The organism is Streptomyces sp. NBC_00075 (assembly GCF_045041225.1).
In the GTDB taxonomy this organism is placed as follows: Bacteria; Actinomycetota; Actinomycetes; order Streptomycetales; family Streptomycetaceae; genus Streptomyces; species Streptomyces adonidis.
Window position 1 is genome coordinate 7,517,428 of the sequence record NZ_CP108243.1, and the last position, 115,343, is coordinate 7,632,770.

A 115,343-nucleotide genomic window follows, 5' to 3' on the forward strand; every position below is an offset into this window, starting at 1 on the left:
GGCGGTATGGCGGCGGTCGTCGGGTCGGTCGGCCCGCTGTTCGTCGCCGGGCTCGCGACGGTGTTCCTGGGCGAGCGGCCGACCGTACGGACCCTGCTCACCGGTATCGCGGCGGCGCTCGGTGTCAGTCTGGTCGTGCTGAAGGCGGCCGGGGCGCTGGACACCGTGGGTGTGCTGGCCGCCCTCGCCTCCACCGCGTCGATGTCGACGGGCACCGTACTGACGAAGCGCTGGGGCCGCCCGGACGGTGTGGGCCCGCTCGCCCTCACCGGCTGGCAGCTGACCGCGGGCGGCCTGCTCATCGCGCCCCTCGCCCTGCTCGTCGAGGGCGCCCCGCCCGCGCTGGACGGCCGGGCGGTCGGCGGATACCTCTACCTCGCGCTGGCCAACACGGCGGTCGCGTACTGGCTCTGGTTCCGTGGTATCGGCCGGCTCACCGCGACCCAGGTCACCTTCCTCGGCCCGCTGTCCCCGCTGACCGCCGCGATCGTGGGCTGGGCGGCCCTCGGCCAGGCCCTGACACCGCTCCAACTGGCGGGCATGGGGCTGGCGTTCGGGGCGACGGTGGCGGGGCAGCTGAGGGTACGGGGGGCAGGGGCCGTCCCCGTGCTCGGGGGTGGGGCGCGGAAGGCCCGGGTTCCTGTCGTGCTGTCGCGTCGCTGATCGGGCGATCCGGGCTCGCTCAGGCGAGCAGGGCGGCGACCTCGTCGCGGATCGACGGCATGGCGGTGTACAGGGTGCCGGGGCAGTCGGTGGCCGCCCAGTGCCGGTGGCCGCCGATGACCGGCGCGGGCCGGCTGACCCCGCTGACGGGGTTGACGTAGACCACCTTGCCCAAGGGGGCGAGCGTGTGCCGGTCGGCGAGATCGGCCAGGAGCTGGACCAGGGCGGTACGGGCGGCCGACGAGGGGGGTGTGGTGGTGAAGGTGCCCAGCATGGCTATGCCGATGTTCCCCGAGTTGTAGCCCTGGACGTGCGCGCCGGTGACCATCCGGCCCGAGGCGTCGTGCGCGGGCGTTCCGTCGGTGCCGGACCAACGGCCCTCGTACACCAGGCCGTTCTTGTCGATCAGGAAGTTGTAGCCCATGTCGCCGTATTCGGCCGCGTCCGTACGGTAGATCGCACGGACCACGGCGGCCGGGTCCGGGTCGGTGCTGCCGTCGTCGGTGTGGTGGACGGTGAGCGTCTGGACCGGGTAGTACTCGGACGGCCACACCTCGGTGCCGCCGGCGAAGCGCAGGGTCTCGTCGGCACCCCAGTCCGCGCGGGACAGCAGCGTGTACGAGGCGGGCGCGGCCGAGGCGGGGCTGGGCAGCGCGCTGAGCGCGGCGCCGGCTCCGAGGGCGGTCAGGAACGCACGCCGGGGCAACGGGGAAACCGGGCGACTCGTCATGGGCTCTTCCTGTCGGGTATCAGGGGGGAGTTGGTCAGAGGGCCGAGATGGCGCAGGCGGCCTTCGGGGCGTAGAGCCGGGCCCAGGTGCTGGGGCCGACGATGCCGTCGGCACCGCCGACGGTCTCGTTGCAGGTCTGTACCCAGTGGACGCCCGCCAGCGTCCTCGCCCCGTAACTCCCGTCCTCTTCCAGCCAGTTGGGGTAACCACTGTAGAAGTTGATCAGACACTGGACCTGACTGACCGCGTTGCCCGTACTGCCCGGATTGACCGTGGGCCGGGCCGCGTCGTCGATGTAGTCGCAGTTGGTCTCGGCTGCCGCGGCGTTGGCCGCGGGCGCGCCGACGAGGAGCGCGGCCCCCACGGCCAGTACGGCGATACCGCAGGTGAGGGCGGAGCGGTGATGGCGCGTGCGCATGTTGTCTCCCCAAGGTGGGTGGCGGTCGGACGAAACACAGAGCGGCGCGCTCCGGGCGACCGGAGCGCGCCGCTGGACTCAGGGGTGCAGAATCGCGCCCCACAGGGGCGCGGGGAACTGCGCGACCAGCCCCCACCGGCCCGCAGAAAACGAGCCGCCCATCCCGCGGAGCGCCTAGCGCGAGTCGGCGAACGCCTTGAACGCCGTGCGGGTCCCCGAACCGGCGTCCCCGTCGATGGCCCCCGTGTAGCCGTAGTACGTCTTCAGACAGCGCTGGAACGCCTTCCAGCTGTTGGTGCCGAGCAGCCCGTCGATGCTGTCGTTGTATTCCCAGTACTCCGCCAGCCAGCCCTGGACCTTCTTGGCCTGCGCGGCGCTGAGGCCGAAGTTCTGCGTGGCGAGGATGGAGACGGACTGGGTGCTCGCCGGCGACTGTTGCGGCACTGACGAGTGACCTGGTCAAAACACTCTGTCGCATGAGTTTCCCCCTTTTCGGGCTGTTCGGTCGATGGTTCGCACGGAGCTGTTTTCGGACGATCCGTGAACCGCTTTCGACACGACCTTGTCAGCTCCGCCGAGGCATCGACATACTTTTGCGCCCGGGCGTAAAAGCCGTGGTCAGCGAGGGGAATTGAATGCTCCGGATCCACTTCACGGACGCCGATCTCACACGCGTCCGGGTGGCGGCCAGGCCGGATCCGCTCTGGGAAATCTTCTTCAGCCTGCTGCGCTTCCAGAACCGCAAGGACCTCTGGGCGTATGCCGGTTGGCATCGAAACACGCGTGAGGCACTGCACGACAAGGGCCTCGCGCCCGTGGTCCGCAATGTGCTGCTTCCCCTTTATCCGAGCGGCACCTATTTCCCGGATTTCCTCACGCCGGGTGAGGCGTCAGAAGGGCTTGAAGCGGGCCTTGACGCGATCCTCGACATCCCCCGGCCGCGCGTACTCAGCGAACTGGGGATTCTGGACAAGGTGAGCGGCGCTCCCGCGTGGGCCGGGCAATTGGCCGACATTCAGCCGCGCAAGGAATTCGTCCGAACGGTCCGGACCTATTACGACGTCGCCCTGCGCCCCCACGACGATCACATTCAGGCCCACATCGACGCCGACCGCTCCGTCCGCGCCCGGGCCCTGCTGGACGGCGGCATGGACGGGCTCCTGGCCGGGCTGGGCCCGTACATGCGCTGGCGGCGGCCCACGCTGGAGGTCGAGTACGCCGAGGACCGCGATCTGCACCTGGAGGGGCGCGGCCTGACGCTCGTCCCCTCGTACTTCTGCTGGGGCTCCCCGGTGTCGCTGGCCGACTCCGGTCTCCCGCCGGTCCTCGCCTACCCGCTGCGCCACGCCGCCTCGCGCACCGACGGGAATGGTGAGACCGGCGAGACCGGTGCCCAGAAACCCCGGGCCCCGCTCGCCGCGCTCCTGGGCGCGACCCGCGCCGTCATCCTCCAGGCGACGGCGGTCGGCGCGACGACCGGTGAACTCGCCCGCGCCGCAGGGGTGTCGGCGGCGTCAGCGACCCGCCACACCACCGTGCTGCGCGACGCCGGCCTCCTCGTCAGCCACCGCCACGGCCCGGCCGTCCTGCACACCCTGACACCCACGGGCGCGGCGTTGCTGCGCCCGGACCCGGCGTAGAACGGAGTTGGGGCGCCCCGGCATCCGGGGCGCCCCAACTCCGTACGACTACCTACCTACGTACCTACCTGCCTGCCGTCCGACTACTCGGCCGCCGCGTCCGCCGCCTGGGCCCTGAGCGCGCGCTCGATGCCGGAGCGGGACTCCGAGACGAGGCGGCGCAGGGCGGCGTTCGGCTCGGCGGAGGCCAGCCAGGCGTCCGTCTTCGCCAGGGTGTCCTGGGACACCTGGATCGCCGGGTAGAAGCCGATGGCGATCTGCTGGGCGATCTCGTGCGAGCGCGCGTCCCAGAGGTCCTTGACCACCGCGAAGTACTTGTCGGTGTACGGCTCCAGGAGTTCGCGCTGGTCGGTCTGGACGAAGCCCCCGATCACCGCCTCCTGGACGGCGTTCGGCAGCTTGTCGGACTCGATGACCGACGCCCACGCCTCCGCCTTGGCCTCCGGCGTCGGACGGGCCGCCCGGGCGGTGGCGGCGTGCCGCTCACCGGCGGCCGTCTTGTCCCGCTCGTACTCGCCGGCGATCTGGTCCTCGTCGAAGCGCCCGACGGCCGCCAGCCGCTGCACGAACGACCAGCGCAGCTCGGTGTCGACGGCCAGCCCCTCGACGGTCTGCGTGCCCTCCAGGAGGGCGTCCAGCAGGTCCAGCTGCTCCGGCGTACGGGCCGTGGCCGCGAACGCGCGCGCCCACGCCAGCTGGTGGTCGGAGCCCGCCTCGGCGGCCCGGAGGTGGGCCAGCGTGGCGTCCGTCCAACGGGTCAGCAGGGCCTCGCGGGCGGTCGGGTCGGCGTACAGGTCGATCGCCAGCTTCACCTGCCGCTGGAGCGACTGCACGACGCCGATGTCCGACTCCTTGCCGATGCCCGACAGGACGAGGGAGAGGTAGTCGCGGGTGGCGAGTTCGGCGTCGCGGGTCATGTCCCAGGCGGAGGCCCAGCACAGCGCGCGCGGGAGCGAGGCCTCGAAGTCGCCCAGGTGCTCGGTGACGAAGGCGAGGGACGCGTCGTCGAGGCGGACCTTGGAGTACGACAGGTCGTCGTCGTTGAGCAGGATCACGGCCGGCCGACGCCTGCCGACCAGCTGCGGTACGGCCGTCAGCTCGCCGTCGACGTCCAGCTCGATCCGCCCGTCCTCGTCGTCGCGGAGCAGCTTGCCGCTGGCCTCGTCGAGGTCGTACAGGCCGACGGCGATCCGGTGCGGCCGAAGGGTGGGCTCACCCTTGGCCCCGGCGGGCAGGGCGGGGGCTTCCTGCCGAATGGCGAACGAAGTGATGACCCCGTCCGAGTCGGTCTCGATCTCGGGACGGAGGATGTTGATGCCGGCCGTTTCCAGCCACGACTTCGACCAGGCCTTCAGATCGCGCCCGGAGGTCTCCTCCAGCGCGCCGAGCAGGTCGCTGAGCCGCGTGTTGCCGTACGCGTGCTGCTTGAAGTAGGCCTGCACGCCCGCGAAGAACGCGTCCATGCCGACGTACGCGACGAGCTGCTTCAGTACGGAGGCACCCTTGGCGTACGTGATGCCGTCGAAGTTGACGAGGACGTCGTCGAGGTCGCGGATCTCGGCCATGATCGGGTGGGTGGACGGCAGCTGGTCCTGGCGGTAGGCCCACGTCTTCATGGAGTTGGCGAACGTGGTCCAGGAGTGCGGCCAGCGCGAGCCGGGGGCGTATGCCTGGCAGGCGATGGAGGTGTAGGTGGCGAACGACTCGTTCAGCCACAGGTCGTTCCACCACTCCATGGTGACGAGGTCGCCGAACCACATGTGCGCCAGCTCGTGGAGGATGGTCTCGGCACGCACCTCGTACGCGGCGTCCGTGACCTTCGACCGGAACACGTACTGGTCGCGGATGGTGACGGCACCCGCGTTCTCCATGGCACCGGCGTTGAACTCCGGCACGAACAGCTGGTCGTACTTCTTGAACGGGTACGCGTAGTCGAACTTCTCCTGGAACCAGGAGAATCCCTGCCGGGTGACCTCGAAGATGGCGTCGGAGTCGAGGAACTCGGCGAGCGAGGGCCGGCAGTAGATGCCGAGCGGCACGGTCTGCCCGTCGGCTTCGTACACGCTGTGGACGCTGTGATACGGCCCGACGATGAGCGCGGTGATGTACGTCGAGATCCGGGGCGTCGGCTCGAAGCGCCAGACGTCGTCCTTGGGTTCGGGCGTCGGCGAGTTGGAGATGACGGTCCAGCCGGACGGCGCGGTCACCGTGAACTGGAAGGTCGCCTTGAGGTCGGGCTGCTCGAACGAGGCGAAGACGCGGCGCGCGTCCGGAACCTCGAACTGGGTGTAGAGATAGGCCTGCTGGTCGACCGGGTCGACGAACCGGTGCAGCCCCTCACCGGTGTTGGTGTAGGCGGCGTCGGCGACGACACGAAGGACGTTGCGCCCGGCGAGCAGTCCCGGCAGGGCGATCCGGGAGTCCTTGAAGACCTCGTCGGGGTCGAGGGCGTCCCCGTTGAGCGTGACCTCGTGGACGGCCGGGGCCACCAGGTCGATGAAGGACTCCGCGCCGGTCTCGGCGGAGTCGAAGCGCACCGTGGTCACGGACCTGTAGGTGCCGCCCTCCTGCGCGCCGGAGAGATCGAGTTCGACCTCGTACGAGTCAACGGTGAGCAGCTTCGCCCGCGCTTGCGCCTCTTCGCGGGTCAGGTTTGTGCCAGGCACGCGGTCATCTCCTCGTATGTGTGGGTTGCGCCATCCTTCCATGGGATCCGTGGCCGACGCGATGTCCGGAACCCGCCGGTGAGCGGGGTGGGCAGGCGCGAATGTGGAGCCATGACGACGCACACGACGTATGCCGTATGCCCCATCGGTCCACGGATCTTGAAAGGGCTGCGTTCTGCTGACGATGCGGGGCGCGAGTTGGTTCCCCTGACGGACACGGAGGGGGGCTCGCCGCTGCGCTGCTGCCTGCGGCACAGCACGCCCGGGGAGCGGATCGCGCTCATCTCCTACGCCCCGCTGCGGCGGTGGGCCGAGGCAGGGCCGTACGACGAACAGGGCCCGGTGTTCATTCATGCGGAGGCGTGTGAGGGGCCGGTGGTGGGGGAGGGGTACCCGTTCGCGCGGGCGCGGCGGGTACTGCGGAGGTACTCCGGGGAGGGGCGGATCGTCGGGGGACGGCTGGTGGAGGGTGCCTTCGAGGAAGCGTTCGAGGAGGCGTTCGAGGAGGCGTTCGCTGATCCGGGGGTGGCGGTGGTGCATGTGCGGGCGGTGGAGTACGGGTGCTTTCTGTACGAGGTGAGGCGGGCGCCGTAGGGGCTTTCTCGCCCCCGCCGCCCCTACCCGTCCCATCCTTCTGGGGGCTGCCGCCCCCAGACCCCCGCTCCGGCCCTGAACGGGCCTTGTCCTCAAACGCCGGACGGGCTGACATCCCAGCCCGTCCGGCGTTTGAGGACGAAGGGGGGTCTGGGGGCGCAGCCCCCAGGGATGGGAACGGGTAGGGGCGGCGGGGGCGAGGAAACGACTACCTGGCGCCCAGTTCCGTCGCCACCAGCTCCGCGATCTGTACCGCGTTCAGCGCGGCGCCCTTCCTCAGGTTGTCGTTCGAGACGAAGAACGCCAGGCCGTTCTCCGACGTTTCGTCGACGCGGATGCGGCCCACGAAGGACGGGTCCTGGCCCGCCGCCTGGAGGGGGGTCGGGATGTCCGAGAGGACCACGCCCGGTGCCTCCGACAGCAGCTCCGTCGCCCGCTCCACCGACAGCGGACGTGCGAACCGTGCGTTCACCTGAAGAGAGTGCCCCGAGAACACCGGCACGCGGACACACGTGCCCGACACCTTCAGCCCCGGGATCTCCAGGATCTTCCGGGACTCGTTCCGGAGCTTCTGCTCCTCGTCCGTCTCGAACGAACCGTCGTCCACCACATTGCCCGCCAGCGGTACGACGTTGAACGCGATCGGCCGCTTGTACACCCCCGGCTCGGGGAAGTCGACCGCCGAACCGTCGTGCGTCAGCTTGTCCGCGTCCGCGACCACCTTCTGCGCCTGCCCGTGCAGCTCCGCCACACCGGCCACCCCCGACCCGGACACCGCCTGGTAGGTCGCGACGACCAGCGCCTCGAGGCCCGCCTCCGCGTGCAGCGGACGCAGGGCCGGCATCGCGGCCATCGTCGTGCAGTTCGGGTTGGCGATGATGCCCTTGGGGCGGTCGGCGATCGCGTGCGGGTTCACCTCGGAGACGACCAGGGGCACGTCCGGGTCCCGGCGCCACGCCGACGAGTTGTCGATCACGACAGCGCCCTGCGCGGCGACCTTCTCCGCCAGCGCCTTGGAGGTCGCGCCGCCCGCCGAGAACAGCACGATGTCGAGGCCGGTGTAGTCGGCCGTCGCCGCGTCCTCCACCGTCACACCGTCGAGGACCGACCCCGCCGAGCGGGCGGACGCGAACAGCCGCAGCTCGGTGACCGGGAACTCCCGCTCGACGAGGATCCTGCGCATGACCGTGCCGACCTGACCGGTGGCTCCGACGATTCCGACCCTCACGACGACTCCCTCTGCGCGATCTGCGTGTTCCTACGTGTTCCGCATGCGTGTTCCTGCATGCGTGCGGCTTTTTCCATCATGCGGCCGACCCCGGCCAGCCTGTCCAATTCTTTGCGTGTCATGCCCGAGGCGTGGGACGCGCATCCCGGATCACTGGTTGCGGACCTGCGGTGCACACCCCCGCTGAGCTGGAGAAATTCGCCCCGAGCGGGCCTCGTACCGCAAGCTGTGCTGCCCGGCGCGGCGGTGTGACGTACACCTCTGGGGAGTCGGTGCCCCGGCCGGTCATGTGCGGCAGAGCAGAAGCGGGATGCCCGTCAGAGCGAGTCGGCCCCGTCCGTCGCGTCGGCTGTCTCCGCGATGAGCCCCCGGAGGAAGGTCGCGATCGCGGCCTCGAAAGCCTCGGCGAAGGCCGGGTGCATGAACGCCAGGCTCGCGTCGGCCTGGAAGGCGGCGAGCAGCGAGGGGGCCGGCCGGCTGCGGGTCCACAGGGCGCCGACCAGGATGATGACCATGTGCGCGGCGCGCAGCGCCCGCTCGTCGTCGAGTTCGGGGAGCAGGTCGCGGAGCTGCTCGGCGAGCCAGCGGATGGCGTCGCGCGAGGACCTCTTGTACCTGGTCGCGACCTCGACGGAGATGTTGTGCTCCAGGATCGCGTGCTGCACGCTCAGCAGCTCGCACAGCATCGGGTGGGCGGCGAACGTCGCGGCCAGCCGTGCTGCGACCTGGCGCACTCTCACCGGAACCGGTGCGGACGGGTCGGCCCACCCGGCGAACGTCCCGGCGGTCTCGGCCCGGTAGCGGGCCGCCGCCTCGGAGAGCAGGTCGAGCAGCACCGCCTCGCGTGACTCGAAGTACAGCGTCACGGCGGACTTCGACAGCCCGACCCGGCGGCTCAGCTCATTGAGGCTCACCGCCGCGACCGGCATCTCGTCCAGCATCCCGGCCGCGGTGTCCAGGATGCTCTGCCGCCGTACCGCGCGCTGCTCCTCGCTGCGCGCGCGATGGAAAGTAGCCACCCCGCGAGGATAGTCGACCGCCGGTCCATTGACTGTGGACCGGCGGTACATTAATTTCAATGTACCGCCGGTCCACTATCTGTCCCGGCGGCCTGTGCCATCACCGACACCGAGAGAAGGGGTACGCCATGAAGGCCACGGAGGCTGTCGACTGGGTCGACCCGGCCCGATGGCAGGCCACGCCGGCGGCGGAGCGGCTGAGGCTGCTTCGCCTGGTCCAGGCGAACATCGACCGGCACTTCGACGAGCTGGTGTCGGCGGACTGCCGTGCGAAGGGCATCGACCCCGCGAACCCGGCCGACGCCCACCAGGTCGGCACCAGCGTGCAGCGCGTCCTGGTGCCGCTGCCCTCGAACGTCGCGGCGGCCATCGACCTGTACGAGGGCCTGGTCCGCGGCCGCCCGCTCCAGCCGCTCGCGGTCACGCCCGTCGGAGACGGCCGCTTCGACGTCCGGGTCTCCCCGCGGGGGAGGGACCGCCTGCTGGGCGGCGACCGGACCGACGTACTGCGCGTCGTCGGCGAGCCTCGCAAGGTGGACCCCTACGCGAAACCCGGCGGCATCGTCGCCGTGCTCGGGGCGGGGAACGTCGCGTCGTCGTTCGAGATGATCAGGGCCCTCTTCGTGGACGGCTACGTGGCCGTCCACAAGCCCCACCCCCTCAACGAGGACGCCGACCGGGTGTGGGAGAAGATCCTGCAACCGCTCGTCGACGTCCACGCGGCCGCCTTCTGCCCGGCCGACGAAGGGCCCGCCCTGACCCGCGACCCCCGCCTCTCGAAGATCTACTTCACCGGTGGGACCGGCTCCGCCAAGGCGATCATGAAGGCCGTCGAGACGGAGGCCACCGGCACCGAACTGGTCTCCGAGTGCGGCGGCAACAACCCCTGCGTCGTCGTTCCCGGCGACCGCCCGTGGACCGAGCGGGAGATCCGCCACCAGGCGCTCCAGATCGCCACCATCGTCACGATCAGCGGCGGCTCGATCTGCGGCCGTACGCAGACCCTGGTGACGAGCCGGCACTGGCCGCAGCGGCGGCAGCTCCTGGACGCGATCACCGTCGCCCTGCGGGACCTCACGCCCGGCTCCAGCACCAGCTACCCCGGGGTCGAGGAGACCTTCGCGGCCTTCCGCGACGCCTATCCGGGCGGGCGGATCGTCCAGCCCGTGGACGGCCGCCCCGCTTCCCGGGTCATGGTGATCGAGGACGTCGGCACCGAGGGATTCGCCCTCGAGAACGAGGCGTTCTGCCAGGTCATGAGCGAGGTCGCGCTCGACGTCGCGCCCGACGCCGGGACGTTCCTGCCCGCCGCCGTGGAGTTCGCCAACGAGAAGCTCCTCGGCACCCTCGCCGCGACGATCCTCATCGACGAGGACACCAGGAAAGCCCACGCGGCCACCGTCGACCGCGCGGTCACGGAACTCCGCTACGGCGCCATCGGCGTCAACACGATGCCGCCGGTGGTGTGGACGAACCCCTACCTCATCTGGGGCGGGAACGAGGAGGGCCGCGAGTTCGTCTCCGGCCGCGGCAACTTCGGCAACCTCCTGGGATACGAGAACGCCGAGAAGTCGATCGTCGTCAGCGGCTTCACCTCGCCGGGTCACCTGATCATGACGAGCAAGCGGGGCTGGCTCGACCTGTCGACGCGCTTCGCCCGGTACGCCGTCCGCCCCACCTGGCCACGGCTGTTCGCCCTCGCCTTCGCCGCGACACGCGCGGGTTTCCGCCGCTCCGGTTCCTGAAAACGAGAAAAACAGAAAGAAGGGCAACTCACATGGGGACATCGGTTCATGGGCGCGCCGTCGTGATCGGGGCCTCGCTCGCGGGACTGCTCACCGCGCGGGCGCTGCACGAGACCTTCGAAGAGGTCGTCCTGCTCGATCGCGACACCTTGCCGGAGCGGCCGGAGCCCCGCCGCGGGGTGCCGCAGGGCGGCCACGTACACGGGCTGCTGACGCGCGGTATGCGGGAGATGGACGAGATGTTCGAGGGGCTGTCGGCCGAGCTGATCGGCCTCGGTGCGCCGGCCTTCGACGTGCAGGACGAGATGCACTGGTGGGTGGACGGGCGGCCGCTGGCCACCGGGCCCTCCGGCCTGATCGGGCTGGGAGCCGGACGACTGTTACTCGAACTGGCGATCCGGCGCAGGGTCGCCGCGCTGCCGAACGTGGAGATACGTCCGGAGGTCGCCGTCACCGAACTGGTGACGACCTCGGACGGCGGAAGGGTCGTCGGCGTGCGTGCGGTCGCCGCCGGTGAGGAGATCACCATCGACGACGCGAACGTGGTGGTGGACGCTTCCGGGCGCGGCTCGCGTGCCCGCCACTGGCTCGGCCGGCTCGGCTACCCGGAGGTCGAGGAGCAGCGGATCGAGACCCAGGTGACCTATGTGACGCGCCGTTACCGACGTACGCCGGACCAGCTCGACGGCCGGTACGGCACCGCCGTCGCCGCGTACCCCGGACGTACGCGCGGTGGTTTCGCCCTCGCCCAGGAGGGCGACGCCTGGGCGCTCAACATCAGCGGCCTGTTCGGTGAGGTCCCGCCGATGGACCACGACGGCATGGTCGCCTGGGCGGCGGAACTGGACTGCCAGGACGTCGCCACGCTCCTGCGCACCTCCACCCCGCTCGGCGACCCGGTGAAGATGCGCTACCCGGCGAGCACCCGGCGGCGCTACGACCGGATGAGCCGTTTCCCGGCCGGCTTCCTGGTCACCGGCGACGCGATGTGCTCGTTCAACCCGGTCTACGGCCAGGGCATGACCGTGGCCGCGCTGGAGGCGACCATCCTCGGCCGCCTGCTGAAGGACGGCTCCGGGGACGTGGCCGCCCAGTTCTTCACCGAGTCGGCGGCTGTCATCGACGTGCCGTGGACCACGGTCGCGGCCAATGACCTGCGCTTCCCGGACACGGTCGGCGACCGATCCGCACTCGACCCGGGGCCGGGCGCCTACCTGGACCGTCTGCGCACCGCCGCGGTCACGGATCCGGTGCTGGCCGGCGCGTTTCTCCGGGTCGTCCAGCTGATGGACACACCGGCGGCCCTCTTCGAGCCCGACATCGCCGCCCGCGTCCCGGCCTGAGATCCCAGGAGCGACTCGTGAGTGGCCGACTCGACCGGGCCGACTCGACCGGGCCGAGTTGGTCCGCGATCGAGGCGCTCGACCCCGCCGTCGGCGCGGACTTGCGGCCGTGACCGCGCTTCGGGGTCCCCCGTACCGTGCGGCGGTGGCCGCGCTTGGAGGTCCCTCGTACCGCCCTCTGAAAAATTTCTCCGCGCCGCACCGAACGTTTCCGGCGCCCTCGGCGTCGTAGGAGAAACGCGGCGAGGGGGAGGGTGCTGTGCTGCGCAGAAAGGCCCGGCGCGTCCAGGAGGACGAACACGGCGACCCGCTGGATCCGGTGCAGGAGCGCCGCGTCCGGGCGGTGCTCGCGCTCGGCGGCGTACCGCAGGCGGACCTGCTGGACGGGGTACAACAGGTACGTCTGCGGCTGCTGGAGCGGACCGCGAGCGGGCGTGAGGCGCCGCGTGACGTCTCGGCGTGGGTGGCGGTCGTGGCCTCCAACCTCGCCATGGACTGGCACCGGGCCAAGCGCCGCCAGGAACGGCTGGGGGAGCGGCTCGCGTCGCTGCGCCAGCCGGTGGCCCACCCCTCCGGCGAGGAGACGAGCCTGCTCTCCCTCGCCGTCGCCCGGGGCCTTGACGAACTGCCCGACCCGCAGCGCCAGGTACTGGTCCTGCGCTTCTACGCCGATCTGCCGGTACGCGGGATCGCCGAGGAGCTGGGCATCCCGGAGGGCACGGTCAAGAGCAGGCTGCACGCGGCGGTACGGGCTCTGCGCACCCGCCTGCACGAGGACGAGGTGGTGTGACGTGGCCGCCGAATACGACGGCGTGGACGCCCTGATGGCCGCGCTGACCGACGACCCGCTGCCCGAAGAGGCCCTCACGGACGCCGACTTCATGGCCGAGCACTGGTCGGCGGCGGCCGATGTGGCGCTGCTGCGCGAGCAGTTGGGGCTCATCGGGGGCGCGCTGGCGACGCAGGAGCGCACGGAGACGGAGATGGAGGCGGAGGGTGTACGGAAGCCGGGCTCCGTCCGGGTTCCCGTACGGCAGCGGCCGTACTGGCGTCCGCTGCGCACCCTCGCCCTCGGCGTCGCCGCAGTGACCGCCGCGGGGTCTCTGGTCACGGGCGCGGGATGGCTCCTGTCGCAGGCCGGAGGCGGGGCCGGCGACTCCTCGCAGTCGACCGCCGACAGCGGAAAGGACGCGAGCGCCGTTGACGGGGGTGCCAAGGTCGACGAGGGCGTCCCGGAGGCGGGGAGCCTGCACGCGATGAGCTCGCCGGGATACCTGGCCTGTTCCCGCCTGGTCGTCGAGGGCACGGTCACCGCCGTCACCCCCGAACCCGGCACCGGCCTGGACCTGATCACCCTGCGCGTGACCCACTACTACAAGCCGGTCACGGGCCCGGCCGAGGTGACGTACCTGATGGACCGGGACGCACGCCCCCGGCCGGTCGTGGGCGGCCCCATGATGATCGCCATCCGGGAGGGCGCCGAGGCCCCCGCGCTCTGGGACACCGACGAGAAGCAGATCGCCGCCGAACGGGCCGCGATCACGGCCGCTCTGCCGAAATCGCGCACCCTCCAGTGCGACTGACCACGACTGACCACGACTGAACCGCGAGTGGACCGCGAGGGGATCGCTGGGGGAACCGAAAAGGGCGGGCGCCCGGTACCAGGTACCGGACGCCCGCCCCCCATCACCTCGCCGTAGGAACTCAGGTACTACGGCGTGACCTTCTCGATCTTCACGTTGCCGATGCCGGCGACGGTGCCGTGCGCGTTCACCAGGGAGACCTGGCCGAAGAACTCACGGCCCTCCGGGGCGACCGCCGAGGCGACGATGTTGCCGGAGACGGTCGTCGAGGCGCCCGTGGCGAGCTTCACCGGGGTGTCGGCGACCTGGATGGAGCCCAGGGCGGACGAGTAGAAGACGTCCTGGTAGTCGTACGCGGTCGTGCCGGCCGGGATCGCGTAGCCCACGACCTGGACGGTGTACGTACCGGCGGCGGGCGAGGCGATGGAGACCGCCTCCTCCGAGTCGCCGTCGGCGGAGAGGGCGACCTCGTTGCCGTCCGCGTCGTACACGTACAGGTCGAGGTCGGCGGCCGTGTCCGAGACGTTGCCGATGGAGACGTCCAGGGAGGCGGCGCCCTCGGGCACCTCGACCGTGGTGGTCTGGACGGCCTGGTCCTCGATGGTCGGACGGGCGTTCAGCGACGAGCCGAGCGGACCGCCGGCGAGCTTGCCGTCGACCGCGGCCAGGTTGTTCGTCACCTTCCAGGAGGCGGCGATCGGCGTGCCGACCTTGGCCTCGGGGACGGTCACGACGTCCGGGTCGAAGGTGGCGCCCAGGACGGTGGCGTCCAGCTTGTACGGGTTGTCCAGCAGCGGCGACGTACGGCGCGACTCGACCTCGATCTCCCAGACACCGGGCTGCGGGTCCGGGTACGAACGGACGTCGGGCGCGCAGCCGTTGGTGTTCGGGTAGTTGCTGTAGCAGTACGGCGTGCCCGTGTCCTCGACCGGGACACCGTACGGGTGGATCGAGATGAAGCGGGTCTGGCTGGTGGCGGCCAGGCCGCTGATCGCGACCTCCAGGGTCTTGGCGCCCTCGGGCACGGTCACGAAGTAGGACTGGGTGCTGTTGCGCTGCACCGAACCCGACGCGGAGAACGTGTACTTGAGCGGCTTCGAGACCACGACGGTGGTCAGGATCTGCTTGTCGACGCCCACGGTCTTCGGGTCGTCCACCTCCAGGATCGCGCTCTTGATGCCGGCCGTGGCCGACTTCGCGGCGACCTTGACGGTGACCGGCTTGTTCAGCTCCAGCTTGACCTCGGGCTTGCCGACGATCTTGAAGGTGTCACCGGCGTTGTTCTCGAAGCTCAGCTCGTGCCGGACCGCCTTGGCGGGACCGGACGTACGCGTCACGGTGATCTCGTACGACTTCTTGACGCCGGCCTTGAGGCCGCCCTCGCGGTCGTAGAGGCCGGTGCCGAAGCCCGGGGTCTTCAGCGCGAAGTCGATCGCGGTGTCGACCGGGGCCTTGACGGTGTAGTCGTGGGCGGTGGCGCCGGACTTGATGGCCTTCCACGCGTCCACGATGTCGATGAGGCCCGAGCCCTCCTCGTACGCCTGCACACCGCTGATGTGGTCGGCGGTCGAGGTCAGGGCCGTGCGGAGGTTCGCCGGGGAGAGGGCGATGCCCTTCTCCTTGGCGGCGGACAGCAGCAGCGCCGAGGCGCCGGCGGCCTGCGGGGAGGCCATCGAGGTGCCCTGGAGCATCGAGTAGCCGGCCGGGAGGGTGTAGCCCGCCTGGGCGACCGGGGAGCCCGGCAGCCAGGTCTGGGTGGTGTTGATCGCGGCGCCGGGCGCGGTGATCGTCGGCGTGAAGCCGCCGTCCTCACGCGGGCCGCGCGAGGAGAACGGCATCATCGCGTAGCTCTTCTTCACGATGGAGCCGTAGTTGGACGCCCAGGTCTCCTTGGAGATGGACGCGCCGACCGAGATGACCTTGTCGGCCAGACCGGGGTCACCGATGGTGTTGGCGCCCGGACCGGAGTTGCCGGCCGAGATCACCAGCTGCACGCCGTACGTGTCGATGAGCCGCGTGTACAGCTCGGCGCGCGCGTTGTTGCCGTCGTTCAGCGCCGGGAGGCCGCCGATCGACATGTTGACGATGTCGACGCCACGGTTGACGACGAGGTCGATCATGCCCTCGGTGAGCGCGACGTTGGTGCAGCTCGGGCCGAAGACGCAGGCGCGGGAGGAGACGAGCTTCGCGCCGGGGGCGGCGCCGTTCATCTTGCCGCCGAACAGGCTGTTCGCGGCGGTGATGCCGGCGACGTGGGTGCCGTGCTCGCTGCTGATGAGGCCGATGTTGGCGAAGTCGGCCTTCTGGCCGACCCAGGTGCCGCCCAGCGGGTCCATCGGGACGTCCTTGCGGATCTCCACGACGAAGGGCTGGCGCTCGGCGACATCGGTGGCCGGGTTGTCGGTACCGAAGTAACCGATCTGGTACCCGTCCTTGTACGGCTTCATCGGCGTGTCGTCGCTGAAGTCGTTGTTGCCGTTGACGTCGACGGTGACCGTGCCGGCGGTCTTGTCGTACAGCACGCCCCAGGTGTCGGTGGTGTCGCCGTCGCGGTTCACGTCACCGGCGGCGTCGCCGCCCGCGGTCGCGGACTCGCGGAACAGGTTCACCTGGTAGTTGCCCGCGGGCGCGGTCCAGGTCTTCCCGGCGAAGGTGAAGGTGGGACCGGCCACCGGGGTGATCATCGCGCGCCAGCTGGCGTCGCCGTCGAGCAGCGGGTCGGTGGAGGTGACCCAGTCGACGATCTTGCGCTCGCCGGTGGTGGTCTTCTGGAGCGCGGGGTGCGCCAGGTCGATACCCGAGTCGAGGATGCCGATGGTGATGCCGCGGCCGTCCGCCTTCGGGTTCTTCTTCACGAAGTCGACGGCACCCGTCTCGAAGGACGGGTTGTACGGGTTCACCGCGGGGGTGTTCTTGTCGGGCGCCGCGTAAGTGGTGGTGGCACTCGCCTGGGGGGCGGAGGCGGTGTCGGCACTCGGCGACGGGTCGTCCAGCGGGATGTCCTGCCGCAGGTCGATGCCGTGCACGGAGGACAGCTTCGCGGCGGCGGAGATGGCCGAGTCGGCCTTCCCCGTGGGGACGGTGGCGCGGACGTACCCGAGCTTGTCGTAGGTACGGCCGACCGAGCCGCCCTTGACCGCGTCCAGCTGCTCGGCGACCTGCTCGGTCTGGCCCGGCGCGGTGGCGATCATCATCGTGACGCTCTTGGCGCCGTCGGCCTTGGCCTCGGCGAGCAGATCGGCGTCGGAGGAACCGAGCTTGTCGTGCGCCGACTTGACGGAACCGTCGGCCGGAAGGGCATCGGTCGCGGAGAAGGCCATCGGTATGGGCCCGGCAGCGGAGAGAGCGGCCACCAGTCCGGCGGCCACGGCTATGCGCGCCACTCGTCTCGCGCCCGAGATCGGTTCGCGCTGAGGGGTGAGGGTCATCGGCATCCCTTGTAGGTAAAGGAGCGTGCGTAGGTATGGGGGGCGTGCGTTGGGCGGCCGAGTTGATCGACCTTGGCCAAGAGGGTCCGGAATTGAGAGGCCGGACGATCACATAGCTTTACGTAAGGGACGGATGTTTGGGGATGGTTGACCGAAACTATATGAACGAGTGGGGAAAACCCGCGATCCGCTTTGACTGAATACGGTCCGAATCGCGGTGCTTCGTACCCGACGTCGGAAAATCCACCTGAACCTTCCCGCCCTGCGCGCTAACGTCCCCCTATGCGCAAGACGTTGAGGGTCGCCGCGTACGCCGTCGTCATCAGGGACGGACAGATCCTGCTCGCCCGCAGCCCCGACGGCCGGGGTGGCCACGAATGGGTGCTGCCGGGCGGCGGCATGGAGCACGGAGAGGACCCGTACGACACGGTCCGCCGTGAGCTGATGGAGGAGACGGGCTACCACATCGACGTGACGGGCCTGCTGGGCATCGACTCCTTCCGCAACACCTCCACCCGCCGCTGGCGCCGCCCGGAGGACCACCAGGGACTGCGCCTGGTCTACGAAGGCCAGGTCACCGGCGGCGAACTGCGCCCGGAGACGAACGGCTCCACCGACCTGGCCGCCTGGCACGACCTGGACGCCGTGGACGGGCTGACGAAGGTCCGGATGGTGGACATCGGGCTGGAACTGTGGCTGGAGCGGCCGGTCACGGGGCGGGCGGCGAAGGCCGGCGGCTAGCCTCCGGGAACACGTTCAGTACCCCGTCAGATGAACACGGAGTGACCGACTCCGGGCCGTTCGCCGTGCGGTCGTGAACGGGCCGGGTGGCCCAAGATCCACGTACGGTGATCGGCGTCGCGCGTTGCAGCCTCGTTCACGCGCAGGTCATCCCAGATGCCAAGCATCCAGAGTGAGCGGGACGTTCGCGACTGCGATCGCCCGTGACCACTTCCGACGCGTTCGCACTCGGGGAGACCGCGCCATGTCGCGCACACGCTCTGTCGCCAGCTCCACGCTGGGCGTCCATCGACGTACGGTACTCGCCGCGGCCGGGGCGGTGTCCGTCTCGGCGGGCGTCGGCTACGTGCTGCGGCCCAGTGACAGCCAGGCCGCGACGGCGGCCACCGCCGCTGAGGGTCCGGTGGCCGTGTCCCGCCAGGCGGCGCCGGCCGCGCTCGCCCCCTTCACCCGGGGCACCACGCTCAACAGCGTCTCCGCGCCCCTCGGCTCGGGCGCCTACCGCCGACTGGGTGACGGCCCGGCGTGGGGGCGGGTGGTGCGTACGGAGCTGGCGTCGGCGCACGCGGCCCGGGCCGCCCGCCGGACCACGATGGCGGCCTTCGTCCAGTTCACGGACCTGCACCTGACCGATGTGCAGCACCCGTTGCGCCAGGAGTTCATGCGCTCGGCCGACATCCACGCCTGGCGCCCGCACGAGGCGCTGTCGGTGCAGGGCGCGATCTCGCTGGTGGAGCGGATCAACGCGCTGCGCGGAGCCCCGGTGACCGGCTCCCCGCTCCACTTCGTCATGACCACCGGCGACAACACGGACAACAACGCGCGGTCCGAGCTGGAGTGGTTCATGAAGGTGATGAGCGGCGGCCGGATGACGCCGAACACGGGCGACCCGCACCGCTACGAGGGCGTCCAGAACAGCGGCCTCCCTCTTTACTGGCAGCCGGACGCGACGACCCGCGACACCGACAAGCAGCACGGCTTCCCGCACATCGAGGGCTTCCTGGAGGCGGCGATCCGCGAGGTCCGCAGCCCCGGCCTGAACCTGCCCTGGTACTCGACGGTCGGCAACCACGACTCCCTCCCCATGGGCTGCTACGCCTCCCACAGCGACCCGTTCCTCACGGACTTCGCGGTCGGCGGCAAGAAGCTGATGGAGCTGCCGGCGGCTCGCAGCAAGGCCCTCCAGGACGAGATCAGGAGCTCGGACGACCCGAAGGGCATCCACTTCCGGGAACTGATCCAGGCCCACACACGCGACCTGCGCTCGGTCACCCCGGACGAGAACCGGGCCCCGTTCACGAGGACGGAGTACCTGAAGGCACACCTGGACCCGGCATACGCGGGAGTCGGCCCGGTGGGCCACGGCTACTCAACAGCCAACCTGGACGCGGGAACCCAGTACTACACGTTCCGCATCTCGGACGACGTGATCGGTATCAGCATCGACACGACGGACCCGGGCGGCCACTACCAGGGCTCGATCGGCTCGGCCCAACTGCGCTGGCTGGACCGCACGTTGCGGGAGAACGCCGACTCGTACGCGATCGTCTTCAGCCACCACACCAGCGAGTCGATGACCAACACCCACCGGGACCCGGCCCACCCGAACGAACGCCGCCACAACGGAGCGGACGTCGTGGCCCTGCTGGGCAGCCACAGCAACGTCCTGGCCTGGGTGAACGGCCACATCCACCGCAACGTCATCACCCCGCACTCGGCCCCGGACGGCCGTTCGTTCTGGGAGATCTCGACGGCATCACACATCGACTTCCCCCAACTGGCCCGAGTCATCGAGCTGACGGACAACAAGGACGGCACGATCTCGCTGTTCACGACGTTGGTGGAATCGGCGGCGCCGCACGCGACGGACTACGCGGACCTGTCCCAGACGGGGCTGGCGGCGCTGTACAGGGAGCTGTCGTTCAATGCGCCGGGGGCGCGGGTGGATCTGTCGGGGGGTGCGGGGGATCGGAACGTGGAGTTGGTGTTGAAGAAGGGGTGAAGAGGTAGTCCTCCTCGGCGTCGTCGGGCGACGGCGGATACAGGTCCAGTACCACATCGATCCCCAGCAGGCCGATCTCCTTCAACAGGGCGGCAGGCAGGACACATCCGCCCTGGCTCTCGCTGCCGAAGCCGAGGAACAGATCGACCTCGCAGTCGCCGGCGAGCCGGCCGAGCGCCTCTTGGCGTCCGTCCAGCAGCCTGACCAGCACCGCGAGGTGCTCGTCGAGCCAGCGGTCGTTGGCCAGGCCGCTGGTGCGGATCCACACGGTGGAATCCCGTCGGCGGGAGTCCGGATCGCGCGGGCTGATCAGGCTGCCCCGCTCGTAACTGCGGTCCGGCTCGATCCCCAACACCTCGGAGATGTCGCCCACGCTCATCGTCCGACTCGCGATCCGCAACGACCCGGCGGACCACTTGCCGTCCGGCATCGCCAACGAGTCCTTCATCCTCAGAGGGCGGAAGGCTCGTGGCGACGGAGGTGCGTGACGAAGGTGGTCCAGGTGGTGGGGGTGAGGTGGAGGGCGGGGCCGGTGGGGTTCTTGGAGTCGCGGATGGCTATGCCGGGGGCGGCTACGAGGTGGGCGGCTTCGAGGCAGTTCTGGCCCGTGCCGTCGCTGTAGGACGACTTGAACCAGGCGTAGGCGGAGGGACGAGTCGGCATGCCCTACAGCTCTCCCTCGCGTACGTGGGTGACGAAAGCCGACCACGCCGTGGCCGGGAGCAGGAGGGCAGGCCCCGCCGGGTTCTTGGAGTCGCGTACGGCTATGTCGACGGCCGGAGCGAGGTCGGTTGTTTCGACGCAGCTGGTGCCCTGGCCGTCGCTGTAGGACGACTTGCGCCAGGCTGCGTTGGGGGCGAGATCGGAAGCGTTCTGGTGAGTGGGCATGTATCTACAGCTCTCGTTCTAGTTGGTGCAGGAAAGCGGGGGTGTCCTCGGGAGGCAGCGCCGACGCGACCATCGAGTCGAAGCGGCGAGTGAAACGGTCGACCTCGCGCGACTTGTCCGAGGTGGACACCGCTCCCCAGGGACTGTCGATCTGGACCCTCGGGGGTAGTTCGTCGCCGAAGTCGAGAATGGCGAAGTCGTGCGTGGCGCGGTAACTCCAGCGGAACGGCAGTACTTGGATCGAGACGTGCTCCAAGGCCGACAACTTCTCGATCCTCGCGAACTGATCGCGCATCACATCGGCGCCTCCGACCGGGTACCGCAGTGCGGCCTCTCCCAGGACGACACGCAGTTTGACCGGGTCCTCACGGGTGAGCACCTCCTGACGCTTCATACGCACCTCCACGGCTCTGCGGATGAACTCCCAGGTGGTGTCCTCCATGGGCTTGTGCGATTCGTGCAGCGCTTCCGCGTACGCCTTTGTCTGGATCAGGCCGTGCACCAGAGTCGGGTGGTACACCCTCATGCTGCGGGCCTCGGGTTCGAGGCCCACGAAGCCGGGCATCCCGGCCGGCATCACGCCCCGGTACTGCGTGATCCAATCCTGGTTGGCCGACTCCTTGTTGAGGTTGATCAACGCCTCGATGACATCGTCGTCGGTGACGCCGTACCTGTCCAGCAGCTTCCGAAGGTCGCCCACGTTGCGGAAGTTGAGGGAGCCGGTCTCGATCCTCTGCAACGCGGCCTCGGAGATACGCGTCCCCTGGATCGCCTGCTTGCGCGTGAAACCGGCCCCTCGGTCCCCGAGGCCGCAGTTCTCGCGCAACTGGCGGAGCTGAAGCCCAAGTTCGAGTCGCTGCCCCGTGCGCCCGCGCTTGGCTGCCATGTGCACCGTCCTTGTGTCCCTGTGCGTGTTGCTAACGTTGTGTAGCGAGTCTGGCGCGCTGTGTGCGCGCCGTTCAGGCGATTGCGCAGAACTCCGCATAGTCCAATTTCATCCACGCTGAATATTCGAGTGGGTTTCGATTGCAGGCGGATCAGAAGTCGGGCCACCTTGGTGGGGCATCCCAAGCCGAAAGGTGCCCCCGTGCTTGACCTCCCCCAACCCTTCCCTGCCGTCCTCACTCACAACTGGACCTTGGGCTACCCCATGACCCCGCGAAGCGTCCAACTCGCCCGCCTCCACGTCCGCCGCCGCCTCACCCTGTGGAACTGGCCCGGCGACATCGAAGACGCCGTTCTGGTCACCTCGGAACTCGTCGCCAACGCCGTCGTGCACGGCAGAATCCCAGGCCATGAACTGCGCTTGCGCATCGTCGAGTTGGACGACGGAGCCCTGCGCATCGCGGTCTCCGACCCCGTCCTCGCGTTCCCCGAGGTCGGGCCCCGCACGCTCAGTGAACGAGGGCGTGGACTGGTCGTCGTACAGCAACTCACCGACTCTCTCGACTGGTTCCTGCGTGCCGGCGTAGGCAAAACGGTCCGCGCCCGCCTCAACACACCCAAAGTCTGAAACGCGCCCAACCACCCCGCCCCTGTCAACCTCCGGTCAAGCCACCGTGTCCTTCCCCTCGACTGTCTGGAGCAACCGGAACAAGGGGGAAGGGCATGTCAGCCAACAAGGGGCCGGTCAACAAGAGGCTGGTCGGGATGGCCGCGGCGATCGCCGTCGCGGCAGGCACGTTCGCGGCGCCCGCAGTGGCCGCACCGGCGGAACGGACTGGGGGCCACGAAGCCACCCGCAAGGCCATGAACGCCACCGTCAAGGACGGCGTACCCGGTGTGGCCCTTCAGGCCAAGGACCGGCACGGGGTCTGGAAGGCGACCGCGGGGGTCGGCAACCTCAGGACGAAGCAGCCGCGCAGCGCCCACGACAACTTCCGCGCCGGCAGCATCACGAAGACCTTCATCGCGACCGTCCTGCTTCAACTGGAGGCCGAGGGACGGGTGTCACTCGACGACACCGTCGACAAGTGGCTCCCCGGAGTCGTCCGAGGCAACGGCCACGACGGACGGAAGATCACCCTCCGCCAACTCCTCAACCACACCAGCGGCATCTTCAACTACACCGACGACGAGTACGTCCAGAGCGAGATCTTCCTCCCGGAGAACTTCTTCAAGAACAAGTACCGCACCTGGACCCCGGACGAGATCGTCGGCATCGCCATGGGCCACCAGCCCGAGTTCGCCCCGGGCACCGCCTGGGGATACTCCAACACCAACTACACGCTCGCCGGGATGGTCATCCAGAAGGTCACCGGCAACTCGTACGGCGACGAGGTCCGCGCACGCGTCATCGAGCCGCTCGGCCTGCACGGCACGTACATGCCGGGTGCGGACCACCGCGTCCCCCAGCCCAGCAGCCGCGCCTACTCGCAGCTCGCCGAGAACACCACCGGCAAGATCTACGACGTCACCGAGTTCAACCCCTCCGCCGCCAACTCCGCGGGCGAGGTCATCTCCAACCCGGGTGACCTGAACCGCTTCTACTCCGCGCTCCTGCGCGGCAAGGTCCTGCCCGCGAAGCAACTCGCCGAGATGAAGACGACCGTCCCCGCCGAAGTCGTGGACGGGCGTTACGGGCTCGGGCTCATCGAGAACGAGCTGAGCTGCGGGGTCACGATCTGGGGCCACAGCGGCGGCATCCACGGCTCCAGCTCCTTCGCGGGCACCACGGCCGACGGCAAGCACTCCCTCGCCTTCAACTTCAACGGCGACTGGAGCGGCGACCCGGTGAAGGTCGTCGAGGCGGAGTTCTGCGGGACGGAGAAGTGACGTACGCGACGGAGATGTGATGAACCCGAACACCGGCCGGTTCCTGCAATGGGACCCGGTGTACGGCGGCGGTGACAACACATACGGCTGTCCGGCCGACCCCGTCACCATGTACGACTTGAACGGGAAGTGGTGGTCCTGGTCGAAGTGGAAGAAGTTCGCCCTCTGTGTCGCTACCGTCGCACCCCGGGGAACCTCCACATCTCTTGGAAAGCAAATACATGTCCATGGAGGAATCGGCATCCATCGCCCACGGATTGGCTTCGGCGACTGCGGTCGCAAGCCTCCTCGCGGCGACAGCCGTCATCGTGCTCGGTTTCATCGCGCGGGAACGGATGTCGAAGTCGTCGCGAGTACGTCGCGGACAGGAAGGCGGACAGGGAGACGGTCAAGCGGCCGGTGAAGGTATGCGAGCGGCCCTGTTCGGCGGCTTTGCCGCAGTACTCGGCCATGGTGTCGGTTCCGCCATGAACGGAAAGTGGACCGCCTCCTTCGACATCGCACTCGGCGTCCTGATCTATGCGACCGCCCTGCAATTCCTCACCACGTCATTGATCTGGCGCGGCTGGGGAGCGAAAGGACGTGGACGCGCGGTGGCGTTCGCCGCACTGCCTGTCCTTGTAGGCAGCGCGGCCTGGGCTTACACCGGTTGACGCCGCCTGTGTACAAACACGAGGAGGGGCCCCCGGTCTCCCGGCGGCCCCTCCTCTCCCCTCCTGGTGCCGCCCGGTCCGTCACGGTTACCGGGGCAGCACCACGACGTACGCCGCCGGTTCGCGGTCCCCCGACGCCATAAGAGCCGTACGTACGACAGTTGCCTGCTGTTCGATCGCCTCGCGGAGCTTGCGCGGGGTGATGTGGACGACCGTGATGCCCAGGCGCTCCAGGTGCTCGCGCTTGCGGGCGTACTCCGACCACAGCGCGTCGTCCTCCTCGCGGTGGCCCGGGCGCGGGGCGCGGGTGTCCAGCTCCACCGCCACCGCGTGGTCGGGCCAGTAGGCGTCGAGGCCACCGAGGCACGGGCCGCCGGGCAGCCGCAGATCGACGTTCCAGACCGGGTCCGGGAGGCCGTGCTCGCGCACCATCCGGTAGAGGCGGTCCTCCGCGATCGCCCGGCCCTCGGCGAGGAGGGAGTCGACCGCGTCCACGACATGCGGGCGGCTCAGCAGCCGGGCCTGGTTCAACTCCCTTACCACCGACGCCGGTTCACAGTGCCCGCCGCGCACCGCGTCGGTCAGCAGCCGGCGTACGGCACCCGCGTCCGTGAGTCCGGCCACCGCGTCGGCGAGGGCGCGGGCCACCGGCGCGACCGGGAGCCCCTCGATCACCTCGGGCGTCGGCAGGGCCGAGGTGCGCAGGATGCGGACGCAGCCCGTCGAGCGGAGGCGGCGCAGCCGGGGGACCAGGACGTCGAAGGCGTCCAGGGAGAGGAGTGGCGGCGCGGATGCGAAGCCGTGCAGGGCGAGTGCGGCCAGGCCGGTGATCACGGCCTCGGAGTAGAGCGGACGGCCGCGCTCCCGGTACGGCTCCTCGCAGTCCGGCTGGACCGGGACCCCCGTCGTCGCCGCCCGCTCCTTCGCCGCGTACAGCAGTACCGCGTGCAGCCGCTCCTCGCTGGTGGGCGGCGCCGGGTGCAGCAGGAACACGCCCGGCAGGAGCTGCTGCCAGGGCCCGCCGGACCGGCACTGCTCGTTCGCCTCGGCGGCCGTGACGCCGTGCACCCGCAGCTGGGCGGCGGTCAGTACCCGGCGCTGTACGTGCGACAGGTGGCGGAGGGGGCGGGGGCTCGGGGAGAGCGGGGTGTTGTGGGTCATGACTCCGGCTTTCCCGTGTCCGATCCGTCCCCTAACCGCTGTTACACGCCTGTCGACAATTCCGGACAAGCTCGCCCTAAAGTGCAAGCGTTCGAGTGCCGAAAGGCGCTGGTCCATCCGGGGGTTACGGGGACGAGTGACCGGGTTCGGTAACGGCGGGATCGGACGGGTCTGAGAGGTCCATGCCAGGTGGCCAGTGGCGGATCAGGGCGCCGGCGCCGTGCAGGGCGTCGGCGAGGCGGCCCTCGGCGGTCGGGTGCGCCGGTCTGGTGCGGTACAGGTCGTCCAGTTCCAGGATGGCGCGGGCCAGGATCTCGAAGTCCCGCAGGATCGTCTCGAGTTGGGGCAGCGCCGTGTCCCCGCGCCGGGCGGCCAGCACGGCGGCGTTCCACTGGGCCCGCTCCAGCTTCCGCTCCAGTTCGTGCCGGTCGGGCAACTGCCCGCCGCTGAACAAGTCCCCCCGTACCGCGCGGGTTTCGAGGATCGCCCGGGAGGCGTGGAGCATCCGCTGCACCAGCCGGCCCGCGTGGCTGTCGAGGTCCCGCATGGTCACGTAGTGATGGCGCATCCGCCGTACGACCGTGGCGCTCGACGCCACTCCCCAGCGAACGGGTCTGCCCAGGTGGGGAGTCGGGTCGTTCCAGTAGGGCGCGGAGTCGAAGGCGGCCGGGCGCCGGTAGGTGAGCCGGTGTAAATGCCGCCACTTCTCGTACGGCAACTCCGGGTCCAGTAAGACGGGTTGGGCCGGACGGTGCGCGTGATCCGGTGGATAGCGCTCGACGAGCGTGCCGATCGCCGTCGACCCGGCGGTGGCCGGGGAGGGCGGTAAGGCGTCCTCCCCGGCCACCGAGACCTCCACCGCGTCCCCGGCGCTCCCGGCCTCCTCGTCCAGTCGTGGCAGCACTTCCGTGGTCAACACATTTGCCGCCACAGCGAGTTCGCGTGCCCTTGCCGCGTCCGGATGTGCGGACGCCATCACCAGCAGTGCCCCCGTGATACGCCGTAGTCCGCGCACCAACTCGTCCACGCGCGCGTCGACTTCGGACTCGAACACTTCGACTTCCCCCCTTGCAGGACCTTCACTTCTTTCTCAACATCACCGTCCCCGGCACCCCAGGGGCACACCTGCTCCAGGGGTGCCTTCTCAAACCACCAATTTGTTCGGTCATAGCGCTGCTGTCACATCGCACGCCTGTGCGCGCAGCGCCCGCGCCAGATCGTCCCGCGCTTCCAGGACCAGACGCCGCAGGGCAGGCGCCGCGTCCGCCCGGTCCGCCAGCCACTCGTCCGTCGCCGCCAGCGTCCCCGGCGAGTCCTGGAGGGACGGGAACAGGCCCCGTACGACATCCATCCCGATCTGGATCGACCGGTCGGCCCAGATCCGCTCGATCACCGCGAAGTACCTCTCCGCGTACGGCGCGAGCAGCTCCCGCTGCGAGCCCTGGACGAAGCCCGAGATGGTGGCCTCGACGAGGGCGTTGGACAGGGAGTCCGACTCGACGACCTGCGCCCAGGCCTGCGCCTTGACGGCGGCCGAGGGGCGGGCGGCGAGGCAGCGAACCTGGTGGCGCTTGCCGGACGCCGTGTCGTCGCGGGCGAGTTCGGCGGCGAGCGTCTTCTCGTCGGCGACGCCGTGCGAGGTCAGCGGTTCCAGGAGCGCCCACCGCAGCTCCTGGTCGACGTCCAGGCCGTCGATCTTCGCCGTGCCCTCCAACAGCCCCTGGAGCAGCTGGAGATCGGCCTCGCTCGATGCCACCGCCGCCAGGAAGCGGGCCCACGTCAGCTGGTGCTGGCTGCCCGGTTCGGCGAGCCGCAGTTCCTTCAACGCGCCCTCGGCGAGCAGGCGTTCACCGGTCGCCCGCCAGTCGGGGGCCGTGTAGTGGGTGAGCGCGGTGCCCGCCCAGGCGTGCAGCATCTGGAGGACGCCGATGTCCGACTCGCGCCCCGCGAACCGCAGCACCAGGTCGACGAAGTCCCGGGCCGGCATCAGCCCGTCCCGGGTGAGGTTCCACAGCGCGGACCAGCACAGGGCGCGGGCGAGCGGGTCGGTCAGGTCACCGAGCTGCGCCCGCAGCGTGTCCAACGACCCTTCGTCGAACCGGATCTTGCAGTACGTCAGGTCGTCGTCGTTGACGAGCACCAGCTCGGGGGCGTCGCTCCCGGCCAGCTCCCCGACGACCGTACGGGGCCCGTCGACATCGATCTCGGCACGCGCGTACCGCTCCAACGCCCCTTCCGCGGAACGCCGGTAGAGCCCGACGGCCACCCGGTGCGGGCGCAGTTCGGGGTGCGACTCGGCGGCCTCCTGGAGCACGGCCAGCTCGGTGATCAGCCCGTCCGCGCTCAACAGCACCTGCGGGGTGAGGGAGTTGACCCCGGCGGTCTGTAGCCAGGCCCGCGACCAGGAGGCCAGGTCCCGCCCGCTGGTCTCCTCCAGCGCCGACAGCAGATCGCCGAGGCGCGTGTTGCCGTACGCGTGCCGCTTGAAGTACCGCCGCGCGCCTTCGAGGAACGCGTCCCGTCCGACGTACGCCACCAACTGCTTGAGTACGGAGGCGCCCTTGGCGTAGGTGATGCCGTCGAAGTTGAGCTTGGCGTCCTCCAGGTCGCGGATGTCGGCCGTGATGGGGTGCGTGGAGGGGAGCTGGTCCGCGCGGTAGGCCCAGGACTTGCGGTTGTTGGCGAAGGTGACCCAGCCGTTGGTGAACCGGGTCGCCTCGACGAGCGAGAAGGCGCCCATGAAGTCGGCGAAGGACTCCTTGAGCCACAGGTCGTCCCACCACTCCATGGTGACGAGGTCGCCGAACCACATGTGGGCCATCTCGTGCAGGATGACGTTCGCCCGCCGCTCGTACGCGGCCTGTGTCACCTTCCCCCGGAAGATGAACTCCTCGCGGAAGGTGACGAGTCCCGGGTTCTCCATCGCGCCGAGGTTGTACTCGGGCACGAACGCCTGGTCGTACTTCCCGAAGGGGTACGGGTAGTCGAAGTGGTCGTGGAAGAAGTCCAGCCCCTGCTTGGTGACGAGGAAGACGTCGTCGGAGTCGAAGTAGGGGGCGAGACCCTTGCGGCACATGGCACCGAGGGGGATGTCGAGGGTCGTACCGTCGGCGAACGTACGGGAGTACGAATCGGTGACGTAGTGATAGGGGCCCGCGAGGATGGCGGTGATGTAGGTGGAGATGGGCTTGGTCTCAGCGAACCGCCACACCCCGTCCGTCAGCTCCCCGAGGCCGTTGCTCCAGGCGACCCATCCCTCCGGGGCCCGCACCTCGAACCGGAAGGGGGCCTTCAGGTCGGGCTGCTCGAAGTTGGCGAAGACACGACGGGAGTCGGCCGGCTCGTACTGCGTGTACAGATACACCTCGCCGTCCTCGGGGTCGACGAAGCGGTGCAGGCCCTCGCCGGTGCGGGAGTAGGCGCACTGGGCGTCGACCACCAGCTCGTTCTCGGCGGCGAGATCCTCCAGCAGGACGCGCGTGCCGTCGAAGACGGCCCCCGGGTCGAGATCCCGCCCGTTGAGGGAGACGGCCGTCACACTGGGCGCGACAAGATCGGCGAAACTGGCGGCACCGGGCTCGGCGCACCGGAACCGGATGGTGGTCACGGACCGAAAGGTCCGAGGCCCGCCACCGCTGCCACCAGTGTCCCCCACGGCGGACCGCACATCGAGGAACACCTCGTACCCGTCGACGGACAGCAGGGCGGCCCGCTCCCGGGCCTCGTCGCGGGACAGATTCTCACCGGGCACCGAGCACTCCCTCGATTGTCATCAGTACGGCCGACCAGCACAGATCCTGCCACGCACCACTGACACCGGGCACCCGGGAATGCGACGGTGGCGGAGATACGTTCCCTGTTGGAAGCCCACTTGTACCTAGGAGATCCATGTCCGAGACGAGCTCGACCAAGACCCCCGTCGACTTCTGGTTCGACCCGCTCTGTCCCTGGGCCTGGATGACCTCCCGGTGGGTCCTGGAGGTGGAGAAGGTCCGTGACATCGAGGTCCGCTGGCACGTCATGAGCCTGGCGGTGCTCAACGAGGACAGGCTCGACGAGCTGCCCGAGGAGTACCGCGAGATGCTCGCGGTGAAGGCCTGGCAGGGCGTACGGGTCGTGACGGCGGCCTGGCAGAAGCACGGCGCCGACGTCGTCGGCCCCCTCTACACGGCCCTGGGCACGCGTGTCCACAACAACGAAGAGGGCCTGACCCTGGAGGCCATAGCGGGCGCCCTCGCCGACGTCGGCCTCCCGGCCGACCTGATCGACTACGCCGAGCAGAAGGACTTCGAGTTCGAGGCCGAGCTGCGCGCCTCCCACAAGGAGGGCATCACCAAGGTCGGCCAGGACGTCGGCACCCCGGTGATCGCGGTCCCCGGCGCCGACGGCGAGCAGATCGCCTTCTTCGGCCCGGTCGTCACCCCGGCCCCGAAGGGCGAGGAGGCCGCCAAGCTGTGGGACGGCACCCTCCTGGTCGCCTCGGTCCCCGGCTTCTACGAGATCAAGCGCACCCGCACGAAGGGCCCGGACTTCAGCAACCTTCTCTGACTCTGAACCGATGGGGGCGCGCTCACCTGCGCAGTCGCGAGCGCGCCCCCGCCACCCGCCCGAGACGCTCCTTTGCACCCTTGCGGCGGCCGAGGCGCGGAGCGGGATACTTCGGCCCCATGACCACCACCCTCCTGCTGGCCCGTCACGGCCAGACCATCTGGCATGCCGAGAGCCGTTACGCGGGGGTGAGCGACGTCCCCCTCACCGACACCGGCCGCGCCCAGGCACAGGCGCTCGGCCGCTGGGCCACCGCCCATCCCGTCGACGCGGTCTGGACGTCGACGCTCTCCCGCGCCATCGCCACCGCGGACCCCGCCTGCCGCGCCCTCGGCCTCACCCCGCACCGCGAACAGGGGCTGCGTGAATGCGACTTCGGGGTGCTGGAGGGCCGCACTCTCGCCGAGTTCGCGGCCGAGGACCCGGAGCGGGCGGCGGCGTTCCGGGCGGACCCGGTGGCGCATCCGTTCCCGGAGGCCGAGGATCCCCTGGCGGCAGCGGCCCGCGGTACGGACGCCCTGCGCCGTATCGCCGCCGCGCACGACGGCGGGCGGGTCCTGGTGGTCGCCCACAACAGCCTGCTGAGGCTGGTCCTGTGCTCCCTGCTGTCCATCCCGCTCGGCGAGTACCGCCGCGTCTTGCCGCGGTTGCACAACGCGGCGATCACCGAGACCCGGATGACCGACGGGGCGGCCGCCCTGCTCTCCCTCAACGTGCCCTGCGAACAAGGGACTTGAGGGACAGCTGGAGATGAGGGAGGCCCCCGCGAGTCACGTCCTCGCGGGGGCCTCCCGTCATTCCGCCTGCCGGTGAAGGTTGAGAAGACGATCACGAGGCAGGACGCTTCACCACCATTGGCTCAGGGCGCCAACAGCAGCACATCCGTACGGGACTTGGCGGCCACGTACCGCTTCGCCACGTCCTGCCAGTTGACGACGGCCCACATGGCGTCGATGAAGTCGACCTTCTGGTTCCGGTACTGGAGGTAGAAGGCGTGCTCCCAGGCGTCGAAGACCAGGATCGGGGTCGAGCCCTGGCCGGCGTTGCCCTGGTGGTCGTAGACCTGCTCGACGATCAGACGGCCGGAGAGCGGCTCGTAGGCGAGGACGCCCCAGCCCGAGCCCTGTGTGGTCGCGGCGGCCTTGGTGAGCTGCGCCTTGAACCCGGCGAAGGACCCGAACGACTCGGTGATCGCGTCCGCGAGGTCACCGACACCGTCGGCGGCGAGCGGTTCACCGCCGCCCTCACCGGTCATGTTGTGCCAGTAAATGGAGTGCAGGATGTGCCCGGAGAGATGAAAGGCCAGATTCTTCTCCAGACCGTTGACCGACCCCCACGACTCCTTGTCGCGCGCCTCCGCGAGCTGCTCCAGGGTGTCGTTGGCACCCTTCACATACGCCGCGTGGTGCTTGTCGTGGTGCAGCTCGATGATCTCGGGGCTGATCACGGGCGCGAGCGCGGAGTAGTCGTACGGCAGCTCGGGAAGCGTGTACACGGGCATGTGGGGTCCCCTCGACCTCTTATTGCACATAGCTTGCAACTACAAGTTAGCAACAAAAAGACCCTCGTGTGATGCGCACGAGGGTCTTTTTGTTGCTGACGGGGGCAGGCCTAGGCGGCGACCGAGGTGTAGTGCGAGGCGTCCCCCGCGATCGAGTAGCTCTCCTTGCCCTCGATGCCCACCGGGATGTCACCGGCGATGGTCACGCGGTGCAGGCGGCGGGGCTGTCCGTCGTAGTTGTCGATGGCGTAGTGCTGGGTGATGCGGTTGTCGAAGAGGACCAGCTGGTTGGGGGACCAGCGGTGGCGCAGGATGTTCTCCGGGCGGGTGACGTACGCCTGGAGGATGTCCAGGATCTTGCGGGACTCGCTCACCGACAGTCCGACGATCCGCTGTGCGAACCCGCCGATGAACAGCCCGCGTTCGCCGGTCAGCGGGTGGACGCGGACCACCGGGTGCGCGGTACGGAAGTTGATGGACGTGAACTGGGCGCGCTGGGCGGCCTGTTGCTCGTCGAGGTCCTCGTCCGGGACCGCGTAGTCGTAGTCGTTGGTGTGCTCGGCCCACAGGTTGTCGGCCAACTGCCGCAGGGGTTCCGGCAGGTCGCGATACGCAGCCGCGGAGCTGGCGATGAGCGTCTCGCCGCCGTACGGCGGGATCGTGATGCTGCGCAGGGTGCTGGCCTGCGGCGGGTTGAGGACGAACGTGACGTCGGTGTGCCAGTGGTTGGCGGCCCGGCCGCGCTCACTGTCGACCGGCAGCACGTTCGGGGCGCCGTCGACGGCCGACACGGTGGGGTGCGCGGTGGTGAGGTCGCCGAAGTGGCGTACGAAGGCCTGCTGGCCCTCGTCGTCCAGGTCGACCTCGTCGAAGACCAGCGCCTTGTGGACGTTGAGGGCCTCGCGGATCGCGGCGACCTGCACCTCGTCGAGGGGCTTGGAGATGTCCACACCGGACACCCGGGCGCCGATGTTGGCGGTGACCTTCTGGATTTCAATGCCGGACATGTGCGGGTTCCTTCCAGATCGGGGTTGGTCAGACGAGAGCGGGCTTGACGGTGTACTGGTTGGCGGGGCGCGGGAGGCCGTACCTCTCGCGCAGGGTCCGGCGCGGCCCGTATTCCGTACGGAGCAGACCGCGGGCGCGCAGGATCGGGACGACGTGGTCGACGAAGGCGTCGAGGCCGGAGGGCAGCACCGCGGGCATGATGTTGAACCCGTCGGCGGCACCCCGCGTGAACCAGGCCTCGATCTCGTCGGCGACCTGCTCGGGCGTACCGGCGAAGGTCAGATGCCCGCGGCCCCCGCCGAGCCGCCCGATGAGCTGCCGCACGGTCAGCCGCTCGCGCCGGGCCAGCTCGACGACGAGTGTGTAGCGGCTCTTGGCGCCTTCGATGGCGCTCTCGGGAGGCAGATCGGCGGGGAGGAGGCCATCCAACTCCAGTGTCCCGGCGGGCAGTTGGAGAAGCCCCTCCAGCCGCTCCACACCATGCGCGTACACGATGTGGTCCTCCAGAACCTGCTCGGCCGCCAGCGCCTCGGCCTCCGTGCCGCCCAGCACCGGGACGATCCCGGGCAGCACCTTGATGTGGTCGGGGTCCCGACCGGTCGCCGCCGTACGGGACTTGAGGTCGGCGTAGAAGGCCTGCGCGTCCTCGATGGTCTGCTGGGCGGTGAACACGGCCTCCGCGTACCGGGCGGCGAACGCCTTCCCGTCCTCACTCGACCCGGCTTGCACGAGCAGTGGGTAACCCTGGGGCGCACGCGGCACGTTGAGACCGCCCTCGACGCTGAAGTACTTCCCCTTGTGCCGGGGCGGATGCACCTTGGAGTCGTCGCCCCAGACCCCAGCAGCCTTGTCGGCGACGATGGCGTCGTCCTCCCAGCTGTCCCAGAGCTTGCCCGCCACATCGAGGAACTCGGCGGCACGGGCGTACCGCTCGGCGTGCGCGGGCTCGGCGTCGAGCCCGAAGTTCCGGGCGGCCTCGGCGCCGGCGGTGGTGACGATGTTCCAGCCCGCCCGGCCCCCGCTGATGATGTCGAGAGAGGCGAACTTCCGGGCCAGGTTGTAGGGCGAGTTGTAGGAGGTGGAGGCGGTGGCGATCAGCCCGATGTGGGTCGTCGCCGTGGCGAGGGCGGTGAGCAGGGTGAGCGGCTCCAGCGCACCGGCAGGCCGCTGGGCGATGTTGCCCCACAGCTGCGGACTGTCGGCGAGAAAGAGCGAGTCGAACGTTCCCCGCTCGGCGATCCGAGCGAGCCGAACGTAATGCTCCAACTCGACATGCGCGTACGGATCACTCTCCGGCAACCGCCACGAGGCTTCGTGGTGACCGGTGCTCATGAGGAAGGCGTTGAGGTGGAGTTGGCGGGTTGTCATGGGTGTCCCTTTGCTTCGGACATGTGCGGGGGAGGACTTTCGAACGCCGGCCGGGCTTGATCTTTCAGCCCGTCCGGCGATTGAGGACGAGCGCGTTCAGCGCGACAAGGGGGGTCTGGGGGCGCAGCCCCCAGGGATGGGACGGGTAGGGGCGGCGGGGGCGAGACAAATACGCTCACCGGACGTCGGCCGTCACCCCCAACGCCCCCAGCAACACCCCCCGGTACTCCTCCCGAGCCCGCTCGTGATCGATGACCAGATCGACCCCGATCCGCCCGGCCTCCAGCACCAGCACCCGATCCGCCAGCACGATCGCCTCATCCACGTCATGCGTCACCAACAGCACCGACGGCTGATGCCTCCGCCACAACTCCCGAAGCAGCGCATGCATCTTGATCCGCGTCAGCGCGTCCAACGCCCCGAACGGCTCATCGGCAAGCAGCAGTTCGGGCTCCCGCACCAACGACCGCGCCAGAGCCGCCCGTTGCGCCTCCCCGCCCGACAGCTCACTGGGCCAGGCCCGCTCCCGCCCCTTCAGCCCCACCTCCGCAAGAGCCTCCCGCCCCTTCTCGGCGGCCTCCTTGCCCTCCAGACCCAGCAGTACGTTGTCCAGCACCCGCCGCCACGGCAGCAGCCGCGCGTCCTGGAAGACCACCGACACCCGCTCGGGGGCCGTCAGTCGCCCACTGCCCTCGACCTCGTGATCGAGCCCCGCGACCGCCCGCAGCAAGGTGCTCTTGCCGGACCCGCTGTGCCCGAGCAGGGCGACGAACTGCCCGGCGGGGATGTCGAGATCGATACCGTCGAGGACCGTCCGCCCGTCGAACGACCGGGTCAGGCCCCGGAGTTGGACGGCGGGCCGGGTCAGCTGCTCAGCGTGCGTCGCCATGACAGCACCCTCCGTTCGATGAGACGGACCGCGCTGTCGGAGGCCAGGCCGAAGATGCCGTAGATGGCCAGGCCGACGAGGATGACATCGCTCTGGCCGTAGTTCTGGGCCTGGAACATCATGTAGCCGAGTCCGTTGGTGGCGTTGATCTGCTCCAGGACGACCAGCCCCAGCCAGGAACCGGTCACCCCGAGCCTGAGGCCCACGAAGAAGCCGGGCAGCGCGCCGGGGACGACGATCTGCCGGACGAACTGGAGCCTCGACAGCCCCTGTACCTCGGCGAGTTCGACGAACCTGCTGTCGATGCCGGACAGCGCGGAATGCGTGTTGAGGTAGATCGGGATGTAGACGACGATGGCGATGATCGCGACCTTGAACGTCTCGCCGATGCCCAGCCAGAGGATGAACAGCGGGATCAGGCCGAGGGTCGGGATCGCCCGGTTGAGCTGGACCGTCCCGTCGATCAGCGCCTCGCCGACCCGGCTGAGCCCGGAGGCCAGGGCAAGGACGATGCCCGCGGTCAGCCCGATCGCGAAGCCGGAGGCGGCCCGCCGCAGCGAGGTCAGGATGTCGGTCGGCAGGGTCCCGTCGGTCCACAGATGGACGCCGGTCTCCAGCACGGTCCAGGGCGCCGGGACCGCGGCCGGGTCGAGCCGACCGGCGGCGGAGGCGGCGGCCCACAGGCCGAGGAAGAGGGCGGGCCCGATGATCTGGACGGCGGGCAGCCGCTTGCCGGGGGAGAGCCGCCGGCGCCTGCGCACCTGGGCGAGTTCCGCGCCGCTGCCGACAGGCACTGCTGCGACGGTCGAAGCCGAAGTCGATGTGGTCGTGGATGTAGTCGTGGATGTGGATGTGGTCACGGTGGTCACCTCCGGTACTCCGCAGTCACGGCCTTCGCCGCGATGCCCTCGAAGCGGTGGTCGAAGAGCGAACCCACGTCGAACTTCTTCACGAAGCCGCCCTCCGCGAGCAGATCCGCGGTCTCCTGCTCCCACTTGATCGCCTCGTCCCAACTCGGCGGGAACAGCGGCTTGTTGGCGAGCGCCGTGATCGCCTGCGCCTGGGCGAGGGTCAGGTTCTGCGTCTTGACGTAGAACTCCTCGTTCCAGGCGTCCGGGTTCTCGTACGCCCACACCGCGCCCTTGGCCCAGAACGGGATGTACGCGGCGATCGCGGCGGCCTTCGCGGGGTCGTTCAGCACGGAGACCGGCGCCCACAGCAGGTTGAGCAGGTCGACGACGTCCGTCTCGATGGCCCGGGCACCCTTGGCGCCGTACTGCGCGAGGTACGCGGGGGACTGGCTGTTGGCCAGCGGAGCGACATCCACCTGGCCCGACTGCAACGCGGTGAAGAACTGGTTGCTGGTCAGCGGAACGAGCTTGACCTCGTCGTAGGCGAGCCCGGCCTGCTTCAACGCCCGCAGGAGCACGACACCCTGGGCCTGCCCCTGCGAGAAGGCGAGCTTCTTGCCCTTGAAGTCGGCGACCGACCTGATGTCGCTGCCGGGCTTGGTCGCGAAGAGATAGTTCGGCTTTCGGGTGACGTTGATCGCGACGATTTTCGCGTCGTATCCCTGGTAGTGCGCCTGGATCGGCGGAATACCCGCGTTGTTGGCGACATCGAGGGAGCCCGCACGGAATGCGTTGATGACATCGGGACCGGCGCCGATGTTCGCCCAGGTCGACACCTTGAAGGGCAGGTCGCCCAACTTGGCGAGCTTGAACTGGAGTTGCTGGATGTTCAGATACGAGGAGATCTTCAGACTCGTACCGGCCGGGACCTTTTCGGCGAGCGCGGCGGTCGAGGCGCCCTTGGTGCTGGCTGCGGCACTGCTGTCGGCGCAGCCACTGAGCCCGGTGACACCGGCCGCGGCGCCGAGGAGGGAGGTGAGGAAGAGACGTCGGTCGACTGGCATGGGAGTACTCCGTGAGGTCGAAAAGCAGGAATGCATGCGGAATTCGGGCACGGCGAGGCCCGGCAAACGGAATTCACGCAGAAAGAACAGAAGGAAATGAGCGCTTCACACGCGGCAACGTGTCAGCAATAACGGCGACGTGTCAGCAACAAAGGGTGCGACAGCTCACGAAGAGGCTCATGAGAACGATGTTCCCGGTCATGCCTGACCCCTGTCAACATTCGGAGTTTCTGAATTAAATAGCCACAGGTGAAGCAGCCTCGGACGAAGCGGCCAGCGGGTCCCGGTACAGCACGTCGAGCGCCACCGAACCGCCCGCCACAGCGAGCACCGAATCCGGGAAACTCGTCGGCACGACGGAGGCCGCACGGTCGGCGCCGACCCCTTCGCGCAGCGCGGCGAGGCAGTCCTCGCGGTAGATGGTCCCGACCTCGGTCACGACCACCGTCTCCGGATTCAGCACATCGAGCAGCAGCCGCGCCGCCCGCCCCACGGCACCCGCCCGTCGCACCAGCAGTTCGACGGCATCCGGGTCGCCCGCAGCCGCCGCCGCGACCACGTGCATGGGGTTCGTGCCCTCGACGACGCCCGCCTCCCGCGCCCGCCGGCACAGCGTCCGCTCGCTCAACTCGGCCTGGAGGCAGCCCGTACGACCGCAGTCGCAGACCTCCGTCCCGCCCGGCACCGGCAGATGGGCGATGGCGCCCGACTGGGAACGCGGCCCGTGGTGCACCTCGTCGTTGGTCGCGAACGCCGCGTCGACCACATTGCCGACGAACAAGTGCAGCACGCTCCCGCTGCCCCGCGCCGGCCCGAACAGCCGCTCCCCGTTGACCAACGCCCGCGCGTGCCCGTCCACATGGACCGGCAGCCCGGTACGGTCCCCGAGCGCCTCCCGCACCGCCACGTCCCGCCAGCCCAGCATCGGGTGCTCGACGACGGTCCCGGACTCCCGGTCCACCCAGCCGCCCACGGCCACGCCGACCCCGAGGGCCCGGCAGGCGGGGGCGCCGTCCAGCAGCGCCCGCAGCCCCTCGGCGGCCCGCGCCAGCACCCACCCGGGATCGGTGCGCTCGTGCTTCAACTCCCGCTGGGCCACCACCCGTCCGCGCAGATCGAGCAGCGCGACCGTCGTGTACGGCACGGCCACATGGACTCCGCCCACGACGAACCGGGAGCTGTCCAGGTCGACGGGGACGTGCGGACGCCCCACCCCGTTCGACCGCCTGGGCGCGGACTCCTCACGGATCAGACCGAGTTCGGCGAACCGCGCGCAGTAGTCCGTCACCGACGCGGGCGACAGCCCGGTCAGCCGGGCGATGGTGCTGCGCGCCACAGGCCCGTGCTCCAGCACGGACCGCAGAACGACACTCGCGCTTGTCCGCCGCCGATCGGGATCGGCGGCACGCGGTATGCGGGAAGGGGAGGGACGAGAAGAGGGGGAGGGAGAAGCAAGGGTGGGTGCCGCGGCACGGGGCATGGCGATCATCCTCGGGGAACGGGTCCGACACTGCGCCGTCTCGTAGGGACTCAGGGAGTCCTGTGGAGCGAGGCGCGCCGGAGCCGCCTCACCCGGGGCGGCGACAGGTGGCCGTGCCCACGCGTCGCAGGTCGACATAGCGACGCGACGAGAAGTACCGGGACTGGGCGACCATGCGCACGAAGCTAGCAAAACGGTCCGCCGCTGCCCAGATGGCGACCAGCGGGCGAGACGGCACATGTCCAAGCGGCTACCGGGATTGGCGGAACCCTACAGAAGCCGACCAGCGCATCCCCGTAGCCCGAACCACTCCACCTCAGTGACCGGCATCACCCCGTACCGGGTGTAACCCCCACCGTTTGTCCGGAGCCCACCAAGCCGCCGTCGCCCCCTTTGTCGAGCGCTGACGGTGATCGGCCCGAGGGCGCTGGGATAGCGTCACGATGTCCCTTGCCGCTCACCCACATCCCCGCGGAGTCCCCATGGCAACCGCCGTCGCCCCCGCCCGCCCCGGCCAGGTCCTCGCCGACCTGCTCCCCGCCTCCCGCGTCCGGGACGCCGCACTCGTGCTCGGCGGTGCCGGGCTCGTCGGGATCGCCGCCCAGATCGCCGTCCCCGTGCCCGGCTCGCCGGTGCCGGTGACCGGGCAGACCTTCGCCGCACTCCTCGTCGGTACGGCGCTCGGCGCGGGCCGCGGCCTCGCCGCCCTCGCCTTCTACGCCCTGGCCGGTCTCGCGGGCGTGCCGTGGTTCGCGGAGGGCGGCTCGGGCACGTCCGTGTCCTTCGGCTACATCCTCGGCATGCTGCTCGCGTCAGCCGCCGTGGGCGCGCTGGCCCGGCGTGGCGCCGACCGCTCGGTGTTGCGCATGGCGGGCACGATGCTGCTGGGCGAGGCGATCATCTACGCGATCGGCGTCCCGTACCTCGCCCTGGCCGCCGACATGAGCGCGAGCGCGGCGATCGCCGCCGGCCTCACCCCGTTCCTGCTGGGCGACGCGCTGAAGGCGGCGCTGGCGATGGGCGTACTGCCGACGGCCTGGAAGTTCGTCGACAAGAGCTGAACAACGGCGGGTTGGAGGAGGGGGAGGCGGAATCCGCCTCCCCCTCCTCCATGTGCCGATCAGCCCTGCGGCTGTTGCCGCGACTGCCGCTGAGGCCGCCGCTGCGACCACCACATGCCCGCCGCCCCGGCGGACAGCAGTGCCGCGCCGACCGCGCCGAGCGGGAGCAGATCGCGCGCCGGGCCGGTGCTCGGCAACTCGTCGCCCCCGGGTGCCACCGGCTTGTTGTCGGTGCCGAGCAGCAACGGGGTGGCCGGGGCGTTCGGCGACGGGTTCGTCGTACCGAACGGGACCGGGCCCTGCTGCCAGTACGTCTTCGAACCGTCGGTCGTCTGCACGGGCAGGCAGATCTTGCCGGTCTTGCCCAGGTCGTACGTCGCCTCCACGTCGTACGACTTCGACTTACCGGCCGCGAGACTGCCGACGGCGCAGTTGAAACCGCTGTTCGAACCTTCCGGAAGATCCGCTTCGGGAATCTCCGCACAGCCCTGGACGTTCTTGACCGTCATACCGTCGAATCCGACTACCAGAAGCCGGATATCGCCGCTCTCCTTGCTCCCCTCGTTCTTTACCGTGGCGGTCAGTGCGGTTTCTTTCGAACTGTTGTCGACGGAGATGCTCTCGGGCAGTTCCGTGGTCAACTTGACGCCCTCGGGCGCCGCGTCGACCGCCTTTCCGCCCTTGCTGCTACCAGGTCCCTGGTCATCCGCGCTGGCGGTGAAGGAAAGGATCATCACGGCCGAGAAAGATGCCGTGAGCAGCGATCCCGCGATGACCGTCGTGCGACCAGAACTCATGTTCGTCCCCCTAGGATCCCCCTGGACTGCGCCTGAATTCGCAGTACTTGAAGAGGTACCACAAGATTTCTCACCACTATGCTGGTACGGCACGAAGTGTGACCATTGTGGTTCTGGTGGGGCGTGCGTTGAGGGGGTGCAGAGGGTTGCCGGGGAATATGGGCGGCGGTGCTCCAGGTCTGCTGGTGACGGGCCGATATCGGCTGGTCGAAAGCATTGGTCAGGGGGGAATGGGGCGGGTGTGGCGAGCCGCCGACGAAATGCTCGACCGGCCGGTGGCCGTCAAGGAAATGCGGATCGACGGACTCGACGCGGAGGACACCCGCACCCGCCGCGAACGCACACTCCGCGAGGCCAGGGCGACGGCCCGGATCGACCACCCGAACGTCGTGCGCGTGTACGACGTCGTGGACGAGGGTGAGCGCCTGTGGATCGTCATGGAGCTGGTCGCCGGCCGCTCCCTCGAACAACTCCTCGTCGAGGACGGCCCGTTGACCCCGGCCGACACGGCCCGCCTCGGCCTCGGCCTGGTCTCCGCACTGCGCCAGGTGCACGCCGGGGGAGTGCTCCACCGGGACATCAAACCGGGCAACGTCCTCGTGGAACGACGCGACCAGCGGGTCGTCCTCACCGACTTCGGCATCGCCGCCATCCAGGACGCGAAGGCCCTCACGATGGTCGGGATGCTCGTAGGCTCGCCCGACTACATGGCCCCGGAGCGCGTGTCGGGCCGGCACCAGGGCCCGCCGTCCGACGTGTGGTCCCTGGGCGCGACACTCTGCGCGGCGCTGGGCGGCCGCTCCCCGTTCTCCCGCGAGACGACCCTGGCGACACTGCACGCGGTCCTGTACGAGGATCCCGAACTCCCGGCCGCCGCAGGCCCGTTGCACGACATCCTGGCCGCCCTCCTGGAGAAGGAGCCGTCGGCCAGGCCCGCACTGGAGGACGTGGAGCTGGCACTGCGGCCGGTGGCGTTTCCGACGCCGACGCCGATACCTGAGCCCGAGCCCGAGCCGGAAGAGGCGCCCGAGCCGGAGGCACCGGAGATACCGGACGGTCGCCCGGACACGGCGCCCCTCACCCCCGTACAGCCGCCCCAGGACACCCCGACCCCCGCCTACCTGGACGCGCCACTCGTACGGGCCGCACGACAGCCACGCGAGCAGCCGGAGCCCCAACCCGAACCCGAACCGGCACCCGAACCCGCGGAGCCGACGGACGCGATCCCCGCCGCCCACGCGGCAGCCACCCCCGTCCTGGGAACCCCTTCCTACGCGGCCTCCCCGGAGGCATCCAGCGCCTCCACCGAAGTCCCCTCCGAGATACGGTCCGAGGCCGGTTCGGCGATCCCCGTGCGCAAGGCCGGGGTCTCCCTGGTCCGAACGAAAGAGCGGGAAGAGACACAGATACAGACACAGGCACGGACACAGACCCGAACCCAGCCGCCGGCGCAGCCACGACATACCCCGGAGCGGCAGGCAGCCGCCCTCCCGACGGCCCCGCAGACGCTGCCACCGCAGCCGCCGCCCGGCGAACTCCCGGGCCCCGCACGCCCGTCCGACCCCGGGCGGGGTCGCGACCGGCGCCGGGGCCGCCGCCGTACGGGCATGGTGGCGGCCGGAATGGTCACGGCAGGGGCGGTGGTGGGGATGGTCCTGGCCTCAACTGCCGGCTCACCGGACGACAAGAACACGGCGACCCCGGGCTCGTCGCAGGCAACCTCGGCCACCCCCACCACTCCCACCACCCCCGAAACAACTCCCGCGCCCACCCCCGAACCCACGGTCGAGGGCACGTCACGCCCGCGCAGCCTGCCGCCAGGCGCGCACGAGGAGGCGGGCGGCTACGCGTGGGCGACGCCCAAAGGCTGGCGCAGGGACGTGAAGACGGGCGCCGAGGTGCACTACACGTCCCCCGACGGCAGGCAGGAACTCCTGGCCAAGTCCTCGCTCGCCCGGGGCGATCTGCTGGAGACCTGGGAGGAGTCGGAGCGCAACGCCCGCCAGGGCCAGGACTACCGGAAGATCACCCTCGCGGAGACGACGTACCAGGGGCATCCGGCGGTCGTCTGGGAGTACACCTTCACCCTGGACGGCACCCACTGGCACGCCCGGCTGCTCGGATTCGACGTGGAGGGGAAGTCGTACCAGATCAGCACCTGGTACCACGAGGAGATCGAGCAGCAGGCGGTACCGGCCTACGAACGGGTGAGGGAGTCGTTCACGGTGCTGTGAACAACTCCCTGACCACTGAGACCACTCGGATCGCTAGCCGACCTTGACGACGTCGTCGTCACCGGCGACGTCCGAAGCCGGAGCACCGGCCACGACGACGGTCCCGCGCCCGGCCTTCTGCCGGACGACGGCGATGACCAGCACGACGGCCGCGACCAGCAGCGACAGAAGCACGGTCTCGCGTCCGTCGTGCTCGGTGTCGGTGAGCATGTAGCCGAGGACGAAGACGATGAGAGCGGCGGTCGCCCAGGTCAGATAGGGGTACAGCCACATCTTCACGACGAGCTTCTCCGGGGACTCGCGCTCGATGATCTTCCGCATGCGCAGCTGCGAGAAGCAGATGACCAGCCAGACGAACAGGGCGACGGCGCCGGAGGAGTTGACGAGGAAGAGGAAGACCGAGTCGGGGAACTTGTAGTTGAAGAAGACGGCGACGAAGCCGAAGACGACCGAGGCGACGATCGCCGCGAGCGGTACGCCACGGGACGTGGTCCGCGCGAAGGCCTTGGGCGCGTCACCGCGCTGCCCGAGTGAGAAGGCCATGCGGGAGGCCGTGTAGAGCCCGGAGTTGAGACAGGACAGCACCGAGGTCAGCACGATGAAGTTCATGATCTGACCGGCGTGCGCGATACCGAGGGAGTCGAGGGCGGCGACGTACGAGCCCTTCTCCTTGATCGAGGGATCGTTCCACGGCAACAAGGTCACGACGACGAAGATCGACCCGAGATAGAAGACGGCGACCCGCCAGATGATGCTGTTGGTGGACTTGGTGACGGCCCGCTGCGGGTCCTCGGACTCACCGGCGGCCAGCGTGGCGATCTCGCTGCCCATGAAGGAGAAGACGACGAGCAGCACACCGGTGAGGATGGCGCCGGGCCCGTTGGGCAGGAACCCGCCGGAGTCGGTGAGATTGGAGAGCCCGGCCTTGTCGCTGTCGACACCGGGAAGCACACCGAACACGGCAAGCCCGCCAATAATGACGAACGCACTGATGGCGACGACCTTGATCCCGGCGAACCAGAACTCGAACTCGCCGTAGGAACCGACGGAGACGAGGTTGGTGGCGGTCAGCACGACCATCACGATGAGCGCCCAGGCCCACTGCGGTACGGCGGGAATCCATCCTTCGAGAATGGTGGCGCCGGCGGTGGCCTCCACCGCCAGCACGACGACCCAGAAGAACCAGTACAGCCAGCCGATGGAGAACCCGGCCCAGCGCCCGAGCGCCCGGTCGGCGTGCGCGGAGAACGAGCCGGAGGTCGGGTTGGCGGCGGACATCTCGCCGAGCATCCGCATCACCAGCACGACGAGCGTGCCGACGAGAGCGTAGGAGAGAAGGATGCCGGGGCCGGCGGTGGTGATACCCGAGCTGGACCCGACGAAGAGCCCGGCCCCGATGACACCGCCGATGGCGATCATCGACAGATGCCGGTTCTTGAGCCCGGCCTGAAGCCCGGAGGACGGAGAAGCGGTCATGGGGGGAATTCCTTTGCGCCGGGTGAACGGGGAAGCGCGCCGGTGGGGACGGCGTAAACAGTTGGTCCAGTGAATCTGAGGCAAAGGGATTCCTGAACCTTTGAATCCAGATCGTTACTTGAGATTTCCTTGAGGTTCCGCAGTGTTGCGTCGAGTTTTCGCGATCAACCCCCGAGGCTGCTGCCCCGAAACAGGCATGTCACACTCGTCCCATGCGCGTGTATCTCGGCTCGGACCATGCGGGCTTCGAACTCAAGAACCACCTCGTCGAGTGGCTCAAGGAGGCCGGCCACGACCCCGTGGACTGCGGCCCCCACATCTACGACGCCCTCGACGACTACCCGCCCTTCTGCCTCCGCGCCGCAGAGCGCACGGCGGCCGACCCGGACGCCCTCGGCATCGTGATCGGCGGCTCCGGCAACGGCGAGCAGATCGCGGCGAACAAGGTGAAGGGCGTGCGCGCGGCACTCGCCTGGAGCGAGGAGACGGCGTCGCTGGGCCGCCAGCACAACAACGCCAACGTGGTCGCGGTGGGCGCACGCATGCACACCCAGGACGAGGCGACGAAGTTCGTCGAGACGTTCCTGGCGACCCCGTTCTCGGAGGACGCCCGCCACATCCGCCGCATCGACATGCTGTCGGCGTACGAGACGACGGGCGACCTTCCGGAGATCCCGCCGCACCACCCTCAGGACCAGTAGTCGGCTGCGGGTGAGTGGGGGCTGGTCGCGCAGTTCCCCGCGCCCCTGAGGCTTTTCAGCCCGTCCGGCGTTTGAGGACGAGCGCGTTCAGCGCGACAGGGGGGTCTGGGGGCGCAGCCCCCAGGGGATGGGAACGGGTAGGGGCGGCGGGGGCGAAAACACCCCCACAGCAACCCCCACCCACCCGCGGACAAAGAAGGAGCACCCGTGCCTGAGGGGCACACGATCCACCGCCTGGCCCAGGACTACAGCGCCGCGTTCCTACGCACAGCACCCCAAGTAACCAGCCCCCAGGGCAAGTTCTCCGACGCCGCCGCCCTCCTCGACCGCGCGGAACTCACCCACACCGAAGCCCACGGCAAACACCTCTTCCTGGGCTTCCGCGAAGCGGACTGGATCCACATCCACCTCGGCCTCTTCGGCAAGGTCAACTTCGGCCCCACCCCCGCCCCACCCCCCACGGACACGGTCCGCCTCCGCCTGGCGAACGACACCGCGTACGTCGACCTCCGAGGCCCCACCACCTGCGCCCTCATCACGGACCCCGAGAAGCAGGCGATACACGCCCGCCTGGGCCCGGACCCCCTACGCGAGGACGCGAACCCCGCCACGGCCTACACCCGCATCAGCCGCAGCCGCACAACGATCGCCGCCCTCCTGATGGACCAGAAGGTCATCGCGGGAGTCGGCAACGTCTACCGCGCAGAAGTCCTCTTCCGCCACGGCATCGACCCGTACCGCCTCGGCAGGGACATCACCCCGACCGAGTGGACCGCGCTCTGGACCGACCTGGTCGCCCTGATGCGCGAGGGCGTACGGAACAACCGCATCGACACCGTCCGCCCGGAACACACCCCGGAGGCGATGGGCCGCCCGCCGCGCGTCGACGACCACGGCGGCGAGGTCTACGTCTACCGCAGGGCCAACCTGCCCTGCCACCTCTGTGGCGGCGAGATCCGCACCGCCGACCTCGCTGCCCGCAACCTCTTCTGGTGCCCGGCCTGCCAAAGGAAGTGACCGAGCACCGGATGACGGATCAGAACCCGTGCGGCAACCAGGGCGTCACCACCGACCCGAACGCCACCGAGGCCTCGGCCAGCGCCCCCTGCCGAACCTCCCGCACCCGCCCGGCAGCCGCCAGCCCGGCCAACGACACACCGCCCAGATAGGCGGACCCCAACTCCCGTACGGACAGGGCGACATCAGCCGCGTCCTCGGTACGCACGCACACCGCCCCCTTGGTGTCGCCGCTCAGCCGCCAACGCCCCGAGTTCCACGGACAGAACGCGTCCTCGACGTCGAACACGACATCCACCGGCGCCTGGTACGTCCGCGCCTCCAGCGCGGCCCCCAGGTCCACCAGCCGTACGTACAGGGCGTCCCGCCTGCGCAGCCCGCACCGCCGGATGTCCGACACCATGTGATGCCAGGGCTCGTCGACCGGCTGCCCGCGCGCGATGACCTTCGAGGTCAGGTCGAGATCGAAGAGAAACCGCCACAGGGCGGCGTGCGAGGGAGCGTCGAGCGCATGCGCGTCCTCGACGACAACCGCGCTGTTGGACCCGGAGACATCCCAGTCGGGCTTGACCCGAAACCGAGCGAACCCCACAACATCCCCGCCCCGCTCGGCGACAACACACTGCAAGGGCGAAGCCCCGTCCCGCTCACCCTCCGGATCGAGGACCGCGACCCGCGCCCAACCAGGCATCCGCGCCAGCATCCCGGGCCGCTCCGGCACCCGCCGTGCGTACACCGCCTCGCACACGTCAAGGGCCTCGGCCGGTACGGCATACCGCAGCCGTACGTCATCGGTCCCGTCCGGCACCGACAGCCGTACCTGCGTCGTGTCGATCTCGACGGTCAGCGAGTGCGTGGCCAGGCCGTACCCGAACCGCCCGTAGATGGCGGGCTCGGAGGCCGTCAGCACCGCCAGGGGCTCGCCCCAGCTCCGTACGTCGTCCAGCTGCCGGCGCATCATCGACGTGAGCACCCCGCGCCTGCGGTGCGTGCCGGCGACGCCGACCATGGTCACGCCCGCGGCCGGAACGGCGGCTCCACCCGGTACGGTTACCTGGAAAGTGAAAGCGCTCGCACTGCCGACGCACAGGTCACCGTCCCAGGCACCCACGGAACGGTCGAGTTCGGTAAGTGATTTCCACAACTCCCGTTCCTCGGCGGACTCGGTCATTCCGCCGAAGGCACGGAGCAGGTTGTCGTACCACTGATCCCAGTCGTCGGGCCGAAGTACCCGCAGCTCGGTCGTGCCGGAGGGCGTACCGGAGGTCCTGGAGGTCGTCATAGACCATGACTACCAGGGCATTGCGGGACGAGCGAGGGAATTTCTCCCTCGTGGCCTCGGACCGGCTCTCGGTGGGTTTCACTGTGAAGTTGAACCTCGGACGGGGGACAAGTGGGACCTCCCGTGCCAAGCAGCTGGTCCGATGGATAGGGTCCCGAACTAATGGCAGCAGGACGAGAGCGGCGCGCGGAAGCCGAGACGTTCACGGCCCGGTTGAAGAAGCAGGTTCACCGGGCCCGCACCGGCGTGCGCAGATCCGCCGTGGACTACTTCCGGGGCGACGGTTCGGACTGGATCGCGCTCGCGGGCCTGCTCCTCACGATCCCGGTCATCGCGGCCATGACCCTCGCCAACTCGGTGTGGTGCTCACCGGCCCTGCTGGTCCTCCCGATCGTCGCCGGCGGCCTCCTGCTGCGCCCGGCCAGCCTGCTGAGCCTGTACGCGGCGGCGGCGTCGGCACTGATCGTGGAGTCGGTGAAGCTGGGCCCGTACACGGAGGGCCCGAGCCGGGTCACACCGGGAGTGGTCCTCGTCGTGGCGGCATGCGGTTTCTTCGGCCTCCTGATCGCCCAGTTCCGCAGCCGCGTGGGCGTCCCCTGGCGGCGCGGCGGCACGATGCTGTTCGACCTGCGCGAACGCATCCGCGTCCAGAGCAAGTTGCCGCAGCTGCCGCAGGGCTGGCACCGGGAGATGGCGCTGCGCCCGGCGGGCGGCCAGTCGTTCTCGGGCGACTTCGTGGTGGCGGCCCGGACGAACGGGGGCCGCACGATGGAGGTCGTCCTGACGGACGTCTCGGGCAAGGGAATGGACGCAGGCTCCCGAGCCCTCCTGCTCTCAGGAGCCTTCGGAGGCCTACTGGGCTCGCTCCCGCCCCACGCCTTCCTCCCGGCGGCGAACGGCTATCTCCTCCGCCAGGACTGGGACGAGGGCTTCGCGACCTCGATCCACCTGGTCCTGGACCTGGACTCCGGCGACTACGAACTCTTCTCGGCCGGCCACCCCCCGGGCCTCCAGCTCAGCGCGGGCACGGGCCGCTGGGAGGAAAAGGCCGCGGAGGGCCCGCTGTTGGGCGTGTACGACGGCGCCCAGTTCGACCCGGTCAAGGGCTCCCTCCGCCCCGGCGACGTCCTGATGCTCTTCACGGACGGCCTGGTGGAAACCTCGGACCGGGACATCGTCGAGGGCATCGACCGCCTGACAGGAGAGGCCGACCGCTACGTGGCAGGCGGCTTCCACGGCGCGGCCTGGCACCTGATCGAGGCGGTGGCCAAGGACGTCAACGACGACCGAGCCCTCCTCCTGATCTGCAGAGAGGGCCCAACGGCCCAGGCGACCATTTAGCCCGTCCGGCGTTTGAGGACGAGCGCGTTCAGCGCGACAAGCGGGGGTCTGGGGGCGAAGCCCCCAGAGGATGGGAACGGGTAGGGGCGGCGGGGGCGAAAAAGCCGGGCACCCACCCCGCAGCAACCGGCCCCAACACCGCCAACACCAGCACATAACCCGCGATGAACGGCGACAGCCGCGCGTCCAACCCCGCCCCCGCCGCCATCGTCGCCAGAATCAACGCGAACTCCCCCCGAGCCAACAACGTGCTCGAGATCACGGAAGCCCCCCGCGCCCCGAACCCGTACACCCGAGCCGCCCCCACCCCCGCCAGCACATTCATCCCCACCGTCACAGCGACCGCCGCCAACACCGGCCACACCACCACCGGCAGATCCCCGGGATCGATCGACAACCCGAACGCGAAGAAGAACATCGCTCCGAACGCGTCCCGCAACGGATGCACCAGCTTCCGTATCCGCTCCCCGGACGCCGTACTCCCCAGCATCAGCCCCACCATGAACGCCCCGATCGCGTCCGCGACCCCGAACCACTCGGACACCCCGGCCACGAACACCGCCGCCCCCAGGAACGAGATCACCAGCAACTCGTCGTCCTCGACGGCGAACAGCCGCCCCACGACCCGCGTACCGAACCGAGCCGCGAGCGCCAGCAGCAACAGGAACCCGAAGGCCTTGCCCCCGTCGAGAACCGCGGCCCCCAGCGAATCCGCCCCGGACAACACCGGCTGTAGCGCGGCGAGATACAGCGCGAGGAAGACGTCCTCGACAACGATGATCCCGAGGATCGGCTTCGCCTCGGGACTGCCCAGCCGACCGGTGTCGACCAGCACCTTCGTGACGATGGCGGACGACGATATGCCCAGCACCCCGGCGAGGACCAACGCCTCGGAGGTGCCCCACCCGAGGGCGAATCCGAAGCCCAGGCCGGCGCCGACGTTCAGCGCGAGATACGTGCCCCCGGCCAGCGCCATCCGCCGGCCACCCGCCTTGAGGTCGTCCAGATGGAATTCGAGGCCGAGGTAGAAGAGCAGCAGCACGAGCCCGAGTGCCGAGAGCATCTCCATGTCGTGCGGGTCGGAGACCAGCACGATGCCGGGGGTGTGCGGGCCGAGCAGTATCCCGGCCAGGATGAAGAGAGGGATGGTCGGCAGCCCGATCCGGCTGCCGAGCCGGGCGAGAACCGCGGCGGCGAGAAAAGCGCCGCCCATGGCGATCAGAGTGTCCGCGTGTCCGATGAGCCTGCCTCCAGAGTCAAGAGAACGTCAAGAAACCGTCAATACTTACTTTACCAAACGATCCCTGGCTCCCACCGAGTCACCCACAACCCCACACTGACCGGATGACGGAAACCCCTCCGAACCCCCCAGTGCCCCCAACACCCCCAACACCCCTGACCCTGGCCGAAGTAGAGGCGAAGGCCCGGGCGGCGCACGCCGCCCAGACGGACAAGGCGGGCCGCCCCTACGCGGAGCACCTCCAGGCCGTGGCCGAGGGCGTGCGTGCGCGTGGCGGCGACGACGAGCAGATCGCGGCGGCCTGGCTGCACGACGCGGTTGAGGACGACGCGCTCTCCGAGGGCTGGCTGGAAGAGGCCGCGCTGTCCCGCCGTACGAAGGACATCGTGCTGGCCGTCACCAAGCGTGCGGGGGAGGCTCCCGAGGTGTACGCCCGGCGCATCCTCGACACCCCGGGCGCACTCCTGGTCAAGGAGGCGGACCTGGCGCACAACGCGGACCCGGCCCGCCTGGCGGTACTCGACGCATCGACCCGCATCCGCCTGACCGAGAAATACGTCAAAATGCGCGCGCTTCTCGGTCTGTAGAGACGTAAATGTCCACCTAATTACCCATAAAGAACATATTCCTGTGCTCTTGGTTTCTCTATGGTAATAAATCGATCTCGTGGGGCCGATGATGCGTCACCGGCCGCATAGGGTGGCCTGGTTGGTGGCACGATGGATCTGGCGGGGGTGCGAGGGAACGCATCCCTGGGCCGGTAGAGCGGACCGACCATAGGGTGTGATCAGTGTGGCCATTTCGTTGTCAGTGGTGCTGATGTTGGGAATCATCCTGGTGGTGCTGATTCGCGGAGGCACGATCAAGGCGGGCCCGGCGGTCGTCGCCATACTTTTCGGCTTCTTCCTCGCCTCGACCGGCATGGCCGACGACATCCAACGCTTCCTGAACTCGATAGCCGACACGATCAACGAGATCCAGTTCTGACCGCCGTGGGGAAACACGATCGGCCCGGTTCCAGGGGAACCGGGCCGACGGCGAAGACAGAGCGGGCGACGGGAATCGAACCCGCGTAGCTAGTTTGGAAGACTAGGGCTCTACCATTGAGCTACGCCCGCACGCATGCGCCGCAGGTCAGATGACCGCGGCACAGAAGGCATCGTAGCGGTTCATGGCACCTCGACGCACACCCCGTTTCCACTCTTGAAATGCGGCAACCCCACAGCCTGCGGGCATGTACCCTACGTGTCGCACCAGACGGGGTGTGGCGCAGCTTGGTAGCGCGTCCGCTTTGGGAGCGGAAGGCCGTGGGTTCAAATCCCGCCACCCCGACCACCTGCCGGACCACCGGCGAGATCACCTTTTGGGGCGAGTACCGCCTGCGGCTACTATGCAAGCTGCGCGCCCGTGTGTCTGCGTTGTTACGTCCCTCAAGGGCCGCGAATCCGCTGAGGCTCAGGCACGTCCGGCAGAGGACAGCAGCAGAACCCTCAGCAGAACCCCAAGAAGTCAGCCCCCAAGGAGACCGAACCGTGAAGAGCGCCGTGGAGACCCTGAACCCGACCCGGGTTCGGCTCAGCATCGAGGTGCCCTTCGAGGAGCTCAAGGACAGCCTCGACGCGGCGTACAAGAAGATCAACCAGCAGGTCACGGTGAAGGGCTTCCGGAAGGGCAAGATCCCGGCGCGCGTCATCGACCAGCGGTTCGGCCGCGGTGCGGTTCTGGAGGAGGCCGTCAACGACGCGCTCCCGAAGTTCTACACCGACGCGGTCAACGAGGCCGAGCTGAACGTCCTGGGCCAGCCCGAGGTCGACATCACGGAGCTGAAGGACGGCGAGACGCTGAACTTCACCGCCGAGGTCGACGTCCGCCCGACCATCGAGATCCCGGACTACTCCGGCATCGAGGTCGAGGTCGACGCGATCGAGGTCACCGAGGAGGACATCGACAAGTCGGTCGAGCAGCTCCGTGAGCGCTTCGCCGCCACCTCCCCGGTCGAGCGGGCCGCCGAGGACGGCGACGTCGTGACGCTGGACCTGGAGGCCAAGGTCGACGGCGAGGTGCTGGAGGACGGCGTCGCGAGCGGCGTCTCCTACACCATCGGCTCCGGCGAGCTGCTGGACGGCGTCGACGCCGCGGTGACGGGCGTGGCGGCCGGTGGCGAGGCCACCTTCACCTCCGAGCTGAAGGGCGGCTCGGCGGCCGGCAAGGAGGCCGAGGTCACCGTCAAGGTCACCCAGGTCGCCGCTCGCGAACTGCCTGCCCTGGACGACGAGTTCGCCCAGCTCGCCTCCGAGTTCGACACCCTGGAGGAGCTGCGCGCGGACAGCCGCAAGCGCCTCGAGAACATGAAGCAGTACGACCAGGCCACGCAGGCCCAGGAGCGAGTCCTGGAGAAGCTGCTGGAGCTCGTCGAGGTGCCCGTCCCCGAGAAGCTCCTCGAGGACGAGATCAACACCCGCAAGCACAACCTGGAGCACCACCAGCTCGGCCAGATGGGCCTCGACCTCGAGAAGTACCTCGAGATCCAGGGCAAGACGGCCGAGGAGTTCGACACCGAGACCAAGGAAGCCGCGGTCAAGGGCATCAAGACGCAGTTCGTCCTCGACGAGCTGGTCAACAAGGAGAAGCTGAACGTCAACCAGGAGGAGCTCACCGAGCACCTCATGCGGCGCGCGGCCTCCTCCGGCATGTCCCCCGACCAGTTCGCCCAGGCGGTCGTCGAGGGCGGCCAGGTCCCGATGCTGGTCGGCGAGGTGGCCCGCGGCAAGGCCCTCGCGGTCGTGGTCGAGGCCGCCACGGTCAAGGACACCAACGGCGAGATCATCGACCTCGACGACGAGGAAGAGGACGAGACCACGGAGGCCACCTCCGAGGAGACCCCGGCCGTAGAGGCCGAGGCTTCGGAGGACAAGCCCGAGGCCTGACACCAACGGCACCTCTGACAGACGTACGACAGGCCCCCGGGAACACTTCCCGGGGGCCTGTCGCGCCCCTGAGGGCATGCGGGGCTGTCCGTCATCCGCGGCCACAGGGACGCGCCCCAAAGGGGCGCGGGGCTGTGTCGATATGCGGCTCCGCCGCGCGGGCGCGACAAGCCCCCACTCCGGGCCCGTCATCATCCACGCCCACAAGGACGCGCCCCAAAGGGGCGCGGGGAACTGCGCGAGAAGCCCCACGGGCCGGCACCCGCCCACCCCCCGGCGGAGTCACGGCGAGAGGCAACCGGGGCCCGGGGCGGGAGCCCCGTGACGCTCACCGAAACCCCGCCCGCCGCACAGCCGAGGCACACCGGAGACCCTGCTCAACCCGGCGGAGCACATGCGCTCACAGCGAACAGTTCCATTCCCGGGATTCCCCGGAGGGACCCGCGCGTTAGGGTCCATGAGTACGAGGGCAGGGGAGTCCCCGAATAACGCCGGACGGCCCCACGCCCCGGCAGAACACGTGAGACGGCCCGGCGCCGTCGTAAGACGAGCAGGTGGATACGACGTGACGAATCTGATGCCTTCCGCCGCCGGCGAGCCTTCCATCGGCGGTGGCCTCGGCGACCAGGTCTACAACCGGCTGCTCAACGAGCGGATCATCTTCCTCGGCCAGCCGGTCGACGACGACATCGCGAACAAGATCACCGCGCAGCTGCTGCTTCTCGCCGCCGCTGACCCGGACAAGGACATCAACCTCTACATCAACAGCCCCGGCGGCTCGATCACGGCCGGCATGGCGATCTACGACACCATGCAGTTCATCAAGAACGACGTGATGACGATCGCCATGGGCCTCGCGGCCTCCATGGGCCAGTTCCTGCTCAGCGCGGGCACGCCCGGCAAGCGCTTCGCGCTGCCGAACGCCGAGATCCTGATCCACCAGCCCTCCGCCGGCCTCGCCGGTTCGGCCTCGGACATCAAGATCCACGCCGAGCGGCTGCTGCACACCAAGAAGCGCATGGCCGAGCTGACGGCACAGCACACCGGCCAGACCGTCGAGCAGGTCACCCGGGACTCGGACCGCGACCGCTGGTTCGACCCCGAGGAGGCCAAGGCGTACGGCCTCATCGACGACGTGATCGCCACGGCCGCAGGCATCCCGGGCGGCGGCGGCACCGGTGGTGCGGGCTCGTAAGCGCCCTCACCGCCCTCCAGCCCCCGCCTCAGCCCCTTTCAGGAGACATCGTGAACGACTTCCCCGGCAGCGGCCTCTACGACCGTACGAGGGCGGCACAGGCCGCCCAGGCGCAGTACACCGGCCCCAGCGCCGAGTCCCGCTACGTCATCCCGCGCTTCGTCGAGCGCACCTCGCAGGGCGTGCGTGAGTACGACCCGTACGCGAAGCTCTTCGAGGAGCGCGTGATCTTCCTCGGTGTGCAGATCGACGACGCCTCCGCCAACGACGTCATGGCACAGCTGCTGTGCCTGGAGTCGATGGACCCCGACCGGGACATCTCGGTCTACATCAACAGCCCCGGTGGCTCGTTCACGGCCCTCACGGCCATCTACGACACGATGCAGTTCGTGAAGCCGGACGTCCAGACGGTCTGCATGGGCCAGGCGGCCTCCGCCGCCGCGATCCTCCTCGCGGCCGGTACGCCGGGCAAGCGCATGGCACTGCCCAACGCGCGCGTGCTGATCCACCAGCCGTACAGCGAGACCGGCCGTGGCCAGGTCTCCGACCTGGAGATCGCGGCCAACGAGATCCTCCGGATGCGTGCCCAGCTGGAGGACATGCTGGCCAGGCACTCCACCACGCCGATCGAGAAGATCCGCGAGGACATCGAGCGCGACAAGATCCTCACGGCCGAGGACGCGCTGTCGTACGGCCTGATCGACCAGATCATCTCCACCCGCAAGATGAACAACGCCAGCGTCCGCTGACGTACTGGTAGGCGTACTGGTAGACGCGGAAGCTGTATCGTCTGCCGCCCCTTGGCACGGTTTGACTCGGAGCACGTCAAAGTGAACCGCGCCAAGGGGGGCCCGAACGGGGGGCCCGGCAAGGTACCGTCGGACATAAGGCAGCACCAGGAGCCGCTGGACCTAGGCGTCTCCCAGGCGAAGGGGAAGCACACCGTGGCACGCATCGGTGACGGCGGCGATCTGCTCAAGTGCTCGTTCTGTGGCAAGAGCCAGAAGCAGGTCAAGAAGCTCATCGCAGGCCCCGGTGTGTACATCTGCGACGAGTGCATCGATCTCTGCAACGAGATCATCGAGGAAGAACTCGCGGAGACGAGCGAGGTGCGCTGGGAGGAACTCCCCAAGCCCCGCGAGATCTACGAGTTCCTCGAGGGGTACGTAGTCGGGCAGGAGTCGGCCAAGAAGGCCCTGTCCGTCGCGGTGTACAACCACTACAAGCGGGTCCAGGCCGGTGAGAACGGCGGCGGTCAAAGCCGCGACGACGCCATCGAGTTGGCGAAGTCCAACATCCTCCTGCTGGGCCCCACGGGCTCCGGCAAGACCCTCCTCGCGCAGACCCTGGCGCGCATGCTCAACGTCCCGTTCGCCATCGCCGACGCGACGGCGCTGACGGAGGCCGGGTATGTCGGCGAGGACGTCGAGAACATCCTGTTGAAGCTGATCCAGGCGGCGGACTACGACGTCAAGAAGGCCGAAACCGGAATCATCTACATCGACGAGATCGACAAGGTCGCGCGGAAGAGTGAAAACCCGTCGATCACGCGTGACGTGTCCGGCGAGGGCGTCCAGCAGGCCCTGCTGAAGATCCTCGAAGGCACGACGGCCTCGGTCCCGCCGCAGGGCGGACGCAAGCACCCGCACCAGGAGTTCATCCAGATCGACACGACGAACGTCCTGTTCATCGTGGGCGGCGCCTTCGCGGGCCTGGAGAAGCTCATCGAGTCGAGGGCGGGTGCCAAGGGCATCGGCTTCGGCGCGACGATCCGCTCCAAGCGCGAGATGGAGAACAAGGACCAGTTCGAGGCGGTCATGCCCGAGGACCTGGTGAAGTTCGGGATGATCCCGGAGTTCATCGGCCGCCTCCCGGTGATCACCTCGGTCCACAACCTGGACCGCAAGGCGCTCCTCCAGATCCTGGTCGAGCCGCGCAACGCCCTCGTCAAGCAGTACCAGCGCCTCTTCGAACTCGACGGCGTGGAGCTGGACTTCGAGCGCGAGGCCCTGGAGGCCATCGCCGACCAGGCGATCCTGCGTCAGACCGGCGCACGCGGCCTGCGCGCCATCATGGAGGAGGTCCTCCAGGCGGTGATGTACGAGGTCCCGTCCCGCAAGGACGTGGCCCGCGTCGTCATCACGGCGGACGTCGTCCTGTCGAACGTGAACCCGACCCTGATCCCGAGGGACGCGCGAGGGCGCGGCCCGGGCGAGCAGAAGACGGCGTAACGGCGGCGCAGGGCAAAGGAATCGCGGAGGGGCCCCGGTCAACAGACCGGGGCCCCTCCGCGGTTGAGGCGTCAGCCGAGGCGTGTCAGGCCTTGACGCGCACGTCCGCGCGCAGCTTGGCGGCGAGTTCGGCCGCCTCCTCCATCGTGGCGGCCTTGCCCGAGGCCAGGGAGGCGATGTCGTACGTCAGGACGTAGCTGAGCGTGCTGTGGTCGCCCCAGATGCAGAACGGCATCTGCGTCGTCGTGCCGGACTCGGTGCTCTCGATCTGCTGGCACTTCATGATGCCGTTGTCGAAGCCGGCCGGCGTGAACTCCTGCGGGCTGCCGACGAGTTTGCCGTCGCCGGAGGCCGTGCTCTTCGCCGACTCCGACTTCATCTGGGCGAACATCGCGTCGACGACCTTCTCCGGGTCGTCGATCGTGCCGTACACCCCGGCGAACATCAGGGTCTTGGCGGTGAGGCTCTCGCCCGAGGCGTACACGGCGCTGACGTCCTTGGGGTTCTCGACCCCCCAGGCCTCGGCGTCCTTGATCTCGTCCTCGGTCAGCCCGTCGGCCGCGGAGTCCCCGCTCTTCTTGTACGCGCCGTCGAGCACGGTCGCCGGCGCCGTCAGCTTGTGCGCCCCGTCGTCGGCGATGTCCGACCCGCTGCCCGAGCCACTCCCACTGCCGAGCACGAACCAGGCGCCCACGGCGATGGCGGCCACGACGGCCACCGACCCGAGGACGATCGCCGTCGTCTTCTTCTTGCCCCCACCCGGCGGCGGCTGCGGAACCCCGTACGGGGCCTGCCCGTACGGCGGCTGCTGGCCGTAGGCGGGCTGCTGACCGTACGGGTTCGGGGCGGCCTGCTGCGGATAGCCGTAGCCGGGCTGCGCGGGCGGAGCCTGCTGGGGGTAGCCGTAGCCGGGCTGCGGAGCCGCCGGAGGGGCCTGAGGTGCTTGGGGCGGCTGGCCGTACGGACCCGGCTGGGCGGCCGGCTGCCCGTACGGTCCGGGCTGCTGGGGTGGTCCGCTGTACGGGCCCGGCTGGTTGTGGCTCATCTCTGGGTTCCCCTCCAGATGCTTATGTGTTCCTGACATCCTCGCGCAGGCCAGGGTCCCGAGTTGCCCCGGGTGTCCCACCGTTACGAAAGAATCGAGTTTCGGGACACGGTGGTGACGCCTCTAAACTGACCGGGTGACCGAGAACGCTCAGCAGCAGCCAACAGCGCCCATCACCGAACTGCCGACCCAGTACGCGCCGGCCGAGGTAGAGGGGAAGCTGTACGAGCGCTGGGTGGACCGGGGCTACTTCACCGCCGACGCGAAGAGCGACAAGCCCGCCTACACCATCGTCATCCCGCCGCCGAACGTGACGGGCTCCCTCCACCTGGGCCACGCCTTCCAGCACACGCTCATGGACGCCCTCACCCGGCGCAAGCGCATGCAGGGCTACGAGTCGCTCTGGCTCCCCGGCATGGACCACGCCGGCATCGCCACCCAGAACAAGGTCGAGCAGCAGCTCGCCGAGGAGGGCAAGTCCCGCCACGACCTGGGGCGCGAGGACTTCGTCGAGCGCGTCTGGCAGTGGAAGGAGGAGTACGGCGGCAAGATCCTCGGCCAGATGCGGCGCCTCGGCGACGGCGTCGACTGGAGCCGCGAGCGCTTCACCATGGACGAGGGCCTCTCCAAGGCCGTCCAGACGATCTTCAAGCGCCTCTACGACGACGAGCTGATCTACCGCGCCGAGCGCATCATCAACTGGTGTCCGCGCTGTCTCACGGCCATCTCGGACATCGAGGTCGAGTACCAGGACGACGCGGGCGAACTCGTCTCGATCAGGTACGGCGAGGGCGAGGACAGCCTGGTCGTCGCCACCACCCGCGCCGAGACGATGCTCGGTGACACAGCCGTCGCCGTCCACCCCGACGACGAGCGCTACAAGCACCTCGTCGGCAGGCAGATCAAGCTGCCGCTGACCGACCGGACCATCCCGGTCGTCGCCGACACGCATGTCGACCCGGAGTTCGGCACCGGCGCCGTCAAGGTGACCCCGGCCCACGATCCGAACGACTTCGCCATCGGGCAGCGCCACAACCTGCCCAACATGACGATCATGGACGAGCACGGTGTCATCACCGTCCACGGCCCCTTCCTCGGCCTGGACCGCTTCGAGGCCCGCTCCGCCGTCGTCGGCGCCCTGCGCGGACAGGGCCGGATCGTCGCCGAGAAGCGCCCGTACACGCACTCCGTCGGGCACTGCTCGCGCTGCTCCACGACCGTCGAGCCGCGCCTGTCCCTCCAGTGGTGGGTCAAGGTCGAGACGCTGGCCAAGGCCGCCGGTGACGCGGTCCGCGACGGCCGGGTCTCGATCCACCCCGAGGAGATGTCCAAGCGCTACTTCGACTGGGTCGACAACCTCAACGACTGGTGCATCTCACGCCAGTTGTGGTGGGGCCATCGCATCCCCGTCTGGTACGGCCCGGACGGCGAGGTCCTCTGCGTCGGCCCCGACGAGCAGCCGCCCACCGGCGAGGGCTGGACCCAGGACACCGACGTCCTCGACACCTGGTTCTCCTCCGGCCTGTGGCCGTTCTCCACCCTCGGCTGGCCCGAACAGACCCCGGACCTCGAGAAGTTCTACTCGACGGACGTCCTGCTGACCGGCCACGACATCATCTTCTTCTGGGTCGCCCGGATGATGATGTTCGGTCTCTACGCCATGGACGGCCAGGCCCCGTTCAAGACCATCGCCCTGACCGGCCTGGTCCGTGACGAGCGCGGCAAGAAGATGTCGAAGTCCTTCGGCAACGTCGTCGACCCGCTGGACTGGATGGACAAGTACGGCTCCGACGCCGTCCGCTTCACCCTGGCCAAGGGCGCCAACCCCGGCACCGACGTCCCGATCGGCGAGGACTGGGTCCAGGCGTCCAGCAAGTTCGCCAACAAGATCTGGAACGCCACGCGCTTCGCGCTGATGAACGGCGCCACGATCGAGGGCGAACTCCCGGCCGCCGAGAAGCTCTCGGCCACGGACCGCTGGATCCTCTCCCGCCTGAACAAGACGGTCGCGCAGGTCGACGCGTACTACGACGACTTCCAGTTCGCGAAGCTCAGCGACGCGCTCTACCACTTCGCGTGGGACGAGGTCTTCGACTGGTACGTGGAGCTCTCGAAGACGACCTTCTTCGCGGGCGGCGAGCAGGCCAAGGTCTCCGGCCGGGTCCTCGGCGAGGTCATCGACGTCATGCTGCGCCTGCTCCACCCGGTCGTCCCCTTCGTCACCGAGACGCTGTGGACGACGCTGACCGGCCGCGAGTCCCTCGTCATCGCCGAGTGGCCCAAGGACAGCGGCTTCCGCGACGAGGCGGCCGAGGCCGAGATCGGCACCGTCCAGGCCGTCGTCACCGAGGTCCGCCGCTTCCGCAAGGAGCAGGGCCTCCAGGACGGTCAGAAGGTCCCCGCCCGTCTCACCCTCGACGGCACCGCCCTGGCCGCGCACGAGCCGGCCATCCGCCAGCTCCTCCGCCTCCAGCCGGAGGGCGACGGCTTCCACGCCACCGCAACCCTCCCGGTCGCCGGCGCCACGGTCGCCCTCGATCTCTCCGGCACGATCGACGTCGCGGCGGAGCGCAAGCGCCTCGCGAAGGACCTCGCGGCAGCGGAGAAGGAACGCCAGCAGGCCCAGGCCAAACTGGGCAACGAGGCCTTCCTGGCAAAGGCCCCGGACCAGGTGGTGGACAAGATCAAGGGCCGCCTGGCAAAGGCGGACGAGGACATCACCCGAATCCAGGCCCAGCTGGACGGATTGCCCGTGGCGTAACCAGCCGTTTCCTCGCCCCCGCCGCCCCTACCCGTCCCATCCTCGGGGGCTCCGCCCCCGAACCCCCGCTCCTCAAACGCCGGAGAGGCTAGGTTTTTCAGCCCGTCCGGCGTTTGAGGACAAAGGGGGTCTGGGGGCGCAGCCCCCAGGGATGGGAACGGGTAGGGGCGGCGGGGGCGAAAACCCACGCGTTCGGGCAGCGCGGCGGCTCCGTAGACTGACTCCGTGAGCGACACCGACCCCTTCGACGACATCATCGACGCCGAGACCGACCGAGACCCCGACCTCGCGGTCATCGAGGCCGGCAGCCGCACCCTCCGCACCCAGGGCGGAGCCCCGAGCACCGACGTGCCGGGCCGCCCCACCGACCCCGAGGTCGACAAGGCCCTCCGCACCGTCGAGGCGGACCTCGCCACCCGCTGGGGCGAAACCAAGCTGGAGCCCAGCGTCAGCCGTATCGCCGCGCTGATGGACGTCCTGGGCGAGCCCCAGCGCGCGTACCCCTCGATCCACATCACCGGCACCAACGGCAAGACCTCCACCGCCCGCATGATCGAGGCCCTCCTCGGCGCCTTCGACCTGCGCACCGGCCGGTACACCTCCCCGCACGTCCAGTCGATCACCGAGCGGATCAGCCTCGACGGGGCGCCCATCCCGGCCGAGCGGTTCGTCGAGACGTACGACGACATCAAGGCGTACGTCGAGATGGTCGACGCCCAGCAGGAGTTCCGGCTCTCCTTCTTCGAGGTGCTGACCGGCATGGCGTACGCCGCCTTCGCCGACGCCCCGGTCGACGTGGCCGTCGTCGAGGTCGGGATGGGGGGCAGCTGGGACGCCACCAACGTCATCGACGCCGATGTGGCCGTCGTGACGCCCATCGACCTCGACCACACCGACCGGCTCGGCGGGACGCCCGGTGAGATCGCCGTCGAGAAGGGCGGGATCATCAAGCAGGACGCGACCGTGATCCTCGCCCAGCAGCCGGTCGACGCGGCCCAGGTGCTGCTGAAGAAGGCCGTCGAGGTGGACGCCACGGTGGCCAGGGAGGGCCTGGAGTTCGGGGTCGTCAGCCGCACGGTCGCCGTCGGCGGGCAGATGCTGACGCTGCGCGGGCTCGGCGGGGAGTACGAGGAGATCTTCCTGCCGCTGCACGGCGGCTACCAGGCTCACAACGCGGCCGTCGCCCTTGCCGCCGTCGAGGCGTTCTTCGGCGTCGGCACCCAGCGGCCCGAGCCCCTCGACACCGACACCGTCCGCAAGGCGTTCGCCGCGGTGACGTCCCCCGGGCGGCTGGAGATCGTACGGCGCTCTCCCACCGTCGTGCTCGACGCCGCGCACAACCCGGCGGGCGCACGGGCCACCGCCGAGGGGGTCGGCGAGGCCTTCGACTTCAGCCGGCTGATCGGGGTGGTCGGGGCGAGCGGCGACAAGAACGTACGCGGGCTGCTTGAGGCCTTCGAGCCGATCTTCGCCGAGGTCGTGATCACGCAGAACTCCAGCCAGCGCGCGATGGACGTCGACGAGCTGGCCGCCATCGCCGTCGAGGTCTTCGGCGACGACCGCGTCCAGGTCGAGCCGCGGCTCGACGACGCCCTGGAGGCCGCCATCACCCTCGCCGAGGAGGACGGGGAGTACTCGGGCGCCGGTGTCCTCGTCACCGGCTCCGTCATCACCGTCGGCGAGGCCCGACTGCTCCTGGGGAGGGGCTGACTTCCGTGCGTACGCTCTGTGCTTCGACCCTGATCGGCGAGGTCTTCGTGATCGGTTTCGCCGGTCTCGTCGCCATGAAGGACCCCGACCTGTCCACGTCGACCGTGTGGACGGTCAGCGGCATCGCCATGCTCCTGTGCGTGCTGCTGTGCGGTGCGATCACCCGGCCCGGCGGCATCCAGCTCGGCTGGGCGCTCCAGATCGCGCTCATCGCGTCCGGCACCGTCGTCCCGACCATGTACTTCATGGGCGCGATGTTCGCCGCGCTGTGGTGGGCATCCGTGCACTACGGCCGGAAGATCGACGAGGCGAAGGCGAGATTCGCCGCGCAGGCCCAGTCGGCCGGTACCAGTCCTGACGCTGCGTGACACCCGCTCAGGGCGGCCCTGTAGCCTCTGAACACCGCACATACGTGACCTCGAATGGAGCCACCCCCGTGACTCAGCGCACCCTCGTCCTCCTCAAGCCCGACGCCGTCCGTCGCGGCCTGACCGGCGAGATCATCGGCCGGATCGAGCGCAAGGCCGGCTGGCGCATCACCGCGCTGGAGCTGCGCACCCTGGACCAGGAGACGCTGGAGCAGCACTACGGCGAGCACAAGGGCAAGCCCTTCTACGAGCCCCTCGTCGAGTTCATGGCGTCCGGCCCCGTCGTCGCCCTGGTCGTCGAGGGAGAGCGGGTCATCGAGGGTGTGCGCGCGCTCGCCGGGCCCACCGACCCCATCGCCGCCGCCCCCGGTTCCATCCGCGGTGACTACGGCGTGATCGTCCGCGAGAACCTCATCCACGCCTCCGACTCCGAGGAGTCCGCCGAGCGCGAGCTGAAGATCTTCTTCCCCGGCCGCGACTGAGCACCCGCGTATCCGGCCGGTGAAGTTCTTGCGCAGTTTCTGCACACACCGTTTCTGAGGAACCGTCACCTCACTCGGATGCCCGAGGATTGTCCGACCTGGGACGGCCGTCGAAAACCGGCCGTCCCCCGGCATATGCGTGCCGATCGGGGGAACGCCTACCCCCGAACGCTCGTCTCCAGAAGCGAGACGGCACATCGCATGCTGACAATGGCGAAGACCCTCGCGCGGTGTTCGTGCAGGCGAGACTACGATGTAAGCCTTGCAAGCCTTCACGTCACCGCACCCACTTCGCCACCCCAAACCAAAGCCATCACACGCTTCACTTGGGAAGGCCAGACGAATCCTGATGGGGAACTCAATGTCGTTCATCGGCCGTGACATGGCTGTCGACCTCGGGACCGCCAACACGCTGGTGTACGTCAGGGGTCGCGGGATCGTACTCAACGAGCCGTCCGTCGTCGCGATCAACACCAACACCGGTGGCATTCTCGCGGTCGGATCGGAAGCGAAGAAGATGATCGGTCGGACGCCCGGCAACATCGTTGCCGTGCGCCCGCTCAGGGACGGCGTCATCGCCGACTTCGAGATCACCGAGCGGATGCTCCGCTACTTCATTCTGAAGATTCACAAGCGGCGGTATCTCGCCCGTCCCCGTGTCGTCGTCTGTGTGCCCTCGGGCATCACGGGCGTCGAGCGCCGCGCCGTCATCGAGGCCTCGTCCCAGGCCGGCGCGCGCCAGGTGCACATCATCGAGGAGCCCATGGCCGCGGCCATCGGTTCCGGCCTGCCGGTCCATGAGGCCACGGGCAACATGGTGGTGGACATCGGCGGCGGCACCACGGAGGTCGCGGTCATCTCCCTCGGCGGCATCGTCACCGCCCAGTCCATCCGCGTCGCGGGTGACGAACTGGACAACGCGATCATCCAGCACATCAAGAAGGAGTACTCGCTCCTCCTCGGTGAGCGGACGGCCGAACAGATCAAGATCACGATCGGTTCGGCGTACGACCTCGACGCTGACGAACACACCGAAATCCGCGGCCGGGACCTCGTCTCCGGGCTGCCCAAGACCGTCGTGATCTCCGCGGCCGAAGTCCGCAAGGCCATCGAAGAACCGGTCAACGCGATCGTCGACGCCGTGAAGACCACCCTCGACAAGTGCCCGCCCGAGCTGTCCGGCGACATCATGGACCGCGGAATCGTTCTGACCGGCGGTGGCGCCCTGCTCCGCGGGCTCGACGAGCGGCTGCGCCGGGAGACCGGCATGCCCATCCACATCGCCGAGGACCCGCTGGACAGCGTGGTGCTCGGTTCCGGCAAGTGCGTGGAGGAGTTCGAGGCGCTCCAGCAGGTGCTGGACGCGCAGCCGCGCAGATGACGTAACTCTTCGATTCCGCCGTACGAGATGATCTCCTCTCGTGCGGCGGATCGTTGATATAGAGGCATAAGCTCGCCCAAAGAACTCCATTGCTGCCAAAGACTCCCAAAGACTCTGTTGCCCAAAAACTCTATTGAGGAAGGCACGGCCGCCGCACGTGAGGGACACACGAGAGAGCCGGCTGCTCCTGGTGCTGCTGATCGCGATCGCGTTCGCGCTGATCACGGTGGACATCCGCGGCGGGGAGGACTCACCGGTCGACGGTGCCCGGCAGGCCGCGGCAGCCGTCTTCGGGCCGGTCGAGGACGGGGTGGCCACCGTGGTCGACCCGGTCGGCGACGCGGTCTCCGCCGTACGCGACTCCGGTGAGCGGCACGACCGGCTCGCCGCGCTGGAGAAGGAGAACGCGGCGCTCAAGGCCCGTCTCGGCAGCGGCGATCGCAACCGCAGCAGACTCAACCAGCTCGACAAGATGCTCAAGTCGGCCGGTGCCGGGCAGTACGGCATCAAGGGCGCCGAGGTCATCGCCATAGGAGCGGCCCAGGGCTTCTCCTGGACGGTCACCATCGACATCGGCGCGAACGACGGCGTGAAGCGCGACATGACCGTACTGAACGGCGACGGACTCGTCGGCCGCGTCACCACCGTCGGCCCCGGCACCTCGACCGTGCTCCTCGCCAACGACCCCGACTTCACCGTCGGTACGCGCATGGAGGGCAGCGACGAACTGGGCTTCGCCTCCGGGCAGGGCGACCGGCCGCTGCGCGTCCAACTCCTCAACGGCAAGGCCAAGGTGAGCAAGGGCGACCGGCTCGTCACCTTCGGCTCGCAGGCCGACAAGCCGTTCGTGCCCGGCGTACCCGTCGGGGTCGTGTCCCGGGTCGATCCGTCCGGCGGCGACCTGACCCGCACGATCTACGTCACGCCGTTCGTCGGCTTCACCAAGCTCGACATCGTCGGTGTCGTCGTCGAGGCCCCGCGCACCGACCCGCGCGACACCGTCCTCCCGGCCAAGCCGAAGCCGACGCCCACACCGACGGTCACCGTCACGGTGACCCCGACCGCGTCGGCGGCCGACGGCCAGTACCAGCAAGAGCAGTAGGAGCTGAACTTCCCCATGCGTTTCAACCGGATGCTCCTCTCCACCACCCTGGTGGTCGTCGCCATGGTGGTCCAGGTGAGCGTCCTCGCCCGCCTGCACCTCCCGGGCGCCGTCCCCGACCTCCTCCTGCTGACCGTCCTCGGCCTCGCCCTGGTGTACGGCCATGTCGGCGGCGCCCTCGTCGGCTTCGGCGCCGGACTCCTCGCCGACCTCGCCCCGCCCGCCGACCACGCGGCCGGCCGCTACGCCCTCGTGCTCTGTGTCATCGGCTACCTCGCCGGCCTGGTCAAACCCGAGAACGGGCAGGTCAAGTCGGCCACCGGCCCGATGGCCGTCGTGGTCGGCGCCGCCGTCGGCACGACCCTGCTGTACGCCGGTGTCGGCGCCCTCGTCGGCGACACCGCCGCCCGCAACGTGGGCCTCGGCAGCCTGCTGTTCACGGCCGCGGTGTACGACCTGCTGCTCGCGCCCTTCGTGGTCCCCGGCATCATGTTCCTGGCCCGCAGAGCGGAGAACGATCCGCTCGCCGAGACCAACTCCTCGGGCAAGAAGGCCGACATCTCCTCCGGCTGGCTCTCCTCCGGCACCGGCCTGCGCATCGGCAGCCAGCGCGGCGGCCTGAAGGTGAAGGCGGCCCGCTCGAAGGCCGCCCGCGCCGGCCGCATCAAGGGGGTCAAGCGCCTGTGACCGCCCGAGAGTTCACTCGAACGGGTTCGCCGGGGCGGAACGCGGCCTCACAGGTCGCCCGTTCATCATTCGTACGCGCACACACGTCTACGTCACACACGTCGGCGCACTGAGAGGGGGAGGCAGCACCAGTGACCAACATTCCCGAGACCGGGCGGACGCCACGCGTCCAGATCCGGCTCGTCGTCATCCAGATCCTCGTCCTCTCCCTCCTCGGCACCCTCGGCGGCCGGCTGTGGTACCTCCAGATCCGCGAGGGCGACGCCTACGCCAAGGAGGCGTCCGGCAACCATGTGCAGCAGGTCGTGCAGCCCGCCGTCCGCGGGTCGATCCTCGACGCGCGCGGGGTGCCGATCGCGGACAACGAGACACGCCTCGTCGTCTCCGCGTCGCGCACCGAACTGCTGAAGATGACGGACGACGGCGACGCCGTCCTCACCAAGCTCGCCGGGGTCCTGGGCATGAAGCCCAAGGACGTCAAGGACAAGGTCCGGCTCTGCGACTCGAAGACGCCGCAGCCCTGCTGGAACGGCTCGCCGTACCAGCCGATCCCCATCACCGACGAGGCCACCGCCCGCCAGGCCCTCCAGATCCGCGAGCGCTCCGAGGACTTCCCCGGCATCACCGCCGAACCCGAGGCCGTACGCCGGTACGCGGGCCCGGGCGGGTCCAACACCGCCCAGGTCCTCGGCTATCTCTCCCCGGTCACCGACGAGGAGATCACCAAGGCGCAGGACACCGACTCGCCGTATCTGCGCTCCGACCAGGTCGGCCGCTCCGGTCTCGAGCGGGAGTACGACAAGGAGCTGCGCGGCAAGGCCGGCGTCACCCGCTACGAGGTCGACAACCTCGGCCGGGTCATCGGCACCGCCGAGGCGGACCCCGCACAGTCCGGCTCCAACCTCGTCACGAGCATAGACGCGAGGGTCCAGCGGGTCGCCGAGTACGAGCTGAACAACGCGATGAAGGAAGCCCGCAAGGAGTACGACGACAACACCAGCGAGAACTACAAGGCCGACGCGGGCGCGGTCGTCGTCATGGAGGCCAAGACGGGCCGGGTCGTCGCCATGGCGTCCAACCCGACGTACGACCCGAACGCCTGGGTCGGCGGCATCTCCGCCAAGGACTACGCCAAGCTGACCGGGAAGAACTCCAACTACCCGCTGCTCAACCGGGCGATCCAGGGTCAGGCTGCCCCCGGCTCGATCTTCAAGGTCATCTCCACCTCGGCCGCCGTCAACGCGGGCTACCCCTTCGACGGGAACTACGACTGCTCCAGCTCGTACTCGATCGGCGGCCAGGTCTTCAAGAACTACGAGTCCAAGGGGTACGGCCCGATCAGCCTCGGCCGCGCCATCGAGGTCTCCTGCGACACCGTCTTCTACCGCCTCGCCCACGACCAGTGGGCGAAGGACGGCGGCCTGAAGCCGAACAAGAACGCGAAGAACTGGTTCTACACCACCGCCCACCAGTTCGGCCTCGGCGCCGAGACCGGCATCGACCTCCCCAACGAGGTCACCGGCCGCGTCCCCGACCGCAAGTGGAAGCAGGACTACTGGAAGGCCAACAAGGCCTCCTGGTGCAAGTACGGCAAGAAGGGCGGCACGTACGCCCAGCAGATCGCGTACGAGAACTGCCTCGAAGGCAACCTGATGCGCGCCGGTGACTCCGTCAACTACTCCATCGGGCAGGGCGACATCCTCGTCACACCGATACAGATGGCGACGATCTACTCGGCGATCTCCAACGGCGGCACCCTGTACGACCCGACCGTCGGCAAGGCGATCGTCAGTGCCGACGGCAAGTCCGTCGAGGCGATCAAGCCCAAGGCGCACGGCAAGCTGCCGATCTCGAAGTCGACCCTGAAGGACATAGACGGTGCCCTCGAGGGAGTCGTCACCCGTGGTTCGGCGGCCTGGCGGTTCGGCGGCTGGCCGCAGGACAAGATCCCGATGCACGCCAAGACGGGTACGGCCGAGGTCTACGGCAAGCAGACCACCTCGTGGTTCGCGACGTACACCAAGGACTACACGATCGTCATGACGATCTCCCAGGGTGGTACGGGCTCCGGCGCCTCGGGACCGGCCGTCCGCAACATCTACGAGGCGCTGTACGGCGTCTCCGAGGACGGCAAGATCGACAACAGGAAGGCGCTGCTGCCCACCCCGCAGAAGAGCCTGCCGAAGATCGAGTCGGACGGCTCGATCGACGCCCCGAAGATCAAGCCGTACGTCCCGGAGACGCAGGCCACCGAGGAGGCGCTCGCCCTCGCGGCCGGGCAGCTCCCGCCGGCCACGGTCGCCTCGGAGGGCACACGCGCCAACCGCAGCGGCCGACGAGCACAGGGCGGCCGCAGACGCAGGCGCGGGCGGAGTACGCGAAGGACGACCACGACATGACCGGCGCGAACACCTTCTCCGTCTCCGGCTACGGCCCCGAACGCTCGTCCCTGTCCCGGCTGCTGGCCCGCGACTCGTTGGCCCGCAGGCTGGACTGGCCGATACTGCTGTCCGCGCTCGCGCTGTCCTTCATGGGCGCGATCCTGGTCTACTCGGCGACGCGCAACCGCACCGAGATCAACCAGGGCGACCAGTACTACTTCCTGATCCGGCATCTGATGAACACCGGCATCGGGTTCTGTCTGATGATCGGCACGGTCTGGCTCGGTCACCGCACCCTGCGCACCGCGGTCCCGATCCTGTACGGGCTCTCGGTCTTCCTGATCCTCATGGTGCTGACCCCGCTGGGCGCGACCGTCAACGGCGCCCACGCGTGGATCGTGCTCGGCGGCGGCTTCTCGCTCCAGCCCTCGGAGTTCGTGAAGATCACGATCATCCTGGGCATGGCGATGCTGCTGGCCGCCCGGGTCGACGCGGGCGACAAGCCCTACCCCGACCACCGCACGGTCCTCCAGGCCCTGGGTCTGGCCACCGTGCCGATGATGATCGTCATGCTGATGCCCGACCTCGGGTCGGTCATGGTCATGGTCATCATCGTGCTCGGGGTGCTGCTGGCGTCCGGCGCCTCCAACCGCTGGATCTTCGGCCTGCTGGGCACGGGAGCACTGGGCGCGGTCCTGGTCTGGCAGCTCGGGGTCCTGGACGAGTACCAGATCAACCGCTTCGCCGCCTTCGCCAACCCGGAGCTGGACCCGTCCGGCGTCGGCTACAACACCAACCAGGCGAGGATCGCGATCGGTTCGGGCGGGCTGACGGGCACGGGCCTGTTCCACGGCTCGCAGACCACCGGCCAGTTCGTCCCGGAGCAGCAGACCGACTTCGTGTTCACGGTCGCGGGGGAGGAGCTGGGCTTCGTGGGCGCGGGCCTGATCATCCTGCTGCTGGGCGTGGTGCTGTGGCGGGCCTGCCGTATCGCCCGCGAGACGACCGAGTTGTACGGCACGATCGTCGCCGCCGGGATCATCGCGTGGTTCGCGTTCCAGTCGTTCGAGAACATCGGGATGACCCTGGGGATCATGCCGGTCGCCGGTCTGCCACTGCCCTTCGTGTCGTACGGAGGATCGTCGATGTTCGCCGTGTGGGTGGCGGTGGGGCTGTTGCAGTCGATCAGGGTGGAACGGCCCATGTCTGCGTAGCGCTCCGCGGGATCGGCGGTTCTTTGTCCGCGGGTTCGGTGGGGGCTGGTCGCGCAGTTCCCCGCGCCCCTTTGGGGTGCGGTGTTGTCCACGCGAACAGGAGATGTGTCCCGGATGGCCAATAGGTGACCTTTGGGGGCTGCCGTCGACGCCGAATCGTGACTAGATTCAATTCATGGCGGACACAAAGCGGGAAATCGAGCGGAAGTACGAATCCGACGACAGTGGGCTGCCCGACCTGACCGGTGTCGCCGGGGTCGCCGAAGTCCTCGACAAAGGCACCGCCGAGCTGGACGCGACCTACTACGACACCTCTGACCTGCGTCTGGCCTCCGCGTCGATCACCCTGCGCCGCCGCACCGGTGGTTCCGACGCCGGCTGGCACCTCAAACTGCCGGTCGGCCCGGGGGTGCGGGACGAGATCCAGGTCCCGCTCTCCGACACCGTCCCCGACGAACTGGCCGGGCTGGTCCGCGCCCGGGTCCGTGAGGGGCAGCTGGTGCCCGTGGTCCGGCTGCGCTCCGCGCGGGACGTGCGCGATCTCGTCGACGCCGAGGGCAAGCAGCTCGCCGAGGTCGGCGTGGACACCGTACGGGCGGAGCGGCTGTTCGGCGGTGACGGTACCGCCCAGTGGACCGAGATCGAGGTGGAGTTGGCCGACGGCGGCGACATCCGCGTCCTGGACAAGGTCGAGAAGCGCCTGCGCAAGTCGGGCGTACGGCCGTCGAAGTCCTCGTCGAAGCTGGCGCGGGCGCTGGCGGAGACCAAGGGCGGGCAGCCGCGGCCGGAGGCGGAACCCGCCGAGCCCGTGACCGCCGGCGATCACGTCCTCGCCTATGTCCGCGCCCAGCGGGACGCCGTCGTCGACCTCGATCCGGCCGTGCGCCAGGACACCGAGGAGTCCGTGCACGACATGCGGGTCGCCACACGGCGGCTGCGCAGCACCTTCAAGTCCTTCGGCAAGGTTCTCGACCGGGAGGTCACCGACCCGATCGGCGACGAGCTGAAGTGGCTCGCCGGGGAGCTGGGCGTGGGCCGCGACCAGGAGGTGCTGGCCGAACGGCTGAACACGGTTCTCGACGAACTGGCCCCCACCCTCGTCCACGGCCCGGTCCGTGACCGGCTGGCCGCCTGGTCCAAGGCCGAGTACGGCGGGGCCCGCAGCCGACTGCTCGGTGTGCTGGACTCCCCGCGCTATCTGGCCCTCCTCGACACCCTGGACGCCGTGGTCGCCGACCCGCCGGTGCTCGAGGCGGCGGCGAAGAATCCGGAAAAGGTGCTCGCCAAGGCCGTACGCAAGGACTTCGCGAAGGTGGCCGCGCTGATCGAGGAGGGCATGGAGCAGCCGTCCGGCGCCGACCGTGACCTCGGGCTGCACGAGGCCCGCAAGAAGGCCAAGCGCACCCGGTACGCGGCCGAGGCGGCGGGTCCGGCCCTCGGCGGCCCGGCCAAGGCGCTCGTCAAGTCGATGAAGTCCCTCCAGAGCCTCCTCGGCGACCACCAGGACAGCGTCATGGTCCGCACGACCCTGGGGGAGCTGGCCGCCGTGGCGCACGCGGCGGGCGAGAACACCTTCACGTACGGGTTGCTGTACGGGCGCGAGGAGCGGCGGGCGGAGCGGGTGGAGGAGGCGGCGCCGGAGGCCTGGGCGACGGCCAAGGACGGGATGGACGTCTGAGAACGGGTGGGGCGAACCGGCGGGGGAGATCCTCGGCGGTACGGCGGGTGTCCCGGGCCGCGTTACGCTGAATGACCACCCCTGTCGGTCCACGGAAGTGCGAGATGTCAGCCGAATCGGTCTTCCCACAGCTCGAAGCTCTGCTCCCGCATGTGCAGAAGCCCATCCAGTACGTCGGCGGAGAGCTCAACTCCACGGTCAAGCCGTGGGAGGACTGCGACGTCCGCTGGGCGCTCATGTACCCCGACGCGTACGAGGTCGGGCTGCCCAACCAGGGCGTCATGATCCTGTACGAGGTACTGAACGAACGCGAGGGCGTTCTGGCCGAGCGTACGTACAGCGTGTGGCCCGACCTCGAGGCGCTGATGCGGGAGCACGGCGTTCCGCAGTTCACGGTGGACGCCCACCGTCCCGTGAAGGCCTTCGACGTGTTCGGGCTGTCCTTCTCCACGGAGCTGGGCTACACGAACATGCTGACGGCGCTGGACCTCGCGGGCATCCCGCTGGAGTCCAAGGACAGGACGCTCGACGACCCGATCGTGCTGGCCGGCGGCCACGCGGCCTTCAACCCCGAGCCGATCGCGGACTTCGTCGACGCGGTGATCATCGGCGACGGCGAGCAGGCCGTCCTCGACATGACGGAGATCATCCGCGCCTGGAAGGCGGAGGGCCGCCCGGGCGGTCGCGAGGAGGTCCTGTTCCGGCTCGCGAAGACCGGCAGCGTCTACATCCCGGCGTTCTACGACGTGGAGTACCTGCCGGACGGGCGGATCGGCCGCGTCGTACCGAACAAGAGCGGTGTCCCGTGGCGGGTCAGCAAGCACACCGTCATGGACCTGGACGAGTGGCCCTACCCCAAGCAGCCCCTGGTCCCGCTCGCGGAGACCGTCCACGAGCGGATGTCGGTCGAGATCTTCCGCGGTTGCACGCGCGGCTGCCGTTTCTGCCAGGCGGGCATGATCACCCGCCCGGTCCGTGAACGCTCCATCACGGGCATCGGCGAGATGGTGGAGAAGGGCCTGAAGGCGACGGGCTTCGAGGAGGTCGGCCTCCTCTCCCTGTCCTCGGCGGACCACTCGGAGATCGGTGACATCGCGAAGGGCCTAGCGGACCGCTACACCGAGGACAAGATCGGCCTGTCGCTCCCCTCCACCCGCGTGGACGCCTTCAACGTGGACCTGGCGAACGAGCTGACGCGCAACGGCCGTCGCTCGGGTCTGACCTTCGCGCCCGAGGGCGGCTCGGAACGCATGCGCAAGGTCATCAACAAGATGGTCTCGGAAGAGGACCTGATCCGGACGGTCTCCACGGCGTACGGCAACGGCTGGCGCCAGGTGAAGCTGTACTTCATGTGCGGTCTGCCGACGGAGACCGACGACGACGTCCTCCAGATCGCCGACATGGCGATGAACGTGATCGCCGAGGGCCGCAGGGTCTCCGGCCAGAACGACATCCGCTGCACGGTCTCGATCGGCGGCTTCGTGCCCAAGCCGCACACCCCCTTCCAGTGGGCCCCGCAGCTGAGCGCGGAGGACACGGACGCCCGTCTCGCGAAGCTCCGCGACAAGATCCGCGGCGACAAGAAGTACGGCCGCTCCATCGGCTTCCGCTACCACGACGGCAAGCCCGGCATCGTCGAGGGCCTGCTGTCACGCGGCGACCGGCGCATCGGCGCGGTGATCCGCGCGGTGTACGAGGACGGCGGCCGCTTCGACGGCTGGCGCGAGTACTTCTCGTACGACCGCTGGATGGCCTGCGCGGAGAAGACGCTGCCCGCCTTCGGCGTGGACGTCGACTGGTACACGACGCGCGAACGCACGTACGAGGAAGTCCTGCCGTGGGACCACCTCGACTCGGGCCTCGACAAGGACTGGCTCTGGGAGGACTGGCAGGACTCCCTCGACGAGACAGAGGTCGAGGACTGCCGGTGGACGCCGTGCTTCGACTGTGGGGTGTGCCCGCAGATGGACACTTCCATTCAAATCGGCCCCACGGGCAAGAAGTTGCTGCCGCTGACCGTGAAGCAGCCGGTGGGGACCGGGCACAGTCACTGAGGTGACCCGACGTCACGGATGGGAGCAGATCACCGTGACGAGGGTGAACGACGCGTAGAAGGGGCCTTGGGCGAGGCCGGTGAACCAGGTCTCGCCCCGGGTCCTTTCGATGTGGCCCTCCGCGATGGCCTGTTGCATGTTGCGCCCGAGGCCCAGGGTGTGGTCGGCGTGCTCGAAGTCGGTGAAGACCGGGGTCGTGGCGATCGTCGTCTCTACGCGGAAGCCCGCCCGGGTCGCCAGGCGGGCGAGGCCGCGCCCGACGGTGGCGTGGCGGACCACCTTCTCGGTGGTGTAGCGGGTGAAGGCGCGGCTCGTCTCCAGGTCCTCCGAGTCCACCGCCAGGGTGTCCCAGTCGGGTTCCGCCAGGGCGACGAGGGCGCCCGGGCGGGTGGCGGTGCGGAGTTGGGCCAGTACGTCCGCCGGGGACCGCACATGCATCAGCACCCGGTCGATCTTGGCGCGGTCCACTGTCCCGGGGACGACGGGCAGGGCGTGCGCGTCCGCCTCCCTCAGCTCCACCGTGCTTGTGGCGGCGGTGCGTTCACGGGCCGTCGCCAGCATCGCCGGGTCCCGGTCCACGCCGATGACCCGGCCGGTCGCGCCGACGCGTTCCGCCAGCGCGGGCAGGTCGGTGCCGGGGCCGCAGCCCACGTCCAGGACGGTGTGGCCCGGGCGGAGGTCCAGCAGGTCGAGCAGCCGCTGCTTGTACGCCCGTCCCGCGTCCTCGGACGCGGCGCGCAGCATGTAGGCCGCCTGGTCGGGCCTGGGCACACCGAGGGTCTTCGTCATGGGACCAGTCAAGCAGTTGTGTGCCTGGCGCCAAGTGGGTTCAACGGGGCTGGAGTTGGCAGGGGTGCGTGAGGAAGTTGCCCAACAGGCCCTCCGTGTCACCGGACTTGTGGGCCTGTGCCACCCCGGTGAGGCTGCCGTTGCCGGGTTCGTGGTGGAGGCGGAGTGACAGTTCCGGGCTGTTGATCCGGGCGTCCGCCGTGGGGAGTTGCACGGGGAAGGTCGCCTGGAGAGACCAGGCGTGCGATGCGCTCGCCTGGGCTTCCGCGCTCTCGCCGTTCAGGTGCAGGCGGGCCCGGTCGTCCTCCGGGGAGAGGGTCAGTGACAGCGGGATGTCTCCCTCGGGGGTGCTGATCGTGCCCTGCCAGTGGGGTGTTGGGAGGGACAGGGGGCGTGCCGGGTCTTCCGTGATCGGGGAGATCGACTCGGGGGTGAAGCCGGGGACGAGGGCGGTGAGGATGTGGTGGGTGATCCTGTCGCGGGCCGCCTTGTTCGTGCTGTTGGTCAGTACCGACACCGACAGCCGCCGCTCGGGCACGGTCACGACGATCGCCGCGACTCCACCCATCCCGCCGCCGTGGCTCTGCACCAGGGGACCGGTACCGCGTGAGAGGCACCAGCCGAGCCCGTATCCAAGACCCGCGTTGACCGGGTGCGCCTCGCGGACGGCCGCCGCCGTCTCAGGCTTGAGCAGGCGGTCGTACGACTGGGCGAAGAGGGCCAGTTGGGCGGCGGGGGCCCAGCCCAGGGTGGCGCCGGGGTGGCTGGTGTCGCAGTACGGCGGATAGGGGCGGCCGTCGGCGGTGTAGCGCGTCGCCGAGGGCGCCGGGCCGGGGTGGGTGGGGCCCAGGTGGAGGGCGGTGAGGCCGAGGGGCTCGTACACCCGCTCCCGTACGAAGTCCGCGAGACCTTGGCCAGACGCCGCTTCCAGCAGCCGGCCCAGGGCCCGGTAGCCGAGGTTGGCGTATTCGAAGGCGGTGCCCGGGGGGCGGTGCAGTCGCGCGTACGGGGTCGCGTCGATCCGGTCGTCGGCGCCGGGGCCGGTGTAGTGGAAGTCGTAGTGGGCGCCGAAGCCGCCTCGGTGCTGGAGGAGTTGGCGGGCGGTCGGGGCCGGCCAACCGTGGTCGTTCGGCACGGGTACGGGGGTGTCCAGGTCCAGCAGGCCCTCGTCCGCCGCCACGCAGATCGCCGTCGCCGTCATGGGCTTGGTGACCGAGGCCAGGGCGTAGGCCGTTTCTGGGGTGGCCGGGCGGGCCGTGGCGATGTCCGCGAGGCCGTATGCCTCGGCCAGGGTCACTTCGCCGTGTTCGACGACGGCCACCGAGGCCGAGGGGCAGTTGTGCTCGTTCAGGGTCGAAGTGCAGTACTCGGCCAGCCTGTTCGACTTCAGCGCATTCGGCATCCCCATGCGCGCATCTTGGCATCCGCGCACGCAGGCAGGGCAAAAAGTCGTAGGTTTACGTCCCTTGTCCCTCGTCCTGGTCACTTTTCGGATACACCGCATCCGGACAGGGGGCCCGCGCGTCTACGTCGGTATGGATCTGGAGAAACCGGCCACGAAGGTCGAGGCACGGCAGCCCGAACGGCAGCCCGAAGGGTGTCTCGTCGTTGCGATTCGCATCCCTGTGCGGATCGTCGTACTCGTGCTGGTCGTGCCCGTGCGGATGGTGTGGGACGGGCTCGTCGTCGGCTGGCGCCTCCTCATGGACGCGGTACTGCGGCCCCTCGGGCGGGCGCTCGCCTGGGTCTTGTGGGCCGTCCTCGTCTGGCCGTTCGTCGCGCTGTGGCGGTACGTCGTCGAGCCCCTGGGCAAGGCCCTCGGGTGGCTCGGGAAGGTGCTCGTCGTCGTACCCCTGGTGTGGCTCTACCGGCATGTGCTGACGCCGCTCGGGCACGGGCTCGCCTGGATGTGCCGGGGGATCGGCGCCGGACTCTGGTGGGTGTGCCGAGGGATCGGCGCAGGGATCGGGTGGTTGTGCCGGGGGATCGGTGCCGGGCTCGGCTGGGTCTACGCGCGCGTGCTCACACCCGTGGGGCACGCGGTGCTGTGGGTGCTCAAGGGACTCGGGGCGGGTGCCGCCGCCGTGGGGCTCGGCGCGTACGCCGTGGCCGCCTGGCTCGCGCGGTACCTGGTCGTCGTACCCGCGCAGTGGCTGTACGAGTGGATCCTCACGCCGATCGGCAGGGCGGTCGCCTGGTGTGCCCGGGGGGTCGCGTGGTGCGCCGGCATGGTGGTCACCGGGATCGGGTTCGTTCTCTACTGGCTGCTGCGCCTGCTTCTCGTCCTGCCCGCGCTCGCGCTGTGGCGCTGGGTGCTGACGCCCGTCGGACGCGTCCTCGCCGTCATCGGGCGGGAGGTCTGGGGCGCGCTCGGACATGCCTGGCGCATCGCCGGGCACATCTCGCTCGCCGTCGGACGGTTCCTCGGGACCCTCCTTCGGTGGATCTTCGTGGAGCCCGTGCGCTGGGCGTACCGGACCGTGCTGACGCCGGTCGGGCACTTCGTCCGGGACGCCGTTCTGCGGCCCGCCGCCGAGGCCGCGCGCAGTGTGGGACGGGTCACCCGGCAGGTGCTGGCCGCCGCACGCGACTCGGCACGGCAGGCCCGGGCCGACTTCCGGCGGATGCTCTTCGGGGAGCAGAAGGAAGCGGTCGCCGTGGACCGGCGGGAACCAGGAGGCGTCGACGGACGTACTCTTGGTAGCAGTACGACCGCACTCACGAAGGACTGAACGACACTGGGCAAGCGACAGCCCGAAGGCCCGCCGCCCGCGCCGACGGTGCAGCGCATCCGACTGCGCTACACCAAGCGCGGCCGCCTCCGGTTCACCAGCCACCGTGACTTCCAGCGCGCTTTCGAGCGTGCGCTGCGCCGTGCCGAGGTGCCGATGGCCTACTCGGCGGGGTTCACGCCGCATCCGAAGGTGTCGTACGCCAATGCCGCAGCCACCGGCACGGGCAGTGAGGCGGAGTACCTGGAGATCGCGCTCACCGAAGCGCGCGATCCCGACAAGCTGCGCGAGCTGCTCGACGAGTCGCTGCCCACCGGGCTCGACATCGTCGACGCGGTCGAGGCCCGGACCTCCGGGCTCGCCGACCGGCTCACGGCTTCCGTATGGGAGCTGCGTCTGGAGGGTGTGGCGCCCGAGGACGCGCGCCGCGCCGTCGACCTCTTCAACGCCGCCGAGACCGTCGAGGTGCAGCGCCTCGCCAAGAACGGCATGAGAACCTTCGATGCCCGGGGCGCGGTCGCGGGCCTGGAGGCACTCACAGCAGGCGCTGAGCCAGGTGATGAGACGCACAGTCCACAGGCTGATAGGCCGACCGACCAGGCCTGTGCGATACTGCGGCTGGTTGTTCGGCACGTGACGCCTGCCGTTCGACCCGACGACGTCCTGTCCGGTCTCCGCGCCGTGGCCGACCTGGCGCCGCCGGTCCCCGCAGGGGTGACCAGGCTGGCGCAGGGGCTGTTCGATGAAGAGACCGGCACGGTGACCGACCCGCTCGCGCCCGACCGCGAGGCAGCGGTGGCCCTCTCCATGGCCGCTCCGACTGCCGCCGCGTCGCAGGCACCGGCGTAAGGAAGGTCCCGCGAAGGGACGGACGTCGTAGCGCCGCCCTCGTACTCGGGAGCCACCTGGGTCGGGCAGCGCACCGACCACAAGACTTTCGCCAGGCCGTACGCAACATGGCGTACGGAACCGGCGAGACAGGACACAGAGAGCTCCCGTGCGGCGCCCGCGCCCCGGACGGCGGCACCGCGCACTGCGCGAGCCGCGGACGTCACCGGCACCCAAGCCGGACCAGGTGCGGCGCCCGGGAGCCTGACGGGAGAACCGCCCGCATGCTCGAACCGACCGAAGCCGCTTCGGAACCCATCGAGGGTTCCGCACACGACACCCCCAGCGACACCCTGCCGCCGCGCCGTCGGCGCCGCGCAGCGTCCCGCCCCGCGGGACCGCCGGTCGCCGGAGCCGAGGCCGCTGCCGTGGCCGAGACCACGGCGCCGGCCATACCGGCCGCGGAGGCCGACCAGGTCGACAAGGCCGTGGAGACCGATCAGAACGCCGAGGAGGTCGCCGCCGAGGCGCCCGCTCCTCGTACGCGCCGTCGGGCCACCCGGCGCGCGTCCGCGCCCGCCGGTGCGCCCGCGAAGGCTGCCGAGGCAGCCGTCGACGAACCGGCCGTGACCGCCGTATCCGCCCCGACTGCCGAGGAGAGCGGCGAGCAGGGCGAGAAGAGCGGCGAGGAGAGCGTGGCCGAGGCGCCCGCCGCCGTGGAGGAGGCCGCGCCTGCTCCGCGGGCCCGTCGTCGGGCCACCCGCCGGGTCTCCGCGCCCGCTGCCGAGACCGAGGCCGCGGCTCCGGCCGCCCCGGTGGAGGAGGCGCCCGCGCCCGTTGCCGAGGTCGCCGAGCCCGAGCCGGTCGTCGCCGAGGACGCCTCGTCGCGTCGTGGGCGTCGCCGGGTCGCCCGTAAGGCCGCTGTCGGGTTCTCCGCGCCCGCACCCGCCGTCGAGAACGGCGAGAACGGGCGGCGTCCCGCGCGTCCCGCCGTCGCCGTGTTCCAGGCGCCCGTCTTCACCGAGCCGATGTTCCAGACGCCCGAGCGGGCCGCCGCCGCGGCTGCCGCCGAAGCGGCCGAGGACGTCGAGGAGGTCGAGACCGAGGAAGAGACCGTCGAGGCCGCCCCGGTCGCCGAGACCGTCGTCGAGGAGCACACCCCGCGCCGTCGCCGCCGTCGTGGGCGTGCCGACGAGGAGCCCGTGGCCGCCGCGCCCGTCGAGCCGGAGGAGACGGAGAGCGTCGACGACGCCTACGAGTCCGCCGAGGACAGCGTCGACACCGACACGGACGACGACGGCGACGAGGGCCCCGGTTCGCGTCGGCGCCGCCGCCGCGGTGGCCGTCGTAGGCGCCGTGGTGAGTCCACCGACTCCGACGGCGACTCCGGGGACGACGACTACGCGGGCGGGCAGTCCGCGCGGTCCGACGAGGACGCCGCGGACACCGCCGACCAGGTCGACCAGGTCGACGAGGACGCCGAGGAGGACGAGCGCGACGAGCCGGGCGGGTCCGGTTCCGCCAGCAGCCGTCGCCGGCGCCGTCGTCGGCGTCGTGCCGGTGACTCGTCCGGCGAGAGCGAGATCGGGACCGCCGAGAGCGACCCCGAGCGCACCGTCGTCAAGGTCCGCGAGCCGCGCCCCAAGCGGGACGAGCACCCGAGCGACGAGGTCCAGTCCATCAAGGGCTCGACCCGCCTCGAAGCCAAGAAGCAGCGCCGCCGCGAAGGCCGCGAGCAGGGCCGCCGCCGCGTCCCGATCATCACCGAGGCCGAGTTCCTGGCCCGCCGTGAGGCCGTCGAACGCGTGATGGTCGTACGCCAGTACGGCGACCGCACCCAGATCGGCGTTCTCGAGGACAACGTGCTCGTCGAGCACTACGTCAACAAGGAGCAGTCGACCTCGTACGTCGGCAACGTCTACCTGGGCAAGGTCCAGAACGTGCTGCCGTCCATGGAGGCCGCGTTCATCGACATCGGCAAGGGGCGCAACGCCGTCCTGTACGCCGGTGAGGTCAACTTCGAGGCGCTGGGCATGGCCAACGGTCCGCGGCGCATCGAGAGCGCGCTGAAGTCCGGGCAGTCGGTCCTCGTGCAGGTCACGAAGGACCCGATCGGGCACAAGGGGGCCAGGCTCACCAGCCAGGTCTCGCTGCCCGGCCGCTACCTGGTCTACGTCCCCGAGGGGTCGATGACCGGCATCAGCCGCAAGCTGCCCGACACCGAGCGCGCGCGTCTGAAGACCATCCTCAAGAAGATCGTCCCCGAGGACGCGGGCGTCATCGTGCGCACCGCCGCCGAGGGCGCGAGCGAGGACGAGCTGCGCCGTGACGTCGAGCGGCTCCAGGCGCAGTGGGAGGACATCCAGAAGAAGTCGAAGGGCGGCAACGCGCCGACCCTGCTGTACGGCGAGCCGGACATGACCGTCCGCGTCGTGCGCGACATCTTCAACGAGGACTTCACCAAGGTCATCGTCAGCGGCGACGAGGCCTGGCAGACGATCCACGGGTACGTGGCCCACGTCGCCCCGGACCTGACCGACCGGCTGTCGAAGTGGACCTCCGAGGTCGACGTCTTCGCGACGTACCGCATCGACGAGCAGCTCGCCAAGGCGCTCGACCGCAAGGTGTGGCTGCCCAGCGGCGGCTCGCTGGTGATCGACAAGACCGAGGCGATGATCGTCGTCGACGTCAACACCGGCAAGTTCACCGGCCAGGGCGGCAACCTCGAAGAGACCGTCACCAGGAACAACCTGGAGGCGGCCGAGGAGATCGTGCGCCAGCTGCGGCTGCGCGACCTGGGCGGCATCGTCGTCATCGACTTCATCGACATGGTCCTGGAGTCGAACCGCGATCTGGTCCTGCGGCGCCTCCTGGAGTGCCTGGGCCGTGACCGTACGAAGCACCAGGTGGCCGAGGTCACGTCGCTGGGGCTCGTGCAGATGACCCGTAAGCGGGTCGGACAGGGCCTGCTGGAGTCGTTCTCCGAGACCTGCGTCCACTGCAACGGCCGCGGTGTCATCGTGCACATGGAGCAGCCCAGCTCCAGTGGAGGCGGCGGCAAGCGCAAGAAGCGCGGCCGTGGCGGCGCCGAGCACGAGCATGCCCACGACACCCACGAGCACGACGTGATCGTGGACACGGACGCCGACGAGGACGTCGAGGAGACGGCGGCCGAGGTCGCCGCCGAGGTCGCGGCGCCGGAGCCCTTCTTCGAGCCCGACGACGAGCTGTACAACAGTGCCGCCGAGGCGGAGGCCGCGGCCGGCCGCGGTGGCCGTTCCAGGCGGCGCGCGAGCCGTCGGGCCTCGGCTCCGGCGGGGGCGCCCCGGTCGGAGTCGCGTTCGACGGACGGGCGTCGCGCTGATGCCCGTACGGCTGAGCCGGTTGTCGCCGAGGCCGCGGTGGTTCCGGATGCGGCGCCGGTCGCGGTGCCTGAGGTCGTGGCGCACGCCGAGCCCGTGGCCGTCGAGGACCCGATCGTCGAGGCGCCCGTCGCCGAGGCGCCGGTGCAGGACGACGCGGCTCCCAAGGGGCGTACGCGTCGGCGGGCCACCCGCAAGGTGTCCGCTCCGGCCGGGTCGCCGAAGGCGGCCGACGAGGCTGTGGCGGAGACCGTGGTGACGGTCGTCGCTGAGACCGTCGTCGAGCCGGTGGCGGCTCCCGCTCCTGTCGAGGAGCCCGTGGAGGCTGTCGCGGCGACCGAGAGTGCGGCTCCGGCCCGGCCGCGGCGACGTGCCGTGCGCAAGGCCACCGCGCCCACCTCGTCCGCGGAGGCGGCCGTCGTGGTCGTCCCGGCGGCCACCGAGGCCGCTGCGGCGCCTGCCGACACGGCCGAGGCCGAGGACGCGGTCCCCGCCAAGAAGACGGCGCGCAAGACCGCCGCCAAGAAGGCGACCACGGCCAAGAAGACCGCCGCGAAGAAGACCACGGCGGTCAAGAAGACGGCTGCGAAGAAGACGACGACGGCCGCCAAGAAGGCCACGACCAAGAAGGCGGCGACGTCGAAGAAGACGGCGGCGGCCGAGGAGTCGGTGTCGGCGGGCACGGAGGGCTGATCAGCCTCCGGTTGTCCGGGCAGCAGTAGTTACGTGTGCGGTACGGCGGTCCGTCCGGGTTCACCGGGCGGGCCGTCGCCGTTCGGGTGCTTGTGGTTTGGGGGCCCGGAGCGGGGGGAATCGCGCTCAGTTTGACCCGTTCAGGCCGGGCCCGTAATCTTGAGCGTCGGCGTGTCCATAGCTTCATCCACGACGCGTCACATCCCCGTAAACCTGCATCCTCCTGAGCACCGGGCAATTTTGGTGCGGCGGGAGAGGCCGCTCGCCTCTGTCGGGCGGCTGGACTGCGGGGGTGCCGTTCCCGAGCGAGAGAGTGAGATCCGCGTGTACGCCATCGTGCGCAGCGGTGGTCGCCAGCACAAGGTTGCTGTCGGCGACATCGTTGAGGTTGACAAGATTTCCACTGCCAAGGTTGGCGACACGGTCGAGCTCTCGACCCTGCTCGTTGTCGACGGCGACGCTGTGACCAGCGACCCGTGGGTCCTGGCCGGCATCAAGGTCCAGGCCGAGATCGTGGACCACCACAAGGGCGTCAAGATCGACATCCTTCGCTACAAGAACAAGACCGGCTACCGCCGTCGTCAGGGCCACCGCCAGCAGTACACGGCGATCAAGGTCACTGAGATCCCCGCGGCTGCGAAGTAAGGGACTGAGGAGAGATGGCACACAAGAAGGGCGCATCGTCCACCCGGAACGGTCGCGACTCCAATGCTCAGCGGCTCGGCGTGAAGCGCTTCGGCGGTCAGGTCGTCAACGCCGGTGAGATCCTGGTCCGCCAGCGTGGCACCCACTTCCACCCCGGCGCGAGCGTCGGCCGTGGCAAGGACGACACGCTGTTCGCGCTGGCCGCCGGTGCCGTGGAGTTCGGTACGCACCGTGGTCGCAACGTCGTGAACATCGTTCCGGTCGCCTGAGTCGGCTGATCGGAAGCTTTCGCGAGGCGGACCTCACTTCCCTCCCGGGAAGCGGGTCCGCCTTTCGCGTGTTTCACCTGAGCAGAGGTTTCTGGCAGAGATTTCTGCCTGAAGATTTTCGTACGTAACTGGAGGCACATCCCATGACCACCTTCGTGGACCGCGTCGAGCTGCATGTCGCCGCGGGTAGCGGAGGTCACGGCTGTGCCTCCGTCCACCGTGAGAAGTTCAAGCCGCTGGGCGGGCCCGACGGCGGCAACGGCGGACACGGCGGTGACGTGATCCTCACCGTCGACCAGTCCGTGACCACGCTGCTCGACTACCACCACTCCCCGCACCGCAAGGCCACCAGCGGCAAGCCCGGCGAGGGCGGCAACCGGTCCGGCAAGGACGGGCAGGACCTGGTTCTGCCGGTGCCGGACGGGACGGTCGTGCTCGACAAGGCCGGCAATGTGCTGGCCGACCTGGTCGGGCACGGGACCTCGTACGTCGCCGCCGAGGGCGGGCGTGGTGGGCTCGGCAACGCCGCGCTCTCCTCGGCCCGGCGCAAGGCGCCCGGGTTCGCGCTGCTCGGGGTGCCCGGGGGCTTGCAGGACATCGTCCTGGAGCTGAAGACCGTCGCCGACGTGGCACTCGTGGGGTATCCGAGTGCCGGTAAGTCTTCGCTGATCTCGGTGCTCAGCGCTGCCAAGCCGAAGATCGCCGACTATCCGTTCACCACGCTTGTGCCCAACCTGGGTGTGGTGACTGCGGGTGCGACCGTTTACACCATTGCCGATGTGCCCGGGCTCATTCCCGGTGCCAGTCAGGGCAAGGGGCTCGGGCTCGAGTTCCTGCGGCATGTGGAGCGGTGCAGTGTGCTCGTGCATGTGCTGGACACGGCGACGCTGGAGTCCGAGCGTGATCCCGTCTCCGACCTCGACATGATCGAGGAGGAGCTGAAGGAGTACGGGGGGCTGTCGGACCGGCCGCGGATCGTCGTCCTGAACAAGGTCGACGTGCCCGACGGGCTGGACCTCGCCGAGATGGTGCGGCCCGAGCTGGAGGCACGTGGGTACCAGGTGTACGAGGTGTCCGCCGTCGCCCATATCGGGCTGAAGGAGCTGTCGTTCGCGCTCGCCGAGATGGTCGGGCAGGCGCGGGCCGCCAAGCCCCAGGAGGAGGCGACCCGGATCGTCATCCGGCCCAAGGCCGTCGACGACGCGGGCTTCACCGTTGTCCAGGAGGAGGACGGGCTGTTCCGGGTGCGGGGTGAGAAGCCCGAGCGCTGGGTGCGGCAGACCGACTTCAACAACGACGAGGCGGTCGGGTATCTGGCCGACCGGCTCAACCGGCTGGGTGTCGAGGAGAAGTTGATGAAGGCGGGGGCCCGGGCGGGGGATGGCGTTGCCATCGGGCCCGAGGACAACGCGGTTGTCTTCGACTGGGAGCCGACGGTCATGGCCGGGGCGGAGATGCTCGGGCGGCGTGGTGAGGATCATCGGCTTGAGGTGCCTCGGCCGGCGGCGCAGCGGCGGCGGGATCGGCAGGCTGAGCGGGACGATGTGCAGCGGGAGTTCGACGACTTCGAGCCGTTCTAGGGGGTTTGGTGGGGGTGCGGGGCGTTGTTTTTCGCCCCCGCCGCCCCTACCCGTCCCATCCCGTTCCTGGGGGCTGCGCCCCCAGACCCCCCTTTCGGCCTGAACGGCCTCGTCCTCAAACGCCGGACGGGCTGAAGTGATAGTGCCCACCCTGCCGCCGGGAGCGCCTGCGGCGTTTCTTATGATCTCCCCCTGATCTTTTCTCAGGGGTCTCCTCTTGTCTGCCCAGGTGTACTTGGTCGGTCGGGCTGTCGTGGGAGCTTCCGTAGGTCCAAGAAGCTGCCCAGGCAAGGGAGTTCGACGATGAGTGGGGTCGTTTCGCCCGGCAGACGCCGGTTTCTGACTGCTGGGGCCGCCGCCGTCGGGGCCGCCGCGTCCGGGCAGTTGCTGCTTGCGGGGACCGCTCGGGCCGCGCAGACCCCGTTGCCCAGCGGGGTGTTCAGTCTTGGGGTCGCCTCAGGGGATCCCCTGTCGGACGGTGTCGTGCTGTGGACCCGGCTCGCTCCCGATCCGCTCAATGGTGGCGGGATGCCCGATCGGGCCGTTGTCGTCGAGTGGCAGATCTCCGAGGACTCGCGGTTCCGGCGCAAGGTCAAGCGTGGGTACGCCTGGGCCCGGCCCGAGTACGGGCACAGCGTTCACGCCGATGTACGCGGGCTGAGTCCCGACCGGCACTACTGGTACCGGTTCCGGACCAGTGGGCAGCTCTCGCCGGTGGGGCGTACCCGTACCGCACCCCGGCCGCTTGTCTCCGGCAGCCATCTGCGCATCGCGCTCGCCTCCTGCCAGAACTGGCAGCACGGTTACTTCACCCCGTACGCCGACATGCGCGCCCAGGACCCCGACCTCGTCGTCTTCGTCGGCGACTACATCTACGAGTCGACGTCCGCGATCACCGGCGTACGCAAGCACGAGGGCACCGGCGAGCCGTTCAGCCTCGTCCAGTACCGCAACCGGTACGCCCAGTACCACAGCGATCCGCACCTCAAGGCGATGCACGCCGCCGCGCCCTTCGTCGTCACCTTCGACGACCACGAGGTCGACAACGACTTCGCCGGGGATGTGCCGCAGGACCCTGACAAGCAGACGCCCGAGGCGTTCGCCGCGCGGCTCACCGCCGCCTACCAGGCCTACTACGAGCACATGCCCGTCCGCGCCACCTCCGTGCCCAACGGCCCGCACATCCGTATGCACCGGCGGTTCGACTTCGGGCGGCTCGTCCGCCTCAACGTGCTCGACACCCGGCAGTTCCGCAGCGACCAGGCGACCAGTCAGGCCGGTGCCCTCGACCCGGCGATGACCATGCTCGGCGCCGCGCAGAAGCAGTGGCTGCTGAATGGCTTGCAGACCTCACAGGCGCGGTGGAATCTCATCGCCTCGCAGATCATGATGGCCGAGACCGACCTCAAGATCGGTGACGGCAAGCTCTGGTACTACGACGCCTGGGACGGCTACCAGGTCGAACGCAACGCCCTGCTTGCCGAGTTCGCGAGCATCCGCAACCCCGTCGTCCTCTCCGGCGACCGTCACCTCACCATGATCAGCGACCTCAAGCGGGACTTCGCCGACCCCGGCTCGGCCGTTGTCGGTGCCGAGTTCGTCGGTACGTCCATATCGAGTGGTGGGGACCAGGATCCCGTCGCCTTCCACAAGGAGTGGGACGCGCGTAAGGGTGACAATCCGCACTGGAAGGTCATCGACAACCATCGTGGATACCATCTTTTCGACATCCGGCGGGGCGGCATCGACGCCCAGGTGCGGATCGCGGACACCGTGACCAAGCCCACCTCCGCCTCCCGGACCCTCGCCAAACTCCGTGTCGACTCCGGGAAACCGGGGGTACGGCAGGTCTGAACCGGTCTGACCGGCGAAAGGGCACGCGGCCGACCGTAAGCAGAATCACTGAAAATAATTTCCGGTGAATGGCGGGTTGCGCACGCATATGCGCCGGGCGGCGCTCACCTTGCATTGCGGTTACCGCAGGTGGGACGATTTCAGGGTTCTCTGTTGCCCCGAGGTAGGTCGCCCGTGTCCCAGCACAATGCCAAGCCCCGCACCACCGCCGTCGTCCTCGCGGGCGGCACCGGTCAGCGGGTGGGCCTGTCGATTCCGAAGCAGTTGCTGAAGATCGCCGGGAAGGCGGTCATCGAGCACACCCTGAACACGTTCGAGCAGGCGGATTCGATCGACGACGTCATCGTGCTGATGGCCCCCGGCTATGTGGCGGACATCGAGAAGATCGTCGCCAAGGCCGGTTTCAGGAAGGTCACCCGGATCATCGAGGGCGGCGCCACCCGTAACGACACCACCGAGCGGGCCATCGGCGCGCTGGGGGAGGGGCTGGAGGAGGGCGAGGACCGCAATGTTCTCTTCCATGACGCCGTACGGCCTCTGCTGTCCCAGCGGGTCATCGACGACTGTGTGATCGCCCTGGAGCGGTTCCAGGCCGTCGACGTCGCCATTCCCTCCGCCGACACGATCATCGTCACCCGTACGCATGGTGAGGACGGTGAGTTCATCACCGAGATCCCGGACCGGTCGCGGCTTCGGCGTGGTCAGACGCCCCAGGCGTTCAAGCTGTCGACCATCCGGCGGGCCTACGAGGTCGCGGCGGGCGACCCCAACTTCCAGGCCACGGACGACTGTTCGGTCGTACTGAAGTACCTGCCCGACGTGCCGATCCATGTCGTCGCGGGCGACGAGTACAACATGAAGGTCACCCAGCCCGTCGACGTCTTCATCGCCGACAAGCTCTTCCAGCTCGCCTCCACCGCCACGCCCCAGCAGATGAGTGAAGAGGCATATCGGGAACTGCTCACCGGTAAGACGCTCGTCGTCTTCGGCGGGTCGTACGGCATCGGCAAGGACATCGCCGAACTGGCCGAGGGGTACGGCGCCACGGTGTACGCCCTGGGGCGCTCGACCACCGGGACGCATGTCGAGAACCCGGAGGAGGTCGACGACGCGCTGTCCAAGGCGTACTCCGAGACCGGGCGCATCGACCACGTCGTCAACACGGCCGGCGTACTGCGCATCGGCAAACTCGCCGAGACCGACAATGCGACCATCGAGGAAGCGCTGAAGGTCAACTACCTGGCCCCTGTGCAGATCGCCCGTTCGGCCTACAAGTACCTCGCCGAGACCAAGGGCCAGCTGCTGCTCTACACCTCCAGCAGCTACACGCGCGGCCGGGCCGAGTACAGCCTCTACTCCTCCACCAAGGCCGCGATGGTGAACCTCACCCAGGCCCTGTCGGACGAATGGGCCGGTGACGGGGTCCGCGTGAACTGCATCAACCCGGAGCGCACGGCCACCCCGATGCGGACGAAGGCCTTCGGCGAGGAGCCCGCGGGCTCGCTGCTGTCGTCCGAGGCGGTGGCCCGTACGTCGCTGGACGTGCTGCTGTCCGAGCTGACCGGGCATGTCATCGACGTCCGCCAGCAGGACCCGACGGCCCCGGCCGGCCGGGCCTCCGGCTTCGAACAGGCGCTCGCCAGCGTTCTCGACCGTCAGGACGACGGCCTAGCATGAAGCCACGTCCGTATGCCTTCAAGCCCGAGGGTGAATTTCGGCAGCAAGCGCACACGGAATCCACAAAAACCGCCGGACAGGCTCCCGGATAATCTCCAGACCGATTTCGGGTAATTTCTCAGATACAGGTTCTCCTTGATTTCCACTGCTATTCGCGTCGCCCGGGTGGGCAGCCCGGCCGAGCTGGCCGCGGCGGTCCTCATGATGCTGGGCTTCCCCTGTCTCATGGTGGCCGCGCTCGTCCCGAGCGTGCCCGCCTTCGCCGTCGCCGCCGCAGTGACCTACCTGGCGGACCACTATCTGCACCACCGGGGCAGCTATCTGATCAACCGCCTCGGCAAGGTGCGGGCGGGCGTCTCCATCCGGTTCCTGGTGCGAGAGCTGCTGGTGCTGCTGCTCCTGGCGCGCGCGGACCTCTCCCGGAGCATGATCTTCTATGCGGCGATCGCCTGCTTCATCGCCTTCTACGGCTTCCAGGCCCCGCACGGCGCCCTGACCACACTGATCCGCAACCGCCGCCGGATGCCGGTCGCCACCCGCAACGTCGACCTGGCCTCGCGCATCCCCATCCCGAACGCCCCGCCGCGCTTCCTGCTGGAACGCTCCAGCGAGAAGATGCTCCACCTCGACCTGGCCGCGGTGACCGGCATCCTGATCACCGTCGAGACCGGTTCGACGGTGTACGGCATGACCGGCGTCGGCATCACCCTCGGACTGGCGTTCCTGTACGTGGTCGCCCTCGCGCCCTTCGTCCGGGGCCGCCGGATCCCGCCGGACGCGGAGACCGTGCTGGCCGCGACGGACGCGTGGCTGCGCGAGTACCGGCCGCAGACGCTGCTGTACTTCTCCGGCTCCAAGGACTCGGCGTACCAGGTCAACATGTGGCTGGAGACGATGGAGCAGCTGGAGACCCGGCCGCTGATCGTCCTGCGGGAACGCGTCATACTACAGAACCTCGCGCCGACGACCGTTCCCGTCATCTGTGTGCCCGGCGGCATCCATCTGATGAACCTGGACCTGCGCACGGTCCGGGTCGCGCTCTACGCGGCGAACGTCGGCAAGAACATCCACCTGCTGCGCGTACCGACCATGAAGCACGTCTTCATCGGGCACGGCGACAGCGACAAGATCGCCAGCGTGAACCCGTTCAGCAAGGCCTACGACGAGGTGTGGGTCGCCGGGCGGGCCGGGCGCGACCGGTACGCCATCGCCGACGTGGGTGTCCGGGACGAGGACATCGTCGAGGTGGGGCGGCCCCAACTGGCCCCCATCGAGAGCGGTGTTCGGGGCGGCCCGTCCGGAGGGGTGCCCACGATTCTCTACGCCCCGACCTGGGAGGGCTGGGACGACGATCCCGGCAACACCTCCCTCCTGCTCGCCGGCGAGAACATCGTGCGCGCACTGGTGTCGGCCGAGCCGCCCGTCCGGGTGCTGTACAAGCCGCACCCCTTCACCGGCACCCGCAGCGAGGAGGCCAAGGCCGCCCACGAGCGGATCACCGCGCTGGTCGAGGCCGCCGCGGTCGAACGGGCATCCGACCCGCGCTTCCTGGGCGACGTCGACGAGCAGACGCGGGCCAAGGCCGACCTCGCGCGTATCGAGGCGCGGCTCGCCGAACTGGCCGGGCCCGGCGGTGAGAAGGGCGACGAGGCGGAGGCGACGCGGGACGGGGTCGTCGACCTGGAGCGGCACGAGGAGACCGCGAAGCTGCGCACCGAGTGGAACGACGCGTACTGGCGTTCGTTCGGCGCCGGGGAGCACCGGGTCATCACGGGCGCCGAGCCACGTCTCTACGACTGCTTCAACGTGTCCGACGGGATGGTCTCCGACATCTCCAGCGTGGTCTCCGACTTCATCGCGAGCGGCAAGCCGTACGCCGTGACGGACTCGGCGGAGCTGGGCGCCGAGGAGTTCAAACGGCAGAACACCGCCGTACGCGCCGCCGTGATCCTCACCAACAGTGCCGAGGAACTGGGGCAGTTGCTGGATGCCGTACGCGATCCGGCGGCCGATCCGCTGGCCGGGGAGCGCGCCGAGCTGAAGCGGTATCTGCTCGGGCCCGACGAGCCGCCGTCCATCGAGCAGTTCAACACCGCGACGGCCGACCTCGCAGTGAAGGCCGAGACCCGGAACGCGGGCCAGAAGCGGCAGGCGGCGACCGCGCGGACCTGAGAATCCGTCGGGAGGGGCCCGTCCTGAGGATCGTTCCTCGGGACGGGCCCCTTCCGTTTCAGTCCTCGGGTGTGCCGCTGATGCCCTTGCAGGCGTTCGTGCTGTCGGCGGTGCCCGGGACCGCCGCTGCCTTGGTCGCGTCGAAGACGGTGACGTAGGCGTCGTGGTCGGCGTTGCTGTCGACCTTCAGGAGCGCCTCGTCGTTCTTGGTGAGGGCCGGGCCTGAGTAGTTGTGGCTGCCGGTCCACAGGACCTTCTGGCTCGCCGTGCCGTCGTACTTGCCCTCGATCAGCAGGTACTTGGAGTGGATGATGCGCGAGGCGGTGTTCGAGTTGCCGTCGTCGTCCCAGTTGTAGCAGCGCAGGGCCGGGCCGCCGGACGCGTGCAGGGTCTCCCAGGTGCCGCTCGAACTGCCGCTGTCCGTCTGCGAGTAGACGATGTCGACCTCGCAGCCCGCCTTTTGCAGCGCGACCAGCTTCTGCGCCACGGCCAGCCGCGTGAGCTTGAACATGCCGACCCGCACCTTGGTGTGCTTCGTCGTGCCGCTCTCGGTGTAGGTGCAGGCGACGTTGTCGAGGACGGCGGTGACGGTGTCGCCCGGGGCGGGGTCGTTCGCGGGGCGCGGGAAGAAGTACACCTTGTACGGGCTGCTGGTGGTGGAGGTGTACCGCCAGTTCGCCCAGTCCTGCCCGGCCAGCTCGGCGAAGTAGTCGCTGTACGCGGTGTAGATCGCCGTGTTGCCCGGCAGGACGTACGCGTCGTTCCAGAAGCGGCTGTAGCTGGACGGCGTCATGTTCGACGAGGTCTGCACGACGACGTTCGAGGCGCCGTCTACCTGCGAGAACAGCCAGAACTTGTTGTGGTTGATGGAGGCGCCCAGGGCGGGCTGCCCCAGGCAGGACCTGTTCACCGGGCACAGGCCGACGAACGAGTCCTGGGCGAGGTCCGTGCCGAGGGCGGCGGCCAGGACGGGATACGAGGGATCGTCGTCGTTGTCGCTGACGTCGCTCTCGTCCAGCATCAGCTGTACGTCGACGCCCCGGGCGCGGGCGTCCGCGAGGGCCTGGGCGAGGCCCTCGTCCCAGAGGTGGTAGACGGAGGCCTTGATCGACGACCCCGACTCCGACTGGCCGATGTAATCGAGGAGCAGGGTGCGGATGGCCCGCTGTTCGGCGACGGTTCCGGTCGGGTCGTTGAAGACCGGGCCCGCGGTGACGGCGGCGGACGCGTCGTCGGCGAGGCCGAGTTGGAGCCCGGCGGTGAGCGAGAGCGCGGCCAGGACCGCGGCGAGTCGGCCGGATCTGCCGGTGGACGCGCGAGGCGCGAGATTCATGGGTCCCCCTGACAAGAGTGCGGATCAGTTCGGGCGTGCTCGGAATCCGCGAACTGACGCTTGCCGAGGGGATGTTGCCAGAGGGAGCGGTGGGGCCGGGCGTCGGGTGGTCATGAGATTCGGGTGGGCGTGAGATCCCCCGTCCGCCCACTGGACCGATGCACACCCCCAGGGGGTGTTCGCGTAAATTGCCCGGCAGTACAGCCGGACGACCCGAGGGGACAGACCGCAGGTGGCAGGGGCAAGGCAGGCCGTCGCAGAGGCCCACAGGATTGTCGTCAAAGTGGGTTCCTCGTCGCTGACCACGGCGGCGGGCGGCCTCGACGCCGACCGGGTCGACGCGCTCGTCGACGTCCTCGCCAAGAGCCGCAGCGGCGGCGAGAAGGAGATCGTCCTCGTCTCCTCAGGCGCCATCGCCGCAGGCCTCGCCCCCCTCGGCCTGCGCCGCCGCCCCAAGGACCTGGCCCGCCAGCAGGCCGCCGCCAGTGTCGGCCAGGGCCTTCTCGTCGCCCGCTACACCGCCTCCTGCGCCCGCCACGGCATCCGCGTCGGTCAGGTGCTCCTCACCTCCGACGACACCAGCCGGCGCGCCCACCACCGCAACGCCTCCCGCACCCTCGACAAGCTCCTCGCGATGGGCGCCCTCCCGGTCGTCAACGAGAACGACACCGTCGCCACGGACGAGATCCGCTTCGGCGACAACGACCGCCTCGCCGCCCTCGTCGCCCACCTCGTGCGCGCCGACCTCCTCGTCCTGCTGTCCGACATCGACGGCGTGTACGACGGCGACCCCAGCAGGCCCGGTACGTCCCGGATCGCCGAGGTGCGCGGTCCTGCCGACCTCGCGCAGGTCGACATCGGCAGCGCGGGCAAGGCCGGAGTCGGCACCGGCGGCATGGTCACCAAGGTCGAGGCCGCCCGGATCGCCGCCGCCGCCGGTATCCCCGTCGTCCTGACCAGCGCGATCCACGCCGCCGACGCCCTCGCGGGCCGGGACACCGGCACCTACTTCCACCCCACCGGCAGGCGCTCCGCCGACCGTCTGCTCTGGCTCCAGCACGCCTCCACCCCGCAGGGCTCGCTCACCCTCGACGACGGCGCCGTGCGCGCGGTCGTCCAGGGCCGCAAGTCGCTGCTGCCGGCCGGGATCGCCGGCGTCGAGGGCGAGTTCGTCGCGGGCGACCCGGTCGAACTGCGCGACAGCGCGGGCCTCGCCGTCGCACGCGGGCTCGTCAATTTCGACGCCAAGGAGATCCCCCAGCTGATCGGCCGCTCGACCCGCGAACTGGCCCGCGAACTGGGCCCCGCGTACGAGCGCGAGGTCGTCCACCGGGACGACCTCGTCGTCCTGAACCCGTAGCCGTCCGCAACGGGATTCCCCGGACTCTGCAAAACCTCTCTTTACTCCCGTCCCGCAAAGGCCGAAAACAGGGGGAACGCCCCGCAAATCCGCCCGCCGTGAGGTGGACGTTCCGCAAAAGCGCCCCATGAAGCGTGCGCACCTGCTTCTCTCTGTTTCAGGGAGATTCCGCACGACCATCGGGTAAAGGAGGCCGTCGTGAGACGAGTGCGCCCTGGGGCGGCGGCGTCCCGCGGTGGAACCGCCTCCCGCAAGGTGGGCGAGGAGCGCGCCCTGACCAGCGTCGTGGCCGGCGCCCGCTACGAGGAGGCGTACGAGGAGCCGAAGGACGTGCCCCGGCTGTGGCATGTCACGCTCAGCGTCTCCGGCGCCGAGGCCCCCCTCAAGGAGGTCAGGCGAGGCCTGGAACAGCTCGCCCACGACCATCCCTTTCTGCTGACCAGCCGCTACGCCAACGACCACGCGGAGATCCGCTACTGGGAGGAGGCCCGCGACCTGCACGACGCCGCGGCCGTCGCCCTGCGGCTGTGGGGCGAGCACCGCCAGACCGCGCAGCTGCCGCCCTGGGAGATCGTCGGCCTGGAGGTCATCGACCGCGAGACCTACCACCACCGCATCGCCGAGGGCTACGGCCCGCTCCCGGCGACCCCGGTGGGCGTCCACCCCTTCTGACCTTCCGACCTCTACGGAAGGCCTTTACAGAGGCACCCCTTTTGCGGGGTCTGAGCGGCTTGTCTCGGGGTTTGGGATAGCCGGTGGACGGTTCCGCCCGGCGCACTACGCTTCCCCCATGACCACGCTTTCGCCGTACGACTCGATGTCCCCGGTCACCCAGGCCGCCTACCGCGCCAAGGCAGCCGCCGCCGACCTCGCGCCCCTCCCGCGGGCCGAGAAGGACGACGCGCTGCTCGCCATCGCGGACGCGCTGGAGGTCCGTACGAGCGAAATCGTCGAGGCCAACGCCAAGGACATCGCCCGCGCGCGAGAGGCCGGCACCAGCGAGACGGTCATCGACCGGCTGACGCTCACCCCCGAGCGGGTGCGCGCGATCGCCTCCGACGTACGGGACGTGGTGGCGCTGCCCGACCCGGTCGGCGAGGTCGTCCGCGGCTCGACCCTTCCCAACGGCATCGACCTGCGCCAGGTCCGCGTCCCGCTGGGCGTCGTCGGCATCATCTACGAGGCCCGCCCGAACGTGACGGTCGACGCCGCCGCCCTCTGCCTGAAGTCCGGCAACGCGGTCCTGCTGCGCGGCTCGTCCTCGGCGTACGAGTCGAACACCGCGCTCGTACGAGTGCTGCGCGACGCCGTCGGCGGCGCCGGGCTGCCCGCCGACGCCGTCCAGCTCGTGCCCGGCGAGGGCCGCGAGTCCGTACGGGAGCTGATGCGCGCGCGTGGTCTGGTCGACGTCCTGATCCCGCGCGGCGGTGCCTCCCTCATCCAGACCGTCGTCACCGAGTCCACGGTCCCCGTGATCGAGACCGGCGTCGGCAACTGCCACGTCTACGTCGACGCCCAGGCCGACCTCGACATGGCCGTCGACATCCTGATCAACTCCAAGGCCCAGCGGCCCAGCGTCTGCAACGCCGCCGAGACCCTCCTGGTCCACCAGGACATCGCCGCCGAGTTCCTGCCGCTCGCCCTGGACGCCCTCGCCGAGGCCGGGGTGACCGTGCACGCCGACGCGCGGGTGCAGGCGTACGCGAAGGACTCCAAGGCGACCGTCGTCGAGGCCACGCTGGAGGACTGGGACACCGAGTACCTGTCCTACGACATCGCCGCCGCCGTGGTCGACTCCCTCGACAAGGCCGTCGAGCACATCCGGCTGTGGACCTCCGGTCACACGGAGGCCATTGTGACGACCTCGCAGCAGGCCGCCCGCCGCTTCACCCAGCTGGTCGACTCGACCACGGTCGCCGTCAACGCCTCCACGCGGTTCACCGACGGCGGTCAGTTCGGTTTCGGCGCCGAGATCGGCATCTCTACCCAGAAACTGCACGCACGCGGCCCGATGGGCCTGCCCGAGCTGACGAGCACGAAGTACATCGTCACGGGCGACGGGCACATCCGCCGCTGAATCCGCTGCTGAGGGGCGTGATCGAGGGTCCGTGCGCCGGGCGCCCGGCGCACGACCGGCGCGGGGACCCGGCGGATCGCAGTGCCCCGGGGCGGTCGGCCGCGAATGCTGCATCTTTCCGGGGGGCGACCCCCGGACCCCCGGCAGAAATGCAGGTCGGCAGGTGTGACCGGCGCGAACACCCCGAGGCAGGCCTGAGCGATCGCGACTCCGCGCGCCGGGCGGCGCATGAAACGCATCTCATCCAGTAGCTGAATTTCCCGACCGTCTGCCCAAAATGACACCCCCGGTCTACTCTGGATCCGTGCCGGAGGACGTGGGGGGCACGCCGTTCTTCCCTGACGGCTGGGAGCCCGAAGACGACCGCGACCGCGGGGTGTCGGACGAAGAGTTCGCCTCCGTGGTCTTTGACGAGGCCTTCGTACAGGCGGCCGTGGTGCACGAGCCGACCGCCGTCGAGCGCCTCCTGGCCGCCGCGCAGGCGAGAGCGGAGGCCTCCGAGGCCGAGGCCCGCCGGGCGCACACCAGAGGCCCCAGAGGGGACGACGAGCGCTACGAGGACGGCTTCGGCCCGGACGACCCCGCCTATTTCGGCCACGACCCGGATCTCGACGACCTGGACGACGCCGAGATCCTGGAGGGCCGCTACGGCGCTCCGGGCACTCACGGCAAGCAGGTCTCCCGCTGGCACCGTCCCGTCGCCTGGATGCTCGCCCTCGTGATGGGGATCGGCATGGTCGCGCTGGCCTTCACAGCGGTCTACCGGGGCGCGTCGTCCGGCCGCCAGGAGCAGGTGCCGCCACCCGCCTCCACCGGCCTGGAGCAGGGCAGCGCGACGACTCCTTCGGCCTCCGCCGACTACTCCCAGCCGGCTGTCTCGGCGATCCCGCGCACTCCTTGACCCAAACCTGTCCGCGCCCTGTTTCTTCCTGGTGAGAACCTGTCAGAACTTGTCGTGCGGGAGGGCGTTTACCGGGGCTTCCCGCGACCTACTCTGAATGTATGGGCGGACCAGGAGACCCACCTGAGGGGACACCCGAGGCCACCCCTGGTGGCGGCGAGGACGAGTACCGATCCGTCGTCTTCGACGAGTCGTTCGTCCGTGCTGCCCGGCTCCAGGAGTTCTCCGCGCAGGAGCGCCTGGACGACCACGCACCGGCCGTACGCCGCCGTCAGCCCCTGCACCGGGGGCTGTCCCGGCAGGCGCTGATCCTCGTCGTGCTGATCGCCGTCGCCTTCGGCACCGCCATCTACATGGGCATACGCAACCCGTACGAGAGTCCGGTCGCCGAGTTGTCTCCGGAGCCGCTGCGGATGACCGTCATCCCGCTGGCGCCGCAGGGCGCCGTGCCCGGTGCGGTCGACCCCGAACAACTGTTCGCACGCAGTCCGGCGGCCCAGTTCGGCATAGGCGCCGAGGGCATCGCGCTGCCCGCCACCAAGAGCACCGCGCACTTCTCCGACAGCCAGGTCGTCAGCGCCCTGACCACCGCCAAGGACTACATAGTCGAGTCCTCGCTCTACCCGGAGGTGCTCACCGGCGGCGAGGTCCGTGCCGTGCGGGTGCTGCTCGATCCCGACCAGCTCGACCAGTTCGACCAGAGCTTCGACAGCCCGGTCGCCGACGGCAGGCACGCGCCCACCGGCTGGCTGGTCCGCTTCGACCCCTCCCGCGCCCAGCTCGCCGACGACAAGATCCGCGTCCGGGGCACCCTGCGGGCCGCCGAGGCCGACTCGGCGACCCTGGAGGTCGTCGCCGACCACACCTTCGTGTACGCGCTGCGGCCGACCGGCGCGGACGGCAAGGCGAAGGCGTCTCTGTTCACCGTTCGGCGCGAGCTGCACTTCAGCTTCGACCGGGACGATCTGCGGATGCACCAGGCCCGGCTGGTCGTCTCGTACGTCCAGGCCGGGCCCCTGTCCTGTGCGGAGGACTCCGCGAACCACTTCCGCCCGCTGCTGGCCGGCCAGACCGCCAAGGAAGGTGGCCCCGCCGGTACGGATCCGTTCGCCACGGATGGGGCTACGGCGCTGTGCGGGTCGTTGGCGGTGGGGGCGCAGCCGAAGGTGTGAGGGTGTCTGGGGTGGCTCGTCGGGCGCGGGCCCGGTGGGGGCTGGTCGCGCAGTTCCCCGCGCCCCTGGGTGGGTTCAGGCGTCCGGCGATGTGTTGTTCGGCGGGTTGTCCTGCGGTGGTGTCGAGCCGCCGAATCCGCCGAATCCGCGCCGTACTCGGCCGCCGAGGTCGCCTGCTCCGCCTGCGATGTCCGTGACCAGTTTCATCAGGGGGTCCTTGGAGTTCTTGACGTTGGTCGCGTAGCTCGATGCCGACTCGCGGAAGGAGCCGGAGACCGAGGTGTCCTTGTCCTCGGTGCGGCGCGGGTAGTGGCCGTCCATGATCCGCTGGAAGTCGCGGGACTCGGCCCACTTCTTCAGCTCGGCGGCGCGCACGGTGGTGAAGGGGTGGGTGCGGGGCAGGACGTTCAGGATCTTCAGTACGGAGTCGCGCAGGTCGCCGCCCGCCTCGTACTCCTCGGCCTGGGCGAGGAACGCGTCCACGTTCATCTCGTGCAGGTGGTTGCCGCCGGCGATCTTCATCAGGCCGCGCATCGAGGCCTTGAGGTCCTGGCCGACGAGGAGTCCCGCGCGGTCGGCGGACAGCTCCGATTTGCGGAACCACTCGCGCAGGCCGGTGACGATCGCCATGATCGCGATGTTGCCGAGGGGGATCCAGGCGATGCGGAGGGCCAGGTTGGTCAGGAAGAGCAGGATCGTCCGGTAGACGGAGTGGCCGGAGAGGGCGTGTCCGACCTCGTGTCCGACGACGGCCCGCATCTCCTCCTCGTCGAGCAGCTCGACCAGACCGGTGGTGACGACGATGATCGGCTCGTCCAGGCCGATGCACATCGCGTTGGGCTGGGGGTCCTGGGCGACGTACATCGGCGGGACCTTCTCCAGGTCCAGGATGTCGCAGGCGTCCCGCAGCATGACGTCGAGGTGGGCGAACTGCTGCTCCGAGACCCGCACCGAGTCGGACAGGAACAGCAGCCGCAGGCTGCGCTCGGGGAGCAGCCCGCTGAGCGCCTTGAAGACGGTGTCGAACCCGCTGAGCTTGCGCAGGGCGACCAGGGCGGAGCGGTCGGCCGGGTGCTCGTACGCCCGTGAGGAGATCCCCGGGAAGCGGGTGCGCTGCCTGCTGGGCACGTTCTCGTGGCCGTCCGGCCCGTGTCCGTTGCTCTCGTGGCTGTCGTCGGACATGTGTTCCCCCACGCGTCTGATTGCCCTTATGTGCCCCCCGAAGCGGGGCCCAGCCTAGGCGGAGATACCGTGGCGGGGCAGCACACCGTAAGGAGCGATCCGATGGATCCGATGGACCACACCCCCGCAACCGACTGGATCACCGAGGCCGCGAAAGCCGCCGAGAGACAGGGGTCCGGCGATCTGCTCCGGGTCGTGCTGATCGTGATGTTCTTCGGCTGCATCCTGACCGCGTGGTTCCTGCTGCGGGGGTACAAGGAGAAGGACGACTGAGACGGGCCGGAAGTTCCCCCGCCGGATCCTTGGGCGGAGTCGGCGTGATCCCGGTGGACGGGCACGCTTACGATGAGCCGACGTCTTTATCCCGCCCTCACCGGATAGGTCCTGCCGAAGATGAGCTTCCACAGCACCGCAGCCCAGTTGGTCACCCTTGCCGCCGAGGGCGAGGAGCACGGCGGCAACCACGAGAGCCTCAGCCCCTACCTCACCGGTGGTGGCGCCTTCTTCATCCTGATGCTCCTGCTGTGGATCACCACCCGCTTCAACCGTGACCGCTGAGTCCGGTCCGTTCAGGCAGGGCCGGTAGGGTCTGCACCCATGGGAGAGCAGGACATGCCTACCGGCCGGTCGAACCCGGGCAAGCGCCGCATCGGCGTCATGGGCGGCACATTCGATCCGATCCACCACGGGCACCTCGTGGCGGCCAGCGAGGTCGCCGCGCAGTTCCACCTCGACGAGGTGATGTTCGTACCGACCGGACAGCCGTGGCAGAAGACCGACCGCAGCGTGTCGCCGGCCGAGGACCGCTATCTGATGACGGTCATCGCGACCGCCGAGAACCCCCAGTTCTCGGTCAGCCGCATCGACATCGACCGCGGTGGCCCCACGTACACCACGGACACCCTGCGCGACCTGCGCGCGCTCAACCCCGACACGGACCTGTTCTTCATCACGGGCGCCGACGCGCTCGGCCAGATCCTCACCTGGCGCGACGCCGAGGAACTGTTCTCCCTCGCGCACTTCATCGGGGTCACCCGGCCCGGTCACACCCTGACCGACCCGGGACTCCCGGAGGGCGGTGTCTCGCTGGTCGAGGTGCCCGCCCTGGCCATCTCGTCCACAGACTGCCGTGCGAGGGTCGCCAAGGGCGACCCGGTCTGGTATCTGGTGCCGGACGGCGTGGTGCGCTACATCGACAAGCGCGAGCTGTACCGCGGCGAGTGAGCCGAGAGGGGCACCGGTGAACGACCGATACGACTCGGGGTACGACGGCGAACAGCAGTACGAGATCGTCGGCTACGACGACTACGGCCGGCCTGTGTACCAGGCGGTGCCGCAGCAGGGGTACCAGCAACCGTCACAGCCGGGGCAGCAGTCGTACGACCCGTACGGGCAGCAGGCCCCCCAGGCACCCCCGGCACAGGGGTACGAGGGGTACGGTTACGACCCGTACGCGACCGGGCAGCAGCAGGCCGCGCCCGCGTACGACCCCTACGGCGCCGGGAACCCGAACACCGGGTACGACCCCTACGGGCAGCCGGCGAGCAGCGGGCAGCAGCCCCGGGTCGCCGAGCAGACCGCGCCCGCCGTCCCGACGGCACGTACCGCGCAGGCCGAGCCGACCGCCTTCGTACCGCAACAGGGCGGGCCGCCCGCAGAGGGCGGCACTCCGAAGGCGGAGGAGCCCGCGGGCGAACGCGACTACAGCACCCAGCAGTTCGCGTTCGTCGAGGACCCCGACGGTGACTCCGAGGACGTCATCGACTGGCTGAACTTCACCGAGAACCGCACCGAGCGTCGCGAGGAGGCCAAGCGCCGCGCGCGGGGCCGTGCCGTCGCCCTGGTCGTCGTCCTCGCCCTGGTGGCGGTGGGCGGGGTCGGTTACCTCTGGTACGCGGGGAAGCTGCCCGGCGCGTCCTCCTCGGACACGAAGGCCGGGAGTGCGACCAGCGCCGCCGCCCAGAAGCGCGACGTCGTGGTCGTCCATCTGCACAACACCAAGAAGGGCGGCACCTCCACGGTGCTGCTCGTCGACAACGCCACCACCAAGCAGGGCACCACCGTCCTGCTGCCCAACTCCCTCGCCCTGACCGACGACGACGGCTCCACGACCACCCTCGCCAAGTCCGTCGACGACGACGGCTCCTCCGGGACCCGCGACGCGCTCGACACCGTCCTCGGCACCGACATCGAGGGCACCTGGCGGCTCGACACGCCCTACCTACAGAACCTTGTCGAGCTGGTCGGCAACATCGACATCGACACCGACGCGAACGTGCCCGACCCGGACAACACCAAGAAGGGCACGGCACCCTTGGTGAAGAAGGGCGAGGACCAGACGCTCAGCGGCAAGATGGCCGTCGCCTATGCCACCTACACCGCCTCCGGCGAGACCCAGGACGCCCAGCTGGAGCGGTTCGGAGCGGTCATGCAGGGCGTGCTGCGCAAGCTGTCCTCCGACGCCCAGGCCGCGACGGTCACCGTGCAGACGCTGGCCCAGATCCTCGACCCCTCGCTGACCGACAAGGACCTTGGCAGCTTCCTCGCGCGGCTCGCCGACCTCGCCAAGGGCGGCGACTACAAGACCTCGCTGCTGCCCGTCCAGGGCGACGGCACGCTGAGCGCCCAGGCCAGCGCCTCCGTCGTCAAGACGGTGCTCGGCGGCACCGCCAAGAGCCCCGACAAGGACGCCGCGGTCCGTGTCTCCGTCCAGAACGCCACCGGAGACAAGGACGACACCGAGAAGGCCCGGGTCGTCCTCCTCAACGGCGGCTTCACCTTCCTGGAGGCCGGCACGGCCGACACCGCCCGCGCCACCTCCCAGGTCCTCTATTCCGACGCTGCCGACAAGGAGAACGCCACCGAGGCCGCCAAGACGCTGGGCCTGCCCACCAGCTCGGTGAAGAAGGGCACGGTCACCTCGAACGCGGACGTGTCCGTGATCCTCGGCCAGGACTACGAGCCCGCGTCGTGATCCTGTAATGACGTGGGGTGGTGTCGGCGGTCCGTGAGACCCTTGGGTTCCGTAGCAGTACCCGTACGGGTTTCCCCGACCGCCGACCGAAAGCCTTGTAGTGACCGCCACTGACCGTTCCATCGAGCTGATCACCGCCGCCGCGCAGGCGGCAGCCGACAAGCTCGCGCACGACATCATCGCCTACGACGTCAGCGACGTGCTGTCGATCACGGACGCCTTCCTGCTGGCCTCCGCACCCAACGACCGTCAGGTCAAGTCGATCGTCGACGAGATCGAGGAGCGGCTCAGCAAGGAACTCGGCACCAAGCCGGTCCGCCGCGAGGGCGACCGCGAGGCCCGCTGGGTGCTCCTGGACTACGTCGACATCGTCGTCCACGTCCAGCACAGCGAGGAGCGCGTCTTCTACGCCCTGGAGCGCCTCTGGAAGGACTGCCCCGAACTGGAGCTGCCCGCCGACGCCAAGGCCACCCGGGGCAAGGCCGCCGAGCACGCCAAGCTGCAGGCCGAGGAGGACACCGCCGACTTCGGAGGGCTGCGGTGACCGCCCCCGCGTCCACCGGGACCCGCCGCAAGCCGGGCCCCGGCCGCCGTCTCATCCTGTGGCGCCACGGCCAGACGTCGTGGAACGTGGAGCGGCGCTTCCAGGGCACCACGGACGTGCCGCTCACCGAGACCGGCATCGGCCAGGCCCGCCGCGCCGCCCGCCTGCTCGCCTCCCTGAAGCCCGACGCGATAGTCGCCTCGGACCTTCAGCGCGCGGCGAACACCGCGGGCGAACTCGCCGAACTCACCGGCCTCACGGTGACGCACGACGAGGGCCTGCGCGAGACCTACGCGGGCGTCTGGCAGGGCCTGACGCACGAGGAGATCATCTCCCGCCACGGCGACGAGTACGCCGCGTGGAAGCGCGGTGAGCCGGTCCGCCGCGGCGGCGGCGAGCTGGAGACCGAGGTCGCCGACCGCGCCGCCCCCGTGGTGTTGCGGCACGCCGACAAGCTCCCCGAGCAGGGCACCCTTGTGGTGGTCAGCCACGGCGGCACCATCCGGACGACCATCGGTCGTCTGCTCGGCCTGGAGTCCCACCATTGGGAGAGCCTCGGCGGTCTCTCCAACTGCTGCTGGTCCGTCCTCGGCGAGGGCGCGCGCGGCTGGCGCCTGCTGGAGCACAACGCCGGCACACTGCCCGAGCCGGTGCTCGGCGACGACGACTGAGCGTGCCTCCCGCACCCCGTCAGGGGCCCGGACCCGGATTTCACTTTCCGGCTGGTCGCAGGCTAAAGTTCTTCTTGTTCGCCCCGCCGGGCGGGAAGAACAGACGGGGCTATAGCTCAGTTGGTAGAGCGCCTGCATGGCATGCAGGAGGTCAGGAGTTCAATTCTCCTTAGCTCCACAGTAGATGGCTGGTTGATCAAGGTCCCGCCCCCTCCGGGGGGCGGGATTTTTCGTTCGCCCCTGCTTGAGTCACTTGGGGCCCTGAGGCGTATACCTCTGCGGAGGCCCTTCTTAAGTGCGCGTTCGTGCTGGCCGCGACGGCTGCGGCGGGTGCCGTGTCCGGACTGGTACGAAGGCGTCGCTGACCGTATTGGTCCGGCCGTGGCAGAATCAAACGGCCGGAAGGGGGCGCGGCCCGACGGGAGGGAGTTGCGATGCCTGCGAGCATCCTCAGGGAGGTCGGTCACCTCTCTGAAGCGGCAGTCATACGGGGTAGGAGAACCCGTCTCAGCTGCCCTTCCTGCGGTTCCGGCCACGTCGCCCAGGTGCTCGGTGACAACGGCGGGATTTCCTACGTGTGCACGGCCTGCGGCCACAGCTGGAGCTGATCGATGGGTGCACACAGGAGGAAATGCGACTGGTGCGGCAGTGGTACGCCGATCGTCCGTGACATGGAGCCGGTGAACCACGACTACCAGTACTGGTGCGAGGAATGCGCGCGGGCGCTGATCATAAAAGGCGACCCGATCGAGACCTACCGTGAGCTGGAGGGCGAGCCGATCTACGGCCGGCTCCTGGAGGAGCACTGCACCCTCAAACGGTTCTACTCGTTCGTCACGGCCTGACCCGGCAAACGATTTGGTGCTGCACCGGGGGGACCGGTAATGTTGGCGTCGCCGCCGGGGAGACCCGGCGGAGCGGTGCGAGGGGCTATAGCTCAGTTGGTAGAGCGCCTGCATGGCATGCAGGAGGTCAGGAGTTCAATTCTCCTTAGCTCCACAGAAGTTGAAGGCGGGTCATCCGATCAGGATGGCCCGCCTTCGGCGTTGTAGCAGTACACAGGGCGGGGGAGCAGCAACACAGTTGCTGCTCCCCCGCCCCTTGGTGTCAGCGACCGCTGCCGAGGGCGCGGCGGCCCCGGCCACCGCGCTGGGACAGGACCGGCAGTCGGTCGGGGGCCGAGGTCCTGGTGTCCTCCTCGATGCGCAGCGCCAGCGCCGGGCAGCGGCGCACCGCGCGCAGCGCCTTCGCCTCCGCGTACCGGGGCACCTTCGCCTGCGCGACGGTGGGGAAGCCGTCGGCGCCCAGTTCGAAGACCTCCGGGAGGATGTCGGCGCAGAGGCCGTGGCCCCGGCACAGCGTCCAGTCGACGAAGATCTTCTGACGGCTGGGGCCGTTCTCCTCCTCCGCCTGGCCGCCCGGGAGGCCCGTGGGTCCCTGGCCGCCCTCGAAGAGCGGCAGAACGCCTTCTACGGGCCTTCCGCAGCCGTTTCCGAGGACATGGGCCGCGAGGTCGTCCGTGAACGCCTTGATGGTCGATTCCAGGAACATCGCCGAGCCGTCCGGGTGCGAGCAGGCACCGCGCCGCTTCACGGACTTGGCGACCTGTTTGACGGCCTCCAGGGCGGCCGGGCCGCCGCCGTTGAGGATGTCCTCCATGCCGCGCGCCGCGGCGGGCAGACCGAGGTAGCAGGGGCCGCACTGGCCGGCGCTCTCCTCGGCCAGCCACTGGGCCACGCGCAGCGACTCGCCCAGCGGGCAGGTGTCCTGGCTGATCGGCAGGATCGCGCCGGCACCGAGCGCACCGCCCACGGCGTCCAGGGAGTTGCGCGAGACGATCGCCTCGTTGACCGTCGCCGCGTCGATCCACTTGCCGTGGTAGCCGCCGGTCAGCACACCCTGCGGGACCGGCGGGGCGCCGGCCAGCTGGAGGACGTACCGCAGCGGTACGCCGGTCGGGACCTCGATCACCATGGGGCGGGCGACCGCGCCGGAGACCGTGAGCATGACGGTGCCCGGCTCGTCGTACAGGCCGGTGTTGCAGTAGCGCTCGGCGCCGATGCGGGCGGCGATCGCGAGCTGGGCGTACGTCTCGGCGTTGGACAGCAGGGTGGGTGCGCCGCCGACGCCGCTCTGCGAGGCGCTGATCTTGCGGCCGGGCGGGATCGCCGGGCCGCCGTCGATGGACCGGATCAGCGAGGCGGCGGCGCCGGTGACCATGCGGATCGGATTGCGCTGCACGCGCGCGCGGAGGGCCGATCGGCGGCCGTTGTTGAGGCCGCGCTCGGCGAGCGCCGCCTCCATGGAGCGCTGCGTGGATTCACGTGTCACCCCGATGACCAGGGTGCGGGCGCCCATGGCCTCCGCGCAGAGCAGGGCGCCGTCCAGGATGAGGTGCGGGGCACGGTTGACCAGCACCGTGTCCTTGCGGCAGGCGGGCTCGTCCTCGCTCGCGTTGACGACGACGACCGGCCGTACACCACGGCGGATCGCCGACTCGGCGACCGACCGCAGCTTCTTGTGGAAGGGGAAGCCCGCGCCGCCGCGGCCCTTCAGGGAAATGCGCTCGGCGAGCTGCGCGAGCTGCTCGCCGCCCATCGGTTCGAGCGGCCCATGCACCTTGAGGTGCATGGGGAGATCAAGTCTCTCGACAAGGTCGAAACCCGACGTGAGCTGGGGAAGTCCGACCACACGGACTTCGGGTACGTCGGGCAGAGCCTCGTTCACTTAAAGCCTCCGGAAGGCGCGTTCCAAGGTTCGCCCGAACCCGGTGCGTCGAAGTCGTAGGAAGCACCGGGGTTTGCATCAGTGGCGGGACCGCTGTTGTACGTGTCGTTCGCGTTGTACGTGCCATAGGCGGCATTCGACTCACCGGTGTTGTACACATCACTCGTGCCGTACGGGGCGGCGCCCGGATTGCCATAGGCCGGGATGTTGTATCCGGTGTCGTTCATCGGGTCGTACGCCGACACGGGGGCCTCGCCGACGGGCGGCGGGGACGGGATCGGCCAGCTGCCCGACGTACTGCCGTCCATGCGCGGGATCGCCTCGGTGGCCTGCATGTCGCCCGGCATCTCCATGCGGGCGGTCTGGTCCATGTACGCGTCCTGCCCGCGCGGGGGTGTCACGGCGCGGTAGGCCGCCGCGAAGCCGTCGTTGGCCGGCTCGGGCGTCATGGTGCGGCTGGCCGGGGCGTCGTAGAGCGGCATCGATCCGGTGGAGGGGTTGCGCTGCGGGGGCACTCCCGCGTCCCCGCGCGCGGGCCTGCCGCCGCCCTGGTTCTCGTAGCCCGGCAGGGCGGACTCGCCGATGCGGGCCCGGCTCGCGTCCAGGTCCTCGCGGCCCGGCCGCTCCTGGGACCCCAGGATCGCCATGATCTGGGCGGCCACCTTGCGCTTGAACGGGCGGGGCGCCGAGCGCAGGGCCAGGGCTCCCATGACCGCGACCAGGGACAGGCCGTACAGGATCGTGAAGATCGGCTTCGCCTCGCGTCCCGCGTACAGGCCGTGGACCAGTGCGAAGCACCAGGCCGGGTAGGCCAGCATGTGCATCGCGCGCCAGCGCGCCGCGACCGGGGCCGGGGAGGCGAACTGGCTGCGCAGCGCGCCGGTGACGGCCGTGAAGATCATGAGCAGGCCGGCCAGGGACCCGAAGCCGATGAGGCTCCCGGTGCCGGTGACGCCGAGGCTGAACGGGATCAGCGCGGCGACCAACGGGGCGTGGTCGAGCGCCACTTTGACCGAGATGTGCAGCAGCAGGAAGGCGACCGAGGCAACGGCGGTCGTCCGGTGCACGGCCTGCGCGATCAACCGCTGACGGGTGTTCAGGAACACCCGGTCGGTGGCGACCAGGCCCCAGATCACCGCGGAGGTGAGGGCGACCAGTGACAGCACGCCGGCGCCGAAGTTCAGGAAGTCCTGGAGCTGGTCACCTCCGACCACCACGATCACGGGTATGAGCAGCAGCACGGCAGCCGTCGCCATCCCGTAGGCCGAACGGCCCGTCCTGGGAAGCGAACTGTTACTACGAGGGTTCATGGGGGCAACTCCGAGCGGTTCGGGAAGGCGGTCCCGCGTCGAACTCTAAGTCGAGACATACCGAGGAGTACGAGGTTTGAGTTATTGCGCTGTTACCAAAGGGCTGTGAGGCCGTTGTGATGTCCCATAGGGGTTGTTACGCGAAGTAATTATTGAACCTGGTTCAGCTTTTGCTGTGTGGCGATTCACGTGCCCGTTGGGGCACGGGGGAGTTGTGTGGGGGTCGTGTGAGGGTCGCCCGGGGCATGGCACCCGGTGCCATGTGCCCCCGGGAACTCCGTCGCGGCGCGCTCGACCGCTGCGGTACCCTGACGCCATGCGTGCCGTACGCCTTCTGCTTAGCGAGCCGCGCTGATCAGTCCCGACCACTGACGAATCGTGGTCGGCATCGGCGCGGCGTCCCCTCCTGTGCGAGGGGATTTTTCATTTCCAAGCCGCTGGCAGAGACGATCGATGGAGCTTTGAGGACCATGAGCGAGACGAACCCCGCTGCCACCGCCGAGGTCGCAGCGCCGCACCGCTACACGGCCGCCATGGCGGCCGACATCGAGGCACGCTGGCAGGACTTCTGGGACGCCGAGGGCACGTACGCCGCCCCCAATCCGAGCGGCGACCTGGCGGGCGACCCCGAGCTGGCCGCCAAGCCCAAGAAGTTCATCATGGACATGTTCCCGTACCCCTCGGGTGCGGGTCTGCACGTCGGCCATCCGCTGGGCTACATCGCGACCGACGTGTTCGCCCGCTTCCAGCGCATGACCGGCCACAACGTCCTGCACACCCTGGGCTTCGACGCCTTCGGCCTGCCCGCCGAGCAGTACGCCGTGCAGACCGGCACGCACCCGCGTGTCTCCACCGAGGCCAACATCGAGAACATGAAGGTCCAGCTGCGCCGGCTGGGCCTGGGCCACGACAAGCGCCGGTCGTTCGCCACGATCGACCCGGACTACTACAAGTGGACCCAGTGGATCTTCCTGCGGATCTTCAACTCCTGGTACGACGAGGAGTCGGACAAGGCCCGCCCGATCGCCGACCTGGTCGCCCAGTTCGAGACCGGCGAGCGCGCCGTACCGGGTGACCACGCGCGCGCGTGGAACCAGCTGACCGCCACCGAGCGCGCCGACGTCCTGGGCGAGTACCGCCTGGCGTACGCCTCCGAGGCGCCCGTCAACTGGTGTCCGGGACTGGGCACCGTACTGGCGAACGAGGAGGTCACCGCCGACGGCCGGTCCGAGCGCGGCAACTTCCCCGTCTTCAAGGCCAAGCTGCGCCAGTGGAACATGCGCATCACCGCCTACGCCGACCGGCTGCTGAACGACCTGGACGCGCTGGACTGGCCCGAGGCCATCAAGCTGCAACAGCGCAACTGGATCGGCCGCTCCGAGGGCGCCCGCGTCGACTTCCCGATCGACGGCGAGAACATCACGGTCTTCACCACCCGCCCGGACACCCTGTTCGGCGCGAGCTACATGGTTCTGGCGCCCGAGCACCCGCTGGTCGAGAAGTTCACCCCGGCCGCCTGGCCCGAGGGCACCCACGACGTCTGGACGGGCGGTCACGCCACGCCCGCCGAGGCCGTCGCCGCGTACCGCGCGCAGGCCGCCTCGAAGTCCGACGTCGAGCGGCAGGCCGAGGCCAAGGACAAGACCGGCGTCTTCATCGGCTCGTACGCGACCAACCCGGTCAACGGCGACCGGATCCCCGTCTTCATCGCCGACTACGTCCTGATGGGCTACGGCACCGGCGCGATCATGGCCGTCCCCTGCGGCGACCAGCGCGACTTCGAGTTCGCCCGTGCCTTCGAGCTGCCGATCCACTGCATCGTCGAACCGACCGACGGACGCGGCACCGACACCTCCACGTGGGACGGTGCCTTCGGCGCGTACGACGCGAAGATCATCAACTCGTCCAATGGCGACATCTCGCTGGACGGCCTGGCCGTCGCCGACGCCAAGGCGCGCATCACCGAGTGGCTGGAGCGCAAGGGCATCGGCCGCGGCACCGTCAACTTCCGGCTGCGCGACTGGCTGTTCAGCCGCCAGCGCTACTGGGGCGAGCCCTTCCCCATCGTCTACGACGAGGACGGCGTCGCCCACTCGCTGCCCGAGTCGATGCTGCCCCTGGAGCTGCCCGAGGTCGAGGACTACTCGCCTCGCACCTTCGACCCGGACGACGCGAACACCGAGCCCGAGACGCCGCTGTCGCGCAACGCGGACTGGGTCAACGTCACGCTGGACCTGGGCGACGGTCGGGGCCCGCAGAAGTACCGCCGCGAGACCAACACCATGCCCAACTGGGCCGGTTCCTGCTGGTACGAGCTGCGCTACCTGGACCCGCACAACGACCAGAAGCTGGTCGACCCGGCCATCGAGCAGTACTGGATGGGCCCCCGCGAGGGCCAGCCCCACGGCGGCGTCGACCTGTACGTCGGCGGCGCCGAGCACGCCGTGCTGCACCTGCTGTACGCCCGCTTCTGGTCCAAGGTGCTGTTCGACCTGGGACACGTCTCCTCGGCCGAGCCGTTCCACAAGCTGTTCAACCAGGGCATGATCCAGGCCTTCGTGTACCGCGACAGCCGGGGCATCGCCGTACCGGCCGCCGAGGTGGAGGAGCGCGACGGCGCTTACTTCTACGAGGGTGAGAAGGTCTCCCGGCTGCTGGGCAAGATGGGCAAGTCCCTGAAGAACGCGGTCACTCCGGACGAGATCTGCGCCGAGTACGGGGCGGACACGCTGCGCCTGTACGAGATGGCGATGGGCCCCCTGGACGTGTCGCGGCCGTGGGACACGCGCGCGGTGGTGGGCCAGTACCGGCTGCTGCAACGGCTGTGGCGCAACGTCGTCGACGAGGACAGCGGCGAGGTCACCGTCGTCGACACCGAGGCCGACGAGGCGGCACTGCGTGCCCTGCACAAGGCGATCGACGGCGTCCGCCAGGACCTGGAGGGCCTGCGCTTCAACACCGCCATCGCCAAGGTCACCGAGCTGAACAACCACCTGACCAAGGCGGGCGGTCCGGTCGCGCGCCCGGTGGCCGAGGCCCTGGTGCTGCTGGTCGCGCCGCTGGCCCCGCACATCGCCGAGGAGCTGTGGCGCAGGCTGGGGCACACCGAGTCGGTCGTCCACCAGGACTTCCCGGTCGCTGACCCGGCGTACGTCGTGGACGAGAGCGTGACCTGTGTCGTGCAGATCAAGGGCAAGGTCAAGGCGCGTCTGGAGGTCTCGCCGTCGATCTCCGACGACGAGCTGGAGAAGGTCGCGCTGGGTGACGACAAGGTCGTGGAGGCGCTGGCCGGCGCGGGCATCCGCAAGGTGATCGTGCGGGCGCCGAAGCTGGTCAACATCGTCACGGCGTAGGCGCCGCGGTAGCCGCTGGGGCAGGTACGGGCGGTCCTTCGGGCAGCTCGGGGTAGTCCCCTACGGGCAGGTTCGGGGTTCTTTTGGAACTCCGGGCCTGCCCTTTGCGTTTACCGTTGAAGAGCGGCTGGCGAAGCCGCGACCGGTAGGAGGAGGAGCGTCGTGGAAGCCGCTGTCGCAGTTGTCGCCCTGCTCTTCCTGCTGTTCGTCGTGCTGGGGGTGTACGCCACGGTGAAGGTGATCGGCGCGGCCAAGAGAGGCGTGGACCGGACGATCACGCAGGCCCGCCGCACGGTCGAGGACACGACGCTGCGCGCCAAGTCCTACGCCCAGCTCGGCCCGGCCGGCGAACTGGCCCAGCTCAGGCTCAAGCTGCGTACGTCGATGCGGTCCACGCAGGACGCGCTGCACGCGGGAGTGGCCGAGGACGAGTCCCTCAAGGAGTCCCTCGGCCTCTTCGAGCGGCTCAGCGCGCACGGCCATGAGCTGGACGCCGAACTCAAGCGCCTGGAGTCCGAGCCCGACCGGGCCACGCTCGCCGGGCGACTGCCCGACCTGCGCGAGCGCACCGACCAGATCACCCAGGCCGCCGACTCGCTGCGCTGGGCGGCCCGGGACCGGGCGACCCGGTTCGCGAACGACGACCTGGACTCCCTGAGGACACAGATAGACGTCGAGGCGGGCGCCCTGCGGCACTGGACGACGGCCGCGGAACCCACGCCGACTCCTCCTGCGACTCCCGCGCCCGCGTCGCCGCCGTGGCCCGAGGCTCCGGCCGCCGACGGCGCCACGGCTCAGCAGACCTGGCCGGACAGCCCGGACGCACGCCGGGCAGCCGAGCAGACCCGGCCCGCGATCACCCCGCCGGTCCAGCAGCCCGTCTACCCCTGGCAGAAGAAACCCCGCCCCGAGAGCACGACTTGATCCGCCGGGCGGGCTCCGGTCCTGCCTCCTGTCTCGCCTCCGGCCCCGTCGCAGGTGAAAGGGGCGGGCTGCCGTCCATGGGCTACGGCAGGTAACCTCCAGCTCATGTCCCGCCATGTCGCGATCGTCACCGATTCAACGGCCTACCTGCCGCCGCGGACGATGGAGCGCCACGGCATCATCGCGGTGCCGCTGACCGTGGTTCTCGGCGACCAGGCCTTCGAAGAGGGCACCGAGATCTCGGCCCGGTCCCTGGCCCAGGCGCTCCAGAAGCGCCGGTCCGTCACCACCTCACGCCCCAGCCCCCAGCTCTTCGCGGAGACCTACCGCAAGGTCGCCGAGTCCGGCGCCACCGGCATCGTCTCGCTGCACCTCTCCGCCGAGTTCTCGGGTACATACGACGCCGCGGTGCTGGCGGCCCGGGAGGCGCCGGTGCCCGTACGGGTGGTGGACACCGGCATGGTCGCGATGGCCCTCGGTTTCTGCGCACTGGCCGCGGCCGAGGTGGCGGAGGCGGGTGGCACGGTGGACGAGGCCGTCACGGCCGCGGAGAAACGGGCCGCGGGCACGTCCGCGTTCTTCTACGTCGACACCCTCGACTATCTGCGCCGCGGCGGCCGGATAGGGGCCGCGCAGGCCCTCCTCGGGTCCGCCCTCGCGGTGAAGCCGCTGCTACAGCTGGACGGCGGACGCATCGAGCTGATGGAGAAGGTGCGCACGGCGTCCAAGGCCATCGCCCGGCTGGAGGAGATCGTCGCCGACCGGGCGGGCGGCGCACAGGTCGACATCGCCGTTCACCATCTGGCCGCCCCGGACCGGGCAGCGGCCCTCGCGGACCGGTTGCGGGTACGGGTGCCGGGGCTGGCCGAGCTGCATGTGAGCGAGGTGGGGGCGGTGATCGGGGCGCATACGGGGCCTGGGTTGCTGGGGGCGGTTGTTTCGCCTCGGTGAGGGGTCCTGCGGGGCTTCGGAGGGGCTTCGCGGGTTGGGGATCGTGTAGCTCCGGGCCGGTGCGGCACTCGTGTGGGTGACGGAGTTATCCACAACCGGGCGGTAATCCACCGGAATTGAGCAAGATCATCGCGGGTGGGGTGGGTTGCTCCATCCTCGGCGCATGGCACTTCGATCACGTTCACGCGCAACCTCTCCGACCAGCGGCCCGGGTCGCGGGCCGATGTCCGACGGCCGCGTACGGCACGGTCATCGTCGTCCCCGTGGCCGGGCCCGACAGCATCAGGCGTCGGCCGACGAGATCCGTCGGCGGGCGGAGGTGCTTTTCGGGGAACGGGTGCTGGAACGGCGGGAGTTGGGGAACGGGCCGCCGGGTGAGGGCTCCGGCGGGGGCGTGGACATTGGCGGGCGTGACGTCCGTGCGGGTGTTGCTTCGGGTGCCGGTGCCGGAGTTGATGTCGGCGGTGCAGATGCCGGTGTCGTGGGTGGTCGGGCTGTCGGGGATTGGCAGGAGCGGGCCGGGCTTGCGGTGCGGGAGCGGATGCCTGTGTGGTTGCAGGCGCGGTGCGGTCTGGAGCGGCGGAGCGTCGTGGCGCTCACGGTGGTGCTGGTCGCCGCCGCGGTGCTTGCCGGACAGCACTTCTGGACGGGGCGTGCCCAGCCCGTTCGGGCGCCGGAGGTGGTTCGGGCGGCGGCTCCGTTCGGGGCGGCGCGGGCGGATGCGGCGGCCCGTCCCCGGGGTGTCGTGGGTGGAGTTGCCGGGGCCCAGATCGTGGTGGACGTCAGCGGCAAGGTGCGCGAGCCGGGGGTCCATCGGCTGCCGGCCGGGTCCAGGGTCGCCGACGCTTTGCGGGCGGCCGGTGGGGTGCGTCCCGGTACGAAGACGGAGGGGCTCAACCGGGCGCGGTTCCTTGTGGACGGCGAACAGGTGGTGGTCGGCGGAGCCGTGCCTGTACCGGGGGTGGTCATGGGCGGTGGGGTCGGCTCGGGTGGGGTGGCAGTGGGCGGGGCGGGGGCTGGACCGGCGGCGCCTGTTTCGTTGAACACGGCCACCGTCGATCAGCTCGACACCTTGCCGGGGGTCGGCCCTGTGCTGGCCCAGCACATCATCGACTACCGCACCCAGCACGGCGGATACCGGTCCGTGGACGAACTGCGTGAGGTGAACGGCATCGGCGAGCGGCGCTTCGCCGACCTGCGAAATCTCGTGCAGCCATGAGCCGGGTTCCTGATGTCCATGACGGTCCGTCTGGGCGGGCGGTGGACGATGAGATGGACGGCGAGCCCCGCACGCCCGACGGTCGGGAGTCCCGCGTCCGCCGGTCCGTGCACGCTGCCTCGGGGAAACGGCTGGGGGCCGCCAATCCCCGGCAGGAAGGGCCGACGGATCTGCGGTTGGTGCCGCCCGCGCTGGCCGCCTGGGGGACGGCTGCACTGACGTTGGGTGTCTCGGCGGGCTGGGTGACCGGTGTCGCGGTCGTCTGTTCGGTCGTGGCCGGAGTGCTTCTGCTGGCTCGTCGGACCTCGGGGAGATCCGGTCTCTCGGCGCCGGGGCAGCCCCGGTGGGGCAACTGGTCCCGGGTTTCCGTGGCAGCCGTACTGCTCTGTGTCGCCGCGGCCGCCGTCTCCGCCGGGCTGCACGGGGCCGATCTGCGACGGGGGCCGGTGCCGGGGCTGGCGCGGCAGTACGCCAGCGTGACCGCCGAGTTGGAGGTCACCTCCGATCCACGTCTCACCCGGCCCCGGATCCAGGGCGCTCATGCCACACCGAGTGCCGTACTGCTCGACGCCGATGTCCGGCGCGTGGAGGAAGCGGGCGGGGGCGCGGTGGCGACGCGGACGCCTGTGCTTGTGATCGTCGACGTGGGTGCGAAGTCGAAGAAGGCGGGGCCGTTCCGGCGGACGGCGGCGACGGGCGGTTCGGAGCGGTCGCCCTGGCTGGGGCTGCTGCCGTCGACGCGGCTGCGGGTGACCGGACGGCTCGTGCCCAGCTTGACGGGAGGTGACCGGGTCGCGGCCGTGTTGCGGGTACGGGACCGGGCGGCGCCGGAGGTGGTGGGGGAACCGTCGGCGGCGCAGCGGTTCGCGGGGCGGCTGCGCGCGGGGTTGCGGGACGCCACCGATGGGCTGCCGGCGGATGCGCGGGCGTTGCTGCCCGGGCTGGTCGTCGGGGACACCTCACGTGTCACACCCGAGCTGGACGAGGCGTTCAAGGAGACCGACCTCACGCATTTGATGGCGGTCAGTGGAGCCAACTTCACGATCCTCCTCGCTCTGCTGATCGGCCCGCCCGCCCTTGCCCAGCAGGTCGAGCGGCGGGGCCTCGCACCCCGCCTGGGTATGTCCCTCCGGGCGACCGCACTGCTCGGCGGTGCCCTCACCCTGGGATTCGTCGTCGTGTGCAGGCCCGACCCGAGTGTGCTGCGGGCGGCGGCCTGCGGTTCCGTCGCGCTGCTCGCCCTCGCGACCGGGCGCCGACGGTCACTGATCCCGGCGCTGGCGACAGCGGTACTGCTGCTGGTGCTGTACGACCCCTGGCTGGCCCGGAGTTACGGCTTCCTGCTCTCCGTCCTCGCCACCGGCGCCCTGCTCACCCTGGCGCCCCGCTGGAGCCCGGCGTTGCGCAGGCGCGGGGTGCCGCCGCGGTTGGCGGAGGCGCTGGCCGCCGCCGGTGCGGCGCAGGCCGTGTGCGCGCCGGTCGTGGCTGTGCTGTCGGCGCGGGTGAGCCTGGTGGCGGTGCCCTGCAATCTGCTCGCGGAGTTCGCCGTCGCCCCGGCCACGGTGCTGGGCTTCGCGGCGCTGGCCACGGCGCCGGTGGCGATGCCGGTGGCCAAGGCGTTTGCCTGGGGAGCGAGTTGGCCCGCCGGGTGGATCGCGGACATCGCCCGTACGGGAGCGGCACTGCCCGGCGCCGGAGTGGACTGGCCGGGCAGCTGGACGGGCGCGCTGCTGCTGGGGCTGTGCATGGTGCTCGTCGTGTTCGTCGGCGCGCGGCTGCTGAAGCATCCCTGGTGGTGCGCGGCCTGCGGGGTGCTGTTGCTCCTGGTGGTGGCGCGGCCGGCGCCGTTGACCAGGGCGATCACGGGGTGGCCGCCGCCGGGGTGGCGGTTCGCGATGTGCGACGTGGGGCAAGGTGACGCGACCGTGCTCGCGGCGGGGGAAGGCACCGGTGTGGTCGTGGACGCCGGACCCGACCCGGCACTGGTCGACCACTGCCTGCGCGAACTCGGCATCACCAAGGTGCCCCTGGTGATCCTCACGCACTTTCACGCGGACCATGTCGCCGGGCTGCCCGGCGTCCTGCGCGGGCGTTCGGTGGGCGCGATCCAGACGACAGGGCTCGAAGAGCCCGAGGACCAGGCCGAGTTCGTGCACAGGGAGGCGGCCGAGCGGCGTATCCCGGTGACGCGTGCCGTCGCCGGTGAGCGGCGGCGGACGGGCACCCTCGACTGGGAGGTGCTGTGGCCGGCACCGGCGCCGTCACCCGAGCCGGAGGGCGCCAACGACGCCAGTGTCACGCTGCTCGTACGGTCGGCGGGGCTGCGCCTGCTGCTCCTCGGGGACCTGGAACCCCCGGCCCAGCGGGCGCTGCTGAGAACCCCGGCCGCGGCGGGGCTGCGGGGAGTGGACGTCCTGAAGGTCGCCCACCACGGGTCGGCCTATCAGGACCCGGACCTCATACGGGCGGCGGCCCCGAGGTTGGCGCTCATCTCCTGCGGTGCGGACAACACGTACGGGCATCCCGCGCCCAGCACGGTGGCGGCGCTCAGGGAAGGGGGAGCCGTGGTGCTGCGTACGGACGAGGACGGGGCGCTGGCGGTCGTCGGAGCGGGCCGGGAGCTGGGGGTGGCGAGAGACTGAGGCCATGAACTCCGCACAGGCTGATGCCTACCTCCGTCGGCTCGGCGCCGAGCGCCCGGCACGGCCCACCCTCGACGTGCTCCGCGAGTTGCAGCTGCGGCACCTCATGGCGGTGCCCTTCGAGAACCTGTCGATCCATCTCGGCGAGGCGATCGTGCTGGAGGAGGACCGGCTGCTGGAGAAGGTGGTGGGCGCTCACCGGGGCGGGTTCTGCTACGAACTCAACGGTGTCTTCGGGGCGTTGCTCACGGAGCTGGGCTTCGACGTCACGCTGCTCGCGGCACGGGTGTACGGGGACGAGGGGCGGTTGGGGATTCCGTACGACCATCTTGTGCTGCGGGTGCGGACTGTGGATGGCGGTGACTGGCTGGTTGATGTGGGGTTCGGGGCGCACAGTCACTATCCGCTGGCGATGGGGGAGCGGGGAGAGCAGGAGGATCCGGGGGGTGTGTTCCGGATTGTCGGGGCGGAGGCGGGGGCGGGGGCGGAGGGGGAGGGGGACCCCGGGGATCTGGACGTGGTTCGGGACGGTAGGCGGCAGTACCGGGTGGAGCTGCGGCCCCGGGTGCTCCGGGATTTCGTGGCCGGGGCCTGGTGGCACAGCACCTCGCCGGAGTCCCATTTCACGCGGTCGCTGGTCTGTTCGCGGGTCACGGCGGACGGCGGCAGGATCACGCTCAGTGGCCGTAGTTTCACGGTGACGGCTCCGGGTGGGGAGAAGGAGGTGCGGGAGTTGGGGGCCGACAGTGAGGTGCTTGCCGTGTACCGGGAGCGGTTCGGGGTCGAGTTGTCTGCTGTGCCGAGGGTTCGAGGGGCTGGTGGGGGTGGCTGAGGCGGGGGCGGGGTAGCGGAAAATGGCTCCGTGAGCGATGTGAGACATGTGCTGGTGCTGCCCGACCGTGATGCCGCCGAGGACGTGGTCGAGGCGCTGCGTGATCGGTTCGGGCTTGCCGAGGAGCCGCAGCTCGTACGGGATGCGCTGGCCGGTGAGGACGATGCCGAGGACGCTCAGTGGCTCGTGGTCCTGTGGGACGAGGCGGGGCGGCTGGAT

95 protein-coding genes, 4 tRNA genes and 1 pseudogene (2 of these 100 only partly in view) are annotated in these 115,343 nt (G+C 69.6%); 67 read left to right on the forward strand and 33 right to left on the reverse strand.

Features of this window, described 5'->3' with window-relative positions; genetic code table 11:
• Positions 1 to 663, forward strand: partial view of an EamA family transporter gene (locus OG787_RS32925; RefSeq protein WP_405537626.1) — the 3' portion only. It extends 276 nt beyond the left edge of the window; 663 of the gene's 939 nt are visible here — the last part of the coding sequence; its start codon lies beyond the left edge, outside the window; it ends in the stop codon at positions 661 to 663.
• A 19-nt stretch (positions 664 to 682) separates the two neighbouring features.
• Here the strand turns inward: OG787_RS32925 and OG787_RS32930 are convergent, their stop codons facing one another.
• The 3 genes and pseudogenes from OG787_RS32930 to OG787_RS32940 all read right to left on the reverse strand — a co-directional run.
• Positions 683 to 1,393: a peptidoglycan recognition family protein gene (locus OG787_RS32930; RefSeq protein ID WP_369033272.1), complete on the reverse strand. Its 711-nt coding sequence runs from the start codon at positions 1,391 to 1,393 to the stop codon at positions 683 to 685.
• Positions 1,394 to 1,427: 34 nt separating this feature from the next.
• On the reverse strand, positions 1,428 to 1,811 hold the full coding sequence (locus OG787_RS32935; RefSeq protein ID WP_369033271.1) for a peptidoglycan-binding protein: 384 nt from the start codon (positions 1,809 to 1,811) through the stop codon (positions 1,428 to 1,430).
• Positions 1,812 to 1,985: 174 nt separating this feature from the next.
• Positions 1,986 to 2,246, reverse strand: a pseudogene (locus tag OG787_RS32940) (peptidoglycan-binding protein); the annotation flags it as partial.
• Positions 2,247 to 2,446: 200 nt separating this feature from the next.
• Between OG787_RS32940 and OG787_RS32945 the strand changes: the two are divergent.
• Positions 2,447 to 3,451 (forward strand): ArsR/SmtB family transcription factor, encoded by a 1,005-nt coding sequence (locus OG787_RS32945; RefSeq protein ID WP_405537628.1) that lies wholly within the window; start codon positions 2,447 to 2,449, stop codon positions 3,449 to 3,451.
• 83 nt (positions 3,452 to 3,534) lie between these two features.
• On the opposite strand, the gene pepN (OG787_RS32950) is transcribed toward OG787_RS32945, so the two are convergent.
• Positions 3,535 to 6,117: an aminopeptidase N gene (gene pepN, locus OG787_RS32950; protein ID WP_405537630.1), complete on the reverse strand. Its 2,583-nt coding sequence runs from the start codon at positions 6,115 to 6,117 to the stop codon at positions 3,535 to 3,537.
• Positions 6,118 to 6,228: 111 nt separating this feature from the next.
• On the opposite strand from pepN (OG787_RS32950), the gene OG787_RS32955 reads away from it, so the two are divergent.
• Positions 6,229 to 6,711 carry a DUF1203 domain-containing protein gene (locus OG787_RS32955; RefSeq protein ID WP_405537632.1) on the forward strand — a complete coding sequence of 161 codons (483 nt, stop codon included), beginning with the start codon at positions 6,229 to 6,231 and terminating at the stop codon, positions 6,709 to 6,711.
• A 208-nt stretch (positions 6,712 to 6,919) separates the two neighbouring features.
• On the opposite strand, the gene OG787_RS32960 is transcribed toward OG787_RS32955, so the two are convergent.
• A complete protein-coding gene (locus OG787_RS32960) occupies positions 6,920 to 7,939 on the reverse strand; it encodes an aspartate-semialdehyde dehydrogenase (protein WP_405537633.1) in 1,020 nt (339 codons plus the stop codon).
• Positions 7,940 to 8,256: 317 nt separating this feature from the next.
• Positions 8,257 to 8,958, reverse strand: a complete 702-nt coding sequence (locus OG787_RS32965; RefSeq protein ID WP_405537634.1) for a TetR family transcriptional regulator — start codon at positions 8,956 to 8,958, stop codon at positions 8,257 to 8,259.
• Between the two features lie 128 nt (positions 8,959 to 9,086).
• Between OG787_RS32965 and OG787_RS32970 the strand changes: the two genes are divergently transcribed.
• From OG787_RS32970 to OG787_RS32985, 4 genes are all read left to right on the forward strand, one after another.
• Positions 9,087 to 10,703: an aldehyde dehydrogenase family protein gene (locus OG787_RS32970; RefSeq protein WP_405537635.1), complete on the forward strand. Its 1,617-nt coding sequence runs from the start codon at positions 9,087 to 9,089 to the stop codon at positions 10,701 to 10,703.
• Positions 10,704 to 10,735: 32 nt separating this feature from the next.
• Positions 10,736 to 12,046 (forward strand): FAD-dependent oxidoreductase, encoded by a 1,311-nt coding sequence (locus tag OG787_RS32975; RefSeq protein WP_405537636.1) that lies wholly within the window; start codon positions 10,736 to 10,738, stop codon positions 12,044 to 12,046.
• A 259-nt stretch (positions 12,047 to 12,305) separates the two neighbouring features.
• Positions 12,306 to 12,836, forward strand: a complete 531-nt coding sequence (locus OG787_RS32980) for an RNA polymerase sigma factor (RefSeq protein ID WP_235479097.1) — start codon at positions 12,306 to 12,308, stop codon at positions 12,834 to 12,836.
• A gap of 1 nt (position 12,837) precedes the next feature.
• Complete coding sequence (locus OG787_RS32985) at positions 12,838 to 13,629, forward strand: hypothetical protein (RefSeq protein ID WP_369036189.1); 792 nt, start codon at positions 12,838 to 12,840, stop codon at positions 13,627 to 13,629.
• 128 nt (positions 13,630 to 13,757) lie between these two features.
• On the opposite strand, the gene OG787_RS32990 is transcribed toward OG787_RS32985, so the two are convergent.
• Positions 13,758 to 17,057, reverse strand: a complete 3,300-nt coding sequence (locus OG787_RS32990; protein ID WP_405537638.1) for a S8 family serine peptidase — start codon at positions 17,055 to 17,057, stop codon at positions 13,758 to 13,760.
• Positions 17,058 to 17,339: 282 nt separating this feature from the next.
• On the opposite strand from OG787_RS32990, the gene OG787_RS32995 reads away from it, so the two are divergent.
• Positions 17,340 to 17,798: an NUDIX hydrolase gene (locus tag OG787_RS32995; protein ID WP_405537640.1), complete on the forward strand. Its 459-nt coding sequence runs from the start codon at positions 17,340 to 17,342 to the stop codon at positions 17,796 to 17,798.
• A gap of 244 nt (positions 17,799 to 18,042) precedes the next feature.
• The gene (locus OG787_RS33000) at positions 18,043 to 19,800 is read left to right on the forward strand and encodes a TIGR03767 family metallophosphoesterase (protein ID WP_405537642.1); all 1,758 of its coding nucleotides are present in this window, start codon (positions 18,043 to 18,045) and stop codon (positions 19,798 to 19,800) included.
• Here OG787_RS33000 and OG787_RS33005 read toward each other — a convergent pair.
• From OG787_RS33005 to OG787_RS33020, 4 genes are read right to left on the reverse strand one after another with little or no spacing between them, the layout of a single operon-like run.
• Positions 19,721 to 20,248 (reverse strand): DUF4279 domain-containing protein, encoded by a 528-nt coding sequence (locus OG787_RS33005; protein ID WP_405537643.1) that lies wholly within the window; start codon positions 20,246 to 20,248, stop codon positions 19,721 to 19,723. The genes OG787_RS33000 and OG787_RS33005 overlap by 80 nt on opposite strands.
• A gap of 2 nt (positions 20,249 to 20,250) precedes the next feature.
• Positions 20,251 to 20,463: a DUF397 domain-containing protein gene (locus tag OG787_RS33010; protein ID WP_405537644.1), complete on the reverse strand. Its 213-nt coding sequence runs from the start codon at positions 20,461 to 20,463 to the stop codon at positions 20,251 to 20,253.
• Between the two features lie 3 nt (positions 20,464 to 20,466).
• On the reverse strand, positions 20,467 to 20,688 hold the full coding sequence (locus OG787_RS33015) for a DUF397 domain-containing protein (RefSeq protein ID WP_369036196.1): 222 nt from the start codon (positions 20,686 to 20,688) through the stop codon (positions 20,467 to 20,469).
• 4 nt (positions 20,689 to 20,692) lie between these two features.
• Complete coding sequence (locus tag OG787_RS33020) at positions 20,693 to 21,574, reverse strand: helix-turn-helix domain-containing protein (RefSeq protein WP_369036197.1); 882 nt, start codon at positions 21,572 to 21,574, stop codon at positions 20,693 to 20,695.
• 264 nt (positions 21,575 to 21,838) lie between these two features.
• Here OG787_RS33020 and OG787_RS33025 point away from each other — a divergent pair, with 264 nt between their 5' ends.
• The 3 genes from OG787_RS33025 (at position 21,839) to OG787_RS33035 (ending at position 24,116) form a co-directional block, all read left to right on the forward strand.
• A complete protein-coding gene (locus OG787_RS33025) occupies positions 21,839 to 22,201 on the forward strand; it encodes an ATP-binding protein (RefSeq protein ID WP_405537646.1) in 363 nt (120 codons plus the stop codon).
• 95 nt (positions 22,202 to 22,296) lie between these two features.
• A complete protein-coding gene (locus tag OG787_RS33030) occupies positions 22,297 to 23,463 on the forward strand; it encodes a serine hydrolase domain-containing protein (protein WP_405537648.1) in 1,167 nt (388 codons plus the stop codon).
• 221 nt (positions 23,464 to 23,684) lie between these two features.
• The gene (locus tag OG787_RS33035) at positions 23,685 to 24,116 is read left to right on the forward strand and encodes a hypothetical protein (RefSeq protein ID WP_369036199.1); all 432 of its coding nucleotides are present in this window, start codon (positions 23,685 to 23,687) and stop codon (positions 24,114 to 24,116) included.
• Between the two features lie 87 nt (positions 24,117 to 24,203).
• Here OG787_RS33035 and OG787_RS33040 read toward each other — a convergent pair whose 3' ends face one another.
• The 3 genes from OG787_RS33040 to pepN (OG787_RS33050) form a co-directional block, all read right to left on the reverse strand.
• Positions 24,204 to 25,277, reverse strand: coding sequence for a hypothetical protein (locus OG787_RS33040; RefSeq protein WP_369036200.1), 1,074 nt, complete (start codon positions 25,275 to 25,277; stop codon positions 24,204 to 24,206).
• Positions 25,278 to 25,401: 124 nt separating this feature from the next.
• Positions 25,402 to 26,331 carry a hypothetical protein gene (locus OG787_RS33045; RefSeq protein WP_405537650.1) on the reverse strand — a complete coding sequence of 310 codons (930 nt, stop codon included), beginning with the start codon at positions 26,329 to 26,331 and terminating at the stop codon, positions 25,402 to 25,404.
• Between the two features lie 111 nt (positions 26,332 to 26,442).
• Positions 26,443 to 29,028 (reverse strand): aminopeptidase N, encoded by a 2,586-nt coding sequence (gene pepN / locus OG787_RS33050; RefSeq protein WP_405537652.1) that lies wholly within the window; start codon positions 29,026 to 29,028, stop codon positions 26,443 to 26,445.
• Positions 29,029 to 29,165: 137 nt separating this feature from the next.
• On the opposite strand from pepN (OG787_RS33050), the gene OG787_RS33055 reads away from it, so the two are divergent.
• Positions 29,166 to 29,825, forward strand: coding sequence for a DsbA family protein (locus tag OG787_RS33055; protein WP_369036203.1), 660 nt, complete (start codon positions 29,166 to 29,168; stop codon positions 29,823 to 29,825).
• 119 nt (positions 29,826 to 29,944) lie between these two features.
• The gene (locus OG787_RS33060) at positions 29,945 to 30,562 is read left to right on the forward strand and encodes a histidine phosphatase family protein (RefSeq protein WP_369036204.1); all 618 of its coding nucleotides are present in this window, start codon (positions 29,945 to 29,947) and stop codon (positions 30,560 to 30,562) included.
• Between the two features lie 122 nt (positions 30,563 to 30,684).
• Here OG787_RS33060 and OG787_RS33065 read toward each other — a convergent pair whose 3' ends face one another.
• The 7 genes from OG787_RS33065 to OG787_RS33095 form a co-directional block, all read right to left on the reverse strand.
• Complete coding sequence (locus OG787_RS33065) at positions 30,685 to 31,326, reverse strand: superoxide dismutase (RefSeq protein WP_405537655.1); 642 nt, start codon at positions 31,324 to 31,326, stop codon at positions 30,685 to 30,687.
• Between the two features lie 110 nt (positions 31,327 to 31,436).
• Positions 31,437 to 32,333, reverse strand: coding sequence for a TauD/TfdA dioxygenase family protein (locus OG787_RS33070; protein WP_369036206.1), 897 nt, complete (start codon positions 32,331 to 32,333; stop codon positions 31,437 to 31,439).
• Between the two features lie 28 nt (positions 32,334 to 32,361).
• Positions 32,362 to 33,702, reverse strand: a complete 1,341-nt coding sequence (locus tag OG787_RS33075) for an LLM class flavin-dependent oxidoreductase (protein ID WP_405537657.1) — start codon at positions 33,700 to 33,702, stop codon at positions 32,362 to 32,364.
• A 175-nt stretch (positions 33,703 to 33,877) separates the two neighbouring features.
• Positions 33,878 to 34,591 carry an ABC transporter ATP-binding protein gene (locus OG787_RS33080; RefSeq protein WP_369036208.1) on the reverse strand — a complete coding sequence of 238 codons (714 nt, stop codon included), beginning with the start codon at positions 34,589 to 34,591 and terminating at the stop codon, positions 33,878 to 33,880.
• Entirely contained in the window at positions 34,567 to 35,460 is an 894-nt protein-coding gene (locus OG787_RS33085; RefSeq protein WP_405537659.1) for an ABC transporter permease, read from the reverse strand. Before OG787_RS33085 ends, OG787_RS33080 begins: the two co-directional genes overlap by 25 nt.
• On the reverse strand, positions 35,457 to 36,506 hold the full coding sequence (locus OG787_RS33090; RefSeq protein ID WP_405537660.1) for an ABC transporter substrate-binding protein: 1,050 nt from the start codon (positions 36,504 to 36,506) through the stop codon (positions 35,457 to 35,459). Before OG787_RS33090 ends, OG787_RS33085 begins: the two co-directional genes overlap by 4 nt.
• Positions 36,507 to 36,741: 235 nt before the next feature.
• Entirely contained in the window at positions 36,742 to 37,986 is a 1,245-nt protein-coding gene (locus OG787_RS33095; protein ID WP_405537662.1) for an ROK family protein, read from the reverse strand.
• Positions 37,987 to 38,468: 482 nt separating this feature from the next.
• Between OG787_RS33095 and OG787_RS33100 the strand changes: the two genes are divergently transcribed.
• Positions 38,469 to 39,047 (forward strand): biotin transporter BioY, encoded by a 579-nt coding sequence (locus OG787_RS33100; protein ID WP_369036212.1) that lies wholly within the window; start codon positions 38,469 to 38,471, stop codon positions 39,045 to 39,047.
• A gap of 59 nt (positions 39,048 to 39,106) precedes the next feature.
• On the opposite strand, the gene OG787_RS33105 is transcribed toward OG787_RS33100, so the two are convergent.
• Entirely contained in the window at positions 39,107 to 39,844 is a 738-nt protein-coding gene (locus OG787_RS33105) for a hypothetical protein (protein WP_369036213.1), read from the reverse strand.
• Positions 39,845 to 40,074: 230 nt separating this feature from the next.
• Here OG787_RS33105 and OG787_RS33110 point away from each other — a divergent pair, with 230 nt between their 5' ends.
• Positions 40,075 to 42,078, forward strand: coding sequence for a serine/threonine-protein kinase (locus OG787_RS33110; RefSeq protein WP_405537663.1), 2,004 nt, complete (start codon positions 40,075 to 40,077; stop codon positions 42,076 to 42,078).
• A gap of 33 nt (positions 42,079 to 42,111) precedes the next feature.
• Here OG787_RS33110 and OG787_RS33115 read toward each other — a convergent pair whose 3' ends face one another.
• Positions 42,112 to 43,554, reverse strand: coding sequence for an amino acid permease (locus OG787_RS33115; protein WP_405537665.1), 1,443 nt, complete (start codon positions 43,552 to 43,554; stop codon positions 42,112 to 42,114).
• Between the two features lie 212 nt (positions 43,555 to 43,766).
• On the opposite strand from OG787_RS33115, the gene OG787_RS33120 reads away from it, so the two are divergent.
• Both OG787_RS33120 and OG787_RS33125 read left to right on the forward strand, forming a co-directional pair.
• The gene (locus tag OG787_RS33120; protein WP_369036216.1) at positions 43,767 to 44,255 is read left to right on the forward strand and encodes a ribose-5-phosphate isomerase; all 489 of its coding nucleotides are present in this window, start codon (positions 43,767 to 43,769) and stop codon (positions 44,253 to 44,255) included.
• A gap of 207 nt (positions 44,256 to 44,462) precedes the next feature.
• Positions 44,463 to 45,272, forward strand: coding sequence for an Fpg/Nei family DNA glycosylase (locus tag OG787_RS33125; RefSeq protein WP_369036217.1), 810 nt, complete (start codon positions 44,463 to 44,465; stop codon positions 45,270 to 45,272).
• 19 nt (positions 45,273 to 45,291) lie between these two features.
• Here OG787_RS33125 and OG787_RS33130 read toward each other — a convergent pair whose 3' ends face one another.
• Positions 45,292 to 46,554, reverse strand: a complete 1,263-nt coding sequence (locus OG787_RS33130; RefSeq protein ID WP_369036218.1) for a GNAT family N-acetyltransferase — start codon at positions 46,552 to 46,554, stop codon at positions 45,292 to 45,294.
• Between the two features lie 162 nt (positions 46,555 to 46,716).
• On the opposite strand from OG787_RS33130, the gene OG787_RS33135 reads away from it, so the two are divergent.
• On the forward strand, positions 46,717 to 47,895 hold the full coding sequence (locus tag OG787_RS33135; protein WP_235479127.1) for a PP2C family protein-serine/threonine phosphatase: 1,179 nt from the start codon (positions 46,717 to 46,719) through the stop codon (positions 47,893 to 47,895).
• A 28-nt stretch (positions 47,896 to 47,923) separates the two neighbouring features.
• On the opposite strand, the gene OG787_RS33140 is transcribed toward OG787_RS33135, so the two are convergent.
• On the reverse strand, positions 47,924 to 49,108 hold the full coding sequence (locus OG787_RS33140; protein ID WP_405537667.1) for a cation:proton antiporter: 1,185 nt from the start codon (positions 49,106 to 49,108) through the stop codon (positions 47,924 to 47,926).
• A 131-nt stretch (positions 49,109 to 49,239) separates the two neighbouring features.
• Here OG787_RS33140 and OG787_RS33145 point away from each other — a divergent pair, with 131 nt between their 5' ends.
• Together OG787_RS33145 and OG787_RS33150 are read left to right on the forward strand one after the other, a co-directional pair.
• On the forward strand, positions 49,240 to 49,722 hold the full coding sequence (locus tag OG787_RS33145; protein ID WP_405537668.1) for an HD domain-containing protein: 483 nt from the start codon (positions 49,240 to 49,242) through the stop codon (positions 49,720 to 49,722).
• A 205-nt stretch (positions 49,723 to 49,927) separates the two neighbouring features.
• Positions 49,928 to 50,122, forward strand: a complete 195-nt coding sequence (locus OG787_RS33150) for a hypothetical protein (RefSeq protein ID WP_006383514.1) — start codon at positions 49,928 to 49,930, stop codon at positions 50,120 to 50,122.
• 60 nt (positions 50,123 to 50,182) lie between these two features.
• Here the strand turns inward: OG787_RS33150 and OG787_RS33155 are convergent.
• Positions 50,183 to 50,253: transfer RNA gene (locus tag OG787_RS33155), tRNA-Gly, on the reverse strand.
• 140 nt (positions 50,254 to 50,393) lie between these two features.
• Between OG787_RS33155 and OG787_RS33160 the strand changes: the two genes are divergently transcribed.
• The 5 genes from OG787_RS33160 to clpX all read left to right on the forward strand — a co-directional run bounded on the left by OG787_RS33160 (position 50,394) and on the right by clpX (position 55,488).
• A tRNA-Pro gene (locus OG787_RS33160) sits at positions 50,394 to 50,470 on the forward strand.
• 197 nt (positions 50,471 to 50,667) lie between these two features.
• Positions 50,668 to 52,062 (forward strand): trigger factor, encoded by a 1,395-nt coding sequence (gene tig, locus OG787_RS33165; protein ID WP_369036221.1) that lies wholly within the window; start codon positions 50,668 to 50,670, stop codon positions 52,060 to 52,062.
• A 577-nt stretch (positions 52,063 to 52,639) separates the two neighbouring features.
• On the forward strand, positions 52,640 to 53,257 hold the full coding sequence (locus OG787_RS33170; protein WP_235480148.1) for an ATP-dependent Clp protease proteolytic subunit: 618 nt from the start codon (positions 52,640 to 52,642) through the stop codon (positions 53,255 to 53,257).
• A 50-nt stretch (positions 53,258 to 53,307) separates the two neighbouring features.
• On the forward strand, positions 53,308 to 54,006 hold the full coding sequence (locus tag OG787_RS33175) for an ATP-dependent Clp protease proteolytic subunit (protein ID WP_235479130.1): 699 nt from the start codon (positions 53,308 to 53,310) through the stop codon (positions 54,004 to 54,006).
• Between the two features lie 195 nt (positions 54,007 to 54,201).
• Positions 54,202 to 55,488 (forward strand): ATP-dependent Clp protease ATP-binding subunit ClpX, encoded by a 1,287-nt coding sequence (clpX, locus tag OG787_RS33180; protein WP_235479131.1) that lies wholly within the window; start codon positions 54,202 to 54,204, stop codon positions 55,486 to 55,488.
• A gap of 85 nt (positions 55,489 to 55,573) precedes the next feature.
• Here clpX and OG787_RS33185 read toward each other — a convergent pair whose 3' ends face one another.
• Positions 55,574 to 56,533: a hypothetical protein gene (locus OG787_RS33185; protein ID WP_369036222.1), complete on the reverse strand. Its 960-nt coding sequence runs from the start codon at positions 56,531 to 56,533 to the stop codon at positions 55,574 to 55,576.
• A gap of 136 nt (positions 56,534 to 56,669) precedes the next feature.
• On the opposite strand from OG787_RS33185, the gene OG787_RS33190 reads away from it, so the two are divergent.
• From OG787_RS33190 to OG787_RS33240, 11 genes are all read left to right on the forward strand, one after another.
• Complete coding sequence (locus OG787_RS33190) at positions 56,670 to 59,294, forward strand: valine--tRNA ligase (RefSeq protein ID WP_405537670.1); 2,625 nt, start codon at positions 56,670 to 56,672, stop codon at positions 59,292 to 59,294.
• Between the two features lie 225 nt (positions 59,295 to 59,519).
• Positions 59,520 to 61,004: a folylpolyglutamate synthase/dihydrofolate synthase family protein gene (locus OG787_RS33195; RefSeq protein WP_369035913.1), complete on the forward strand. Its 1,485-nt coding sequence runs from the start codon at positions 59,520 to 59,522 to the stop codon at positions 61,002 to 61,004.
• A 5-nt stretch (positions 61,005 to 61,009) separates the two neighbouring features.
• Entirely contained in the window at positions 61,010 to 61,372 is a 363-nt protein-coding gene (locus tag OG787_RS33200; RefSeq protein WP_405537672.1) for a DUF4233 domain-containing protein, read from the forward strand.
• A 68-nt stretch (positions 61,373 to 61,440) separates the two neighbouring features.
• The gene (ndk, locus tag OG787_RS33205) at positions 61,441 to 61,854 is read left to right on the forward strand and encodes a nucleoside-diphosphate kinase (protein WP_369035915.1); all 414 of its coding nucleotides are present in this window, start codon (positions 61,441 to 61,443) and stop codon (positions 61,852 to 61,854) included.
• Between the two features lie 361 nt (positions 61,855 to 62,215).
• Entirely contained in the window at positions 62,216 to 63,235 is a 1,020-nt protein-coding gene (locus OG787_RS33210; protein WP_235479136.1) for a rod shape-determining protein, read from the forward strand.
• A 157-nt stretch (positions 63,236 to 63,392) separates the two neighbouring features.
• A complete protein-coding gene (gene mreC / locus OG787_RS33215; protein ID WP_369035916.1) occupies positions 63,393 to 64,337 on the forward strand; it encodes a rod shape-determining protein MreC in 945 nt (314 codons plus the stop codon).
• 15 nt (positions 64,338 to 64,352) lie between these two features.
• Positions 64,353 to 65,024 (forward strand): rod shape-determining protein MreD, encoded by a 672-nt coding sequence (mreD, locus tag OG787_RS33220; protein WP_369035917.1) that lies wholly within the window; start codon positions 64,353 to 64,355, stop codon positions 65,022 to 65,024.
• A 131-nt stretch (positions 65,025 to 65,155) separates the two neighbouring features.
• Complete coding sequence (mrdA, locus tag OG787_RS33225; protein WP_369035918.1) at positions 65,156 to 67,423, forward strand: penicillin-binding protein 2; 2,268 nt, start codon at positions 65,156 to 65,158, stop codon at positions 67,421 to 67,423.
• Entirely contained in the window at positions 67,420 to 68,619 is a 1,200-nt protein-coding gene (rodA, locus tag OG787_RS33230; protein ID WP_369035919.1) for a rod shape-determining protein RodA, read from the forward strand. Before mrdA ends, rodA begins: the two co-directional genes overlap by 4 nt.
• A 175-nt stretch (positions 68,620 to 68,794) precedes the next feature.
• Positions 68,795 to 70,297 carry a CHAD domain-containing protein gene (locus OG787_RS33235; protein ID WP_405537674.1) on the forward strand — a complete coding sequence of 501 codons (1,503 nt, stop codon included), beginning with the start codon at positions 68,795 to 68,797 and terminating at the stop codon, positions 70,295 to 70,297.
• Between the two features lie 104 nt (positions 70,298 to 70,401).
• A complete protein-coding gene (locus tag OG787_RS33240; RefSeq protein WP_405537675.1) occupies positions 70,402 to 72,351 on the forward strand; it encodes a TIGR03960 family B12-binding radical SAM protein in 1,950 nt (649 codons plus the stop codon).
• Positions 72,352 to 72,363: 12 nt separating this feature from the next.
• Here OG787_RS33240 and OG787_RS33245 read toward each other — a convergent pair whose 3' ends face one another.
• Both OG787_RS33245 and OG787_RS33250 read right to left on the reverse strand, forming a co-directional pair.
• Positions 72,364 to 73,140: a methyltransferase domain-containing protein gene (locus tag OG787_RS33245; protein WP_369035922.1), complete on the reverse strand. Its 777-nt coding sequence runs from the start codon at positions 73,138 to 73,140 to the stop codon at positions 72,364 to 72,366.
• Between the two features lie 40 nt (positions 73,141 to 73,180).
• On the reverse strand, positions 73,181 to 74,548 hold the full coding sequence (locus tag OG787_RS33250) for a serine hydrolase domain-containing protein (RefSeq protein ID WP_405537676.1): 1,368 nt from the start codon (positions 74,546 to 74,548) through the stop codon (positions 73,181 to 73,183).
• Positions 74,549 to 74,675: 127 nt separating this feature from the next.
• Here OG787_RS33250 and OG787_RS33255 point away from each other — a divergent pair, with 127 nt between their 5' ends.
• The 9 genes from OG787_RS33255 (at position 74,676) to OG787_RS33295 (ending at position 88,952) form a co-directional block, all read left to right on the forward strand.
• Positions 74,676 to 75,872, forward strand: a complete 1,197-nt coding sequence (locus OG787_RS33255) for a hypothetical protein (protein WP_405540661.1) — start codon at positions 74,676 to 74,678, stop codon at positions 75,870 to 75,872.
• Between the two features lie 48 nt (positions 75,873 to 75,920).
• Positions 75,921 to 76,721, forward strand: coding sequence for a TIGR03936 family radical SAM-associated protein (locus OG787_RS33260; protein ID WP_405537678.1), 801 nt, complete (start codon positions 75,921 to 75,923; stop codon positions 76,719 to 76,721).
• 263 nt (positions 76,722 to 76,984) lie between these two features.
• Positions 76,985 to 80,755, forward strand: coding sequence for an Rne/Rng family ribonuclease (locus tag OG787_RS33265; protein WP_405537680.1), 3,771 nt, complete (start codon positions 76,985 to 76,987; stop codon positions 80,753 to 80,755).
• A 324-nt stretch (positions 80,756 to 81,079) separates the two neighbouring features.
• A complete protein-coding gene (gene rplU, locus OG787_RS33270) occupies positions 81,080 to 81,400 on the forward strand; it encodes a 50S ribosomal protein L21 (RefSeq protein WP_006374708.1) in 321 nt (106 codons plus the stop codon).
• Positions 81,401 to 81,414: 14 nt separating this feature from the next.
• The gene (gene rpmA / locus OG787_RS33275) at positions 81,415 to 81,669 is read left to right on the forward strand and encodes a 50S ribosomal protein L27 (RefSeq protein ID WP_105974470.1); all 255 of its coding nucleotides are present in this window, start codon (positions 81,415 to 81,417) and stop codon (positions 81,667 to 81,669) included.
• 143 nt (positions 81,670 to 81,812) lie between these two features.
• Entirely contained in the window at positions 81,813 to 83,249 is a 1,437-nt protein-coding gene (gene obgE / locus OG787_RS33280; RefSeq protein WP_235479148.1) for a GTPase ObgE, read from the forward strand.
• Between the two features lie 303 nt (positions 83,250 to 83,552).
• Positions 83,553 to 85,103 carry an alkaline phosphatase gene (locus OG787_RS33285; RefSeq protein WP_369035927.1) on the forward strand — a complete coding sequence of 517 codons (1,551 nt, stop codon included), beginning with the start codon at positions 83,553 to 83,555 and terminating at the stop codon, positions 85,101 to 85,103.
• 174 nt (positions 85,104 to 85,277) lie between these two features.
• Complete coding sequence (locus OG787_RS33290) at positions 85,278 to 86,780, forward strand: SDR family NAD(P)-dependent oxidoreductase (RefSeq protein ID WP_405537683.1); 1,503 nt, start codon at positions 85,278 to 85,280, stop codon at positions 86,778 to 86,780.
• A 135-nt stretch (positions 86,781 to 86,915) separates the two neighbouring features.
• Positions 86,916 to 88,952, forward strand: a complete 2,037-nt coding sequence (locus OG787_RS33295; protein ID WP_369035929.1) for a hypothetical protein — start codon at positions 86,916 to 86,918, stop codon at positions 88,950 to 88,952.
• Between the two features lie 58 nt (positions 88,953 to 89,010).
• Here the strand turns inward: OG787_RS33295 and OG787_RS33300 are convergent, their stop codons facing one another.
• Complete coding sequence (locus OG787_RS33300; protein ID WP_405537685.1) at positions 89,011 to 90,285, reverse strand: phospholipase D-like domain-containing protein; 1,275 nt, start codon at positions 90,283 to 90,285, stop codon at positions 89,011 to 89,013.
• A gap of 232 nt (positions 90,286 to 90,517) precedes the next feature.
• Between OG787_RS33300 and proB the strand changes: the two genes are divergently transcribed.
• The 5 genes from proB to OG787_RS33325 all read left to right on the forward strand — a co-directional run bounded on the left by proB (position 90,518) and on the right by OG787_RS33325 (position 95,795).
• A complete protein-coding gene (gene proB / locus OG787_RS33305; RefSeq protein ID WP_369035931.1) occupies positions 90,518 to 91,645 on the forward strand; it encodes a glutamate 5-kinase in 1,128 nt (375 codons plus the stop codon).
• 207 nt (positions 91,646 to 91,852) lie between these two features.
• Positions 91,853 to 92,317 carry a hypothetical protein gene (locus tag OG787_RS33310; RefSeq protein WP_105974476.1) on the forward strand — a complete coding sequence of 155 codons (465 nt, stop codon included), beginning with the start codon at positions 91,853 to 91,855 and terminating at the stop codon, positions 92,315 to 92,317.
• A 118-nt stretch (positions 92,318 to 92,435) separates the two neighbouring features.
• Entirely contained in the window at positions 92,436 to 93,722 is a 1,287-nt protein-coding gene (locus tag OG787_RS33315; RefSeq protein WP_369035932.1) for a glutamate-5-semialdehyde dehydrogenase, read from the forward strand.
• Between the two features lie 277 nt (positions 93,723 to 93,999).
• Positions 94,000 to 94,623 carry a hypothetical protein gene (locus OG787_RS33320; protein ID WP_369035933.1) on the forward strand — a complete coding sequence of 208 codons (624 nt, stop codon included), beginning with the start codon at positions 94,000 to 94,002 and terminating at the stop codon, positions 94,621 to 94,623.
• Positions 94,624 to 94,724: 101 nt separating this feature from the next.
• On the forward strand, positions 94,725 to 95,795 hold the full coding sequence (locus OG787_RS33325) for a hypothetical protein (protein WP_405537686.1): 1,071 nt from the start codon (positions 94,725 to 94,727) through the stop codon (positions 95,793 to 95,795).
• A gap of 75 nt (positions 95,796 to 95,870) precedes the next feature.
• Here the strand turns inward: OG787_RS33325 and OG787_RS33330 are convergent, their stop codons facing one another.
• Complete coding sequence (locus OG787_RS33330; RefSeq protein ID WP_369035935.1) at positions 95,871 to 96,977, reverse strand: M48 family metallopeptidase; 1,107 nt, start codon at positions 96,975 to 96,977, stop codon at positions 95,871 to 95,873.
• A gap of 102 nt (positions 96,978 to 97,079) precedes the next feature.
• Between OG787_RS33330 and OG787_RS33335 the strand changes: the two genes are divergently transcribed.
• The 9 genes from OG787_RS33335 (at position 97,080) to OG787_RS33375 (ending at position 102,165) form a co-directional block, all read left to right on the forward strand.
• Positions 97,080 to 97,250, forward strand: coding sequence for a hypothetical protein (locus OG787_RS33335; protein WP_235480212.1), 171 nt, complete (start codon positions 97,080 to 97,082; stop codon positions 97,248 to 97,250).
• A 120-nt stretch (positions 97,251 to 97,370) separates the two neighbouring features.
• Positions 97,371 to 97,535: a hypothetical protein gene (locus OG787_RS33340; protein ID WP_198655517.1), complete on the forward strand. Its 165-nt coding sequence runs from the start codon at positions 97,371 to 97,373 to the stop codon at positions 97,533 to 97,535.
• Positions 97,536 to 97,574: 39 nt separating this feature from the next.
• A complete protein-coding gene (gene nadD, locus OG787_RS33345; protein WP_235479158.1) occupies positions 97,575 to 98,201 on the forward strand; it encodes a nicotinate-nucleotide adenylyltransferase in 627 nt (208 codons plus the stop codon).
• A 16-nt stretch (positions 98,202 to 98,217) separates the two neighbouring features.
• Entirely contained in the window at positions 98,218 to 99,951 is a 1,734-nt protein-coding gene (locus tag OG787_RS33350) for a LytR C-terminal domain-containing protein (RefSeq protein WP_405537689.1), read from the forward strand.
• A 100-nt stretch (positions 99,952 to 100,051) separates the two neighbouring features.
• Positions 100,052 to 100,495 (forward strand): ribosome silencing factor, encoded by a 444-nt coding sequence (gene rsfS / locus OG787_RS33355; protein ID WP_369035937.1) that lies wholly within the window; start codon positions 100,052 to 100,054, stop codon positions 100,493 to 100,495.
• Positions 100,492 to 101,166, forward strand: coding sequence for a histidine phosphatase family protein (locus OG787_RS33360; RefSeq protein WP_235479161.1), 675 nt, complete (start codon positions 100,492 to 100,494; stop codon positions 101,164 to 101,166). The genes rsfS and OG787_RS33360 overlap by 4 nt, the downstream gene beginning before the upstream one ends.
• 105 nt (positions 101,167 to 101,271) lie before the next feature.
• Positions 101,272 to 101,344 (forward strand) — tRNA-Ala (locus OG787_RS33365).
• A 433-nt stretch (positions 101,345 to 101,777) separates the two neighbouring features.
• On the forward strand, positions 101,778 to 102,011 hold the full coding sequence (locus OG787_RS33370; RefSeq protein ID WP_044472114.1) for a hypothetical protein: 234 nt from the start codon (positions 101,778 to 101,780) through the stop codon (positions 102,009 to 102,011).
• Positions 102,012 to 102,092: 81 nt separating this feature from the next.
• Positions 102,093 to 102,165: transfer RNA gene (locus OG787_RS33375), tRNA-Ala, on the forward strand.
• 108 nt (positions 102,166 to 102,273) lie between these two features.
• Here OG787_RS33375 and OG787_RS33380 read toward each other — a convergent pair.
• Positions 102,274 to 103,893: an NADH-ubiquinone oxidoreductase-F iron-sulfur binding region domain-containing protein gene (locus OG787_RS33380; RefSeq protein ID WP_369035938.1), complete on the reverse strand. Its 1,620-nt coding sequence runs from the start codon at positions 103,891 to 103,893 to the stop codon at positions 102,274 to 102,276.
• The gene (locus OG787_RS33385; protein ID WP_369035939.1) at positions 103,890 to 105,203 is read right to left on the reverse strand and encodes a cytochrome b/b6 domain-containing protein; all 1,314 of its coding nucleotides are present in this window, start codon (positions 105,201 to 105,203) and stop codon (positions 103,890 to 103,892) included. Before OG787_RS33385 ends, OG787_RS33380 begins: the two co-directional genes overlap by 4 nt.
• Positions 105,204 to 105,673: 470 nt before the next feature.
• Here OG787_RS33385 and leuS point away from each other — a divergent pair, with 470 nt between their 5' ends.
• The 7 genes from leuS to OG787_RS33420 form a co-directional block, all read left to right on the forward strand.
• Entirely contained in the window at positions 105,674 to 108,556 is a 2,883-nt protein-coding gene (gene leuS, locus OG787_RS33390; protein ID WP_405537690.1) for a leucine--tRNA ligase, read from the forward strand.
• 162 nt (positions 108,557 to 108,718) lie between these two features.
• Positions 108,719 to 109,480: a hypothetical protein gene (locus OG787_RS33395; protein ID WP_405537691.1), complete on the forward strand. Its 762-nt coding sequence runs from the start codon at positions 108,719 to 108,721 to the stop codon at positions 109,478 to 109,480.
• A 105-nt stretch (positions 109,481 to 109,585) separates the two neighbouring features.
• Positions 109,586 to 110,431 (forward strand): DegV family protein, encoded by an 846-nt coding sequence (locus OG787_RS33400; protein ID WP_369035942.1) that lies wholly within the window; start codon positions 109,586 to 109,588, stop codon positions 110,429 to 110,431.
• 163 nt (positions 110,432 to 110,594) lie between these two features.
• On the forward strand, positions 110,595 to 111,650 hold the full coding sequence (locus OG787_RS33405; protein WP_369035943.1) for a helix-hairpin-helix domain-containing protein: 1,056 nt from the start codon (positions 110,595 to 110,597) through the stop codon (positions 111,648 to 111,650).
• A gap of 53 nt (positions 111,651 to 111,703) precedes the next feature.
• Positions 111,704 to 114,292: a ComEC/Rec2 family competence protein gene (locus tag OG787_RS33410; RefSeq protein WP_405537692.1), complete on the forward strand. Its 2,589-nt coding sequence runs from the start codon at positions 111,704 to 111,706 to the stop codon at positions 114,290 to 114,292.
• A gap of 4 nt (positions 114,293 to 114,296) precedes the next feature.
• A complete protein-coding gene (locus OG787_RS33415; protein WP_405537693.1) occupies positions 114,297 to 115,124 on the forward strand; it encodes an arylamine N-acetyltransferase in 828 nt (275 codons plus the stop codon).
• Positions 115,125 to 115,154: 30 nt separating this feature from the next.
• Positions 115,155 to 115,343, forward strand: partial view of a hypothetical protein gene (locus OG787_RS33420; protein ID WP_405537694.1) — the 5' portion only. The gene runs 57 nt beyond the window's last position; 189 of the gene's 246 nt are visible here — the first part of the coding sequence; it begins with the start codon at positions 115,155 to 115,157; the stop codon falls past the right edge of the window.

Coding starts and splice junctions, on each gene's coding strand:
- OG787_RS32930 (WP_369033272.1), bottom strand. CDS start 1,393: ATGACGAGTCGCCCGGTTTCCCCGTTGCCCCGGCGTGCGTTCCTGACC.
- OG787_RS32935 (WP_369033271.1), bottom strand. CDS start 1,811: ATGCGCACGCGCCATCACCGCTCCGCCCTCACCTGCGGTATCGCCGTA.
- OG787_RS32945 (WP_405537628.1), top strand. CDS start 2,447: ATGCTCCGGATCCACTTCACGGACGCCGATCTCACACGCGTCCGGGTG.
- OG787_RS32955 (WP_405537632.1), top strand. CDS start 6,229: ATGACGACGCACACGACGTATGCCGTATGCCCCATCGGTCCACGGATC.
- OG787_RS32970 (WP_405537635.1), top strand. CDS start 9,087: ATGAAGGCCACGGAGGCTGTCGACTGGGTCGACCCGGCCCGATGGCAG.
- OG787_RS32975 (WP_405537636.1), top strand. CDS start 10,736: ATGGGGACATCGGTTCATGGGCGCGCCGTCGTGATCGGGGCCTCGCTC.
- OG787_RS32990 (WP_405537638.1), bottom strand. CDS start 17,057: ATGACCCTCACCCCTCAGCGCGAACCGATCTCGGGCGCGAGACGAGTG.
- OG787_RS32995 (WP_405537640.1), top strand. CDS start 17,340: ATGCGCAAGACGTTGAGGGTCGCCGCGTACGCCGTCGTCATCAGGGAC.
- OG787_RS33000 (WP_405537642.1), top strand. CDS start 18,043: ATGTCGCGCACACGCTCTGTCGCCAGCTCCACGCTGGGCGTCCATCGA.
- OG787_RS33005 (WP_405537643.1), bottom strand. CDS start 20,248: ATGAAGGACTCGTTGGCGATGCCGGACGGCAAGTGGTCCGCCGGGTCG.
- OG787_RS33010 (WP_405537644.1), bottom strand. CDS start 20,463: ATGCCGACTCGTCCCTCCGCCTACGCCTGGTTCAAGTCGTCCTACAGC.
- OG787_RS33015 (WP_369036196.1), bottom strand. CDS start 20,688: ATGCCCACTCACCAGAACGCTTCCGATCTCGCCCCCAACGCAGCCTGG.
- OG787_RS33020 (WP_369036197.1), bottom strand. CDS start 21,574: ATGGCAGCCAAGCGCGGGCGCACGGGGCAGCGACTCGAACTTGGGCTT.
- OG787_RS33025 (WP_405537646.1), top strand. CDS start 21,839: ATGACCCCGCGAAGCGTCCAACTCGCCCGCCTCCACGTCCGCCGCCGC.
- OG787_RS33030 (WP_405537648.1), top strand. CDS start 22,297: ATGTCAGCCAACAAGGGGCCGGTCAACAAGAGGCTGGTCGGGATGGCC.
- OG787_RS33035 (WP_369036199.1), top strand. CDS start 23,685: ATGTCCATGGAGGAATCGGCATCCATCGCCCACGGATTGGCTTCGGCG.
- OG787_RS33040 (WP_369036200.1), bottom strand. CDS start 25,277: ATGACCCACAACACCCCGCTCTCCCCGAGCCCCCGCCCCCTCCGCCAC.
- OG787_RS33055 (WP_369036203.1), top strand. CDS start 29,166: ATGTCCGAGACGAGCTCGACCAAGACCCCCGTCGACTTCTGGTTCGAC.
- OG787_RS33060 (WP_369036204.1), top strand. CDS start 29,945: ATGACCACCACCCTCCTGCTGGCCCGTCACGGCCAGACCATCTGGCAT.
- OG787_RS33065 (WP_405537655.1), bottom strand. CDS start 31,326: ATGCCCGTGTACACGCTTCCCGAGCTGCCGTACGACTACTCCGCGCTC.
- OG787_RS33070 (WP_369036206.1), bottom strand. CDS start 32,333: ATGTCCGGCATTGAAATCCAGAAGGTCACCGCCAACATCGGCGCCCGG.
- OG787_RS33075 (WP_405537657.1), bottom strand. CDS start 33,702: ATGACAACCCGCCAACTCCACCTCAACGCCTTCCTCATGAGCACCGGT.
- OG787_RS33080 (WP_369036208.1), bottom strand. CDS start 34,591: ATGGCGACGCACGCTGAGCAGCTGACCCGGCCCGCCGTCCAACTCCGG.
- OG787_RS33090 (WP_405537660.1), bottom strand. CDS start 36,506: ATGCCAGTCGACCGACGTCTCTTCCTCACCTCCCTCCTCGGCGCCGCG.
- OG787_RS33095 (WP_405537662.1), bottom strand. CDS start 37,986: ATGCCCCGTGCCGCGGCACCCACCCTTGCTTCTCCCTCCCCCTCTTCT.
- OG787_RS33100 (WP_369036212.1), top strand. CDS start 38,469: ATGGCAACCGCCGTCGCCCCCGCCCGCCCCGGCCAGGTCCTCGCCGAC.
- OG787_RS33105 (WP_369036213.1), bottom strand. CDS start 39,844: ATGAGTTCTGGTCGCACGACGGTCATCGCGGGATCGCTGCTCACGGCA.
- OG787_RS33110 (WP_405537663.1), top strand. CDS start 40,075: ATGGGGCGGGTGTGGCGAGCCGCCGACGAAATGCTCGACCGGCCGGTG.
- OG787_RS33115 (WP_405537665.1), bottom strand. CDS start 43,554: ATGACCGCTTCTCCGTCCTCCGGGCTTCAGGCCGGGCTCAAGAACCGG.
- OG787_RS33120 (WP_369036216.1), top strand. CDS start 43,767: ATGCGCGTGTATCTCGGCTCGGACCATGCGGGCTTCGAACTCAAGAAC.
- OG787_RS33130 (WP_369036218.1), bottom strand. CDS start 46,554: ATGACGACCTCCAGGACCTCCGGTACGCCCTCCGGCACGACCGAGCTG.
- OG787_RS33135 (WP_235479127.1), top strand. CDS start 46,717: ATGGCAGCAGGACGAGAGCGGCGCGCGGAAGCCGAGACGTTCACGGCC.
- OG787_RS33140 (WP_405537667.1), bottom strand. CDS start 49,108: ATGGGCGGCGCTTTTCTCGCCGCCGCGGTTCTCGCCCGGCTCGGCAGC.
- OG787_RS33145 (WP_405537668.1), top strand. CDS start 49,240: ATGACGGAAACCCCTCCGAACCCCCCAGTGCCCCCAACACCCCCAACA.
- OG787_RS33170 (WP_235480148.1), top strand. CDS start 52,640: ATGCCTTCCGCCGCCGGCGAGCCTTCCATCGGCGGTGGCCTCGGCGAC.
- OG787_RS33185 (WP_369036222.1), bottom strand. CDS start 56,533: ATGAGCCACAACCAGCCGGGCCCGTACAGCGGACCACCCCAGCAGCCC.
- OG787_RS33210 (WP_235479136.1), top strand. CDS start 62,216: ATGTCGTTCATCGGCCGTGACATGGCTGTCGACCTCGGGACCGCCAAC.
- mreD (WP_369035917.1), top strand. CDS start 64,353: ATGCGTTTCAACCGGATGCTCCTCTCCACCACCCTGGTGGTCGTCGCC.
- rodA (WP_369035919.1), top strand. CDS start 67,420: ATGACCGGCGCGAACACCTTCTCCGTCTCCGGCTACGGCCCCGAACGC.
- OG787_RS33235 (WP_405537674.1), top strand. CDS start 68,795: ATGGCGGACACAAAGCGGGAAATCGAGCGGAAGTACGAATCCGACGAC.
- OG787_RS33240 (WP_405537675.1), top strand. CDS start 70,402: ATGTCAGCCGAATCGGTCTTCCCACAGCTCGAAGCTCTGCTCCCGCAT.
- OG787_RS33245 (WP_369035922.1), bottom strand. CDS start 73,140: ATGACGAAGACCCTCGGTGTGCCCAGGCCCGACCAGGCGGCCTACATG.
- OG787_RS33250 (WP_405537676.1), bottom strand. CDS start 74,548: ATGGGGATGCCGAATGCGCTGAAGTCGAACAGGCTGGCCGAGTACTGC.
- OG787_RS33255 (WP_405540661.1), top strand. CDS start 74,676: ATGGATCTGGAGAAACCGGCCACGAAGGTCGAGGCACGGCAGCCCGAA.
- OG787_RS33265 (WP_405537680.1), top strand. CDS start 76,985: ATGCTCGAACCGACCGAAGCCGCTTCGGAACCCATCGAGGGTTCCGCA.
- rpmA (WP_105974470.1), top strand. CDS start 81,415: ATGGCACACAAGAAGGGCGCATCGTCCACCCGGAACGGTCGCGACTCC.
- obgE (WP_235479148.1), top strand. CDS start 81,813: ATGACCACCTTCGTGGACCGCGTCGAGCTGCATGTCGCCGCGGGTAGC.
- OG787_RS33285 (WP_369035927.1), top strand. CDS start 83,553: ATGAGTGGGGTCGTTTCGCCCGGCAGACGCCGGTTTCTGACTGCTGGG.
- OG787_RS33300 (WP_405537685.1), bottom strand. CDS start 90,285: ATGAATCTCGCGCCTCGCGCGTCCACCGGCAGATCCGGCCGACTCGCC.
- OG787_RS33315 (WP_369035932.1), top strand. CDS start 92,436: ATGACCACGCTTTCGCCGTACGACTCGATGTCCCCGGTCACCCAGGCC.
- OG787_RS33320 (WP_369035933.1), top strand. CDS start 94,000: ATGACACCCCCGGTCTACTCTGGATCCGTGCCGGAGGACGTGGGGGGC.
- OG787_RS33325 (WP_405537686.1), top strand. CDS start 94,725: ATGGGCGGACCAGGAGACCCACCTGAGGGGACACCCGAGGCCACCCCT.
- OG787_RS33330 (WP_369035935.1), bottom strand. CDS start 96,977: ATGTCCGACGACAGCCACGAGAGCAACGGACACGGGCCGGACGGCCAC.
- OG787_RS33335 (WP_235480212.1), top strand. CDS start 97,080: ATGGATCCGATGGACCACACCCCCGCAACCGACTGGATCACCGAGGCC.
- OG787_RS33340 (WP_198655517.1), top strand. CDS start 97,371: ATGAGCTTCCACAGCACCGCAGCCCAGTTGGTCACCCTTGCCGCCGAG.
- nadD (WP_235479158.1), top strand. CDS start 97,575: ATGGGAGAGCAGGACATGCCTACCGGCCGGTCGAACCCGGGCAAGCGC.
- OG787_RS33370 (WP_044472114.1), top strand. CDS start 101,778: ATGGGTGCACACAGGAGGAAATGCGACTGGTGCGGCAGTGGTACGCCG.
- OG787_RS33385 (WP_369035939.1), bottom strand. CDS start 105,203: ATGAACCCTCGTAGTAACAGTTCGCTTCCCAGGACGGGCCGTTCGGCC.
- leuS (WP_405537690.1), top strand. CDS start 105,674: ATGAGCGAGACGAACCCCGCTGCCACCGCCGAGGTCGCAGCGCCGCAC.
- OG787_RS33400 (WP_369035942.1), top strand. CDS start 109,586: ATGTCCCGCCATGTCGCGATCGTCACCGATTCAACGGCCTACCTGCCG.
- OG787_RS33405 (WP_369035943.1), top strand. CDS start 110,595: ATGGCACTTCGATCACGTTCACGCGCAACCTCTCCGACCAGCGGCCCG.
- OG787_RS33410 (WP_405537692.1), top strand. CDS start 111,704: ATGGACGGCGAGCCCCGCACGCCCGACGGTCGGGAGTCCCGCGTCCGC.
- OG787_RS33415 (WP_405537693.1), top strand. CDS start 114,297: ATGAACTCCGCACAGGCTGATGCCTACCTCCGTCGGCTCGGCGCCGAG.